This window comes from Pseudomonas turukhanskensis, assembly GCF_027922365.1.
GTDB classification, from domain to species: domain Bacteria; phylum Pseudomonadota; class Gammaproteobacteria; order Pseudomonadales; family Pseudomonadaceae; genus Aquipseudomonas; species Aquipseudomonas turukhanskensis.
Window position 1 is genome coordinate 283,872 of sequence record NZ_BSFN01000004.1, and the last position, 101,689, is coordinate 385,560.

The window sequence follows — 101,689 nt, forward strand, 5'->3', positions numbered from 1 at the left end:
GACCGCTGAATGGGTCGCCGAGCCTACCGGCGAGTACATCTTCATGGCCACCGCCATGGGTACCGTGAAAAAGACCCCGCTGTCGCAATTTGCCCGTCCGCGTACCAGCGGCCTGATTGCCCTCAAGCTGAAAGAAGGCGACACCCTGATTGCTGCGGCCATCACCGACGGCGCCAAGGAAGTCATGCTGTTCAATGATTCCGGCAAGGTAATCCGCTTTGCTGAAAGCTCCATCCGTGTGATGGGCCGTGGCGCTCGCGGTATTCGCGGTATGCGTCTGGGCAAGGGGCAAACCCTGATCTCGATGCTGATCCCCGAGTCCGGCGCGCAGATTCTTACCGCCTCCGAGCGCGGCTTCGGCAAGCGCACTGCCTTGAGCAAGTTCCCACGTCGCGGTCGCGGCGGTCAGGGCGTGATCGGCATGATCACCAAAGAGCGTAACGGCAAGCTGATCGGCGCCATTCAGGTGCAGGACGGCGAGGAAATCATGCTGATCTCCGACCAGGGCACCTTGGTGCGTACCCGCGTAGACGAAGTGTCGAGCTCGGGCCGTAACACCCAGGGCGTTACCCTGATCAAGCTGGCGGCTGACGAAACGCTGGTAGGTCTTGAACGCGTGCAAGAGCCTTCAGAAGTTGAAGGCCAAGTGGTGCTGGGCGAAGACGGCGAAGTGCTGGAAGGAGCACAGTTTGAAGGCGGCGAGTCGGGCGAGGCAGAGCTGAACAGCGCTGACCTGGACGATGCCATTGACGCTGTGTCTGACGACGCACCAATCGAAGAGTAAGCGGGCAGGGCGCTTCACTTTCGGTGAGGCGCCCCACACCTGCACGAATGACAGCATGCACCGTCGCCTCGTCGGCGGTGTGGGTGAACTGAGAGAGACTGACGTGAGCAAGCGAGCCTTTAACTTCTGCGCAGGCCCAGCCGCGCTTCCCGAAGCTGTACTGCAACGTGCCCAGGCTGAACTCCTGGACTGGAACGGCAAAGGCCTTTCGGTCATGGAAATGAGCCACCGCAGCGATGACTACGTGGCCATCGCTGAGAAGGCCGAGCAGGACCTGCGCGATCTGCTTGCTATCCCGTCGAACTATAAAGTGCTGTTTCTGCAAGGCGGCGCGAGCCAGCAATTTGCCGAAATCGCACTCAACCTGCTGCCCGAAGACGGCACCGCCGACTATATCGACACCGGTATCTGGTCGAAGAAAAGCATCGAAGAAGCCCGCCGCTACGGCAACGTGAACGTCGCTGCGAGCGCCAAGCCGTACGACTACTTCGCCATTCCCGGCCAGAACGAGTGGCAGCTGACCAAAGACGCGGCTTACGTGCACTACGCCAGCAACGAAACCATCGGCGGTCTGCAGTTCGATTGGATTCCGGAAACCGGGGACGTGCCGTTGGTGGTTGATATGTCTTCGGACATTCTGTCCCGCGAGCTCGATGTGTCGAAATTCGGCCTGATCTACGCCGGCGCGCAGAAAAATATCGGGCCGTCCGGCCTGGTGGTGGTGATCGTGCGTGAAGACTTGCTCGGTCGCGCCCGTTCCAGCACGCCGACCATGCTCAATTACAAGGTCGCCGCTGATAACGGCTCGATGTACAACACCCCGGCCACCTTCTCCTGGTACTTGTCCGGTCTGGTCTTCGAGTGGCTGAAAGAGCAGGGCGGTGTGGCGGCCATGGAACAACGTAACCGCGCCAAGAAGGAGCTGTTGTACGGCGCCATCGACGCCAGCAGCCTGTACAGCAACCCGATTGCCGTTAACGCCCGCTCGTGGATGAACGTGCCGTTCCGTCTGGCCGATGAGCGCCTAGACAAGGCCTTCCTCGCCGGCGCCGATGCGCGCGGCCTGCTCAACCTCAAGGGCCACCGCTCGGTAGGCGGCATGCGCGCTTCTATTTATAACGCCGTCGGTCTGGATGGCGTGCAGGCACTCGTGGCCTACATGGCGGAGTTCGAGAAGGAGCACGCTTGATGAGCGAGCACGAGTTAAAAGCCCTGCGGGTGCGGATCGACAGCCTCGACAAGAAAATCCTCGACCTCATCAGTGAGCGCGCCAGCTGCGCCCAGGAAGTGGCGCGGGTGAAGATGGCGTCCCTGCCTGAGGGTGAGAAGCCGGTGTTCTACCGCCCCGAGCGTGAGGCCTGGGTGCTCAAGCACATCATGGAGCTGAACAAGGGCCCGCTGCCGAACGAGGAAGTGGCGCGTCTGTTCCGCGAAATTATGTCGTCTTGCCTGGCCTTGGAACAGCCACTTAAAGTGGCGTATCTGGGCCCTGAAGGCACCTTTACCCAAGCGGCGGCCATGAAGCATTTCGGCCATGCCGTGATTACGGTGCCGATGACGGCCATTGACGAAGTGTTCCGCGAGGTGGCCGCCGGTGCCGTGAATTTCGGCGTGGTACCGGTGGAAAACTCCACTGAAGGCGCGGTGAACAACACCCTGGACAGCTTCTTCGAGCACGACATGGTGATCTGTGGCGAGGTTGAGCTGCGCATCCACCACCACCTGCTGGTGGGCGACGTCACCAAGACCGACCGCATTACCCGTATCTACTCCCACGCCCAGTCGCTGGCCCAGTGCCGCAAGTGGTTGGATGCCCATTACCCGAACGTCGAGCGCGTGGCAGTTTCCAGCAATGCCGATGCCGCCAAGCGGGTGAAAAGCGAGTGGAATTCGGCGGCCATTGCCGGCGATATGGCGGCAAGCCTGTACGGCTTGAGCAAACTGGCCGAGAAGATTGAAGACCGTCCGGATAACTCGACGCGTTTCTTGATCATCGGTAACCAGGAAGTGCCACCGACCGGTGACGACAAGACCTCGATCATTGCCTCGATGCGCAACCAGCCAGGCGCTCTGCACGAGCTGTTGGTGCCATTCCATGCCAATGGCATCGACCTGACCCGTATCGAAACCCGCCCATCGCGCAGCGGTAAATGGACGTACGTGTTCTTTATCGACTTCGCCGGCCATCACCGTGATCCGCTGATCCGTGACGTGCTGGAAAAGATCAATCAGGAAGCGGTCGCACTGAAAGTATTGGGCTCCTACCCCAAGGCAGTGCTGTGACCCCCAAGTTTCTCTGAGGAGAACCCATGAGCAGTGATTTCCTCGCCCTGGCTCAGCCGGGCGTGCAAAAACTTTCGCCTTATGTCCCTGGCAAGCCGGTGGATGAGTTGGCGCGCGAGTTGAATCTGGACCCAGCCAGCATCGTCAAGCTGGCCAGCAATGAAAACCCGTTGGGCCCAAGCCCGAAAGCGCTGGCTGCCATCGCCCAGGCGGCTGCCGAGCTGACTCGCTACCCGGACGGCAACGGCTTTGAACTGAAGGCCGCTCTAGCTGAGCGTTGCGGCGTAAAAGCCAATCAAGTGACCTTGGGTAACGGCTCCAACGATATTCTCGAGCTGGTCGCCCGTGCTTACCTCGCGCCTGGCCTGAACGCTGTGTTCAGCGAGCACGCCTTTGCCGTTTACCCGATTGCCACCCAGGCCGTCGGCGCGCAGGCCAAGGTTGTGCCGGCCAAAGCGTGGGGGCATGACCTCGATGCCATGCTGGCCGCTGTCGATGACAACACCCGCGTGGTGTTTATCGCCAACCCGAACAACCCCACCGGCACCTGGTTCTACGCCGATGCCCTGGCGCGTTTTCTCGCCAAGGTGCCAGACCATGCGCTGGTTGTGCTGGACGAGGCTTACATCGAATACGCCACCGGCGGTGAATTGCCGGACGGCCTCAAGTTTCTCGCTGACCATCCGAACCTGCTGGTTTCGCGCACCTTCTCCAAAGCCTACGGCCTGGCGGCGCTGCGCGTAGGTTATGGCCTGTCATCGCCGGCAATTGCCGATGTGCTTAACCGCGTTCGCCAGCCGTTCAACGTCAACAGCCTGGCCCAGGCGGCGGCCTGCGCAGCGCTGGCTGACACCGAATACATGGTCGCAAGCCGCGCCTTGAACGACGCCGGCATGCAGCAGCTGGAACAGGGTTTCCGTGAGCTGGGCCTGAGCTGGATCGACTCCAAGGGCAACTTCATTGCCGTGGATGTGGGGCGTGAGGGTTTGCCGGTGTATCAGGGGCTGCTGCGCGAGGGCGTGATCGTGCGCCCGGTGGCCAACTACGGCATGCCAAATTTCCTGCGTGTCACCATCGGCACCGAAGCGGAAAACACCCGCTTCCTCAAAGCGTTGACCAAGGTTCTGGCCAGTGGCTGATGTCATGGCGGCGCACCAGCGCACCCCGATAATCGAACGCCTGGTAGTAGTGGGGCTCGGCCTGATCGGTGGTTCTTTTGCCAAGGGTGTGCGCGAGAGCGGCCTGTGCCGGGAGGTGGTAGGGATCGATCTGGACCCGGAATCCCGACGCCTCGCGGTAGAACTGGGTGTGGTAGACCGCTGTGAAGCCGAATTGGCTGCCGCTTGTCAGGGCGCCAGCGTGATTCAACTGGCCGTTCCTATCCTTGCCATGGAAAAACTGCTGCGCGAACTGGCCAAGCTGGATCTTGGTGATGCCGTGCTTACCGATGTCGGCAGTGCCAAAGGCAATGTGGTGCGCGCGGCGCGCCTGGCCTTTGATGGTGTGCCAGTGCGTTTTGTGCCAGGCCACCCCATTGCCGGTTCGGAGCAAAGTGGAGTTGAGGCCTCTAACGCGGAGTTGTTCCGACGCCATAAGGTGATTCTCACGCCGCTGGATGAGACTGATCCCTCGGCGTTGCAGCTGGTGGACGCGCTGTGGCGGGCGCTGGGTGCAGACGTCGAGCATATGGCCGTCGAGCATCATGACGAGGTTCTGGCTGCTACTAGTCATCTGCCGCATTTGCTGGCATTCGGTTTGGTTGACTCGTTGGCCAAGCGCAGCGAGAACCTGGAGATCTTCCGCTACGCCGCCGGTGGTTTCCGCGATTTTACGCGGATTGCTGGCAGCGATCCGGTGATGTGGCACGACATCTTTCTCGCCAACCGCGAAGCCGTTTTGCGCACGCTGGATACGTTCCGCAGTGACCTCGACGCCCTGCGCGACGCGGTCGATGCTGGAGACGGGCATCAGCTTCTGGGCGTTTTTACCCGTGCCCGGGTGGCCCGTGAACATTTCGGCAAAATTCTGGCCCGTCGGGCTTATGTGGACGCTGCGAACACTAGCGACCTGATTTTCCTGGCCAAGCCAGGGGGGCGCTTGTCCGGCCGTATCCGTGTGCCAGGCGACAAATCTATCTCCCACCGCTCGATCATGCTTGGCTCGCTGGCCGAAGGTACCACTGAGGTGGAAGGGTTCCTCGAGGGCGAAGATGCTTTAGCGACCTTGCAGGCGTTCCGCGATATGGGTGTCGTCATCGAAGGCCCGCACCATGGCCGGGTGACTATTCATGGCGTGGGGTTGCATGGCCTGAAAGCGCCACCTGGCCCCATCTACCTCGGCAATTCCGGTACGTCGATGCGCTTGCTGGCGGGGCTGCTGGCGGCGCAGCCGTTCGATGTGACGCTGACGGGCGATGCATCGCTGTCCAAGCGACCAATGAATCGTGTCGCCAAGCCGCTACGGGAGATGGGCGCGTTGATCGATACTGCCGCCGAAGGGCGTCCGCCGATGACCATTCATGGCGGCCGTCGCTTGGGTGGCATGGCATACGAAATGCCGATGGCCAGCGCCCAGGTGAAATCCTGCTTGTTGCTGGCGGGCCTTTACGCCGCCGGCTCCACGACTGTGATCGAGCCAGCGCCGACCCGCGACCATACCGAACGCATGCTGCGTGGCTTCGGCTATCCAGTGACCGTCGATGGCAACAAAGTCACCGTTGAGTCTGGCCACAAACTGACGGCTGCCCATATCGAAGTGCCGGCGGATATCTCTTCTGCAGCATTCTTCCTGGTGGCCGGTTCGATTGCTGAAGATTCCGAGTTGGTACTGGAACATGTCGGCGTCAACCCGACTCGTACGGGTGTCATCGATATCCTGCGTCTGATGGGCGCTGATATCACGTTGGAAAACCAGCGCGAAGTCGGCGGTGAGCCGGTAGCTGATCTGCGCGTGCGTTCGGCCAAGCTCAAGGGTATCGATATTCCCGAAGACCTGGTGCCCCTGGCGATTGATGAATTCCCGGTATTGTTCGTGGCGGCTGCGATTGCCGAGGGGCGTACCGTTCTGCGTGGCGCCGAAGAGCTGCGGGTGAAGGAGTCTGATCGCATCCAGGTAATGGCTGACGGGTTGTTGGCGTTGGGCGCGAAAGTCGAGCCGACGCCGGACGGTATCATCATTGACGGCGGCACCTTGGGTGGCGGCGACGTGCACAGCCATGGTGATCACCGGATTGCCATGTCTTTTAGCGTGGCGTCGCTGCGCGCCACGGCGCCGATTCGCATCCACGATTGCGCGAACGTCGCCACTTCCTTCCCAAACTTCCTCGGTCTGGCCGGGCAAGTGGGTATCCGTGTTGCACAAGAGGGTAAGTCATGAGCATTCAGGCGCCAGTAATCGCTATTGACGGCCCAAGCGGGTCCGGAAAAGGCACCATCGCCAGCTTGCTGGCCAAAAAACTGGGTTGGAGCTTGCTCGACTCGGGCGCGCTCTACCGTTTGTTGGCATTCGCCGCCCGCAACCATGGAGTGGACCTGACTAACGAAGAAGCGTTGAAGTTGTTGGCCGCTCATCTGGATGTTCAGTTTGTTGCCGCAGCCAACGGCCAGCCACAACGCATCATTCTTGAAGGTGAGGAAGTGACTGACGCCATCCGCAATGAGCAGATCGGCGCCGGCGCTTCGCAGGTCGCAGCGCTAGGCGCGGTGCGGGATGCTTTGCTGCAGCGCCAGCGTGCATTTCAGGAAATGCCAGGGCTTGTGGCCGATGGTCGCGATATGGGTACCGTTGTGTTTCCCGATGCGCCACTTAAGATCTTCTTGACCGCAAGTGCGGAGGAGCGCGCTCGACGCCGGTACTTGCAGTTGAAGGCCAAGGGTGATGATGTTAATCTTGCGAGTCTGCTAGACGAGATTCGTCTGCGCGATGAGCGCGACACGCAGCGTACGGTGGCACCGCTTAAACCAGCGGCTGACGCCATTCAGCTGGATTCCACCGAACTCTCGATCGAGCAGGTGCTGGAACGCATTCTGAGCGAAGTCGCCAACCGCGATCTCGCCGGATGACCAAGCAGGTATGCAGGGAACCCAGTCTTAATCCCGCAGCCGGCTTTTAAACTAACGAAACCCACGTTGTCTGGAATGTGGATGCTGGGCGGGTTTAACCGTCCTAGATCAATCAGGAATTAACATGAGCGAAAGCTTTGCAGAACTTTTTGAAGAAAGCCTAAAAACCCTCGACATGCAGCCGGGCGCCATCATCACCGGTATCGTTGTTGATATCGACGGTGACTGGGTTACTGTCCACGCCGGTCTGAAGTCTGAAGGCGTCATCCCGCTCGAGCAGTTCTACAACGACGCTGGCGAGCTGACCATCAAGGTCGGTGACGAAGTACACGTTGCGCTGGACGCGGTTGAAGATGGCTTTGGTGAAACCAAGCTGTCCCGCGAAAAAGCCAAGCGTGCAGAGTGCTGGATCGTTCTGGAAGCGGCTTTCGCAGCTGAAGAAGTGGTTAAGGGCGTTATCAACGGTAAGGTTAAAGGCGGCTTCACTGTCGACGTTAACGGCATCCGTGCGTTCCTGCCAGGTTCTTTGGTTGACGTTCGCCCAGTGCGCGACACCACGCACCTCGAAGGCAAAGAGCTGGAATTCAAGGTCATCAAACTCGACCAGAAGCGCAACAACGTTGTCGTTTCCCGTCGCAGCGTCCTCGAAGCCGAGAACTCCGCCGAGCGTGAAGCTCTGCTGGAATCCCTGCAAGAAGGCCAGCAAGTCAAAGGTATCGTCAAAAACCTCACCGACTACGGCGCATTCGTCGATCTGGGTGGCGTGGACGGCCTGCTGCACATCACCGACATGGCTTGGAAACGCATCAAGCATCCATCGGAAATCGTCAACGTTGGCGATGAGATCGATGTAAAAGTGCTGAAGTACGATCGCGAGCGCAATCGTGTTTCCCTGGGTCTGAAGCAACTGGGTGAAGACCCATGGGTTGCTATCAAAGCGCGTTACCCAGAGAGCACTCGCGTAACTGCCCGTGTTACCAACCTGACCGATTACGGCTGCTTCGCTGAGCTGGAAGAAGGCGTTGAAGGTCTGGTACACGTTTCCGAAATGGACTGGACCAACAAGAACATCCACCCGTCGAAAGTCGTACAAGTTGGCGACGAAGTGGAAGTTATGGTTCTGGACATCGACGAAGAGCGTCGTCGTATCTCCCTCGGCATCAAGCAGTGCAAAACTAACCCGTGGGAAGATTTCTCGGGTCAGTTCAACAAAGGCGACAAGATCTCCGGCACCATTAAGTCGATCACCGATTTCGGTATCTTCATTGGTCTGGATGGCGGCATCGACGGCCTGGTTCACCTGTCCGACATCTCCTGGAACGAAGTAGGCGAAGAAGCTGTACGCCGCTTCAAGAAAGGCGACGAGCTGGACACCGTGATCCTGTCGGTTGACCCGGAGCGTGAGCGTATCTCCCTGGGTATCAAGCAACTGGAAAGCGATCCGTTCTCCGAATACGTTGCTACCAACGACAAAGGCGCGATCGTTCGCGGCACCGTCAAAGAAGTAGACGCCAAGGGCGCTGTAATCACCCTGGCCGAAGGCATCGAAGCTGTACTGAAAGCCTCCGAAATCAGCCGCGATCGCGTTGAAGACGCCCGCAACGTGCTGAAAGAAGGCGAAGAAGTAGAAGCCAAGATCATCAGCGTTGACCGTAAGAGCCGCGTAATCAGCTTGTCGGTCAAGTCGAAAGACGTTGAAGACGAGAAAGAAGCCATCAAAGAAATGCGCAAGCAGGAAGTTGAAACTGCTGGTCCGACCACCATTGGTGATCTGATTCGCGCACAAATGGAAAACCAGAACTAAGTTCTGAGCTTCCATTAAGAAAAAGGGCGACTTCGGTCGCCCTTTTTTGTTTTTGAATTCAAGGAGCTGCAACACTCCGGGGGCTGTTCAAAGACCGCTGGTCATGCTAAAACCTTTGCAAGCTGATCTATTCGCTTGAAAACGAAGGGAAAATCATGACCAAGTCGGAACTGATCGAACGCATCGTCACCCATCAAGGGCTTCTTTCTCCCAAGGATGTGGAGCTGGCGATAAAAACCATGCTGGAGCAAATGTCTCAAGCGCTCGCCACGGGTGATCGCATCGAGATCCGCGGCTTTGGCAGTTTTTCCCTTCACTTTCGCGCCCCTCGCGTAGGGCGCAATCCCAAGACTGGCCAGTCGGTCCGCCTGGATGGCAAATTCGTTCCGCATTTCAAGCCGGGTAAGGAGTTGCGTGATCGGGTTAATGAGGATGAGTGAGTCCTAGGCTCGCTTCGTCACGTTGTCCATCCTCCTTCGATTGGCTCTCCTGCCGGCAATGTCGGCGCTTGCGCCTTGATCTCACCGCTTCCCTCTTGTGTCTCGCTACGGCTTTCAACAGCTCTCGGCGATAGGTCATCGCTGGAATTTGGCTGGAAATTCAAGCGACTATCGATTGTTTTCAGCAAGATTTTTGGCAAAACTCGAGCCAAGGGTTTTGTTTGAATGTGCGATAATCGCCGCCGAAATTTCATTGGATGAATCGCGGTTTTTCATTAAGCGGCAAGCGGCAAGCGGCGAAAAGGGGGTGACGCTCCTGGGCGCGTCAGGCTAAGGCCTGGCCTTGGGGGATTTTACCTCGCTGTCCAGCGTAACACGTGCCCATCGCCGGATGTTTTGCCCTTTGAACCTGATTGCGTTGCTTCTCCGTCTGCCGGCGAATGCTAGAGAGCTAATAAATGAGTGATATGAAAGACGCGGTGGTTGAAGTCTTCCGCAGCAAGCGTGCACTGATCGGTATCGTCGGGCTTGGCTATGTTGGGCTGCCGCTGATGCTCCGATATAACGCCATTGGTTTTCGTGTGTTAGGCATTGATATCGATAAAAACAAGGTCGATAAGCTGAACGCAGGGCAGAGTTACATCGAGCATATTTCCGTCGAAAGTGTCAGCAAAGCGCGCGAAACCGGCTTTGAGGCAACCACGGATTTCAGTCGAGTCAGCGAGTGTGATGCGCTAATTCTGTGTGTTCCGACGCCGTTGAATAAGTACCGCGAGCCGGACATGAGTTTCGTCATCAATACCACTGACGCACTCAAGCCATTCTTGCGAAAAGGGCAGATCGTATCGCTGGAGAGCACCACCTATCCGGGTACCACCGAAGAAGAATTGTTGCCGCGCGTTCAAGAGTCCGGCCTTCGCGTTGGGGAAAACATTTTCCTCGTCTACTCGCCTGAGCGAGAAGATCCAGGTAACCCCAACTTCGAGACGCGCACGATTCCCAAAGTAATTGGCGGCCACACCCCTGCGTGCCTAGAGGTTGGTGTGGCGCTCTATGAGCAGGCAATCGACAAAGTGGTGTCGGTTAGCTCGACCAAAGCGGCTGAAATGACCAAGCTTCTGGAGAATATTCACCGTGCAGTGAACATCGGCCTAGTCAACGAGATGAAGATCGTTGCAGACCGTATGGGTATCGACATTTTTGAAGTGGTCGATGCCGCTGCAACCAAGCCATTTGGATTTACTGCGTATTATCCAGGTCCAGGTCTGGGTGGCCATTGCATTCCCATTGACCCATTCTATTTGACCTGGAAGGCTCGCGAATACGGCTTGCATACTCGTTTTATCGAACTATCGGGTGAAGTTAACCAGGCAATGCCAGAGTACGTCGTCAGTAAGTTGATGGATGGCTTGAACAATGATGGCAAGGCGTTGAAAGGTAGCAAGGTGCTGATGCTGGGCATTGCGTATAAAAAGAACGTTGATGATATGCGTGAGTCGCCGTCGGTGGAAATCATGGAACTGCTTGAGGCTAAAGGCTGCCTGGTGGCATACACCGACCCTCACGTACCGGTGTTTCCGCCTATGCGCGAGCACCATTTCGATCTGTCCAGCGAAGTGTTGTCTGCAGAAAACCTTGCCAAGTTTGATGCGGTAATCCTTGCAACCGACCATGACAAGTTTGATTACGAGCTGATACGCAAACATGCTCGGTTGATTATTGACAGCCGCGGCAAGTACCGCGCGCCGGAAACTCACATTATCAAAGCCTAATTGCTGGAGCCTGCCTTGAAACGTTTTGCCCTGATTGGCGCCGCGGGTTACATCGCCCCTCGTCATATGCGCGCTATTAAAGACACCGGTAACAACTTGGTCTGCGCTTACGATATCAACGACTCTGTCGGCATTATCGATAGCATTTCTCCGCAGACGGAGTTTTTCACCGAGTTCGAGCGTTTCTCGGAGTATGCCTGGCGCTTGAAACGAGACGCCGCGACGGCGTTGGATTATGTCGCGGTTTGTTCACCAAATTATTTGCACCACGCGCACATCGCTGGGGGGCTGCGTGTTGGCTGCGACGTGATTTGTGAGAAGCCATTGGTGCCGAGCGCCGATATCCTCGATGAACTGGCGTTGGTGGAAAAAGAAACGGGCAAGCGTGTCTACAACATTCTGCAATTGCGCCATCACCAAGCGATTCTCGATCTCAAGAAAAAAGTCTCTGATGAGGGTAGTGAGCATAAATACGATGTAGAGCTGACCTACATTACCTCTCGCGGTAAATGGTATATGGAAAGCTGGAAGGGCGATCCTCGGAAGTCTTTTGGGGTCGCAACCAATATCGGCGTGCACTTCTATGACATGCTGCATTTCGTGTTCGGCAAGTTGCAGCGTAACGTGGTTCATTTCACCAACCAGTACAAAGCGGCCGGTTATCTTGAGTATGAGAAAGCGCGAGTGCGCTGGTTTCTTTCCATCGATGCCAATGATTTGCCTGACTCGGTTAAAGGCAAGAAGCCGACCTACCGGTCCATTACCGTCAATGGTGAGGAGATCGAGTTTTCCGAAGGGTTTACCGACCTCCACACGGTCAGCTATCAGGAGATCCTCGCAGGGCGCGGGTACGGCATCGAAGATGCCCGCCATTGTGTGGAAGCCGTAAGCACCATCCGCTCAGCCACTAGCGTTACCCCCACCGGTGAGGAAGGCCACCCATTCCTCGCCCGCGTTCGTTAGCATCGGTACTCACGGGCCTTTTGAGGTTCGGGTTCATCAGACAAGGCAGCCAGAATAGCTATGACCTATACCGTCCATCCCAGCGCGATAGTCGATGATGGTGCCCGCATAGGCGAGGGCTCGCGGGTCTGGCATTTCGTCCATGTCTGCGGCGGAGCAGAGATTGGCAAAGGCGTTTCGCTGGGGCAGAACGTCTTCGTCGGGAACAAGGTGGTCATAGGTGATAACTGCAAGATCCAGAACAACGTCTCTGTGTATGACAATGTGACTCTGGAAGAGGGCGTGTTCTGCGGCCCGAGCATGGTCTTCACCAACGTCTACAATCCGCGTTCGCTTATCGAGCGCAAAAGCGAGTACCGCAACACGCTCGTCAAAAAAGGCGCAACCCTAGGCGCCAATTGCACCATCGTCTGTGGTGTAACCGTTGGCGAGTTTGCGTTCGTGGGTGCTGGAGCGGTCATCAATAGGGATGTTCCCGCCTACGCGCTGATGGTTGGTGTGCCGGGCAGGCAAATAGGGTGGATGAGTGAGTACGGTGAGCAGTTGCAACTGCCGTTGAGCGGCGGGGGCCAGGCGCGCTGCGCTCACTCGAGCGCGACGTATGTGCTCAAGGATGGTCTGTTAAGCAAGCAGGATGCGGCACAATGATTGATTTTATAGACCTCAAGGCTCAGCAAGCCCTTATCAAGGATCGTATAGACGCCGGCATTCAGCGGGTATTGGCCCATGGTCAATATATTCTCGGGCCTGAAGTTTCCGAGTTGGAACAGAAACTCGCGGCCTTTGTCGGTGCTATGCATTGCATCACCTGCGCCAACGGCACAGACGCCTTGCAGATTGCGCAAATGGCGCTGGGGATCGGCCCTGGTGACGAAGTTATTACCCCGGGATTTACCTATATCGCCACAGCGGAAACCGTAGCCTTGCTCGGCGCTAAACCTGTTTATGTAGATGTCGACGCGCGAACCTGCAACCTCGATCCCGACTTGCTTGAGGCGGCGATAACTCCTCGCACCAAAGCGATTATTCCCGTGTCGCTCTATGGGCAATGTGCAGATTTCGACACCATCAACGCGATCGCCAATAAATACGGCATCCCCGTAATCGAGGACGCTGCGCAGAGTTTCGGTGCCACTTACAAAGGCAAGCGATCCTGCAATCTCACCGACATTGCCTGTACCAGCTTTTTTCCGAGCAAACCGTTGGGTTGCTACGGCGATGGTGGCGCGATTTTTACCAATGACGATGAACTGGCCAAAGTGATGAGGCAAATCGCACGTCACGGTCAGGACCGTCGCTACCACCATGTGCGGGTCGGTGTGAATAGCCGACTGGATACGCTGCAGGCTGCCATTCTGTTGCCCAAATTGGAAATCTTTGAGCAAGAGCTTGAGTCGCGGCAGCAAGTGGCCAATGGGTACAACGCGCTCCTGAAAGATGCCGCAATTGAACCAACGGTTATCGAATCGCATAACTACAGTGCCTGGGCTCAATACACGGTACTGGTCAACGACCGGGATACCTTGAGAGCGAAGCTTGAGAAAGCGGGCGTACCAACCGCGGTGCACTACCCGATCCCACTTAATCTCCAGCCTGCCGTTGCTGATCCTGATAAAAAGCTACCGGTCGGCGATCTTCTGGCAAGCAAGGTAATGAGCTTGCCCATGCATCCTTATTTGTCGTCTGGCGATGTCCAGTTCATTGTCGACTCTGTGGTCGCTGCACAGCACCCATGAGTATGCGCAGTGTTTAAGGCGGCCCTCCTGCGGAGGTATCAAGAGCAGCGCAAGTTGATATGGAATATCGCTTGGCTGTTCGGCGATAAAGTATTTCTGCTTCTGGTCAATTTTCTCGTCGCGGCCCTGGTTGCACGTCATCTTGGGCCTGAGCAGTTCGGGCAGTTGTCCTATGTGGTGTCTATCGTCGCGCTTTTCGCTGTTTCGGCGCATGCCGGGCTGGGGGGTATTGTCGTCAAGCGGTACGTTGAGGGCGATTGGTCCCCGCAGGTAGTTGCCGCTAGCAGTCTGTTTTTGAAGCTGTCTTCCGGGGTAGTCGGCTACCTCCTGCTGGTGGTGGTTGCTTACTTCAGCTCGGGGTGGGGCCAAGAGTTTATGTACCTTGTTATCGCTGGGCTGGTGATAATTTTGCAGCCGCTTAGCGTGTTTGATTTCTGGTTCCAGTCGCAGGTGAAGTCGAAGTACGTTTCGGTTTCAAACATGTCTTCTCTGGTCTTGTCGGCCGTAGCTAAGGTTTCATTCGTTTATGTGGGGTTCAGTGTCTTACCGTTCGTATTGGCAAATCTGCTTCAGTATTTCGTGTACTCATTGTTGGTGTATGGGTTCTTCAAGAAGGTTTCCAAGCTGAAGATCTCGCTTGCGGATGTCAATCTCGGTTTGTCTCTGGATTTTTTACGCAATAGCTGGCCGGTATTTCTGGGGTCTATCTTCGCCATGGTGTACATGAAGATAGACCAGGTGATGTTGAAGTGGATGGTCGGTCCGGCCGAAGTCGGCATTTACAGCGTTGGCGCGCAATTGTCGGAGGTTTGGTACTTTATTCCAGCTGCAATCCTGACATCCTATTTTCCAAGGTTAGTGCAACTAAAGACTGGGAATAGGGAGCAGTACGTAAAATACTATCAGGCTCTGCTCGACTGCTTATTAGGCGTCGCAGTTGCTGTTGCTTTGTTTATGACTTTTTTTGCCGATGCATTCATTCATACCTTTTGGGGAAAGGAATACGCGGCGAGTGCCTCTGTGTTGACTATCCACATATGGGCTGGTGTCTTTGTATTTATGCGCACGGTTTTTTCAAAATGGATTGTAGTTGAAGGTGCGTTGATCTTCTCGCTTGTGACTCAGGGCCTCGGTGCGGTAATTAATGTGGCGCTCAATTTCTACTTTATTCCGGCCTCCGGAGCAGAGGGCGCTGCTTACGCAACGCTTATCTCCTATGGGCTAGCGTCATACGCTTCGCTGTTTTTCTATGCCAAGACGCGTGAGTTTTTCTATTGGATGACTAAATCATTCTTTCTTCCTGTGAGACTGGTGATTGCGGCTTATAAGAGAGTGGTTCGATGAAGGCTATTATTAAAAAGCTGGTTCCCCTTGGTCTTCGTCGGACTATACGTAGGTGGCGCGCTGCCGCCAGTATTTTCACTGTGTCATTTTTTTCGAAAAGTTTTTTCCTTTCCAGACTCTACTACTTTCTTTTCAATCGGGAATTTGATCGAGAATTTCGTTCAGTATTGGCTGGCCGGTTGGTCCACCTTACGTTCCAGGGTGAGGGGGTGTATGCCTTACGGCGCAACATTCATCGGTTGGAAAAAGGGCTGTTGATGCAGCCCCGCAAAAAGGTGTTTGGTGAGCATTTCATTGAGGATACCGTCGAGTATCTTCGTATCGCTTCGGCCAAACAGTTCGCCTGTGCGGATGAAATAAAATGGGCTACCGATGTACTGGATCTGTACTTTTCGGTTGTTGGCAGCACAGAGAAAATCGCTCGTGCCCAGCGTTTATATGACGCGTTCAGAAAAGATCTGAAGAATGACATCGACGGTGCGTACAGTCCGTATGAGTTCCAAAGTATCCAGAAGCCCAACATCCATAAGGATCAACTGGATATCCTGTTCAAAGCCAGGCGCTCCGTACGCTGGTATGAAGATCGCACCATCCCAAAAGACCTTGTTATCGAGTCGGCAGAAATAGCGGCTCAAGCGCCATCGGCTTGTAATCGTTTGCCGTATCGCTTCGTCTTTGTCGAGGACAAGGCGCGCATCGCGTCCATTGCGCCGCTTGCAAATGGAACGGCCGGCTTTGCTCAGAACATTCCGTTTCTCGTTGTCGTAGTCGGCGATCTATCGGCTTACGAAGAAGAAAAAGATCGCCATCTTATCTATATCGATTCGTCGCTGGCTTCCATGCAGTTCATGTTGGCGTTGGAAGTCAGAGGGTTGTCCAGTTGCCCCATCAATTGGCCGGATATGAGTATGTCCGAGCGCAAAATTAAAGAGGCGCTAAAGCTTGGCTACCACGAGAAAGTGATTATGTTGATTTCTGTGGGGTTCGCCGTTTCGACCGGTGGCATCGCGTATTCACAAAAGAAAAAGCGCGGAACAATTATTGAGGAGTTTTCGGGTTGATCGTTGAAATCAGGAAGGGCGGTTTTATTAACAAGGGCGCCGAGCTGATGCTCCTGGCTGTCCTGGATAAAGTGTCCAGCCGGTTTCCGACGGCTAAGTTCACAATAATACCGTCCAGTGAGCGGGGTGGTCAGGCTTACAGCGATTATTCCAGATTGGGCATCTACCCGAAGGCCTCGATCCGTAAATTTGGCCTGGATGTTGGAACATTGCTTTGCCTTGTTCCAAAAAAAATCAGAGAGCGCTATGGCGTGGTGCTTGATAGCGAAGTAGATGTTGTCATCGATATTGCAGGCTTCGCCTACTCGGATCAGTGCGGCGTAGCGGTTAGCAAGGACCTCTATCGATCCTCGAAAGCCTGGAAGCGCCAAGGCAAGAAAGTCATTTTTATGCCTCAGGCCCTCGGACCGTTTCGCAACGCTGAAATTTCAAATTACGTATCGAGCTTTCTGGCAGCCGGTACGTTGGTGTTTGCTCGCGACAACGTGTCCTACGGTTATACCAAGGAGCTTGATGGGGTAAAAAATTTGAAGCTCTGCCCGGATTTTACCTGCGGCTTGAAAGGTAAGACTGCCGACCGCTACCAGTTTCTAGAAGGCCGACCCTGTGTAGTTCCCAATGCACGGATGATTGATCGCGTAGATGGCGAACGGGCCGGTAGGTATCTGGATTTTCTAACGCAATGCATTAACCATTTGATTGCCCAAGGCGAACGGCCTTTCGTTCTGGTGCACGAAAGAGATGATTATGACCTTGCCGTATCGTTAGCCAAACGAGCCGGGGACATCGACGTTATTTATGAACAGGATGCGTTGCTCATAAAAGGAATCATCGGAACTGCAAGCTTTATGATCGGTGGCAGGTACCATGGTTTGGTCAGTGCGCTAAGCCAATGTGTGCCTGCTTTGGCCACGGGCTGGAGTCATAAGTACGAAGAGTTGTTCAATGATTTTGGTCTTGATGGGACATTGATCCTGGATGTGATGCTTGCTGAAGCGGAGCTGATCGAAAAACTGGACGCATTTACTGCCTTGGTCAAACAAGGCGGCTTTGCCGATATTCTTGATAGCGGAGCACGAAAAATTGAACAGCAAGTTGATCTTATGTGGAAAGAGGTTTTTGACAGCATTTCTATGTGACCCTTATTTATGAAGGCAATATTTTTTACAGATTTATATCCTGTGGAAGATTCTAGAAGTGCATCTGGAACTACGTTTGCTGTCCGCGAGTTGGTCGAGGGTGTCAGCTCGTGTGGTGTTGACGTAGCGGCGGTGGTGCGTTTTTTTCCCATTCTGACCAGAAAAGGTTTTCAATTTTCCAGCAAAAAGACGCTGATCAATGGCATTTGGGTTATCGATACGCCCAAGTTTGGCGTCGGCCTGGTTATGAATACCTTGCTGACTCGTCTTTTTTTGCGACGTTTTTTGCGAGTTGAAGGTGGCGAAGTCGCTGTATGCCACATGTCGTCTTGTTTCTTTGCAGCCTATAAAGTGTTTGGTCGACAGTTCAGTCGTTGGGTGTTTGTTTTACACAATAGCGATTTGAAGTCGCGTTATCTGGATTGGACGGTGCAGCATGCCGATACCGTGCTCACGCGGTCATCGGCTTTGTCACGCCAATTTGAATTGCTGGCGCCATCGGCGCGCGTTGACGGCGTCGCCTACAGTGGCGTGCCCAATGAACTGTTTCGCGAAAGACCGCCAGCTTTCAGGCCGGGCGGGGTGCTAAAAATTGTAATGGCTTCGGTTTTTATTCCCTTGAAAAACATTCCTCAGGTTCTGGAGGCCATTGCGCTGGTTTCGAAAGAGCAAGCGGTGGAAGTGAATATCTACGGGGATGGGCCTCTGCGAGATGCCCTCGAAAAAATGGTCAGCGCCCTCGATATGCAAGGCTATGTGACCTTTCATGGCTTTTGTCCAAGGGCGCATGTGCTGGACGCCATGCACGCCGCTGATCTTTTTATAATGCCCAGCGCGCCGGAAACATTGGGGATGGCTTATCTGGAAGCAATGTCTCAAGGCTGTGTGGTAATTGGGCATGCCGGGTGGGGCGTGGACGGAATTATCGAAGACGGAAAAAATGGCTATCTGGTACACAGTGCAACGGTCGCCGAGATCAAACATAAAATCCTTGAATACTGCGCGTCAGATATCGAGCGCATTCATGCCGCGTCATACCGGGCGGCACTTTCGTATACGTCCGAATCGTCGATTAAAAATTACTACAATTTGATAGCTGGTGTGCCGTGCTAAGTGTGTTAATGGCAGTGAAAAATGAGGCTCGATATATCGAAGGCGCTCTTGCCTCCATATCGTTTGCCAGTGATTTTGAAGTCGTACTTGTCGATGACGGTTCCGACGACGGAACCCCGGATATCGTAGAGGCGCTTGATCTTGCCCACGTCAAACTGATTCGAACGACCGGCATAGGTAAAGCCCGCGCATTCAGTACTGCATATGAGCATGCCTCAGGGTCGTATTTTGTGCTGTTTGCAGGTGACGATGTCATCCAGTCCGATGTGCTCGCTCGGCGCATTGCGCCATTGAAAGCCTCGTCCATCGAAGGTCCCGCCGTTACGTTTTGCAAGCTGAAGTCTTTTTCAGAGCAGGGCCGTTATGACGGGATGGAGTTGCCTAAACATCCTGCTCGCGGACTGGAGTCAGGCGGCTGCATCGCATTCAACCGGGCTTTTGGCGATATAGCATTTCCAATACCGCCGACATTAGCCAATGAAGACAATTGGTTGATGTTACATGTGCGTTTTTCTGGCGTGCATATTGAGCACGTGCCAGAGGTTGGTTTGTTGTATCGGATTCATGAAAATAACAGCTACAAGCGAGGCGTCTCGTTCGCTCAGGTCAATGAGCAAATGTGGATGCGCCAGCGCGCATTGTTCTTTTTCTATGAGCAACGCCGAGGTTTCCTGACCCAAGCCCAGCAGCGCCAGGTGCTGATGGAGTTCGCTTTGCAGCTCCTGCGCTATCTGGGCAAACCTGTCCTGCTCATGTTGCTTTGGGAGCTCTCGGTGAGGGCTCGCGTGAAGGTTTTGTTTAATTCTCGCGCTTCCCTGTATTGGGTTAGAGAACGTTTCTACAAGTTCTTTTCCGGAAGGTAGCTGTGAAAATCCTCGTCCTTTCCCAATACTTCTGGCCCGAACACTTCATCATCAACGACATCGTGCGCCTGCTCGACGAGCAGGGCCACACCGTGGTCGTTGCCACCGGCAAGCCCAATTATCCTGATGGCGAGGTGTTTGAGGGCTACCGGGCGATGGGTACCCAGCGTGAGCGTTATCTGGAGCGCATAGACGTGGTCCGCGTACCGCTGTGGCCGCGCGGGCAGGGTGGGGCGAGGAATCTGCTGCTCAATTACCTGTCCTTTATCGCCTCGGGCCTGGTCTTTTTGCCTTGGCTGCTGCGCAAGCGTGAGTTCGACGCCATCCTGGTGTTCGCCCCGTCGCCGGTGCTGCAAACCATTCCGGCCATCCTGCTCAAGTGGCTGAAAAAGGCCAAGCTCGCCCTCTGGGTTCAGGACCTGTGGCCGGAAAGCCTGGCGGCCACCGGGTTTGTGCGCAATCGCCATGCGCTGCGCGCGGTGGGTTGGCTGGTGCGGGCGATTTACCGTGGCTGCGACACGTTGTTGGTGCAGTCGCGCGCGTTTATCGAGCCGGTTGCGCGTTATGCCGACCGGAGCAAGGTTGTGTATTACCCCAATTCCCTCGATGTGCGCCCCAGTGCGACGCAGGCGAGCATCCCGCCGCTGCTCAGTGAGGTACTGGCGAACTATTTCTGTGTGGTGTTTGCCGGCAACCTGGGCACTGCGCAAGCCTTGGAAACGGTGGTGCAGGCCGCCCACAACCTGCGCGATGATCCGTACATTCGCATTGTGCTGGTGGGCAGCGGCAGTCGCCTGGGCTGGCTCAAGGCGCAACAGCAGGCGCTGGAGTTGGATAACCTGATTCTGGCCGGGCGCTACCCGGCCGAAGCCATGCCGGAGATTTTTGCGCAGTCCGCGGCGCTACTGGTGTCGCTGAACGATGAAGAGGCGTTTGCGCAGACCATCCCCAGCAAGATTCAGGCGTACCTGGCGGCAGGCCGGCCGATTCTGGCGTGCATGAACGGCGAGGGCGCCCGTGTGGTCACCGAGGCCGGCGCCGGGTTGGCTTCGCCGGCACAGAAAGTGCTGCCGCTGGTGGCCAACATTCGCCGCTTGCAAGAGTTGGACGCGGCGCAACGGGAGGCCATGGGCCGCTGCGGCCAGGCCTACTTCCAGGCTAATTTCGAAATGAACAGCCAGGTGCGCATCCTTGTGGAGCACCTGGGCCGCCGCGTTGAAGAGGATGGCAGCAAATGAAAGTTCTGGTTCTGGGCGCATCCGGCATGCTGGGCAATGCCGTGTTCAAGGTGTTTTCTGCCGACGCCAGTCACGAGGTATGGGGCACGTTGCGCAGCACGGCGGCGGTCGCCGCGTTCGCGCCGGCCTGGCGTGATCGCCTGCTGTCGGGTGTGGATGTGCTCGACCAGGACGCGCTGCTGGCGGCATTCGCCAAAACCCGCCCGCAGGTGGTGATCAACTGCATCGGTTTGATCAAGCAACTGGCCGATGCCAAGGACCCGCTTACCGCCTTGCCGATCAACGCCATGTTGCCCCATCGCCTGGCCCGCCTGTGCGAAGTGGCCGGCGCGCGGCTGATTCATGTGAGCACCGATTGCGTGTTCTCGGGCAAGCAGGGTGGTTACCTGGAGAGCGATCCGTCGGACGCGGATGACCTGTACGGCAAATCCAAGTACATCGGCGAGCTGCACGATGCGCCACACGCTATCACCTTGCGCACCTCCATCATCGGCCACGAACTGGGCTCCAGCTATGCGCTGGTGGATTGGTTCCTGGCGCAACAGGGCAGCGTGCGCGGCTTCAGCAAAGCAGTGTTTTCCGGGTTGCCTACTGTGGAGCTGGCCCATGTGATGAAGGACTACGTGCTCACGCACCCTGAGCTCAATGGCCTGTATCATGTCGCAGCCGAGCCGATCGCCAAGCTCGATCTGCTGCAACTGGTGGCGGCCGCGTACGGCAAGCAAATTGCTATCAACCCGGATGCCGCGCTGGTGATTGACCGCTCCCTGAACGGCTCGCGATTTGCCCAGGCCACCGGCTACCGCGCGCCGGCCTGGCCGGAGCTGATTCGGCGCATGCACGCGCAGCGTTAACACGAGTTCAAGCGGCCGGATGGCCTGCTCATTTTTGATCTGGAAGATTTTATGTTCGACGACAAGGTATTGATGATCACCGGTGGTACCGGTTCCTTTGGCCACACGGTGTTGCGGCGCTTCCTCAATACCAGCGTGCGCGAAATTCGCATTTTTTCCCGCGATGAGAAAAAGCAGGAAGACATGCGCATCGCCTTGGCTAACGACAAGGTCAAGTTCTATATCGGTGATGTGCGCGATTACGACAGCCTGGCCCAGGCCATGGTCGGCGTGGACTATATCTTCCACGCGGCGGCGCTCAAGCAGGTGCCGTCCTGCGAGTTCTATCCCATGGAAGCGGTGCGCACCAATGTGCTGGGCACTGAAAACGTGCTGAACGCCGCCATCGCGACCGGCGTGAAGCGCGTGGTGGTGCTCAGTACCGACAAGGCGGTGTACCCGATCAACGCCATGGGCATTTCCAAGGCCATGGCGGAAAAGCTGATGGTCGCCAAGTCGCGGATGATTCCGGCCAGCGGCCCGGTTATCTGCGCCACCCGTTACGGCAATGTCATGGCTTCGCGCGGTTCGGTCATTCCGCTGTTTGTCGAGCAATTGAAGACCAACGAGCCGCTGACCGTGACAGACCCGGAAATGACCCGCTTCCTGATGTCGCTGGAAGATTCGGTCGACCTGGTACTGCACGCCTTTGAACATGGCCAGCAGGGCGATCTGTTTATTCAGAAAGCCCCGGCCTCCACCGTGGGCGATCTGGCCCAGGCGCTTAAAGAGCTGTTTGGCAAAGACAACACGGTGAAGGTGATCGGCACTCGCCACGGCGAAAAGCTGTACGAATCGCTGGTATCGCGCGAAGAAATGGCCAAGGCCGAAGACATGGGCCGGTATTACCGCATTCCCGCCGATAACCGCGACCTCAACTACAAAAAGTATTTTGTCGAGGGCGAGCAGCGCATCTCTGAGCTGGACGATTACACCTCGCACAACACTGCGCGCCTGGACGTTGCCGGCATCAAGAGCCTGCTGCTGAACCTGGACTACATCAAGGCAGAGCTCAATGCTTAAGGTCATGACCCTGGTGGGCACCCGCCCCGAACTGATCAAGATGAGCCGCGTGATCGCCGAACTGGACCGGCAGGTGAACCATGTACTGGTTCATTCCGGGCAGAACTATGATTACGAGCTGAACCAGGTCTTTTTCGACGACCTGGAAATTCGCAAGCCCGATTACTTTCTCGGTGTGGCCGGCGACACCGCCGCCAAAACCATCGCTGAAGTGATTGCCAAGGCCGATGAAATTTTCGAGCTGGAAAAGCCCGATGCGCTGATGCTGTACGGCGACACCAACACCTGCCTGGCGGTGATTTCCGCCAAGCGTCGCAAGATTCCCGTGTTCCATATGGAAGCCGGCAATCGCTGCTTTGATCAGCGCGTGCCCGAGGAACTTAACCGCAAAGTTCTCGACCACCTCAGTGACATCAACATGGTGCTCACCGAGCATGCGCGCCGCTATCTCATAGCCGAGGGTATCCGCCCCGAAACCATCATCAAGACCGGCTCGCACATGGCCGAGGTGCTCGACTACTACCGGGCGAAAATCGAGCAGTCCGATGTGCTCGAACGCAGCGGGCTTGAGCAGGACAAGTTCTTTATCGTCAGCGCCCACCGCGAAGAAAACGTCGACACCCCGGATAACCTGCGCGACCTGCTGGCTACGCTGCGCGCGCTGGCTGATGCGTATGGTTTACCTCTGATCGTGTCCACTCACCCGCGCACCCGCAAGCGCTTGGAAGCACTGGGCGAGTCGCTGGACCACCCCTTGATCCGCTTTGTAAAACCCTTTGGTCTGCTGGACTACATCAAACTGCAGATGTCGGCGTTTTGCGTGCTGTCAGACAGCGGCACCATCACCGAGGAAGCCTCGTTGCTGAATCTTCCGGCGGTAACGCTGCGCAATGCCCACGAGCGCCCGGAAGGCATGGACGAAGGGACTCTGATCATGAGCGGCCTGAAAGCCGGCGCCGTGATGGATGCGGTACGCGTGGTGACCAGCCAGCACGTGCGCGGCGAACGCAAGGTGCCATTGGTACCCGATTACCAGGGCGGCCCGGTGTCGCTGCAGGTTGTGCGGGTGGTACTGAGTTATACCGACTACATCAACCGTACCGTCTGGCACAAAGACTGAGCTGCGTAATGCGTGTTTTATTGACTGGCGCGAGTGGCTTCGTTGGGCGCGCCGTGCAGGAACGTCTGTTGGCTGAAGGTGCCTACAGGGTGCGCTGTGCTTTTCGCACGCTGCCGGCCATAGTCCAGAGCGATGTAGAGGCCTGCGCGGCGCCGGACCTGGGGCCGGACGCTGACTGGTCGGCCGCACTGTCGGGCATGGATGCGGTGATTCACTGCGCGGCCCGGGTGCATGTGATGCGCGAGCAGGAAGCTGATCCGCTGCAGGCGTTTCGCCGGGCGAATGTCCAGGGCACGCTGCAACTGGCGCGTCAGGCGGTGCAGGCGGGTGTTCGGCGGTTCGTTTACCTCAGCTCTATCAAGGTCAATGGCGAGGCCACCCAGCCAGGGCAGGCTTTTCACGCCGACGATAAACCCGCGGCTAACGACCCGTACGGCCTGTCCAAACTGGAAGCCGAAGAAGGGCTGTTTGCGCTGGCTCGAGAGACCGGGCTGGAGGTGGTCGTGGTACGCCCGCCGCTCGTTTACGGGCCAGACGTGAAAGCCAACTTTCTCAGCATGATGCGCTGGTTGCACCGCGGCATACCCTTGCCCTTCGGCGCCATCAACAACCGCCGCAGCCTGGTGGCCGTGGCTAACCTGGCCGACTTGCTGGCCGTGTGCCTGGTCCATCCTGCCGCGGCGGGCCAACGCTTTCTGGTAAGCGATGGTCACGACCTGTCCACCTCCGAGTTGTTGCGCCAGCTGGGTGCCGCGCTGGGTCGTCCGGCGCGGTTGCTGCCGGTGCCGCAACGCTGGCTGGAAGGCGGCGCCCGCCTGCTCGGCCGGGAGGACATGGGCCGCCGTCTGTGCGGCTCGCTGCAAGTGGATATCAACAAAACCCGCGAGCTATTGAATTGGCACCCGCCTATAGCGGTTGAGCGTGGCCTGGCCAGCGCCGCCGCGCGTTATCTGGACAGTCAAAACAGATGAATATTTTTGTTGTGGCGGCGCTGGTAGCCGTACTGGCCTGGGCGCTGACCCTGGCATTTCGTCGCTACGCGCTGGCCAGCAGCCTGCTCGATATTCCCAACGCTCGCAGCTCACACACGGTGCCCACGCCTCGTGGCGGCGGCGTGGCCATTGTGCTGAGCTTTCTGCTGGTATTGCCGCTGTTGGCCTGGTGGGGTGATATCAGTTGGCCGCTGGCCTGGGCATTGCTCGGTGGTGGCGGCTGCGTCGCGGTGGTGGGGTATCTCGATGACCACGGTCATATCGCTGCGCGCTGGCGCCTGCTTGCGCACTTTGCTGGCGCGGTGTGGGCACTTTTCTGGTTGGGCGGCCTGCCGCCTGTGCAGGTGGGCGGGGTGGTGTTCGACCTGAATTGGCTGGGCCATGTGGCGGCGGCTTTTTATCTGGTCTGGCTGCTCAACCTGTACAACTTCATGGACGGTATCGACGGTATCGCCGGGGTTGAGGTGGTGACCGTATGTGGCGCCGGGGCATTGCTGTATGGACTGCTGGGCTTGCCGGAGATGGCCGTGTTGCCCTTGTTGCTGGCGGCGGCAAGTGGCGGATTTCTGTACTGGAATTTTCCGCCAGCGAAGATCTTCATGGGCGATGCCGGTAGCGGTTTTCTCGGGCTGGCGCTGGGCATTCTTTCACTGCAGGCCGCATGGGTGGCACCACAATTGCTTTGGAGCTGGCTGATTCTGCTGGCGGTGTTTATTGTGGACGCCACCTGGACCTTGCTCCGCCGCCTGCTGCGCGGTGACAAGGTGTACGAAGCGCACCGCAGTCACGCTTACCAGTATGCCTCCCGTCGCCACGGCCAACACAGGCTGGTCACCCTGGCGGTACTGGCCTTGAATATAGGCTGGTTACTGCCGCTTGCGGTCTGGGTGGCTGTGGGCGGCCTGGATGGTGTCGCGGGCTTTGTATTAGCCTGTGTTCCGCTGGTTTGGCTGGCGGTCAGATACGATGCAGGGAAGCAAGAGTGATAAACACTGCCGCTGACAGGGGATGGGTCAACATGGATCGGAGCGAATGTGACGGGCAAAAACGGTAAAAGCGGTAAAAACGGCATTCAGCTGCGTGAGCGCCTGGTAGGTCTGCGTCGTCGTTACAAGCGTCTTCTGCAAGTGTGTACGGATGTTGTGCTGGTGTGGCTGTCGTTGTGGGGTGCCTTTGTCGTGCGCCTGGGCATAGATCGGCCAATCGATCCCGTCGGCGATTACGCGTGGTTGTTTCTAGCTGCCCCTGTCATTTCCATTCCCATCTTCATCCGTTTCGGCATGTACCGGGCGGTCATGCGCTACTTCGGCAATGAAGCCCTGGTGGCCATCTTCAAAGCCGTGTCGTTGTCGGCCTTGCTGCTGGGGTTGTACATCTATATGTACCGCGCCAACGTCATGGTGCCACGCTCCGTAGTGTTCAATTACTGGTGGCTGAGCCTCCTGATGATCGGCGGTCTGCGCCTGTTCATGCGTCAATACTTTCTCGGTGACTGGCTATTGGCCGGTCAGCATGTTCCGTTTTTTCGCCAGAACGACGGGCTCACCAAGGTGGCGATATACGGCGGCGGTTCGGCCGGTAATCAGTTGGTCGCGGCCCTGCGCATGGGCAAGAGCATGCGCCCGGTGGCCTTTATCGACGACGATGAAGGCATCGCCAATCGCGTGGTGGCGGGGTTGACCGTGTATACCTCGCGCAAGATTTCCCAGTTGATCGAGGAAACCGGGGCGCAGGAAGTGCTGCTGGCCATTCCTTCGGCGTCCCGTTCGCGGCGGCGGGAAATTCTCGCCGCCTTGGAACCCTATCCCGTGCATGTGCGCACGGTCCCTGGGTTTTCGGACCTGGCCAGCGGCCGGGTGAGTGTCAGCGATCTGCAGGAAGTGGATATCGCCGATTTGCTCGGGCGCGATGCGGTACCGCCGCGCGCTGATTTGTTCGAACGCTGCATTCGCAACCAGGTGGTGATGGTGACAGGGGCCGGTGGTTCCATCGGCTCCGAGCTGTGTCGGCAAATTCTGTCCTGCGCACCAACGGCGTTGGTGCTGTTTGAACACAGCGAATACAACCTCTACAGCATTCAGACAGAGCTGGAAGGGCGCCTGCGCCACGAAGGGCTGAATATCAGGCTGGTGCCGATTCTAGGCTCGGTGCGCAATTGCGAACGGCTGCTGGATGTGATGCGCACCTGGGGCGTCAACACGGTGTACCACGCGGCCGCTTACAAACACGTGCCCATCGTTGAGCACAACGTGGCCGAGGGCGTGTTGAACAACGTGGCGGGCACCCTGCAGACCGCCCAGGCCGCTGTGCAGGCAGGCGTGGAGCACTTTGTGCTGATTTCAACCGACAAGGCGGTGCGGCCCACCAATGTCATGGGCAGCACCAAGCGGTTGGCAGAAATGACTCTACAAGCCTTGAGCCTGGAAAAAAGCCCGTTGTTGATGGGCGCCAAGGCGAGCACGCCGCCCAACCGCACGCGCTTTACCATGGTGCGTTTCGGCAATGTGCTGGGCTCGTCGGGCTCGGTCATTCCGTTGTTTCGCGAGCAGATCAAGCGTGGCGGCCCCATCACTGTGACGCACCCGAATATCACCCGCTATTTCATGACCATCCCCGAAGCTGCGCAGTTGGTTATCCAGGCCGGTTCCATGGGGCGGGGCGGGGATGTCTTCGTGCTCGACATGGGCTCGCCGGTAAAAATTGCCGAGTTGGCGGCGAAAATGGTTCACCTGTCTGGCCTGACGGTACGCAATGAGCAGAACCCCCAGGGTGATATCGCCATCGAGTTCACTGGCCTGCGCTCTGGCGAGAAGCTCTACGAGGAGCTGCTGATTGGCGACAACGTCAGTCCCACCGAACACCCGATGATCATGCGTGCCGATGAAGAACACCTGCCCTGGTCGGTTTTCAAGGAAGTGTTGAATGAGATCTTTCTGGCGGTGGAGCGTGATGATTACGAGCGCCTGCGAGAATTGCTGCGAGAACACGTGAACGGCTATGTGCCGGAGCGCGAAATCGTTGATTTAATTCATAAAAAACGTATCGAGGCACCGCCGCCGAGTGATTTGACACTGCATTGAAGCTGCCCATAAGTTGGCCACCGCAGGGCGCTAAATGCCCTGCGTAACCAACTTTCAAGGAGTTTCATCATGCGTATCGGATACGTCTCTTCGCTGTTGTTTGCAGCCCTCGCGTTTTTCTCCATCGGCACTTCTGCGGCCGAGCCTGTGAAGGTCGAACCTGCCCAATCCGCCGTCGCCCAGCCTGCCCGGGCGCCGGTAGCGGGCGCGCTCAACCTCAATACCGCCGACGCACAGGCGCTACAGACTGGCCTGATCGGGATTGGTCAGGTCAAGGCGCAGGCCATCGTCGAGTACCGCGAAGCCAACGGCCCCTTCACCTCGGTGGATGAGTTGCTGGAAGTGAAGGGCATTGGTGCCTCAACACTGGAGAAAAACCGCGCTCGGTTGAGCCTCGACTAAGCGCCGCTGCAATGCAAAAAGGCCGATCTAAGATCGGCCTTTTTGCGTTCGTTACCCAGGAAAATCAGACAGCGATATTCAGGGTCACCTGGATATTGCCACGGGTGGCGTTGGAGTAAGGGCACACCTGGTGAGCGGCATCTACCAGGGCTTGCGCTTCATCGCGGTCGAAACCTGGCAGGCTGATGTTCAATTCCACTTCCAGACCAAAACCGCCCGGGATCTGGCCAATGCCTACCTTGCCAGTGATCGAGCTGTCGGCAGGCAGTTGTTTTTTCTGCTGGCCAGCCACGAATTTCAGGGCGCCGATAAAGCAGGCCGAGTAGCCGGCAGCGAACAGTTGTTCCGGGTTGGTTGCTTCGCCACCTTGGCCGCCGAGCTCACGCGGGGTGGTCAGTTTTACGTCGAGAATGCCGTCGGACGACACAGCGCGGCCGTCGCGGCCACCGGTGGCAGTTGCAGTGGCGGTGTACAGGGCTTTGATGGTTTGCATGGTGATTCTCCAATAAGTTCGTCTGTTTGCTTGCTAAATGTTTGTGCACTAAGCAGTGCGTGAGATGAAAGTTAGTGTCTATTTAGTTTGCGCGCAAGATAAATAATTGGATTGATTTGATCTAAAAAACTGCTTAATCGGGAATAAGCGTCTAAACCGCCTTGTGCAGGGCGTCGCGCAGAGTTACCAAGTCGGATTTCAGGCCAAGCAATTGAGCAGGTTGCTGCTGCGAGGCTTTCAGAATGCACGCCGGAATGCTCAACGCCTGCTCTTGCAGGGCGCGGCCCTTGTCAGTGAGGTGCAGTTGCACCACGCGCTCATCCTGGCTGCTGCGGGTGCGCGTTAGCAGGCCTTCGGCTTCCAGGCGCTTGAGCAGGGGCGTGACTGAGCCGGGGTCGGTCAGCAGATGCTGGCTCAACTCGCCAACGGTAATGCCGTCGCCTTCCCACAACACCAGCATGGCCAGGTATTGCGGGTACGTGAGGTTGAGCGCCTGGAGCAAGGGTTTGTACACCTTGGTCATCATCAGCGAGGTGGAATACAGCGCAAAGCACAGCTGGTTTTCCAGTTTGAGCTGTTCGGGAGTGGCCATATAAAGCTCCTGCTGAATAGATGAGACCGAGACGGGCGTAACGTTAGCGCGCTTGAGTTTAATGCGCCATGTTTTGGCAACACCCTATATCCGGAACCCTTCGACAATATGTTCGGCCAGGCTTTCACTGACCGGCGACTGCGTGCGCGTATTGCGTAGCAACACGATGCTGCACAGCGGCAGCTCCGGCAGGCCTTCGGCTTTGCCCAGAATGCGCAGATCGGGGGTAATCAGGCTTTGCAGTTGCGCGGTCACGGCAAGACCTGCACTCACCACCGCCATCAGCGCCGACAGGCTGGGGCTGGTGTACGCCACCCGATACTCGCGGTCCAGGGTTTCCAGGGCATTGCACGCCCACAGCCGACAGAAACAGTCACTGTTGAACATCGCTAGCGGCATAGGTGTTTGCTCATGGGGGCTGAAGCCCAGGGCTTCGGCCCAGACAAAGCGTTCCTGACGCAGCAGCTGGCCAATTTCATCCCCGGGCATGCGGGTGACGATGGACAAGTCCAGATCCTGACGCTGCAACAGCTGCGCGGACGACTCGCAATGCACCTCCACCTGCACCATTGGGTAAGCCTGGGCGAAGCGCGACAGAATCCCGGGCAGAAAGCGCATCACGTAGTCGTCCGGCGTGCCGATGCGCACCGACCCCACCATATGCGGCTCGCGCAAGGTATTAATCACCTCGCCATGCAGCTTCAGAATACGCCGCGCATACCCCAGCAACACCTGGCCCTCGGCCGTCAGCCGCACCTGGCGGCCATCGCGCTCGAACAGTGCGCGCTGCACAACGTCTTCCTCCAGGCGCTTCATCTGCATGCTCACCGCCGACTGTGTGCGGTTTACCGCTTCGGCCGCGCGGGTAAAACCGCCCAGATCGGCGATGGCCACAAAGGTGCGTAACAGTTCGCTGTCGATGCCGACATAGCTACTCATTGGGTGATTCTCGATTCATCAAGTCAGGGAATGGGTTGCATAAGAAACATTCGTTGGATTGATCTTATCCGTGGGCAGAAACTTGCGCCATCCCCTAAGCGCAGCAGTTCGTCGCACACCTTACGGGGCACTGCACATGGAGAGCTCAATGATGAAAGCGCAAAAAGGTTACGCCATCGCCGCCGCACTGCCACGGGCCAAGGGAGGGCCGCGGAGCAGCCTGCTGGCCCGACTGTGGAAGCAAGTGAAACGCTGGATCCAGTTGGCCGAGCAACGCCGGCTGCTGGCGAGCATGCCAGACGCCGCGCTCAAGGACCTGGGGCTGTCGCGGGCCGATCTGGAGCAGGAAGTGGCGCGGCCATTCTGGGACGATCCCCTTAGCCGCAAACACGAGCACCGCTAAACTGAACTAGAGCCGACCAAGGAAGAGCGCATGTACCACCTGGCACAAGTAAACATTGCCCGCACCATTGCCCCGCTCGATGACCCATTGATGCGGGGCTTTGTCGAGCAACTGGACCCCATCAACCAGTTGGCCGAACGCAGCGAAGGCTTTGTCTGGCGCCTGCAAACGGAAGAGGGCGACGCCACCTCCATTCAGCTGTTCGCCGACGACCGCATCATCGTCAATCTGTCGGTGTGGGCCTCGTTTGAGGCGCTGAAAAACTACGTGTACAGCGGCGATCACCTGACCGTGCTCAAAGCCAAAAAAAGCTGGATGGAAAAGCTCGACATGCCGTCCCTGGCGCTGTGGTGGTTACCCGTCAATGAGCTGCCCACGGCGCAAGACGCCAAGCGCCGTTTGGAGCACTTGGCAAAAAATGGCCCGTCATCGACTGTATTCACCTTCGCCAGGCCCTATCCTGCACCTCACGCTCAAGCAGGTGCAGCCGATGTCCAAACCGCTCTCCCTCTCCCTTAAGCAGGCCCGCCGTCTGGCGCTTAGCGCCCAGGGTTTTGCCGGCCGCAGCCGCGCTGGCGAGGTCAAGCCGGCGCGCCTCAACCAGTTGATCGACCGCCTGGGCGTGGTGCAGATCGACTCGGTAAACGCTGTGGTGCGCTCGCACTACCTGCCGCTGTTTTCCCGCCTGGGTGCATACGACCATCGCCTGCTGGAACAAGCGGCCTGGGGCAGTGGCAAACGTCGCATCTTGTTCGAATACTGGGGCCACGAAGCCTCGCTGCTGCCCCATACGCTTTACCCGCTGATGCGCTGGCGCATGCGACGCGCCGCGCAGGGCGAAGGCATTTACAGCCAGTTGGCGCAGTTCGGTCGCGAACACCAGGATGTGGTGCAGCGCGTACTGGCCACTGTGCGCGAGCAGGGTGCCACCGGTGCCGGTGCGCTCAACACGCGGGTGGAGCGCGCCGGCCCGTGGTGGGATTGGAGTGCGGAAAAAATGGCCCTGGAATGGCTGTTCGCCGCCGGTGAAGTGACGGTTGCCGGACGGCGTGGTTTCGAGCGCCTGTACGACATCCCCGAACGCGTGCTTCCCAGCGCCTGGCTTGATCACCCCGACATTGCCGAGGCCGATGCGCAACGTCAGTTGCTACTGCACTCGGCCGCTGCCTTGGGCGTGGCGACCGAAAAGGATCTGCGCGACTACTTCCGCCTCGACCCTAAGGACAGCCAGGCACGACTGGCAGAGTTGGTAGAGGCGCGCGCCTTGTTGCCGGTAGCGGTAGAAGGCTGGGCCAAACCCGCGTACTGCCTACCCGACTTGAGCCTTCCGCGCGCGGTGAAGGCCTCGGCATTGCTGTCGCCCTTTGACTCACTGGTGTGGGAGCGGGCGCGTACCGAGCGGCTGTTCGACTTCCGCTACCGCCTGGAGATTTACACGCCACAGGCCAGGCGCGTGTACGGCTACTACGTGCTGCCGTTTTTGCACAACGAGCGACTGGTGGGCCGTGTGGATGTACGCGCCGAGCGCAGCAGCGGTCGCTTGTTGGTGCATGCGCTACATGAGGAGACGGTGGGGCTGGATGAGGAAGGCGTACACGCCCTGGCGCGCAATCTGCTGGATATGGGGCGGTGGTTGGGGTTGCCGGAGGTGTGGGTGAATTGTCCGAAGGTGGGGAGTGAGCGGTTGCGGCTGGCGTTGGATAGCTAGGGGAGCCTTACCGCGATCGCGACAACAACCGCGTACCAGTTCCCTCGCCCCCTTGGGGGAGAGGGTTAGGGTGAGGGGGTAGCGATCTTGGGTGTGGCGCAATTAACAGCCCCTCACCCCCGGCCCCTCTCCCGCACGCGGGAGAGGGGAGCAGAGCAGTTGAGTTTGTTTTGACCCGCAGCTCCGCCCTGCGAAAGGGAAAGGTAGTCTTACCACGATCGCGACAACAACCGGGTACCAGTTCCCTCGCCCCCTTGGGGGAGAGGGTTAGGGTGAGGGGGTAGCGATCTTGAGTGTGGCGCAATTAACAGCCCCTCACCCCCGGCCCCTCTCCCGCACGCGGGAGAGGGGAGCAAAGCAATTGAGTTTTTATGGCGAAAACGGCGACTTGCTCAATACCACCCCGGTCTCCGCCACATACTGATACCAATGCTCCAGCAGCTCTTCCAGCTTCTGCGGTTGGCTCTGCGCCAGGTCGTGAATCTCGCCGGGGTCTTTGCTCAAGTCGTACAACTGCCAAGTAGCAGGGCCTACCGGCGCCGGCAGAAACACCGCCTTCAAATCGCCCTTGCGAATGGCGCGCATGCCGAACAACTCCCAACCGGTCACGGTGTTTTCGTCGTGAATCTGCTCGGTCTCGCCACTGAGGTAACCCAGCCAGGATTTCCCGCGCGGCTCGGCCACCTCGCGGCCTTGCCATTTCTTGCCAGGGTGGCGCACGCCCGCCAGGTCGAGAATGGTTGGGGTAATGTCCATCACCGTGCTGAACTCGCGCACGATCTGGCCCTGGCGTTCAAACCCCGGGTAGCGCACCAGCGCCGGCACACGAATGCCACCTTCGGTGGTAAATGCCTTGTACAGACGCGACGGCGCAGTCGCCGCCTGGGCCCAACGGGGGCCGTACCAGACGTAGGAGTTGGCGCGGCCAATGTTCTCCAGGCTGTTGTCGTAGTACGTATCCAGATAGGTCAGCAGGGTTTCGCCAAACAGCGGGAAGGCTTCCAGCAGCAAGCCTTCGGCGCCGTTATCGGACATAAACAGCACAAAGGTGTTGTCCAGCTCCCCTTGCTGACGCAGGTAGTCGACAACCCGGCCGATGTTCCAGTCCATGCGCTCCACCATGGCCGCATAGGTCTCCATGGTGCGGGCCGAAATCGCCCGTTGCTCATCGGTGAGCTGCTGCCATTCCTTGTTTTGCGCCAGCACCGGGTGGGCTTGCACATCGTCGGCGACCAGGCCCAGTTCCTTGAGCTTGGCCAGGCGCTCCTGACGCAGTACTTCGGGGCCAGCGTCGTAACGGCCTTTGTAATTGGCCACCACCTCTGCCGGCGCTTGCAGCGGCCAGTGCGGGGCGGAGAAGGGCAGATAGGCAAAGAACGGACGCGCCTGGTCGCGCTCTTTCAGGTACTGCAGCAGCTTGTCGCCGAAGGCATCGGAGGAATAGAAGTCGTCCGGAAGTTGGTCGACGAATTGGTCGTCTTCGATATAGAGCACCGGCGTGCCCTTGATGATGCCAGGCGTGTTTTCGTCTTCCGGCGGCTCGTAGCCGTAGTGGTTGGCAGCGCCCGGCAGCAGTGAGAACGAACGCTCGAAGCCACGGGCATGGGGCGCCAGATCGGCCGTCAGGCCCAGGTGCCATTTGCCTGCCATCAGGGTTTGGTAACCCGCCTCGCGCAGCAGTTCCGGCAAAGCCACCACGCGGTCGTTCAGGTAACCCTCGTAGCCGGGTTTGCCTTGCTGGTCCGGGTGAATGGCTTCGGCCATGGCGCCGATACCGGCGATATGGTGGTCGGTGCCGGTCAGCAGCATCGAGCGGGTGGGCGAGCAGGTGGGCGCGGTGTGGAAATCGGTCAGGCGCACACCAGCGGTGGCCAGGGCATCCAGGTTGGGCGTGGCAATCTCGCCGCCAAAGGCGCCAAGGTCGGAAAAGCCCAGGTCGTCCGCGACGATCACCAGGAAGTTGGGGCGTTTACTCATGGCAGACAGTCCTTTCTCAATAAGCCGGAATCAGTAGGCGATATAGGCCAGCGGCAAGTCTTCGACGCGCACCACGGGCGGCGCCACGTACTCGCCGTCGTGGGTCAATTCGTGCAGCAGTTCTTCGCGCAGTTGGTGAAATTCAAAGCTTGAACGGGTGCGTGGGTGTGGCAAATCGATGTCGACGATGCGCTTGATCCGCCCGGGGCGTGGCTCCATTACCACCACGCGGTCGGCGAGAAAAATCGCCTCTTCCACGTCGTGGGTCACCAGCAGGGTGGTGATCTGCGCGCGGCGGCGGATGGCAAGTAGTTCGTCCTGCATCTGTTGGCGGGTCAGGGCATCGAGCGCGCCGAAGGGTTCGTCCAGCAGCAGTATCTGCGGGCTGGCCACCAGGCCACGGGCAATCGCCACGCGCTGAGCCATGCCGCCGGAAAGCTGGTGCGGGTAGGCGCGTTCAAACCCCTGCAAGCCCACCAGCTGAATAAACTCGCTGACACGGCGAAAGCGCTCGGCCTGCGTCAGGTGCTCGTTCACCAGGCCCAGGCCAATGTTCTGTTCCACCGTCAGCCACGGAAACAGACGGTGTTCCTGAAACACAATGCCGCGGTCGCCGCCGATGCCCTGTACCGGCTTGCCGGCGACTTCGATCTGGCCGCGAAACTCGCCATCAAGGCCGACCAGCAAGCGCAGCAAGGTGGACTTGCCGCAGCCGCTGGAACCGACAATGGCCACGAACTCGCCGGGGGCGATATCCAGGTTGAATTCACGAATGGCTTCCAGCTCGCCACCGTCGACGGCGAACTGTTTGCCCACATGGGTAAAGCGCACCAGCGGCGCCGCAGCGGGGGGGAAGGCGAGGGTGGTCATGCGGTTCTCCAGCGCGTGGCGCGCGCTTCGATAAATTGGCCAAGGGCATTGAGGGCAGCACCGGTAAGGCCGATCAGCAGCATCGCGGCCATTACTTGGTCCATGCGAAACAGCTGCTGGGCGCCGATCATCAACGTGCCGATGCCGTAGCCCGAGGCCATGAAATATTCGGCGCCGATGGTGCCCAGCCAGGCATAGATCAGGCCCAGGCGCAGGCCGGCGAAAATGGCCGGGGTGGCGCCCGGCAGAATCAGCAGGCGCAGGCGTTGAAACAGGTTGAGGCGCAAGGCCAGGGCGGCCTCGCCCAGTTGTGGCGACAGGTTGCGTATGCCCCGTTGCGTGGCGACCAGCAACGGAAAGAAAGCCGCCAGGCCGACGAACACCAGCTTGGCCAATTCGCCCAAGCCAAACCACGCCGTCAGCAACGGCACCCAGGCAAAAATCGCGATCTGACGCAGTGCCGACAGGCTTGGGCCGAGCACACGTTCACTGCGGTTCGACAGGCCCAGCACTACGCCGAGTACAAACCCCAGCCCGCCGCCCAGCGCCAAACCTGCGACGGCGCGCACCAGGCTGTGGCCCATGGCGAGCGGCAGGCTGCCATCGGCGAGGCCTTCGTACGAGCTCACCAGCACCTGCCAGGGGCTCACCAGAATATTGCTGTCCACCAGTTGCAAGTGGCTGATGCCTTGCCAGATCGCCACCAGGCCCAGCGGCAGAAAGCATGGCTGCAAGCGCTGCCAGCCGGAGCCCAGTGGGCGACGGCGAAATTCGGCGGTGGGCGGGTGAGGCCAGAACAGCAGCTGACGGTCGAGCAAGGTGATGCCGCGCTCCATCAACACGCCCACCACACCGATGACCAGGATGCACACAAACACCACGTCGAGCATAAACAGCTGGCGGCCCCAGACCATCAGGTAGCCAATGCCTTCGCTGGAAGCCAGCAACTCTACCGCCAGCAAAGACGACCAACCGGTGGCCAGCGCCAGGCGCAAACCGGCCATAAACGAAGGCAAGGCGGCGGGCAGCACCAGCCGCCAGATCAGCAGATGGGGAGGCAGGCGTAGCACCGCAGCGGCTTCTCGCAGTTTGGGCTGGGCATCACGCACACCCACCAGGGTGTGGATGGTCACAGGCACCACCACAGCTTTGACCAGCACCACCAGTTTCAAGGTTTCGCCAATGCCAAACAGCAGCATAAAGAGCGGAATCCAGGCCAGCGTCGGAATCTGCGCCAGGGCCGTAAAGGTCGGGAACACCAGGCGTTCGGCGCGCGGGCTGTAGCCCAGCGTCGCGCCCAGTACAGCACCAATGGCGACGCCGGCGGCCAAGCCCCAGAACAGCCGTTGCAGGCTGATCCATAAGTTGACGAGCAAATCCTGTTGGCCCAGCTCCAGCGCGCTTTGCCACACCAGCGCGGGCGCCGGCAGGGTTTGTGCCGACATCCAGGTATGGCGCGCGGCCAGGGTCCACAGCAGTAATAACAGCGCGGGCACGGCCCAGGGCAGTAAGGCGTGGCGAAGCTTGGCGCCGTTTAGGGCAACCCCTTTCGGTGGTTTGCCCAGGGCCAGAGTGCGGATGGCTGCCATATCACTGAACTCTGTACGCAGGTGCAGTGGACACAGATGCGGTGGACACGGGTGCGGTAGAGGAGGGCTTAGATATATTCTTCATAGGCATATCAAACTCGGTTATCTGCGCATTTAATGGCTAAGAGACCGCATTTAATGGCTGCACCCCGATTGGGGCAAATGCCTTTGTTGAATACTTTTTATGCTTTTCACGCATTCCCGGCGCAGGCCGCTACGCTGACTGTTTATCTCGTTTAGTTACTAAAAAATAATTTAATAGTATTTAAAGTTTTGTACGGGGTATGCCTTATTCGCCGCAACAGCCGGCAGCGTGCCGGCCTATGGCGGGGAGCCTGCTGCTATGAAAGCGTTTTTCGATTCGGCCTTGAGCCTGTTTGCGTCGCCGCTATTGGCCGGCCTGTTGGGCGTGCTGCCCTTTGCTGCCTCTGCCGCACCGGAGCCACTGACCCAAATCCGCATTGCCGTGCCCGACCTCAGCGCCGTGGCTACCCACAGCGGCGGCGGGCTTGTGGATGTGGTGCGCGACCAGCAACTGTTTGAAAAAGCGCTGGCGGGCGAAGGCATCAAGGTTCAGTGGAATTTCTTCAAAGGCGCGGGCCCGGCCATCAACGAAGCGTTCGCCAATGGCCAGGTAGACCTGGCGTACCTGGGCGATCTCGCCGCCATTGTCGGCAGGTCCAACGGTCTGGATACCCGCCTGCTCAGCGCCACGGCGCGCGATATAAAACTGTACCTGGGCGTGGTGCCCGGTTCCGGCATCAAGACGCTGGCGGATTTGAAGGGCAAGCGCGTGGGTATCTTCCGTGGCACGGCGGCGCAGTTGTCATTTGATGCCGCGTTGGTCAGCCAGGGCCTGACCGAGAAGGACCTTAAGGTTATCAACCTCGACTTTACGGCGGCCACGTCCGCCATTGTCGCCAGGCAGATCGACGCAACCTGGGGCGCGTCCAACCTCACCGCCTTGCGTGCTCGGGGCCTGGTGGACATTCCGCTGACCACCAAGGATCTCAATGGCGCCGGCAGCATCCAGAGCGTGCTGGTGGGGGCGGGCGCCTTTGTCGATGCGCACCCGGATATCGTCAAGCGCCTGCTTAAAGCGCAGGAAACCGCTCAGCAATGGGTAAGCGACGAGGCGAACAAAGACGCCTATATCCAGTTGGTATCGACGCTGGCCGGTTATCCGCCGGTGATTCTGCAAAGCGACCTGGGCGACGAAAAACTCGGCCAACTGTTCCAGACCAGACTGGACCCCGAGTTCCTGCGCAAGCTCGACGGCTCGATCAAACTGGCCAGCCAGCAGCGGCTGATTCGAAAGCCGTTCAATACGGCTGAGTGGGTAGCAAAGGAAGTGGTGGCGCCGCAGCCAGCCGTGGCGGCGCAATAGGCGATCATCGGATCGCAGGGATGACGGAGTTTTATGCTGACCCACCGTCGTCCCCGCGCAGGCGGGGACCCAGAATCCTCTGTCGAGCGCAGTACCCAAACCCCTAAGCCATCGGCGGCAACCGCCGCTTCACCGGCGTTTTCTTTACAATCGCCGTATTCGTTTCAGCGTAGTGATTTAGCCGATCAAGCAGGGTATCGAGCTGCTCCATCGAACGCACATGCAGGCGGGCGATAAAGCAGTCATCGCCCGTCACCTTGTCACATTCGGTGAATTCGCCGATGGCTTGAATCTGCCGTTCCACCTCCTGCAATTGCCCAGGCAACGGGCGAATCCGCACGATGGCTTGCAGCTGATAGCCAAAGGCTTTGGCGTCGATATCCACGGTGTAGCCGGAGAGCACACCGCGCTCTTCCAGGCGCCGCAAACGCTCGGCGACGCTGGGCGGGCTGAGGCCGGTAATCTGCGCCAGGGCTTTGAGCGAACGGCGCGAGTCTTCCATCAGGGCGGTGATCAGTTGCTGATCGATTTTGTCGGTCATGGCGCTGTGTATTCAAAGAAGGGTGGTTGGCAAAAATTGCCTTGATAAAAAAGGCTCGCGGCGATTCTAGCCTTGTTTTCGCCATGGAGCTGCCACCGGCGCCCTTGCCATACTTTGCCCACTGAATTGACCAGACAGGGGCACTGAATATGAACACGCCACAGCAGCGCGGCACGGCAGAGATGGTCGCCGCCATGTTGATTTCCGGCACCATTGGCTGGTTTGTGCTGGTGTCCGGGCAGCCCGTGCTGGAGGTGGTGTTCTGGCGGTGCCTGATCGGCGCCGGCACCTTGCTGCTAATTTGCGCCGCCATGGGTTTTTTGCGCCCCGGACTGCTGAGCCGTGTGACCTTTGCCTTGGCGGTGCTCAGTGGCGTGGCAATCGTCGGCAACTGGTTGCTGCTGTTTGCCGCCTATTCACGCGCGTCCATCGCCATTGCCACGGCGGTGTACAACGTGCAGCCGTTTATGTTGGTGGGCCTGGCCGCGCTGTTTCTCGGTGAGCGCATTACTGTGCTGAAGATGGGCTGGTTGGCGGTCGCATTTATCGGCATGTTGGCTATCGTCAGCGCCCATGGGACAGGCGGCAGCAGCGGCGAGAGCTATCTGCTCGGTATCGCCCTGGCCGCCGGGGCGGCCTTTCTGTACGCCATCGCTGCCCTCATTATCAAACGCTTGACCGGCACTCCACCGCACCTGATTGCCCTGATTCAGGTGTGCACCGGCGTGCTGATGCTCGCGCCGTGGATGTATAGCAGCCCGCTGCCGGCCGGCGTTACTGCCTGGGGCAGCCTAGTGACGCTGGGCATGGTGCATACGGGCGTCATGTACGTGCTGCTGTACAGCGCCATTCAGAAACTGCCGACGGCGTTGACCGGCGCCTTGTCGTTTGTTTACCCGATTGCAGCCATTGCCGTGGACTGGATTGCCTTCGACCATCGTTTGACGCTACTGCAATGGCTAGGCGTGAGCCTGATTCTATTGGCCGTAGCCGGCATGCAACGCGGCTGGGGGGTTGAGCGCTGGAAGCCAGGCGCCCGCGCACCGCAGTCGTAGGGTGTGCTCCGCGCACCAGGCGATCGGCTTGCCACCGCAACGGTGCGCTGAGCACACCCTACGGGAGCAGTGTTTTGGCAGTAATCGGCGCAGCAAACAAGGCCGACGAGTCATGGCCGACGCCGTTCACTTGCCACTGCGGGTGAGCGATGGGCGTGCGCCACTGCCGGCCCAACTGCTGCTCATACGCCACATAATTCACTTGCCGTTGCCGGCGCGTGGCGCCCTGTAGCTGGGCAGAGCAGGAGCGGTCCATCACCCTGGCATCGGGGTTGTCGTCATCGCTGCCCACCAGATACACCACATCGCGCTGGGCGTAGCGGCGGAACAACTGCTGCGCGCTCAGCGTGTGCTGAGTGGCATAAGCGGGCAGCTTGTCCAGGCCGTAGCGGTAACGGTTGAAGCCCGGGCAACTGGTTGACGCAGCGGTTTGCAAACGTTGGTTCTGCCAGCGCTGCTGGTCGAAATACAGGTAGGACGACGGGCTGGCCACGCCGTAGCGCAGGTGAATGCCGGTGGCCGCCAGCCGGGTGTCGGCCGTATTGAAGATGGCATAGCGCTGCACCAACTGCCCGCCGGCGGAGTGCCCCACCAACAGCACCTCTTGCAGTGCCGGAAAGCGTTGGCGGTCGCCGAGAAAGGCGAGCAAATCGTCGAGCACCGCGAAGGCCGAAACGCCGCTGAACGAGGGACTGCCATGCAGCCATTGTCCAGCCGCCCAACGCGGTACGTCGGTGGCAGTGTCGGCGTCGGCGTCGGTGAGAAAGTGCGGGGCGATAAGTAGCGTGGTGGAAGCGTCGAGGCCGGCGTTGGTCAGCAAGGCGGTGCCGTTATCGAAATACTCGCCGGCGTTGCGTTTGATGCCGTGCAACATCATGACCGCGCGGGTTACCGGCAGCTCGGTGGCGTCCAGCGCGGCATTGGCATAGACCTCGAACGGGTAGCGTTCCGCGCCGCTGCCAAGTTCGACCAGCTGTGGATTGGCATTGGCGGACAACGTACACAACAGCATTAAACAGCCGAACAGCTGACGACCCATCGACTGCATCTCCGTTTGATTGAGCACTTCGACCGAATGGCGGGGCGGCCGTTCAGTGGGTGCTCAGCATAGTGGTTTGGGCAACTATTCTGGATCCCCGCCTGCGCGGGGATGACGGTGCTGGCTAGAAGAACTTCGGCATTGCTGTGAGGGCGTCACCCTTTTTAATTTGACCTGCCATCCAATGCGGGTATATACACGTATCCATGCTGACTACTCATTGCCTGTGCACCAAACTTCGCCGAGCCGCCCGCAGCGTGACCCGTGTCTACGATGACGCGCTGCACGGGCTGGGGCTCAACGTTGCTCAGTATTCCTTGCTAAGCCATCTGCAACGCCTGGAGCAGCCCAGCATCTCCGCGCTGGCCGAGGCCATGGGCCTGGACCGCAGCACCCTGGGCCGCAACCTCAAGGTGTTGGAAGGCGAGGGCCTGGTGCAGATGGGCGAGGGCAGTGATTTGCGCGCGCGGCAGGTGCAATTGACGGCCGAAGGCCTGGCCCGCTATCAACGCGGGGCCACGGCTTGGCAAGAGGCGCAGGCACAGTTGGCGCTGCGCCTGGGTGCAGAAAAACGTGAGGCGCTCTGGCTGCTGCTGGACGACTTGGAAACCATCGATTGAAACCGTTACGTGGAGCAGGGCAATGACAGCATGGCGCGCAAGTAAGTGGGTGCTCATCGGCGCGGCGTTGATCCTCGCGCTGTCCATGGGCATTCGCCATGGCTTTGGTCTGTTTCTGCCGCCAATGAGTGCCGAATTCGGCTGGGGCCGGGAAACCTTTGCCTTTGCCATCGCCTTGCAGAACCTGCTGTGGGGCTTGTCGCAACCCTTTGCCGGCGCCCTGGCCGACCGCTACGGCGCGGCGCGGGTGATGGTGGTGGGCGGCATTCTCTATGCCCTCGGGCTGGTGCTGATGGCCTCGGCGGATTCGCTGTGGTCGCTGTCGCTGAGCGCCGGGTTGCTGATCGGCCTGGGCCTGTCCGGTACAACCTTCTCGGTAGTGCTGGGTGTCGTCGGCCGTGCCGTGCCCGCAGAAAAACGCAGCATGGCCATGGGCATCGCGGCGGCCGCCGGCTCGTTCGGCCAGTTCGCCATGCTGCCCGGCACCCTGGGCCTGATCAGTTGGCTGGGTTGGTCGGTCGCACTGATCGCCCTGGGTGGCTTGGCAGCGATGATCGTGCCGCTGGTGGCCATGCTCAAAGACAAGCCGCTGCCGGTACTGGGGCACGAACAAAGCCTGGGCGAGGCGCTGCGTGAAGCGGCTGCGCACAAGGGCTTCTGGATGCTCTCGCTGGGCTTTTTCGTTTGTGGTTTCCAGGTGGTGTTTATTGGTGTGCACCTGCCAGCCTATCTGGTGGATCAGCACCTGCCGGCCACCGTCGGCACCACGGTGCTGGCGCTGGTGGGGCTGTTCAATATCTTCGGCACCTATATCGCCGGTTGGCTGGGAGGGCGCATGTCCAAGCCACGGCTTTTGGTGGCCTTGTACCTGGCCCGGGCGGTGGTGCTGGTGTGGTTTATCAGCGTGCCGGTGACCCTGTTCACCGCCTACACCTTTGGCGTGCTGATGGGCGTGTTCTGGCTCTCCACGGTGCCACTTACCAATGGCACGGTGGCGACCTTGTTTGGCGTGCGCAACCTGTCGATGCTGGCCGGTATCGTCTTTCTCTTCCACCAACTGGGCGCGTTTCTGGGTGGCTGGATGGGTGGCTATCTGTATGACCGCACCGGCAGCTACGACCTGGTCTGGCAGATTTCCATCGGCCTCAGTCTGCTGGCCGCCGCGCTGAATTGGCCGGTGCGTGAACAGCCGGTCGAGCGCTTGCGGATGGCAGCGGCATGAGCCGTTCGCTAACGCTCTCACTCAGCGTCGCCTTGGCAATCGCCGTGTTGGCGCTGATCTGGTGGGGCTGGCACAAGGGCGGCCTGGCGTTACTGCAACTGGGCCTGGGCAGTTGCCTTTGACGCCATGGGGTATGACGGGTAGCGTGGCTTTACTGTTTCCCGACCACTGAGTGCTACCCCATGAGCCTGCGTCGCATCCTTCTGCCTGCCGTCATGCTGTCCCTGTTTTCGTTGCCTGTTCTGGCCACCGAATGCCCGCAACTGCTTCAGGGCGAATTGCCCAAACTGCGTGACAAGAACAAAGAACAGATCAACCTCTGCGAACACTTCGCCGGCAAGCCCTTGCTGGTGGTCAACACGGCCAGCCATTGCGGCTTTGCGCCACAGTTCAAAGGACTTGAGGCGCTGTACAAAAGCCACAAGGACCAAGGCCTGGAAGTGCTCGGTGTACCCTCCGATGACTTCAACCAGGAAGACCCCGACCTCACCGAAACCGCTAAGGTTTGCTACGTGAATTACGGCGTGACCTTCACCATGGTCGAGCCGCAGCACGTCAAAGGCGACGAGGCCATTCCGTTATTCAAAGGCCTCGCCGAACAGAGCAGCGCGCCGCGCTGGAACTTCTACAAATACGTAGTCGACCGTCAGGGCAAGGTGGTGGCCAGCTTTTCCAGCCTGACCAAACCCGATGACCCGGATCTGCAGGCGGCGCTGGCCAAGGCAATCGCCTCCAAACCGTGAAAGCCGGTCTGTAAGAGCGGCTTCAGCCGCGATCCCTGCAAACCAAAATTCTTAAACTTAAGGGTTTTAAGCTTCAGTTAAGCGGCGGGCGATAAGGTGATCCCCGTCGAAAGCAATTACCTAACTGAAGAAAAGGAACCAACCCATGAACAAGTTTACTGCCCTGTTTGCCGTTGCCGCCCTGACCGCCACCGCTGGCCTGGCCCAAGCCCGCGACCTGGGCCCGGACGAAGCGCTGAAGCTGCGCGATGCCGGCACTATTCAATCCTTCGAGAAACTCAACGCCGCTGCCATTGCCAAACACCCCGGTGCCACCGTGAAGGAAACCGAGCTGGAAGAACAACACGGCCGCTACATTTACCAGGTTGAACTGCGCGACGCCCAGGGCGTGGAGTGGGACCTGGAGCTGGACGCTACCAACGGCCAGATCCTTAAAGACTATCAAGACAAGTAATGAGCCAACCTGTAAGCAAATGGCTCCTGCGCTATAGCGGCATCGTCGCACTGGTGCTGGCTGTACTGACCCTGAGTGTCGCCGTACATGCCCGTGACCTGGACCAGGACGAGGTGCTGCGCTTGCGCCAGGAAGGTCGCATACCGCCTCTGGAACAGCTGCTACAACCCGCCCTGGAGCGTTACCCCGGGGCGAAGTTGTTGGAAGCGGAACTGGAGGAAGAGGACGACGTGCTGGTGTACGAAATTGAATTGCTGACCACCGACGGAGTGGTCCGCGAGCTGGAAATCGATGTGCGCGACGGGCGCATTCTCAAGGACAAGGAAGACGACTGATGCGGTTGTTGCTGGTAGAAGACCACGTGCCGTTGGCCGATGAACTGCTCGCCAGCCTCGGCGCCCAAGGGTATGCCGTGGACTGGCTGGCCGATGGCCGCGACGCCGTGCACCAGGGCGCCAGCGAACCTTACGACCTGATCATTCTCGACCTCGGGCTGCCCGGCAAGCCGGGCCTTGAGGTATTGCGCCAATGGCGCGCCGGTGCGCTGGCCACGCCCGTGCTGATTCTGACCGCACGCAGCTCCTGGGCCGAGCGCATCGACGGGCTGAAAGCCGGTGCCGACGACTACCTGACCAAACCCTTTCACCCCGAAGAGTTGCAGCTGCGTATTCAGGCGTTGCTGCGCCGCTCCAAAGGCCTGGCTAACCAGGAACATCTGCAGGCGGCAGGGCTGCAGCTGGACGAGAGCCGTCAGTGCGTATTGGCAGCGGGCGAGGATATTCAACTGACCGCCGCAGAGTTTCGCCTGCTGCGTTACTTCATGCTGCACCCACAGCAACTGCTTTCCAAAAGCCACCTGGCCGAACACCTGTACGACGGTGAAACAGAACGCGACTCCAATGTCCTGGAAGTGCACGTCAACCACCTGCGCCGCAAACTCGGGCGTGACGTCATCGAAACCCGTCGCGGCCAGGGCTACCGCTTTATCGGGTTGAGCGCATGAAATCGATTCAGCGCCGGCTCAGCCTGGGGTTGATTAGCGTGTTGCTGGTGGTGGGGCTGGTGCTGGCGCAAACCAGTTTATGGCTGCTGGACCTGGGCCTGCGGCGCTACCTGGAAGCCAGCCTGCGTCACCATACCGAGAACCTGCTTGTCGCCACGGTACGCGGCCCCACTGGCTTGCAGCTCAACGAGCAGCGTGTGCAACCGGCGTATGAGCAGCCGTTGTCCGGGCGCTACTTTCGCATCGACTTTGCCAGCGGTACGCCCGCGCCATGGCGTTCCCGCTCGCAGTGGGACTGGGAGCTGGCGCAGGCGGCCAAGGTGGGACTGCAAAACGAACTGGCGCCGGGGCCCAGCGAGCAGTTGCTGCTGGTGTACCGCGCCGACTACCGGCGCTATGGCCAGCAGTTATCCATCACTGTGGCGCAAGACTACAGCCCGGTGTTGGACAGTTTTCGCCAGGTCAAATATGTCGGTCTGGGCCTCGGTGCGGGCGCGCTGCTTTTGGTTTTGCTGCTGCAACGCCTGACCGTGCGCAACGCCTTGCGGCCATTGGAACGGGTGCGCCAACAGCTGCAACAACTACAGCAAGGGCAGCGCACGACACTGGATCAGGACGTGCCCGCCGAGCTGGAACCGCTGGTGACTCAGCTCAACCACCTGCTGGTGCACACCGAAGAGCACCTGCTGCGCTCGCGCAACGCCCTGGGCAATCTCGGTCACGCACTGAAAACGCCGTTGGCAGTGCTGGTCAGCCTGGCCGAGCGTGACGCGCTGGCCGGCCACCCTGAACTGCAAGCCACCTTGCGCGAGCAACTGCAACAGATCGAGCAACGCCTGAGCCGTGAATTGGGGCGGGCACGGCTGGCGGGAGAGGCCTTGCCCGGCGCCCAGTTCGACTGCGATGAAGAGCTGCCGGGCTTGATCAATACCTTGGGCATGATCCACAACCGTGGCCTGCACCTGAGCTGGCATGCGCCGCCCGGCCTGCGGCTGCCATGGGACCGTGAAGACCTGCTGGAAATGCTCGGCAACCTGCTCGACAACGCCTGCAAATGGGCCGAATCACAGGTGCAACTGAGCGTTCAGCAAGACAGCGCCGGTGTCACCCTGTGGGTGGATGACGACGGGCCGGGCATTGAAACAGAGCGCCGCCTTGAAGTGCTGGAACGTGGCGCGCGCTTGGACGAGCAGGTGAGCGGTCATGGTTTGGGCTTGGGTATCGTGCGCGATATCGTCGATGCCCGCGGTGGACAGCTTGAAATGTTGGACAGCCCGCTGGGTGGCTTGCGGGTCGCCATCCGCTTGCCGGGCAATGCGCGGCGGCGGTAGCCAGTGATGCCTGTAATGGAGGGCGACACCTTGCAGCGGATGGTCAGGTCAGTCTGCCCAGCAGGCGAGAGCGAGCGCGGAAAACTTATTGGCTGAAAGTGGCGGCGTCGGTCTAGAGCCTAGCGCCGCGGTTGCGGATGAGAGTTGTGCCGTCAGGTTGCGGTTCGAGTTTGATCGGCAGCACCTTGGGCAGCGCCTTGACCAGGTTGGACACATCGCGGGTGCTGTAGATGCCGCCAATGCGAATATCGGCCGTGCTCTGGTCAGCGAGTATCAGCGGTTCTTCGAGGTAACGGTTAAGCAGCGGCACGGCTTCACCGAGGGTGATGTCGTTAAGGATCAGCTTGCCGTCACGCCAGGCTAAAGCGGTCTGGGTGTCGACAGACCGAACGCGGGGCTTGAGGTCGCCCGCCTTGAAGCTGGCCTGCATGCCGGGTGTGAGGGTGCTGTCGTTGCCTTGGCGTTCGCTTTGCACCCGCACCGAGCCTTCGGTCACGGTGACGACCACGCTGTCTTCGTAGCGCCAGACGTTGAAACGGGTGCCGGTGACGGTAATAGAGCCTTCGCCGGCGCTGACCACAAACGGGTGGGCGCTGTCGTGGGTGACGTGGAAATAGGCTTCGCCGCTGCCGAGGGAGACGTGGCGCTCATCGCGGAAGTTGAAAAAGCTCAATTCGCTGGTGCTATTGAGCTCCACTTCGCTGCCATCGCCCAGGGTGATGCGACTGATGTTCTGCTGAGTTTCGAAGTGTTCGTACGAATTGGGCAGCCAGCCCATTATCCAGCCGCCATAGGCCGCCAGCGGCAAGGCCAGCGCGGCCAGCGTCACGGCGCGTAACTGCGCGCGCCAGCGGCGCCGGGTACGCACCGGCACGACGGGCGCCGGCGGCACCTGGCGCAGCGCAGGGCGGGGCGCGGACGCCGCAGCGTGGGCAGGCAGCTGCTCGCTCAGGTCCCAGATTTCCAGCATGGCTACGTATTCGGTGGCGTGGCTGGGGTGCTCGTCGAGCCACAGTTTGAACTGCGCGCGCTCTTCTTCCGTGCAATCGGTGGCGTGCATCCGCATGCACCAATGTGCGGCAACCTCGACGAGCGGGTCGTCGTTGGCAGGGGAAGGGGCGTTGATCATCAGGGAATACCGGTTACCTGGTACTGAAGCGGGGAAGGTGCAGTGCTGGCAATTGAGAATAAGTCTTGATACGAATGATTATAAAATGAATAATTTCATACTGCCAGTACGACGGTTCGGGTGTTCAACCTTATTGCTATGTTCGCCGTCACGTCTGTGGCCGGGGGTTGTTTTGGAGATTTACTATCGGGAGCTGGTGCGGTTTTTGAGCGCCAAGCTGGGGAGCCGACAGCAAGCAGCGGATGTTGCCCATGACGCGTATTTGCGCGTGATGGAGAGAGCCAGTCAACAGCAGATTGAGTCGCCGCGCGCGTTTTTGTACCGCACAGCCTTGAATCTGGTGATAGACGAACATCGTCGCAATGCCCTGCGCCGTACCGAAAACCTGGACGTGCTGGACCAGCAAGAGCAGTTCTTTTCTCCCTCGCCCCATCGCTCGTTGGCACACGAACAGCGCCTGCAATTGTTGCAGCGCGCCCTCGATGAGCTGTCGCCGGTATGCCGTGACGCATTTTTGTTGCGCAAACTCGAAGGCTTGAGCCACGACGAAATTGCCGAACGCCTGAGTATTTCCCAGAGCCTGGTGGAGAAGCACATCGTCAACGCGATGAAGCATTGTCGGGTGCGCATGCGGGAGTGGGATGCCTGATAGCTAACCGGCGCTCTCTCCACGCCTAAATTTAATTTCCCTGTCCTCGTTGCTACCCAACAGGCGATCTCTGCTATTCCCAACCAATGGGCTGAGCGACACCTTGCTGTCAGTGCTACCGATTCGCACCAACGATATCGACAGCTCGCTGCATGGTTACCTGCGGCATCAGTCGTTGAACCACGTGCAGCGCTTGCCGTTATTGACGAATGCAAGGGCCAAGAGTGGCTTACCTGCCGGCGCGACCCAAGGCCAGGTGTAGTGGCTGCAACGCGGCGAGCAGCGCATTGCCAGGCAGATGGGGTTGTGGAGCAAATCGATCTGAAGGACTAACCGTCCCGTAGGAGCCAGCTTGCTGGCGAAGCGTTCTATCGGCTTACGCTTCGCCAGCTAGCTTGCGCCTACAACAGCGCGATTACAGCCAATCCATGCGCCTGAAATTGGCATACAACCCAATGCAGCCCACCCCAATCACACTGAGTACCCCGGCGTAGCCGTAATGCCAGGTGAGTTCGGGCATGTACTGAAAATTCATCCCGTAAATACCGGCAATTGCCGTGGGAAAGGCCAGAATCGCCGCCCAGGCAGCGAACTTGCGCTGGGTGATGCTTTGCCGGGATGACTCCAGCAACAGCCCGATTTCAATGGCGTGGTCGGCCATTTCGCGCAGGCCCGTGAGGTCCTCCATCAGCCGTTGCACATGGATCTGCACGTCACGAAAGTACGGGCGCATATGCTTGTCGATAAAGGGGAAATCCAGCTGTTGCAGCTCGGTGCAGATTTCCACCATCGGTGCGATATAGCGGCGAATGCGTAGCAAATGACGGCGCATATGCTGGATGCGTTCGACGTCGTCCTGGCTGAGCGGGTTGCGCAGCACATGCTGTTCCATGTCTTCGAGCTTGGCGTTGAACTCTTCCAGGCGCGGCCGGTAGTTTTCGATCACAAAGCTGAGCAGGGCGTAGAGCACGAAGTCTTCGCCGTGCTCGAGCATCAGTGGCTGCGCTTCGGCGCGTTGGCGCACGCGGCCGTATGAAGGCGAGTCGCCGTAGCGGCAACTGATGACGTAACCCTTTCCGGCAAACAGCTGGGTTTCGACGAACACCAGTTTGTCGTCTTCCATCACCGGCGAGTAGAGCACCATAAACAGCGCGTCGCCGAAGGTTTCGAGCTTGGGGCGGGTGTGTTGCAGCAACGCGTCTTCGATAGCCAATGCGTGCAGGTTGAATTGTTTTTGCAGGTTCAGCAGCTCTTCGCTGCCAGGATCGTGCAAACCGATCCAGACAAAATGCTCTGGCTTGGCGGCCCAGTCTTTGCCTTCATCGAGGGTGATATCTGTAACTTTCTTGCCGTGGGAATAAACCGCTGCTGCAACGACTCTTGTCATGGTTGTTATCCGTACGCTCCGGTTTCAAGTGGCGGTGGGCGCCTGACATCAGGGTACTGCATGGGGCCTTTCCTGTGTCGCTCAGGGTGAGACAAGCGCAACGCCCGGTGCGCTCCATGGTTGTGCAAATAACCTGACGCGGACCAAAGCGCGGCTATGCTCAGACGTGGCAAACGCACCGCCAAAGGAGGGAAGAGCATGGCAACTTCACGTGTGCTCGCAGCGCTGGCACTGCTGGTGCCTCCGCCGATGTAGCCACGTACAAACAACAAGCCCGGCGTCGATGCCGGGCTTGTTGTTTGGTTGCGGTAGTGCGCGAGCTATTAGCTGATTGCGGGCGCCGGCTTGGGAACGCCCAGTTGGGCAGCGGCAATCTCCCGGTCGAGTTCGGCGATGCCGGCCTGCATCTGGGCATGGCACTTTTCCATCAGCGCGGGGATGTCCTCACTGGTCATGCCTGTGGTGGAAATGGCCGGCAGCGAGCGGATACTGATATCGCCACTGTTCCAGCGATTGAGCTGCATCTGCGTGCTATAGGTGCTGACGCAGACCGGCAGAATCGGCACGCCGGCGGCGATGGCCATCTGGAAAGCGCCTTTCTTGAACGGCAGCAAACCTTTGCCCAGGTTGCGCGTGCCTTCGGGGAACACCCATATCGAGGTGTCTTTGTGCTGCAAGGTGTCCGTGGTGGTGAGCATGGCGCGCTTGGCTTTGAGGGCGTTGCCGCGGTCGATCAGCACATTGCCCGCTAGCCAATACAGTTGGCCAAAGAACGGCACCCACTTCAGGCTTTTCTTGCCAATGCTCACGGTGCGCTTGGGCACCACGGCGCCGAGCACGAACAGGTCATAGTTGGACTGGTGGTTGCAAATGATCACGCAGGATGGCGAGTGATCGCGCAGGCCTTCGGTGTGGGTTTTCAACTTCAAACGCAGCAGCCACAGAGCCGGCCACGAGTAGAGGCGGGCGCATAGCCGGCTGTTGTCCGGGTTGAAGGGGCGGCACAGGCCGATAACGATGCCCAACACGCCTGCGACGATAAAGTGCAGGCCCATAAAAAACATGCGCAGAAGGAAAAGCATTGGGACGCCCGTTTGGTAAAAGGTCGCGCAGTGTACGGATGTGCACTATTTTCGGCAATCGCCGCTCGGAGGGAGTTTTGTTACAAGCTGCACGCCAGGCGCAGCGCCGCTTGCAGGCATAAAAAAGCCCGGCACGCAGGCCGGGCTCGGGTTTTGACGCAACGCTTAAACCGCGTGCTTCTTGTCTTCTTCGATAGCCCAGTCCAGGGTCTCCAGCAGCGCTTTGCGCACTTTGAGCTTGGTATTCTTGTGCGCCTTCATGTTGATCTTCTTCAACTGCTGGGCGGCAGCAATAGCAGTAGGCAGCAACTGCTCGGCAGCGACCACGGTGTCGAGGAAGCCTGCATCCACCGCGGTTTGCGGATTGAACATTTCGCCATTGATCACCGAGCGGTGGAATGCCGCCTTGCGCAGGCGATCGCGGGCCAACTCAATGCCTACGTGGTGCATGGTCATGCCAATCTGCACCTCGTTCAGACCAATGCTGAACGGGCCTTCGACACCAATGCGGTAGTCGGCCGACAGCAGAATGAAGGCGCCCTTGGCCACCGCATGGCCACCGCAGGCGACGATGATCGGAAACGGGTGCGAGAGCATACGGCGGGCGAGTGTAGAACCGGCGGCCACCAGGTTGATGGCGTTTTCTGGGCCGGACGTCATCACCTTCAAATCATAACCGCCCGACAGAATGCCCGGCTGACCCGTGATGATGACCACGGCGCGGTCCTGCTCGGCGCGGTCCAATGCTGCGTTGAACGCGGCGATCACATCCGGAGAAATGGCATTTACCTTGCCATTGCTCAGCGTCAGGGTGGCAATGCCGTCATCGAGTTGGTAGCTGATCAGGTCGCTCATGGCAAAAATCCTTGCTCGGGCAGGTATATAAGGTGGACAGACGTTACCGAGCCCTGCTGTGGAGGTAAAGCGCTAAGACTGACCGGGCAGTCGCGCCGTTGGGCCTTTGCGCGTGAGTTGGAGGTTGGCGCGGAGGATTTCAGACGCAGCCGGGATATTGCGCTTAACCACATGAATCCCTTAAAAAATATTTTGCCTTTAGGAGAAGCTTCGGATAGATTAGCGCGCCTCGACAGACCTAACCGGTCATCGGGATACGGTGAAGTGTCCGAGTGGCTTAAGGAGCACGCCTGGAAAGTGTGTATACGAGAAATCGTATCGAGAGTTCGAATCTCTCCTTCACCGCCATATCTAGAAAGCCCCGCAGCTTATTGAGTTGCGGGGCTTTTTGCTTTTCGCGGCATTCAACCGTGAAGCAGGAATATTCCGACTTGGGGTGCCGGGCTGAGCCATTGGCGCTCCAATGTCCAGCCGGCCGATTCAGCCAGGCGTTGGATGGATTCCGGGGTGTATTTGTGTGAGCACTCGGTGTGTAGACGTTCGCCTTCGGCGAAGTGAAAGATCTGCTCCGCGGCTTCGACTTGCTGCTCCTGGGTGCTGACCAAGAACATCTCCATACAGCTTCGCTCAGGGTTCCATTCGGCAACGTGGAGAAATTGCTCCAGATTGAAGGTGCCGCCGAGCTCGCGATTGATCCGCGCCAACAGGTTTTTGTTGAATTGGGCGGTAATGCCATCGGCATCGTCGTAGGCAGCTTCAAGTGTGGAAATGTCTTTGAGCATGTCCAGGCCGACGATCAGGCGCGCATCTTGGCCAAGAAAGCGGCGTACCGAACGTAGGAAATCGACCGAGTCTTGCTGGCAGAAGTTACCCAACGTAGAGCCGGGAAAAAACGCAACCCGCGGCCGGGTTCGGGCGGGCATGGGCAGGTCGGCCAGGTGGCAGAAGTCGCCTACTTCCGGGGCAACCCAGAGTGCCGGGTAGTCTTTTTGCAGTTGCACGGTGGCATTGCGTAGCGCGGATTCGCTGATATCCAGCGGGATATAGACGTCCAGTTGTGGCGATGCTTCCAGCACCAGGCGGGTTTTGAGGCTGGCACCGCTGCCGAACTCGATGAGCGCGGCGCCATCCGGGATGCAGGCTGAAAGGTCTTGGGCGATGTCTTTCAGCAAGGCGGTTTCGGCTCGTGTGGGGTAGTACTCGCGGGTACGGCAGATGGCTTCAAACAGTTCTGAACCGGCTGCATCGTAGAAGTATTTCGGCGCCAGGCTTTTTTCAGCTTTGCCCAGGCCGGCTCGCACGTCCTGGGCAAAGGCGCTGGTGTAATTGGCGGTGCCTGCCGTGTCGGACTCATGAGCCGAAGGCAAGTCGCGGGCCAGGCGCAGGCCGGAGAACATCCAGCGTTGGCCGGGGTAAAAAAAGTTGCGATAGCTTAGGCGCGAATGGCCTGGTGGTGTCACGCAGGAACCGCCGCGTAGCACCAGTTGGCTAACCATAAATTTACCGTTGTATTCGCCAACCGCGCTGTTGGCGGGGCGAAAGCCGGGGTAGGGCGCATAAGCGCTTTGGGTCCATTGCCATGCGCTGTCTTCGATCTGTTCAAGCAAGCCCGAGCGCGCCGCAATTTCCCATTCGGTTTCGGTCGGCAGGCGCGCCTCGGCCCAGCTGGCGTAGGCGCAGGCTTCGTAGTAGCTGATATGCATCACTGGCGCTGCCGGGTCGATTTCCCGCAGCCCCGCCAGACTCATCTGCTGCCAACCTCGAGCGTTGCGTTGCCAATACAGGGGCGCTTCCCAGCCCTCTGTTTGAACCGTTGTCCACCCCTCGGACAACCAGAGCTCGACGCGGTTGTAACCGCCAGCACTCATGAAAGCCAGCCACTCGCCGTTACTCACCAGTCGATCGCTGATTTCGAAGGGCTGCAACCACGTGGCGTGGCGCGGGTTTTCATTATCGAAAGAAAATTCGTCGCCTATATGACCAAGCTCCACCATTCCGCCGGCCATCAATTGGAAATGGCCATGACGATCACCGGACGGTTCTCGCCAGTTAGTTGCATAGGCAGGCTTGAGCGGCGAAAGACTGAACAGATGCAGCACGTCCATAAGGAGCAATTCCTGATGCTGCTGTTCGTGGGCCAGGCCCAGTTCGATCAAAGCAGGCAAACCGGCCGCCAGCGGGCTGGAAAGCAGGCCCTGCATGTGTTCGTCGACATGGCGCCGGTAGTCTCTCACGCGGGCAATGCTCGGGCGGCTCAGCATGCCTCGTTGAGGACGGGGTTGGCGTGGGCCCAGGGCTTCGTAGTACGAGTTGAAGAGGAAGGCGAAACTGGGGTCGAAAACTTGGTAGCCCTGCAGGTGTTCCTTTAGGAGGAAGGTTTCGAAGAACCAAGTGGTGTGGGCGATATGCCACTTTGCTGGACTGGCATCAGGCATGGATTGCACCACCATGTCCTCATCGCTCAGCGGCGCTATGAGAGATTCGGTTTGACGGCGTACATGCAGATAACGCTCAAGTAGGCTGGTGTTCATCGGTCATCCTCTAGCACCGTTCCCACAATAATCTGCTCTGCCGGCGGTTCGTCGGATCGCGGCAGACTGGCAGAGTTTTGCGGCGGGCGATTTTTCGCCTTGGTTCGGGTTATAGGTCTGATGCGGCAGGTTCTAAAAAAGTTCGTGGCCGTTCGCGCATTGGCCGCTGAGCGGCTGGCTGATCCAGCGTAGCAGGGGATTTGAAGGGCTCGGAAGGGCGGCCAGCTCATCGGATGGATGGTGGCAATAGAGCACCATGACCAGAATCTGCTGGCCATGGCAACGTAGAGTCGGCGTGCTGCTAGCTGCCGGGGCTGTCGCTTGTGCGCTCGCCACCTGCGTCGGTTGAAGGCGGGGATCCGTCGGGGGCCTGCGTATTACCTTTTGTTTTCTCTTGGTCGGTGCCGTCAGTGCCTGGCGTTGGGGCACCTTGGTGGTCGTCGATGCCGGTGCCATCGTCGACACCTGCGCCCGGCGTTGGCAAGGTTGGCGGCGTTGGATTGGTCGGGCCTGTGCTGGCAGGACCAAGTTCAGTTCTATCGACACCGTCGGCGGCGAAGGTGCCTGGCAAGTTCGCCACCAGGCCTAGCAAGCAGAGCGCAAACAGCTTGGCTTTGTTCATGGCTTATCTCTCTTGCATATCAATGGCTACCTAACTTAGGCGGGCGGCCTGCCATCCGGGTTCGTAAAATCAGATCAATGGCAAACGCCGCCGTGGTACTCGTACCTGGGTGCATAACTCAGGAGCGCGGGGAGTCAGCGGGGGCGCTTCCGCCTGCACCTGATCCGGTATCGAGGGGCATTCCACGTGCGTTGCAAATGATTTGGAGGGCCGGTGAGCTAGCTTGATCTTGTGCTGCTTGAGGGCATTGAGCGGAACCAGGGAGAAACCTGCCATCAGTCCTCGGAGAACTGCGATCAACTCCTCGCTCGTGCTCTCCTCACTAAGAAACCCTGAGGCTCCGGCGCGGATGTACGCTTGCGTTGCACGTGTAAGGGCAAAGGAGGAGTACATCAGAACACTTACCTTTTTACCTAAGCGCGCAATTTTCGAGACTACAACTGCCTGCTTCCGGACTGCTCCCCGGAAGTTGAAGATAACGATATCCGGAACATGAACTTCAGTGAGAACCAGCGCCTGCTCCAATGAAGTGGCATCGGCACATATTATAAAATCGAACTCCTGACATACATTTCTGAGATAACTGCGTATTGCTAGTCGATCACTTGCTATCAAAATTTTACACATGCGCTTCCTGCGCTCCTCTCAATGGACTACCCACTAGATGAGTAGCTGAGATTATGAGGAGCGTAGGGGATCAGATGCAGGAACGTTCTGAAGAGTTGCGTGTAAAGTTAAGTGCCTAGCATTCAATGCTCTCGGTTCAGCCTAGGCCATTACGTTTTGCGAAGTCCACGAGGGCCACGAGATTGAAAGCGTTTAACTTCAACTGTAGTCGAGTCTTGTAGGTGCTGATGGTTTTGTTGCTGAGCAGGAGAGAGTCACCGATTTCCTTGTTGGACTTGCCTTGGGCCAACATCTGCAACACCATGATTTCCCGATCCGACAAGCTATTGAGCATCGCGTGTTCGCTGCTGTTGGATATGGTTGGGTTTACTGTACTCAGTATATCAGTTGGGAAAAAGCTGTAGCCGGACAGTGCCGCCCATACTGCGCGTTGAAGCTCCTCCAAGTTGTCTCCTTTGGTTACAAACCCCGCTGCTCCAGCTTTCATGCAACGGAATGCCAGAAGATCAGCTGGTTGCGAGGTGAGAATCAATACCCGCGGCCGTGGCTTCAGTGTGCTGATTCGAGCAAGTACCTCAAGGCCATCGATTTTTGGAATACCGATGTCGAGTATGACCAGTTCTGGCCGGTGATTTCTAATGAGAGTTAGCGCATCCACTCCATTGTCGGTTTCGCCGACGAGAGTATGGCCTTCGCGCTCCAGTAGCAGCTTGACGGCCAGGCGGATTACCGGATGATCGTCGACGATAAGTACTTTGCCCATAAAGATTCCGTTATTAAGTTGTTGGTTGTGTGCCGAGCGGATTTAGCTCGTGCGCAAGAGCAGCTTGTAGCAGTTGAAGCGTCGTACTGAGGTGGGTGGCTAATACCTTAAGTTTTTCATGCGAAGCTCCCTCTGCAAGCTGGTCTTCATATGATTGTGCGGCGTCTACAAGCGCCTTTGAATTTATGAGTCTTGCTACCCCTTTTAGTCGATGAGCGAGTAAAGAAATTTCTTTCCATTGGGATTCTTGAATTTTTTCGTTGAGCTGCTCCAAGTCGAGTCCGTTGCTGGTGTGCAACTGAGTCATTAACATAATTGCTAGCTTTTCGTTTCCGTTCGTAATTGCAGAGATGCAGGATTTGTCTACTAGCTCGCCTGAATCGTCAGGTTTTACGGTGTGTTCGTTTACAGGTCCGACGGACCTAGGCTCAAGACTTTCTATGCAGGCCGACAGTTCATTTAGACTCACCGGTTTGAAAAGACAGCCATCCATCCCCGCCTCTAAACAGCGAATACGCTCTTCTGGTTGAGCATTCGCCGTAAACCCCATTATCCAGCAGGGTGTCTGGTTAGTTTTAATTTCGTGAACGCGCCATTGCCGGCTCAGTTCGTAGCCATCCATAACAGGCATGCTGCAGTCAGTTATGATCAGGTCGAATTTTTCTCTGTGAAGTAGTGTCAATGCCTGTGCGCCATCTTCAGCTTGGCGAACTGTGTGACCAAGAAACTCCAATTGTTGGCTAAGTAGCAAGCGATTGGCTGGGTGATCATCGACGAGGAGCACAGTCAGTTGGCGCTGCATGGCTTTATTCGCAAGGGGCACATTTGAAGGGCTGCAGTCTGCTTCCATTTCGGGAACGGTTAGCCTAACGGTGACGCAAGTGCCCTGTGACGGAGTGCTGTGAAGCTCGAGCGTCCCCCCCATCAGCTCTATCAGTTGGCGACAAATTGCCAAGCCAAGGCCAGTACCACCGCGGTTGTGGTTGACTGTCGTGGCTTGTGTGAATGGTTTGAATAGTTTCTCCTGGTCTTCGCTCGAGATGCCGATTCCACTATCAACTATCTCAACGGTTAGCCGGGCGCCTTCTGAGGAGCTGAGACTGCTCACGTTTATGTTGATGCCGCCAGCATCTGTAAACTTTATCGCGTTACTTAGAATGTTGGACAAAACTTGCTTGAACCGCCCAGCGTCCATCATTACATCGCGATCGGCCTGTATATTTTCGTTTATGTTTAGAAATAGGCCTTTCTGACGTGCAACACCACTAAATACTCTGCTTACGGAGTTGACGATCTCGGAAAGATTGCTGCGCTGTGTCATAAGAGTCATGTTCCCAGATTCGATTTTGGCGAGATCGAGAATGTCGTCGATCAGCTCAATCAGTGATTTGGAGGAGCCGTAGGCAACTACCAGATCTTCACGGTCCCACGAATAGCCTTGATCTATCCGCTGGATTGTCAACTCGAGCAAGCCAATGATCGCGTTAAGCGGCGTTCGGATTTCATGGCTCATGACAGCCAGAAAGCGGCTTTTCGCCTCGTTCGCCTGCACAGCTCGGTCATAGGAGTTGCGCAGTTGCTGTAGCAAGAGAACGTTAGACGTCATGTCAGCGTAGGCGGAGATGAGGCCAACGGTGGTGCCGTTTTTGTCTGTATAGGGGCGGTCCCACTGCCTGAATGTCAGGTGACTACCGTTTATTGTTGCGTCGAACTGCCTCTGCTCAGCGACACCGTTCTTTAATGTTTGAAAATAAAGGCGCTGGTGTTCGTCTGCGTGAGCCCGCTCGACATCAAGAAAATCGAAGTTGTTCTTGCCCAGGACCTGCCCAGGTTGCACCCGTAGCTGCGAGTAAAACACTTGGTTGCAGAATACAAACCGCCCTTGGCTATCTCTCACCGAAATTGCCATCGGAATGCTATCCAAAAGCATGCTTCGGAACCCTAAGTGCTCAGCTTCTTGCCGCATGAGGCGGCGCTTTACGTAAAGATATCCGATCAGAATAATGAACAGGAACGAACTGAGTGCTGCGAAAAGGCTGAGCAGACGAAAAGAAGTGATGTACTCCTTCCATACGCTAGTCTGGGCGGGTGCAACCGCCTTCCAGTTGCTCATCAGTCCATTGATATGGTTCGGGCCAAGTTGTTCGATGATTTTTGATAGTACGCCGTAAAGTATTGAGTGTTCCGCCTGTACGGCGAATGGAAGGTTTGCCGGGAAATTTGGCAGCGATGTGGCGACTTTAAGATCGTCAGAAAAATATTGTCTGATAAGGTATGTGGCTGTTGGCAACAAGGAAATTGCTGCGTCGACTTCTCCGTTGGCAACGGCTACCAGGCTGTCTAGCTGCGACTCTTTTTTAATCAGTTGGGCCGATGGTTCGGCCTGCAACAACTTGTCGCTTACAAAATTACTTCGCAAGATCGCTACCTTTTTCCCTTTCAGGTCGGAAATAGTGGAGATTTCACTATGTTTGGTTGTTACCAACGCGAAACTATTAAAAAGATATGGCTCGGTAAAGCGAAGGTACTTAGCTCGTTCCTCATTGGGTAAAAGGGTCAAGGTCATGTCGACGTGTTTATTGCGCAGTTGCTGCTCCAACTCAGTTAAAGAAGGCACATCAACGACTCTGAAATTTATGCCTGCAGCCTGGCTAATTATGGCAAGTAAATCTATTGCAACGCCTCGCAACTCGCCTGACTCATCGTAGAAGCTATAGGGTGGTAACGAAGAGTTGATCGCGACCACGACGTCAGGGTGCCCGTTGAGCCATTGCTGCTCTTCTGTGGTAAACGCAATTTCCCCTGGGTGATCAACTTCTATATTGACCGCCCAGTAGTTGGTTATCTTATTTTTTTCTGCCGTTGCTGTGCTGGATAAAATTTTATTAAACAGAGACTGTAAAACTATGTCTTTTTTGGCAAAGAGAAAGCTGTAACCATTTTTATTGAGGGTTTTGGCTTCGTACATGTGAATGTGTGGAAGTTCGCCCTGACCCTTATAGTAGCCAATCACTGTTGGGTCGCCTACGTACCAACGTTGTTGCTGGTATTCAACGGCATGCAGTGCTTCAAGTGCCGATTTAAATGGGACTGGGGTTGCCTGCTCGAAGTGCTGTTGAATTTCCTGTGCAGACAAAAAGTCGCCAGAATAAGCTACTTCACCTTGTACCTTAATCTTGGAAAATTCCAGTTCGGTGCCGCGTCCAACAATGGCGGGCGTGTTGAAAACATAGGGTAAGGAAGAGATGAACGCAGCATTGGGTTGATCTCTTGCATTGCCCCTGGCCAATACGTCGATATCTCCTTCTTGAAGGGCGTGTTGCGCCGATTTCCAGTCTGGGTAAAGCACAACTTTGGCTTGTACGTTCAGACTGGTTGTAATGAGATGGAAGTAATCGGCTACGATGCCTTTCAGGTTTGGTCCTTGCAGGATCTCATAGGGCTCGAAAACTTCTCTACTTATCCCCAGCGTAAGCGATTTTTTGCGGTCCAACCACGCCCTCGATTCTACTCCGATCGCGATCCGTGTTGCTGGCGTGGTTATGGTCGGAGACAGGGTAACCAACTCAAATGCTTTTGCAGGTGATGCGATTAGAAACAGCAAAGTTCCAAGCAGCGCAGCCAGCCTAACCATTGGACTGGTGCGCAGAGAAACTGCTGTGTTGTTTTTATTGTTAAGCATCACATTCGCTCTAATAGCCGTTAAATCGACTTGAGTTCCGCATTAGTTGTTTTTCTTCAAAGACCTGTATTTTTCGTGATGTTTTAACCACTTCAGGAGGTTTTTGGCGGAGACAGGTGGGGAAAATAGGTACCCTTGGCCCACCGGGCAGCCCATTTTTTGGAGTAAATGGAGTTGCTCGGTTGTCTCTATGCCTTCGGCTACCAATTGAATGTCCATTTCCTTGCTCAGCTTCGCCATATTGGCGACGGCGAGTCTGCTGCGTTGGTTGTATGGGATGCTCTGTGCAAAGCTCATGTCTAACTTGAGTTCTGTACAAGGCAGATCACACACTCGCTGTAAAGATGATAAGCCGACACCAAAATCGTCAATCGAGACGCCACAATCTAGTAATCGGAGTTGAATAAGGTTTGTCATACACACGATGGGCGATTTCAGAATGCCGCACTCTGTTACCTCCAGTATGAGGTTGTGGCCGGGAAACTTTTTATCGTTGAGCATTTCGGCAATTTTTTTATGAAAATCCGGTTTGCACAGCTGGATTGCATCGACGTTCACGGCGAGTTTGAAGTCTTTGTCAAACTGCTGTTCGGTTGTCCAAGTTAACGCTTGATCAAGAATGTCTAACATCATCGCGTCGATATGCCCAAAACGCTTGGCGATGTCCATGAATGCACCAGGTCCTAAAATACCCCAGTTAGGATGGTTCCAGCGCATAAGGATTTCGGCGCCAATGACTTCCATTGTCTGAAGATTGACTTTAGGTTGATAGAAAGGAATGAACTGATTTTTTTCGGCTGCATTAGCAATTACCTTGGCTGGGAAAGTATCTACTGCAGCCTTGGCTGTCTCATTCCCTTGATCTGGGCGGTACTTTAGCAGAGCTGATTGCACCTCCATTTTAGTAAAAGGTTTGCCCAGCTCTGCAAGTACTGTGTATTGGCAATTGTTTGCAATTTTTCTGATTGGTGCCAGCAAGTAAGATGGCATTTCATTTATCAATAACAGATAGTTAATTCGGCCGTAAGTTTGGATTTGGTTTAGTAGGTGGAGTTCATGTGCGTTGGGTGCTGTAATGGTGCAGATAAATATATCGAAATTACCTTCGTCTCGAGCGAGGTCGATGGCGTTCTGATAAGTTTCTGCAATGAAAAGCCGGGAGTAACCCAGCGATTTAAGTGTGGCCGCCAGAGCTTGCTGAGCAAGCGGGTGATCTTGCGAGATAAGGATTTTTGGCTGGGCCACGTTGGTGTTCCTACACAAATTTAAAGTGGAGGAAATATCCCAGTCATCCCAAAGTCTTTATGTAGATCTCATCCCTATTTTCCGTAGGAAAAACCTTATAGATGCAGAATCACGAACTCTGTCGAGTTTGGCGTGCAAAGGCCACATCTGAATTCGGGGGCTCGTAGCGGAAGTGGACCCCGTGTACGATTTATTAGGGCATGAGGCCCGAATGGTGAGTTAGAGCGAGTTCACGCGTATGCACGCGGTCGATCTATTTTGTTCAATTACCTTCTTCGGACGACGCTCTCGTCTAAGCTTGCCACTGTTCTTTTTGCAACACGGTGAGTCGCGTTAGCGGCAGCGCGTTAGGCGCTGCACGGATATGGCTCGAGAAAAATCATTTGGGCGTATTAATCAAGAGCGTTTGCGTGTGACGAAAATTACCAATTGGATGGTCGATAATCGTGTGCCAGTGCTGCTTGGCATGTTGTTGTTTTCCTGCGTCATCGGCTTTGCAGCGAGTGAGTCTTACCGGTTGATGGTCGAGTCCCGTTTTCGCAGTGCCGAACAGGCGCTTGTCCGGGAGAATGCATCCAGCCTTGAGAGCCTGACGCTTAACGGAAAAGGTATGGGGGCGCTCTTGCTCGCAGGTTCGTTGAACCCATCGGTAAGAACAGCGTCGCTGGAAACACACGTAAGGCACGCCCGTCAGTTCAACATCGCCCGCCCGGCTCTGCAGGTTATTGCCCGGCGGGTCGGGGCGAGCCTTGTATTTGTTGTGAATGAAAAAGGAATTATCACCAGCGATTGGAACAACGAGGGCCAGAATCCTATTGGCGTGGACGTCAGTTATCGCCCTTATTTCATTCAGGCCATGCGTGGTTTGCCCAGCGTACATGGTGGCGTCAGCTCGGTGACCGGGCGACTGGTGTACTACGTGGCGGCGCCAGTGTACCTGGAGGCCAATGGCCCGGAAGTGACGGGTGCTGTAGTCGGCAGCTTCGAGGCCAGCGAGTTAGGTGAGTTCGTCGTAAGCGATGGCACACGCTCTGGACTTCTTATCTCACCACAGGGCGTAGTTTTTGCAGCCGGGCGTTCCGAGTGGCGGCTCAATACGGTCGGCGCCATGACGCCTGAACGACTGCAGAGCATTGCGCAAAGTAAACAGTTCGGGCGTTATTTTGATGACCCACAGCAAGTAAGCGCTTTGCCTTTCGATTTGAATGAGAAGGTTGTCCGGCTTGATAAGCAGAGGTATGCGGTGTCTTCGGCGCTGGTGGATTGGAATGATCCAAGTGGCAAGTGGCGGCTGGTGACGATCAGTGACCTGGCCCCGGTCTACAACTGGCGTGAAGGTTTTGTAATTGCCTTGCTCACCGCTTGGGCCAGCGGGCTGTTGTTCTGGTTCGCTTTGCGACGAGCGACTGACATGCGCCGCCGACGCAGCGATTCGGAAGAAATCGCTCGCCAGCATCAACGTCTGCAGTTAGTGCTGGATAACGCGCCAGTGGCCGTGTGCATTCTCACCGATGACCTCCAACCGGGCACCGAGGGCATTGTGCGTTTTGTTAACCCGTTGTTTACCAACACCTTCAATGTCCGTGTGGATGCACCCATGCCAAGTCTGTTTGTTCGCCCCGATGAGCGAGAGACGCTTCGTGACTGGCTACGTGAGGAAGGAGTGGTGGCGCAGCACGAAAGCCAGGTGATCGACAACAACAATCAGGTTCGGGATGTACTTATCAATTTTGTGCGCATCGACTTTCTTGGCGAGATGGGAACACTTGGCTGGATGATCGATATCACCGAGCAAAAAGTCGCGGAACGGGAAATGCAGAACGCGATGAACGCCGTCGAAGCCGCAAGCAAGATCAAGGGCGAGTTTCTCGCCAACATGAGCCATGAAATCCGTACGCCGATGAACGCCATTCTGGGAATGTCGTCTTTGGCGCTTCAAGGAGAGCTCCATTCAGTTCAGCGAAATTACATTGAGAAGGTCCATCAAGCGGCCACCTCGCTGCTGAGTGTCATCAACGACATTCTGGACTTTAGCAAGCTGGAATCGGCCAAGATGGTAATCGAACGTGCGCAGTTCGACCTGGAGGATGTATTTGACGATCTTTCCAACGCCATCAGCCTTCGCGCGGGTCAGAAAAATCTCGAGCTGCTGTATGACATCCGTGCCGAAGTTCCACGCAACCTGTCGGGCGATCGCCTGCGCCTTGCCCAAGTACTGATCAACTTGGCTAATAACGCGGTCAAGTTCACCGAGCGCGGTGAGGTCGTGGTGGGGGTGGAAGCCACTGCGTTGTCCGGCAGCCAACTCACCTTGCATTTCTGGGTTTCCGATACCGGCATCGGCTTGACCGAAGAACACAAAGGCAAGCTGTTCAACAGCTTTACCCAGGCCGACTCTTCCACCACCCGGCGTTTCGGCGGCAGTGGTCTCGGCCTGGTTATCTCCAAACAGTTAGTGGAGTTGATGGGCGGCCGCATCTGGGTGGACTCGCGTTTTGGCGTAGGCTCCACCTTCCATTTCGAGGTCAATATCGAATGCCTGACGCCTGCTGATGCCCCCGTTGTCCCTGAGCTGCAGGGTCGTCGCGTGTTGCTGGTTGACGACAATGCCAGCGCGCGCGCCATCGTGGGGGCGATGGCAAATGTGACCGGGTTGTACGTCGACGAGGCGGCCAACGGTATCGATGGGTTGATCTGTGTAGATGAAGCCGAGCTGAGCGACCAGGCCTATGACTTGATCCTGATGGACTGGCAAATGCCGATCATGGACGGCCTGCAATGTGTCGAGCTTATTCGCCAGCGCTCCCATCACCTTGGCGTGAGAGTGATCATGATGGCCGCTCCCGGTTTAGAGGAATCGTGCCAGTCGGCGATACAGCACCAGGGAGTTTCGTTTGAAAGCGTATTGGCCAAACCCATCACGCCTGGCCAATTGCTGAGGGCTGTCAGCAACGTGCTGAGTAGCCCGCGTGCTGTCGCCAGCGAACCAGCCAGTCAGCAGGAAATTGCCGACAATGTGCGTGTACAGCTGGCGGGCAATCGCATCCTGCTGGTGGAAGACAATGAAATGAATCAGGAGCTGGCGGTCGCGCTGTTGGCGCAAGCCGGCGTGGCGGTGGTTGTGGCCGCGAATGGGCAGCTCGCTCTGGATATTCTGGCGGTGGATCAGGCGTTCGGCTGCGTGCTGATGGATTGTCAGATGCCCGTTATGGATGGCTACACCGCCACGCGGAACATTCGCGCCAACCACGCGACGCAAGCGCTGCCGGTCATTGCCATGACTGCCAGCGCCATGAAAGGCGACATGGAAAAAGCGTTGGCTGCGGGTATGGACGATTACATCACCAAGCCGCTCGATGTCGCCAGGATGTTCGCCATTATCAGCAAGTGGATCAGACCGGTCGCGCAGCCGTCTGCCGCATCATTGCCTGAATCATCTGCCGAAGCGCCTGCTAGCTTGCCATCAATACCTGGCGTCGATGTGACGGCCGGCATGGCCGTGTGTATGAACAATCTTGAGCTTTACACCCGAATGCTCGGGATGTTTGTGGAACAGGCACAGACCTTCGAGGCACAGTTCTGCGCGCAAGCTGAAAAGGGTGACAGCGTGGCGATGATTCGTCTGGCACACACGCTCAAGGGCACCGCTGCCAATATTGGTGCGAGCGCTGTGCAGCGCGCGGCGGAATCGTTGCAACAAGCGTGTGAGCAAGATGCCAGCGCCAACAGCGTTAGCGGGCCGTTGCAACAGGTGGTGGATGAGTTGGCGCTTATTGTCCGTAGCGTGCAGGGCGTCGAGCTGTAGATTCCTACACGGATGTAGGGGGTATCCGGCTTTTTCAGTTTGCCCGCTTGGTGACACTGGTGCGGTCCTCTTCCGACGAGCCAACGCCATGCTGCCAAAAACTTTGCGCATTCTTATTGCCGACGCTAACCAGCAATTGCGTCTTTCTGTTGAAAAGCTGATCAATCACGCAGGTTGCTACGGCGTAGGTGTCGTAGCAACCGCTGACGAGTTGAAGGCCTTATTGGGCTTCCCGGGCCGACCGTTCGATGTGGTGCTGGTCAATTGCCGCCTGCTTGATCAAGCGAGTACCGACACCCTGGATTTGCTGCAGCAACACAGCAATGTGGTGCTGTACCGCAACGGGCTATATTCCGGCCACATGGCCGACCCTCATTCGGCAATCCGTGAAGGACTGTGCGGCCTGCCAAGTGCGGTGCCCGGCCTGCACTGAGCCTTATGTGCGTCAGGAGTAAATGGCCGAGTGGTGAGGATAGTCCGCCGTACGCGCGCCGATGATCATCTCACTCACCCAACTGGTCAGAATTGAGGTGTAGGCCTTCTGGTCGCTGTCCTGGCTGAGGGCATGGTCAGCGCCATCCACCATTCGATGCGTGAGCGAATGGGCTTTTTCAAAGGCCGCGCGGTAGCTCATCAGTGTGGTGTGGGGCACGTAGTCATCATGTTCGGACTCCACCAACAGCACATCGCCGGTAAACCGCGAGCAACAAGCCAACGCCCGGTTCTGCTCGGGCAGGCACAGGGTCCGGCGGTAGCGGGCCAGGCGTTCGCGGTCCAGCAGTTGTTTGGGCAGTGTCCATTCTTCGTCCCAATACAGCGCCGGCACCCGCAGCGCCAGCCAGCGGACGGGGCGAATGTCGGTGAGAAAAGCCGCAAGATAACCGCCGTAGCTGCTACCAATGACCGCGATTTTTTCCGGGTCGATGGCGGGGTGCCGTGCGAGCTGATCGTAGGCGGCCACGATATCGGCCAGGTTCTGTTCCCGCGTCACTGTCTGCTTGCTGCCCGAGGTGCGTTCATGGCCGCGCAAGTCGAAGGTCAGGCACACACAGCCAAACCCGGCAATCCCTTTGGCCCGCGCCAGGTCACGCTGCTGACTGCCGCCCCAACCATGTACAAACAATATTCCCGGGACTTTCTGCTCGGGCGACATCAGGGTGCCGGCGATCACTTCATCATCCACGTGGATGTCCACGGTTTGGCTATGGGCAGGCATAGGGTTCGACCTTTACGAATTTGCTGAGGGTGCCGTGGGGCGGTACGGCGCCGTGATAAAGACGTTGTGCGTTGGCTGGCGTATCAGCGCCGTAGGTTTCGTAGGTGCTGGCCCGCAACCGTTGCAGAGCGGGGTCGTGATAGAACGCTTCCAGTGCAAATATCTCGGCGGCACTGGCACCGCCAATTCGCCACGACTGCTCCAGAACACCGGAGCGCTCTTCGCCGAGCGAATCAATGCCCTGGGCGATATCGTAGTTGCGCCGGGAGGCCACCAGCCCCAGGCAGTCGAGTGCAGCCTGCTCGTAGCGCACGGCCTGCTCTATGGCCAAGTGCAGGGCAGGGGACAAGGGCAGGGCGCCCAGCTGGTCGTAATCGCCACGCACCAAAATCAGGTCCGAGCCGCCGTATACCTCGGCGCCGCTGTCATCCTGGGTCAGGCGCTGGGTGCCGCAGTAACTGGCTGTGATGCCGGCTACCAGTACCTGGCCCACACTGAAGGTCACTACTTCCTTCAAGTGCTCTTCCAACACCAACCCCCAGTTGCCGACCTCCACGGCATCCTGATTGAGCAGGCAGCTCGTCAATTGCTGCGCATCTTCAATCAGCTCCTGCCCCCGCCCGGCCTTGCCGCGCACCGGTTTTATTCTCAGCGGGCCATGGGCCAGAAGTGTGAGGCCGGCGCGTTCGGCGTCGGCCAGATCAAACACGGTAAAGCCGCGCAGGACGGCGCTGCTGGCCTGCTCGTCGAAGCGCTCGCTCCAGCCCTCTACCACTGCAGCAGGGTGCTCGATCAGTGGGTGGCTGATGGCCTTGGTGGCCATAAAGGGATACGGCACGGCGCCGCCAAAGAAGTTGGCCTCGTGGCGGATGCCCAGCGCTTGCATCTGTTCGCTGCCTATGACGGTTTCGTCTGGTATCCAGTAAACCGTTGCTGACGGCGTGAGGTCGGCCTGTAGCGGTACATTCAGCATCGCGGCGATCTTTTTCGCTAGCGTGAGCTGCACATCCTGCTCGTGTTCCGGGGGCTGACTGCCCAGGTGTAACAGGGCCACGGCGCTTTGGGCGGTTTTAACCTTGCGGTCGTCCATCGCAGAGCTCCTTGTATACGCCGGCGATTGAGGGCCAAGCCTTTCTCTAGGTGGGAAAGACTGGCCGGCCATCGGTTCCGCCTTTTGGATCAATGGTGCGTAGCGAGCTCTCCCTGCACGGAAGATTCCTTGATACGGTAGGTGGCCACATACAGGGCCGGCAAAAACAGCAACGTCAGCAGCGTGGCGCTGATAATGCCGCCGATCATGGCGAAGGCCATGGGGCCCCAAAACACCTCACGGGCGATGGGAATCATGCCCAGGCTCGCGGCTGCCGCCGTCAGCAGAATCGGTCGGGTGCGGTGGTGAGTGGCTTCGATCACCGCGTCCCACGGCTCGGCGCCTGCGTCGCGGAATTCGTCGATCTGGGTCACCAGAATCACCGAGTTACGGATGATGATGCCGATCAGCGCCAGCACCCCCAGAATCGCCACAAAGCCAAGCGGCGTGCCGGTTGGTAGCAAGGCTGCCACCACGCCGATAAGCCCGAGCGGCGCGACGCTGGCGACCAGAAATAGCTTCTTCACGCTTTGCAGCTGAATCATCAGAAAGGTCGCCATCAGAAACAGCATCAGTGGTATGACCTTGCCAATCGGCCCTTGCGCCTTCCCGCTTTCCTCCACGGTGCCGCCCGGTTTAATGCTGTAGGACTTCGGCAACTTGGCAGCGAATTCGTCGATCTTGGGCTGCAACGCGGCCATAAGGTCCGTGGGCTGTTTATCACCGTGCACGCTGGCTTTAAGGGTGATGGTGGGCTTGCGATCACGGCGCCAGACCAGGGGTTGTTCCAGCTCGTAACTCACGGTCGCGAACGCGCGCAGGGGAATCGAGGTGCCCCGCGGGGTGGTGATCTGCAAGTTCTCCAGGGTTTCTGGCGCCCTGCGTTCGGCTTCCTGGGAACGGCCCACCACATTGATCAGATAAATGCTGTCGCGCACCTGGGTGACATTGGCGCCCGTCACCACGCCATTCATCACCTGCGCCACATCTTGCGAGGACAGGCCCAGTTGCCGCGCCTTGTCCTGGGCCACGTCAATCTTCAGCACCCGGCCAGGCTCGTTCCAGTCGTAAATCATGTCGCCAATATTGGCGTTACCGTCCAGTAAGCCGGCCACCTGCATGGCGTATTCGCGCACCTTGTCGATGTCCGGCCCGCTGATGCGGTATTGAATTGGCCGGCCCACCGGCGGCCCCATTTCCAGCGGTTGCACCAGGGTGCTGATGCCGACAAAGTCTTCGCGTAGCCGCCGTTTCAGTTTGGCCACCAGGCGTTGGCGAGCCTCGAGGTCGTTGCTGACGATCACCAGCTGGGCATAGAAGGGGTTCTGCAGTTGCTGGTCCAGCGGCAAGTAAAAGCGCGCGGCGCCTTCGCCGATATAAGTGCTCCAGCGCTGAATATCCTCATCGCCCTTGAGCGTGGCTTCCAGGCGGTCCACCACCTGGCGGGTTTCTTCCACGCTGCTGTTTTGCGGCAGGTTCAGGTCCACCAGCAATTCGGGCCGGTCGGAGGAGGGGAAGAACTGCTGCTGCACAAATTGCATCAACACAATCGAGGTGGCGAACAGCGCCACCGTCAGGCCGATGCTTAGCCAGCGGTGGCGCATCGTCCATTTCAGACCACGGTCCATACCCCGCGTAAGACGTCCGGGCTTTTTATCCTTTTTATGGCTAAGGGACTTGGGCAGCACGTGCACGGCAATCACCGGCGCAAACAGCACCGCTACCAGCCACGACACCAAGAGTGCCACGGCAATAACCGCGAACAGGGTGAAGGTGTATTCGCCGGCGGAGCTGGCGTTCAGCCCAATCGGCACAAAGCCGGCCACGGTCACCAAGGTGCCGGTCAGCATGGGGAAGGCGGTGGAGGTATAGGCAAAGGTCGCGGCCTGGGCGCGGGTGTCACCGGCCTCCAGTCGGGTGACCATCATCTCCACCGTGATCATCGCGTCATCCACCAGCAGGCCGAGGGCGATGATCAGCGCGCCCAGGGAGATCCGCTGCATGGTGATGCCGCTGTACTCCATAAATACAAACACCATGGCCAGTACCAGCGGAATGGAGCAGGCCACCACCAGCCCGGCACGTACGCCCAGGCTGATAAAGCTGACAATCAGCACTATCACCACTGCTTCAAACAACGCGCTGGTAAAACCGCCTACGGCCTTGTCCACCACTTCAGCCTGGTTGGACACCTGATGCACGCCCACACCCACCGGCAGCTCGGCAGTTATTTCCTCCATCCGCTGGTGTAACTGCTTGCCAAAGGTCTGGATATTGCCGCCATCGCGCATGGCCACCGCCAGGCCAATGGCCGGCTGGCCGTTGAAGCGAAACAACGATTCGGGCGGGTCCTGGTAGCGGTGTTCGATGGTGGCCAGGTCAGCCAGCCGATAAAACTGCTCATTGACCCGCACATTCACGGCTTGCAGGTCTTGCTGCGAACGGAATTCGCCTGAGGTTCTTACGGAAATACGCTCCGGCCCGGCCTCGATCACCCCCGAGGGCGTCACGCTGTTTTGCGCCTGCAAGCTTTGCATCACCTGCGCCTGGTCCAACCCCAGTGCCGCCAGCTTGCGGGTGGAGAAGTTCAGGTACAGCACCTCATTCTGCTCGCCAATCAGCTGCACCTTGCCCAGGTTCGCCACACTGCGAATATCCAGGCGCACCTGTTCCACGTAGTCGCGCAGTTGCCGGTAACTCAGGCCGTCGCCGGTAAAGGCGTAGATGCTGCCGAAGACGTCACCGAACTCGTCGTTGAACGACGGGCCCTGCAACCCTTGGGGAAACTCGCCCTGGATATCGGTGATTTTCTTACGCACCTGGTACCAGATATCCGGGATGTCTTTACCGTCGGTGGTGTCCTTGAGGTAGACAAATACCGTGGACTCGCCCGGTCGCGTATAGCTTTTCACGTAGTCGAGGGAATCCAGTTCCTCCAGCTTTTTCTCAATGCGGTCGGTGACCTGTTGCAAAGTGTCGTTCACTGTGGCGCCGGGCCAACGGGTCTGAATCACCATGGTTTTAATGGTGAAGGAGGGGTCTTCCTCACGTCCCAGTTCAAAGTAGGAGAAGATCCCCATCACCAGGGACACAGCCATCAGATACCAGACCAGAGACTGATGCCGCAGGGCCCAGTCCGACAGGTTGAAGCCGGTTTTCTCCTGACTCGGCTGCGGGTGGGTGGTTTCCTCCTGACTCATTGCTCAGCTCCTGCATCCAACTTCACGACTTGCCCTGGTTTCAGGCTGTTTACGCCCGCGCGCACCACCCACTCACCATCCTGTACGCCGTCGCCGATCACCACTTGGTCACCGTTGCGTGCCAACACCTGCACCGTGCGCTGACTGACGGCCAGACTTTTCGGCTCGATTACCCATACCTGACCCTGCTCGGCATTGGCATTGCCTTGCTCGATCAGCACGCTGGCCGGCAGCGTGGTGTGGGCGGGCGTCTGGCTGCTGAGTTGAACATTGATGGTGGTGCCCAGGCGCAACTCCTCCGGGCTTTGCTCCAGGGTCAGGCGCACCCGCCGTGACCGTGTGGCCGCATCGGCTTGGGGCGCCATCTCGCGGATACGGGCGTCGGCATGCACGTCGCTTTGCAGTTGTGAGGTCACGGTGAAGCGGGCATCGGTCGGCAGTGTGGCGACTTGCTCGTCGGGCAGGTCGAACACGGCTTCGCGCACATCGGGTTGGGCCAGGGTCAATACTTCCTGCCCGGCCGCTACCACCTGCCCGATCTCCGCTCGCCAGGCGGTCACCACGCCGTCGAAGTCGCTGAGCAGGCGGGTATAACTCACCTGGTCCTTGGCGTGTTGCACATCGGCAGCTGCTTGGTCGAGGCTGGCGCGGGTGGTTTTCAGGCGGGTCTGGGCGTCGTCCAGGTTGGCTTTGGCGCCCACGCCGCGGTCAAACAGTTCAGTTTGCCGGCGAGCGTCGGCCTGGGCTTCCAGCCATTGCGCATTGGCGCTGGCCATCCGGCCTTCACTGGCGCGCAACTGATTTTCCTGGTCGCTGGGGTCCAGGGTTGCCAAGAGAGTGCCTTTTGCGACGTTATCGCCGACATTCACTGTGCGCGAGGCAATGCGGCCGTTGGTGCGAAAACCCACGGTTGTTTCATAGCGCGCTTCGATGGTGCCGGCGTAGCGGCCTAGCGTGGCCTGCTGCTGCGTCTTGACCACGCTGTACAGCACGGGCCGCGGCGGGGCTTGTTCTGGTTCTTTTTCCGAGCAGGCCGTCAGCATCGTGGCCATCAGCACGGCGGTCGCAACATGAGAAAGGCGGCTCATGGTTTAGCCCCCTGTGGCGGCGCCGCTATCTTTGTTTTTTCCGGCTCGGCGGCTTTTTCCGGGGCGGCGATTTCCACTTGCTGGCCCGGATGCAGCAATTGGCCGCCGGCGACCACCACTTGCTGGCCCGCCTGCAAACCCTGACCCACTAGCACCGTGCCGCTGCCATAGGTGACATCGCTGACCGGTTGCAGGCTCACCTTGTGCTGCGCGTCCACCAGCCATACCGCGGGCTGCTGTTGGCTCTTGAATAATGCCGACCACGGCAGCACCACACGGTGGCTGGTTTTTGGGTGCACGGTGGCAGTCACGACCGCGCCCAGGTTCATTTCCGCAGGCGCGTTCTGCAATTCCACTTTCACCTTTACGGTGCCGCTTTGCGCATCGATGGTCGGGGTAATTTCCCGCACCTTGCCCTGCGCCTGAATGGCCGGGCGATCCAGCAACGCCACGGTGATGGGTTGCTCAGCCAGTTCCTGGTTGAACAGCGATTCATATACATCAAATACCGCATCGCGCTCACCGGCACGCGCCAGAGTGAAGATCGGCACGGTGGCCTGAACCACCTGGCCGGTTTCAGCCTGACGCTCGGTAATCACGCCGTCGGCGGACGCCTTCAGTTCGGTGTAGGTGAGCATGTCGCGGGCATTGGCCAATTGCGCCTGGGCGGCGGCGTGCGAGCTTTGGCTGGAGCGCAGTTGCGCCTGGGCCTGGTCGTATTCGCTTTTGCTTGTGTAGCCCTTGGGCAGCAGCAACTTCTGGCGTTTGAAACTCACCTCGGCCAGGCGCAGTTGCGCTTCCTGCGCCTGCAAGGCGGCGCGGGCGTTGTCGACATTGCTTTGCTGTTCTTGCGGGTCGAGGCGAGCCAGCACCTGGTCGGCGGTGACGGTGTCGCCAACCTCCACCAATCGCTCAATGATCTTGCCGCCAACGCGAAACGATTGTTGCGCTTGCACCCGTGCCTGAATGTCGCCGGTGAGCTCAGCCTGGTCGGTGAAGTCGCCGGGTTTTACCGCCTGCACCAGCACTCGCACATGGGGTGGTGGCGCGCTCTGTTCATCGCAGCCGCTCAGCGCGAACGCGGCGGCAACGGCGAGCAAGATGGCGAGGGTGGACGGGGTGCGCTCAGGCCATGCCTGTTCCGGCATCTGTTTCTCCTATTCCCTTGGTGACAGCGGCGGGCGCCGTGGCGATGCATGGGATTCAGAGAAAGCAGCACGTATGAAAGTTCAAGTTTCTACTGCCAGCAGCGGCGTTGCAGGCCCGGAAAATCGGGGCTCAAGCCTCTCCTACAAAGAACGTGCGAACGGCGTGCAACCGGCAAGCGCCGTTACAAATGCCCCTGAACCGATCGGGCGAGGCTCAGTCAGCAGCTATACACACCGACAAAAAATACAGGAGTACAGGGCCATGACCCATTGGGTAATCAGCTACAGCAAAGATGAAGGTACCTCGACGTTGGATGTTCACCAGGCTGACCAACCGACCATCGAGCAAGCCGTGGATTACGTGCTGGCGTGGGCCGAGGAGAACGTGGAAAAGGGAGAATTCGGCGACCCTGAAGAACCGGCCAACGAGCCGCCCATGCAATTGCTCAAGGACTACGGCATCACCATAACCGGCATCATCGCCAAAGAGTAAATTCAGGCCGCCGCAGCGGCTCGAATCAACCCCAGCGCCTCGTCCACCGTTAACGGTTCACGCAGGCGCTCTGCCAACAGCGCGGCCAGCGCTTCCTGCTGACACGTCACCACACCTTCCACCTTGCCCTCGGTGCACAGCAACGCGACAAAGTGCAGGTTAACCAGGTCGCCTTCAATCACCGTTTCTTCCCAATCACTGGCAAGGCCCAGGTAGTCGAAGCGTTTGCCGAAGTGCTGGGTCCAGAAAAACGGTACGCCTTCATACGCCACTTCGGTGCCGAGCATATTCTGCGCCGCCACCCGTGCATGTTGCTGTGCAACGCGCCAATGCTCGATACGCAGGTGCTCGTCAGCCAAGGGAAAGCGCGCAATATCACCGGCGGCCCACAGGCCAGGCGCCGCACGCATATGCTGGTCTACCGCCAAGGCGCCGTCCTCACACAGTCGCAGCCCGTGGAGCAAATCCGTGGCCGGGCTCACGCCCACGCCCAGCAACACCAGGTCGGCGGCAATCCGTTCGCCACAGGCCAGGCGGACTGCTTGCACCTGTTGATCGTCCACGGCATGGCCACTTTCGAAACTCACGGCCTCTTCCCCCACGCGAAACACAACGCCGTTGCTTTCATGCAGCAGGCGGATCGCGCGACCGATCTCCAGGCCAAATTGCTTGGCAAACGGCACTTCATGGCGGGCAATCACGGTCACGCTCAGCCCACGTTTGCGCAACGCGCTGGCCGCTTCCAAACCAATAAAACTGTCGCCGATGACCACGGCCCGGTCACCGGGCTGGGTGGCGTGGAGAATATTGGCGGCGTGTGCTCTGGAACGCAGCACGTGCACGTTGTGCAACTGGGCGCCGGGCACATCAAGGGTCTTGGGTTCGGCGCCAGTGGCCAGCAAGGCCGAATCGTAGCGGTACTGGCGACCATCGCTCAGCTCGATTTCGCGCCGCTGGGCATCCACTCTGTGTACGTGCCCATGTACCCGCTCAATGCGCTGCTGCCGGTAAAAATCATCGTCTTTCAGGTCCGGAATCTGCGCCGGCGCCATCTCGCCTGCAATCACAAATTTACTCAGTACGGTGCGGTCGTAGCCGGGCGTTTGCTCGCGATCAATCAGCAGCACACGACCGGCAAAACCATGCTCGCGCAACGCCGAGGCCCCCGCCGTGCCTGCCGCGCCAGCACCTACCACCACGAAAAGACGCGTATCGGCTTCGCTGCGTGGTGCAGCCTCGGGTGGTAGCGGCTGGTCGTCCACATACACCTGGCCGTCCTGCAGCGTTACGGCGTAACGTTGCAAGTCTTCCAGGGCAGGCGGCTCGCACACATGACCATCGCTCAGGCGAAACACTGCCTTGTGCCAGGGGCACACAAGCCGTCCGTTACAAACGGCGCCGTCAGCCAACGGCGCGCGGGCATGGGGACACTCGCCCTGATAGGCGCGCACCGTATCGCCCTCGCGCCATAACACGATGGTGTGATCGCCCAGTGTTGCTTGGCTTAGTTGGCCTTCATGCAAATCCGCCAGGCAGGCCACGTAGTGCAAGGTCATTGCGCTCACTCCATTTCAAGACCGGCTACGGTTTTTCGTAAGGCGGGTATTCGTCGCTGGGCGCACGTCGATCGGGGCGTGGGTCCGGCGCATCGTCGGGAATGCGCGGTGGGTGCGGTGGGTCAATCTGCGGGTCGGCGAGGTCCGGCGAGTCCGGGTCGAAGCCCAGGTCCGGATCAATGTGTTTGCCGCCGGTGGCGTTGGGTTGGTGATTCATAGCGGCCTCCCGGGCTTAGTCAGTGTGTTTGGCCTTCAACTGCTTGGCCATTTCCAGGTGATGCTCCAGGGTCGGCAGCGTTTTCTGGGCAAAGGCTTTCAGCTCGGGTTTGTCCGAAGACTCGGCTTCTTTCTTGAATAGCTCGACGGTCTTTTCGTGGGCCATCACCTGGTTGTTGGCGTAGGCCTTGTCAAAGGACTCGTCACGAATTTCCAGCAAGAGTGTTTTCGCTTTGGCCACCAACGAGGCTTCGTCGGGCACTTCAAGGTCTAGCTTTTTCGCCAGGCCCATCAGCTCGGCATTCGCCTTGCTATGGTCAGCTTGCATATGGGTGGCGAATTCACGCACGTCGGTGCTGCTGCTTTTTTCCAGAGCCAGTTTGGCGCTTTCCACTTCATTGATACCGCCTTGAGCGGCGTCCTCGACGAAGGCGTTGGACGTGGCGGCCACGGCGCTGGCCAAGGCGCTGAACGTCAGCACGCAGGCCAGGCCGAGGTGTTTGAGCGGGGAGGTGTTCATGGGCGGTTTTCCACTGTTGCGCGAACAAAGTGTCGCTAAGCAGTGGACGGGAAGGGGGCCCGGAAGGTTTAGATAATTTGCCCAGCGGTAGCCAGGGCGTGCACTCAGGCCCTCTTAAGCCCTTCGCTGGCGACTTCCTGGCGGGCCGCCTGCAGCAGCGTGGCGTCCACATTCAAGCGATGGATAACGTTCAGCAACTGCTGCTTGAGCACCTGATCATTGCTGGCTTCGGCGGCCCGCATCACGGCAATCGCAGCGGTCTCGTTATTGGCGGCGACCTGGTCGAGGGTTTTGCACAGGGTTCGGGTGGTGCGACTCACAAGGGGTAACTCCTGAATTCGAGGCTGCACTGTAAAACGCACATATTGCTGTTTGATGGCTGCCTCGGCCATTTGGGATGCGTTACTGACCTTGCGAGCGTGAATTTGGTTGCAAGAAAAAACGTGGGGCGTAGCCATCACGGTTTACTGCGCCACTTCACCGAGGCCGGCATAGCTCGATAGCAGCACTTCACCCAGGAGCGGGTGCGGTGCTTCCACGCGCTCCTTGAGCTTGTCGGCAAAGCTCATGGCCGAGCCCTGGTCCGAAAAGGAAATGGCCATGCTGCCGGTTTTCACCAGCCAGGTTTCGCGGCTGCCGCTGATCTCTTTTTGCACTGCTATTTCCATGGTTTTTCTCCTGTAACAAGGGTTTGAGTGGGTCAAAAAAAATGCCAACGCGAGGTCGGCAAGTTATCGAGCACGCACACACATTGCGTGTCTGCAGAGTGCCCCGGCTATGTGACGAAATGATGATGGGCTGCCGAGTGGCCTTACATAGCCCTGACGAGCAAGCGAGCTACGCTGTAGCGGACCTCGTGGTATCTGTGCCAATGCGTGGGGAGTGAGGGCTGGTACCTTTCAGTACATCCATATTTGCTACAGGGAAAGTGACGCAATGAAACCATTCCATGCCTTGAGGGTTGGTGTTTCGAAGTAGATTAAAAGCCTTGCCGCTTTTGTAGGAGCGACCTTGGTCGCGAACCCTGTAAAAGGTGATTCGCGACCTGCGTTTGCAGGGTCCGCCAGCAAGCTGGCTCCTACAGATAAACCGCGCACGCCGCCATACATCACTCTCTCGCCCGTTTCCCCGAGAGGTGCCGTGGGAGAAGGGCCGTTGATCTGGCCTCTGGTCATACCCACAGATTGTAGAAAATCCCTACAGCAGCATGGGGCGTTTCGCCTTAAGTGGCGGCCTACGCCTGTCATCTAATTCCGTCCAGCAACACGCATCGGCCAGTCATCGTTTATGGCTTACGTCGGTGCGCTGTGGTTTCCGCACTTTACTGGACGACTCCCATGATTATTCGAAAGCTCAACCTGGCCCAGCGCTCGACGCTGTGTTTCGGCCTGTTTTGTGTGGTGATCGCAAGCCTCGGCCTGGCCGCGCTGCGTCAGGCGAGCACCCTGCACACCGTCGGTACCTACTTTCAGCAGCAAATCGTGCCGGCCGCAAAGGCGTTGGGGGAGCTGGATGCCAACCTCTCGAAAATCAGCGCGGCCAACAGCATTCTGCGCAATGCCATGGAAAGCGAGGCGACCCGCACTGAGGCCTCGGCCGATATTGTCCGGTGGCGTGCAAAAATCAACGACAACCTTTCAACCCTGGCCTCGCTGCCTCTGGGCATCGAGGAGCAGCAGGCACTGGCTAACCTGCGCAGCACCGTCGGGCAGTTTGATCAGGCGCAAGACCAGTACCTGGCATTGGTTGCCCGTGACGACGCACCGGCGGCGGCGCAATTCAGTGCCACTGCGCTGCACGACACCGGTGCTGCGCTGCAAAAGCAGATCACGGCCTTCGTCAACACCACGGACGCGCGTGCCCAGCTTTACAGCAGCAATGCCCGAAGCGCCTATGACGATACCTTTACCTGGGTAATTGGCTCCAACGTGTTCGGCGTGTTGGTGTGCGTTGCGGTGGCCTGGGTGTATACCCGCAGCCTGCTTTTACCGGTGCGCCAGGCCGTGCGTATTGCCGAGCGGATTGCCGCCAACGACTTGAGCGAAGCCATTGTGGTCGATGGCCAGGACGAGATGGCCCGGTTGCTCAAAGCGCTGGCCGCCATGCAGAACAACTTGTGCGACGCGCTGGGCAAAATCAGCGACTCGTCGACGCAACTAGCCGCGACCTCGGAGCAGATGCACCTGATTACCGAGGAGTCTTCCAAAGGCATGGAAGCCCAGGCCAATGAAGTGGAATTGGCTGCCACGGCGGTCACCCAGATGAGCGCGGCCATCGAAGAAGTGGCGCGCAACGCTGCCGGGGCGCTGGATGTCGCCGCACTGACCAGCGAAGCGGCTGACCATGGCTGTGAGCGGGTGGATGAGACGCTTGCCGCTATTGCCCAGATGGTCAACCAGGTACAGGACAGCGCCACCAGCGTGGAGGAATTGGCCACGGTAGCCATTGACGTAAACAAGGTGGTGGCGGCGATTCGCGCTGTTGCCGAACAAACCAACCTATTGGCCCTTAATGCCGCCATTGAAGCGGCACGTGCCGGCGAAAGCGGCCGTGGCTTTGCGGTGGTGGCGGACGAGGTTCGGGCATTGGCCCGGCGCACGCAGGACGCGACCGTGCATATCGAAGAGATGATGGCCAGCATTCAAGGCCGCAGCGGCGCAGCGTTGCAGGCCATGGCGCAAACCAGTGAACAGGCTCAGCGCACTCAGGTGCTGTCTCAGGCGGCTGGCCAGGCGCTGGTGCAGATCAACACGGCCATCGTGCAGATCAATGAGCGCAGTCTGCAAATTGCCACCGCTGCCGAACAACAAGCGCAAGTGGCCCATGAAGTAGACCGGGGCCTGACCAGCATTCGCGATCTCGCCGTGCATTCCACCGTCGGTGCACAGCAAACCACCATTGCCAGCGGCGAACTGTCGTACCTGGCGGGCGACCTGAGCCACTTGGTCAAACGCTTCAAGTTCTAATCCTTAAAATTCTAAGGCTGGCAGAAACAAAAAAACCGCCGTGGCCCGAAGGCTGCGGCGGTTTTTTTAGGGCCAGCGGCGGCCTTACATGCCGTTGGCGAACCCCGGATTGGTCATGTCGATCAACTCACGCACCGGCTTCAGCGCCTGAGCGTACTTGGCCAGAATATCCAGGGTGTAGTCGATACGGTCACGCAGGCGCTGGTCGTCTTCGCTGGCGGCCTGCGGGCCGTTGAGTACGCCGTTGCAGTGGCGTACCAGAATATGTTCCGGCAGGTAGTTCACGCGGCAGTTCTTGTAGCTCGAGGCGCGCATTTCGCTGATCACATACGGGCCGCCCACGGCCGCCGATACGCCTACCAGCAGCCCTGGCTTGTGTGCCAGTTCGGCCTTGCTGGTGTAGATAAAGAAGTTCTTGATGGCCGGGCAGGCCATGCCATTCCACTCCGGCACAATCACGATGACGGCGTCGGCAGCTTTCAATTGTTCGGCGTAGTGCGCCCATGGGCCGGTGTCAGTGGCGGGCCACAGGGGCAGTGGGCCGGTGCCCAGGTCGATAACGGTGCTGGTGGCGGCGCTGGTCAGGTTCAGTTCAATCAAGCGTTGTTGAAGAAAATGGGCGACCTTGGCCGACTGGCTGTCAGTACGGCTGGAGCCAGCAACGATGGCGTAGTTGAGCATCGGCAATTCCTTGGTGATGAGGGGCGAGATAGACAGCGCGCAGGCTAGCGAGTGGCGGCGTGGCGGGCAAGGGGCGGCGCGTCAGGGCGGTGGGCCGATGGCGCCATGCCGGGGTGGTGTGCGTGGAGTCGCCTCCTAACCCTCTCCCGCGAGGGAGAGGGGGGAGGGCAGCGATCAGACGCGAAACTGATCCATCAACGCCTGCTGATGGTTGGCCAGGCGATTCAACGCCTGGCTCACCTGTGCCGACTCATCGGCTTGCGCCGAAATCGATTCAGTCACGTCGCGAATCGAGGCCACGTTGCGGTTGATCTCTTCGGCCACCGAGCTTTGTTCCTCCGCCGCACTGGCAATCTGCAGGTTCATATCGGTGATCACGCCCACGGCATTGCTGATGCGCTGCAACGCACTGACGGCCAATTCCACCTGCTGCACGCTGGCCTGGGCCTGGCGATGGCTGCTGCCCATGCTGCTGACCACCTCGCGGGTGCCGCTTTGCAGGCCCTCGATCACCTGGCGAATTTCTTCCACCGAATCTTGCGTGCGTTTGGCCAGGTTACGCACCTCATCGGCCACCACCGCAAAGCCGCGCCCGGCTTCCCCGGCACGCGCCGCTTCAATGGCTGCGTTCAAGGCCAGGAGGTTGGTCTGCTCGGCAATCGAGCGAATGACTTCCAGCACCGAGCCGATCTGCTGACTGCTACTGGCCAGGCCCTGGACTTCTTCCATGGCCACGTTCATTTCATTGGCCAGCAGCTCGATGGCGTTAGTGGTCTGGCCGATAACGCCGAGGCCCTCACGGGTGGCATCGTCGGCGCTACGGGCAGCGTCGGCCGCCTGGGCGGCGTTATGGGCGACGTCCTGGGCGGTGGCGCTCATTTCCTGGAAGGCGGTGGCCACCTGGTCGACTTCACGGTATTGCTGCTGCATGCCAGAGCTGGTCTGGCGGGCAATGGCCGATGACTGATCGGCCGTGCCGCGGGCGTCCTGCACGGAGTTTTTCACGTCGGCAATAATCGGCTGCAGCTTGTCGAGGAAGCGGTTGAACCAGCCCGCCAGTTCGCCCAGTTCGTCGCGCTTGGCGTAGTCGAGGCGGCGTGTCAGGTCGCCTTCACCTGTAGCGATGTTCTGCAACATGGCGGCTACGCCGAGAATAGGCCGGGTCACGCCCCGGGCGGTCAGCCACATCAACAGCAAGCCGAGCACCACGGCAACCAGGCCGCCGACCAGGGAGAACACGCTGTCACCGGTGCGGCGGCTGTCCAGTTCGGCTTCGAGTTTTTTCGCCGGTACCGTCAGTACTTTTTCCGGAACCTCGATCAACACGCTCCACGGCTTGGATTCGGGAATCGGCAGCAGCGGTTCCAGCACCTGCAGCATGTCGCCTTCGTGCACTACCTGTGAGGTGGCGCTGGCGGTCAGCCGTGCCAGCTCATTGCCATGCTCACCAAAGGCAGCGCTCAGCGGCTTGCCCAGCACCGACGGGTCGCGGCTGTGGCCGGCGAACAGGCCCAGCGGGCTGATGATGCTGACGTGGCCCTGGCCGTCGTACAGCTCTTTATTGGCCTTGGTGCTGATCTCTTGCAGGCTGGACAGGCTGATATCCACGCCCACCACACCCACCACCTTGCCATCCACTTCCACCGGGAAGGCGATGCTGGTCATAAGGGTTTTGACCTTGTCGACTTCGTCGATATAGGGGTCCAGTACGCAGGGTTTCTTGACCGTGAGCGGGCAGGTGAGCCAGGAGTTGTAGGGCGTGCCATTGCTCATCACGGTGGTGTCGTTGAGCAACTCTTCCTTCATCGCCTCCGGTTCCAGCTCGCCGCTGCCAGATTGCGACCAGTACAGGGCGAAACGACCGATGTCATTGCTGCCCAAGGCGTCCTGGCCCACGAACTGAGCGTCCTGGCCATCCAGGCCATCGGGTAGAAACACCACATACAGGCCGAGCAGGTTCGGGTTGCCTTGTAACGCTGTGTGCATTTGTTCCGACAGGTCGGTACGCACCGCGCCCGGCTCGATGCCGTGCGCCTTGGCCTGGCCCATCAGCATTTTCACCTGACGGGTAAAGCCGTTGCCGTACTGATAGGCGTCCATGAAATAACGCTGAATGCGCAGCGACTGGGTTTCCCCGCGCGCCGCCATGCGCTTTTGGGCGGACTCTTGCAGCATTGCCGTGCTGGAGGCCTTTACCACGTCGGCCGTGCTTTTGGACTGGTACAGCGAGGTACCCACCAACAAGGTCACGATGATTAACAGGCAGAGGCCGGCGAGCAGCGTGATTTTCCACTGAATTGAAAGGCGACTGAACATGGGTACTTCCTATGGGGACGTCGGAACGCAGGACGCATATCGGCACACATCGGCGCTTTCTTGATGCGCGACTGTTGTGCGTGGTGCACCGATACCTGCTTGCACATAAGGTTTTGCGAGCCTGGTCATGGCCCACCCAATTTGCAGGCAATAATTATGCACACTTCTGATCGAAATATTGAACGGATATTTATAGAGCATGCTGAGGATTTTTATTGGCAGTGTTTGCGCTTTTGCAGCGCCGGCTTAAAAAGTCCCCGTGTTCGCTTAAAAAGTCGGCTGAATACGTCGCTATGGTCTGAACTGAGTTAACGATGTCGCCTACAGCCGTAACAAAAACCGCCGATACAACAGGACTGCCGTTGCCTGACGGTGCGCTGTTTAAGGAGTGATCATGCGTTTGAAGACCAAAGTCATGCTGCTGGCCCTGGTGCCGGTATTGCTGTTTGCCCTGGTACTCAGCGGTGCCGCCACGCAAGTGCTGCTCAGCCTGGCGGACGGGGAAGTGAAGGAAACCCGCGAACGCCTGATCCAGGAGCGGCAAAAAGAACTGCAGAACTACATGCAGATCGCCCTCGGCTCCGTACAGAGCCTGTATGACGCTGCCGCCCAGGGCGACATGGACAGCCGCGCGCAGGCCATCGTCATTCTGTCGAAGATCAAATACGGCAAAGACGGCTACTTCTTCGGCCATGACGCCAATATCGTTCGCCTGTTTCGCGGCGACAGCCCGGTAGATGTCGGCAAAGTGCTTGCCGACCGCAAAGACCCCAACGGCGTATTTGTGAACCGCGAGCTGTATAACGTCGGCAAAAATGGCAGCGGCTACCTGCGCTACGCCTCGCCATTGCCCACCGATGACAAGGTGCTGGTGCCCAAACTGGCTTACAACGTGTACCTGCCCAAATGGGACATGTCGTTGGGTACGGCCATCAACCTCGATGGTGTTGAAGCCGATGTGGCCAAGGTCCAGGACGCGATCGCCTCGCGCATCAGCACCATCGTCACCAGCATTGTGGTGATAGCACTGGTGTTGCTGGTCATCTTCGGTATCGCCGGCTTGGCGCTGGGCAATGCCTTTTTGCGGCCGTTGCAGCAAATCAAACAGAACCTGGACGACATTGCCGCCGGGGAGGGCGACCTTACGCGCCGCTTGCCGGTGAACAGTCAGGATGAGTTGGGCGAACTGGCCGGCTCCTTCAATGCCTTTGTCGCCAAGATTCACACCCTGGTGCGCCAGATTGTGGAAATGACCGGCCAGCTCACCGGCCTGGTGAGCGAGGTATCAGCACAAACCCAGCGCGCCGATCAGGCCATGGCCAGCCAGCGCCACGAAACCGATCAGGTGGCCACGGCCATCAACGAAATGTCGGCGGCCGCCCACCAGGTGGCACAAAGTGCCCAGGGCGCGGCCTCGGCGGCGCAGAAAACCGATCAGGAAGGCCAGGCGGCAAAAAAGGTGGTGGACGGCAGCATCACCCGTATTCACGCCCTGGTTGGCGATATCCGCACCAGCGGCACCTCGCTCGACAGCCTGCAGCAAGACGTGCAATCGATTGTCAGCGTGCTGGGGGTAATTCGCTCCATTGCCGAGCAAACCAACCTGCTGGCGCTTAACGCCGCCATTGAAGCGGCGCGGGCAGGGGAGGCCGGTCGCGGCTTTGCCGTGGTAGCCGATGAAGTGCGCGCCCTGGCCAGCCGCACCCAGCAGAGCACCCAGGAAATTCAGGGCATGATCGACCGCCTGCAAAAAGGCACCGAAGACGCCGTGACCGCCATGCGCCGCTCCAGCGAAGCGGGCGATGTCACCAGCCAGCAGGCCAACCAGGCCGGTGCGTCGCTGGATGCCATTGCCGAGCTGATCGCCACCATCAATGCCATGAACGCACAGATCGCCAGCGCAGCCGAAGAGCAGACCGCCGTGGCCGAGGAGATCAATCGCAGCGTGCATCAGATTGCCGGCGCCGTGGACCGGGTGGCCGACGAAACCCAGCAGAGCGCGCAGTCGGCCAGAAGCCTGGCAGATCTGGGCAATCGCCTGGGGGCTTTGGTGCGTCAATTCCGAATCTGACGCAAACGCCTTCGCAGAAGCGGGGGCGGCTATTGGATTGTTCGCCCAAAAGGGTAATGCGGCTTGGCAGGCACACCGCCGCGCGCCCTTCGCGAGCGAGCTCGGTCCTACCAAGACGACACCAGGCGCGGCGTTATTCAGGGCGCTGCGTCTGCTGCTGAATCCGCAGCAGCAAAAACTCGGATGGTTTTAGCGGCGCAAAGCCCACCAGCAGGTTGACTACACCGCGAGCCTGGTCCTGCTGCGTGGTGGTCTCGCCGTCGCATTGCACGAAGTACGCCTGCTCCGGCGTTTTGCCTTCAAACGCACCCAGGCGCCACAGCCCGTGCAGAAAGTTCTCAACGCCAAGGCGCAGGTGGCGCCACAGCTCAGCGTTGTTAGGCTCCATCTCGGCCCAGTACGTGCCACGCACCAAGCTCTGTTCCAGAAACAACGCCAGGCGGCGTACGGGGATGTACTTGTACTCATCGGCCTGCGTATCGCTACCCCGTAGCGTGCGTGCCCCCCAGGCCACGCGACCATGGGGCGCGAAGGTGCGCAGAACATTGACTGCCTGCGGGTTGATCTGGCCGTTCTGCATATCGTTTAGCGCCAGTGCCAGGTCTGTCACGCCCAGCAGGTTGGCTTCGCCGCCGGCCGGCGCTTTCCACACGCCACGGGTGGCATCGGTGCGGGCATAGACACCCGCCAGCGTGCCCGAAGGGGCCAGGGTGCGGGGCCGGTCATCGGCCAGCGGGTCGGCGATGCAAACGGCAGGAAAGTAGGTGGCCGCGTTGCACGAGCGGGAGGCGCTGTGGGCCCATTCGGTAATGGTGAACAGGGTGCAGGTCAGCGGCGCATCGACGATATAAAAAGCCTGCTGCGCCTCGCACAGCGCCACACCGGCGGTAATCACGGCGGCTTCTTCGCCGCCAGTCATATGGAAGGTTTCCGGCACCGCCAACAGATTGAAGTCGTGATGGAGCAGGGCGTACAGCCCGGTTTTTTCCTCGGGGTCGCCTATCAACTGTTGGACCCCGACAGGATTGCCGCTGGCGTCGGCCACCCTCACCACCAGCGCATCGCTGCCGCCATTGATATAGAACTGCCGCACGGCGTAGGACACCGGGCTGTCCTGGTGCAGCCCGCCAAACCCACGTTCGAAGTCGCTGAAACTGGACAAGGGCACAGGGGTATTTACCGGCCCGACACCCGTGTAACCGACAAAGGCCGTAACCGCTGTCGGTGCGTAAGCAATGCTGGCCACGCCATGGGCAATTTCTTCCACATAAACTCCTGGATAAACCACCTGAACCATCACCATCTCCTGTCGCGGGCCTTGCTCAGCATAGAAGGCGTGCGCCCGCTCTCCAGCGCGGTGTGCCGCGCACCAGGTGGCTTCCGACCAGCGGGGCCGGCAGCAAATCTGGCGCCTAAACCCTGACGGTTTTTTTTGCCTGCAAACAAAACTGCAACTCTTTTTTCTTCCGGCCGGTCCCAATTGCTGTGAGGCAAACACAAGGGGGCCTTTGCCATGTTCCGCGACTTTGAAACCTGCATCGCCTGGACCGACGCGATGAAAGAGGGCCACAACTACGTCGGCCTGATCGAGTACCAACCCAAGCGCATCGGTGCCGAGGTGCGGGTGCTCTGGGTGATCGTGCCGGGCTGCGTGTGCGAAAACGAAGCCGAAACCGCCGCCGACAACATGCTGCGCGAGATCCGCGATATCAATCAGCTGGACCGCGTGACCTATAGCGATGGGGTGATGTTGTAAGGCCAATATCCGGGCACCGGATATCCGCCACCACCGCGCCCACTACAATCGGAGATCTCCATGCCACGAGCCATCTGGAAAGGCGCCATCAGTTTCGGCCTGGTGCATATCCCTGTAGCGCTGACCTCGGCCACGTCTTCTCACGGCGTGGACTTCGACTGGTTGGACAAGCGCAGCATGGACCCGGTCGGCTACAAGCGCGTCAACAAGGTCACCGGCAAGGAAATCGACAAGGAAAATATCGTCAAGGGCGTCGAGTACGAGAAGGGCCGCTACGTCGTACTCAGCGAAGAAGAAATTCGCGAAGCGCACCCCGCTTCCACCCAGACTATCGATATCTTCTCGTTCGTCGATAGCACGCAAATCCCCCTGCAAAACATCGACACGCCGTATTACCTGAGCCCCGACAAACGCGGCGAGAAGGTGTACGCCTTATTGCGCGAAACCCTTTCCAGCACGCAAAAAGTGGCGCTGGCACTGGTGGTGTTGCACACCCGTCAACACCTGGCGGCGGTGATGCCGATTGAGGATGCCATGGTGCTGGTGATGCTGCGCTGGCCCAGCGAAGTGCGCAGCCTGCAAAGCCTGGAGCTGCCCGCCGGGGTCAGCAACGCCAAGCTCGCCAAGGGCGAACTGGACATGGCCAAGCGGCTGGTCAAGGACATGAGCGGCGACTGGGCGCCGGATGAGTACCAGGACAGCTTTACCGACAAAATCATGCAGCTGGTTGAGCAGAAAGCGCAGCAGGGCAAGATTGCGGCGGTGGAAAAAGTACCGGGCGAAGAAGGGCGGCGCAGTGCCGATGTCATCGACCTCACCGAACTGCTCAAACGCAGCCTGGGCGGCAAACCCGCGGCCGCCGCGAAGAAACCAAAAGCCGCACCCGCCAAGGATGCGCCGGCCAAAACAGCGGCCAGCAAGCCCAAACCCGCCGCTAAAAAAACCACCAAAACCAGCAAGGCGAGTTAAGGCGCCGAGGGCTTGGCCATGAGCGAATACAACCGCAAACGCAACTTCAGCATCACCTCGGAACCGCCCGAAGACACCGCGCGCAAACCGCGCAAAAGCCCAGGCGCGTTGCGGTTTGTGATTCAGAAGCACGACGCCAGCCACCTGCACTACGATTTTCGCCTGGAACTCGACGGCACCCTGAAAAGCTGGGCCATTCCCAAAGGGCCGAGCCTGGACCCGGCCGACAAGCGCCTGGCCGTCCATGTGGAAGACCACCCGCTGGGCTACGCTAATTTCGAAGGCAGCATTCCCAAGGGCCAGTACGGCGCCGGCGACGTGATCGTCTGGGACCACGGCGTGTGGCAACCCCACGGCGATGCGCAGGCCTCCTACAAAGCCGGCAAACTCAAATTCAGCCTGGTAGGTGAAAAGCTGACAGGCGACTGGACCTTGGTCCGCACCCGGCTCAAGGGCAGTGGCGACAAGGAGCAATGGCTGCTCATTAAAGAACGTGACGACGTAGCGCGTCCGGCCAGCGAGTACAGCGTGGTCGATGAGCTGCCAAAGAGCGTGCTGAGCGGTAATCAGGTGGGAAGCGGCAAGAAAACCAAAGCCAAGCCCAGCACGCGCAAAGTGAGCAAGGCCGATACCCAGGCGGCCAATCATCCCCTCGGCGATATTCCCGACACCTTCAAACCGCAACTGGCCACCTTGGTAACGCAGCCGCCCGCCGGCGAATGGGTATACGAGATCAAGTTTGACGGCTATCGCATGCTGGCGCGCATTCAAGGCGGCGAGGTGCGGCTGTTTACTCGCAATGGCCATGACTGGACGACGCGCCTGCCCAAACAAGCCGATGCCTTGCGCGCACTCAAACTTGGCGACTCCTGGCTCGATGGCGAAGTGGTGGTGCTCAACGACGACGGCTTGCCGGATTTTCAGGCCTTGCAAAACGCCTTTGATGCCGACAACGCCCAACCCATTCTTTATTACCTGTTCGACGCTCCTTATCTCAATGGCCAGGACTTACGCCAGGAACCGCTGCAAGCCCGGCGCGACGCGCTGCACAAAGTGCTGAAACAGAAACGCGGGCCGCTACGGTTTTCCAAAGACTTTGTCGCCAACCATGAGGACATCGTGCAAAGCGCCTGCTCCATGCGCCTGGAGGGCGTAATCGGCAAACGGGCCGGCAGCCCTTACGTGTCACGGCGTAGCGACGACTGGATCAAGCTCAAATGCCGCCTGCGCCAAGAGTTTGTGGTCATCGGCTATACCGAGCCAAAAGGCAGCCGCAGCGGTTTTGGGGCCTTGCTCTTGGGCGTGTACGAAGACAGCAAGCTACGCTATGCCGGGCGTGTCGGAACTGGGTTCGATGAACAGCGGCTGCAGCAGTTGCTCAAGCAGATGAACGCCCTCAAGCGCAATGAGTCACCTCTGGCCAAACCCTTGAGTGCGGCGCTCGCCCGTGGGGTGCAGTGGCTGAAGCCGAGCCTGGTGGCTGAAGTGGAATTTGCCGAATGGACGCGCGAAGGCGTGGTGCGCCAGGCCTCGTTTATTGCCGAACGCACCGACAAACCCGCCAAACAAATCAACCGTGAGCAGGCCGTTTCACCGCCTGCCGCTACGCCCACGAAGGGCAAAAAGAAAGCAGCCAGCAACGGAAGGCAAACCATGGACGAGGTTTCGGTGAGTCACCCTGAGCGGGTGATCGATGCGCAGAGCGGCACGCAGAAAATCGAGTTGGCGCAGTTCTATCACGACATCGGCCAGTGGATTCTGCCGCATTTGCAAGGCCGCCCGGTGTCGCTGCTGCGTGCACCAGACGGCGTGGAGGGCGAGCAGTTTTTTCAGAAGCATGCCCAGCACCTGGCCATTCCCCATATCACCCATCTGGACAAGAAAATCGATCCCGGCCATGCCGAGCTGATGCAGATCGACAGCCTGCCGGCCTTGATCGGTGCTGTGCAGATGGGCTGCATCGAACTGCACACCTGGGGCGCCAGCAGCGCCACGGTCGACAAACCCGACCGACTGATTCTCGACCTCGACCCGGACCCGGCGCTGCCCTGGCGCAGCATGCTGGAGGCCACCAACCTGACCCTGGCCGTGCTCGATGAACTGGGCCTTGAGGCCTGGCTGAAAACCAGTGGCGGCAAGGGGTTGCATATTGTGGTGCCGCTGGCCAAAAGCGCCGGTTGGGACACGGTGAAGGGGTTTGCCAAAGCATTGGCCACCTTTATGACCAAACAGATTCCCGAGCGGTTTACCGACAAGATGGGCCCGCAGAACCGGGTGGGCAAAATCTTTGTCGACTACCTGCGCAACCAGCGTGGGGCCAGCACCGCCAGCGCCTATTCCGTGCGCGCCCGGCCGGGTCTGGGTGTCTCCACCCCCATTCGCCGTGACGAGCTCAATGAGCTGAAAAGCGCAGCGCAATGGACCCTCGACAACCTGCGTGAACGGCTCGATGGCCTCAAGCAAGATCCTTGGCACGACTACCACAACAAGCAGCGCATCACCCGCGCGCACTGGAAAAAGCTCGGCGCCGAGCCGGTGTGAGCCCCTAAAGGGCGTAGGGCGAATATCGCCGCAGGCGATATCCGCCGTTGCCTCACAACGATGAATCGCATCGGCGAATAGCCGTTACCCGGATATTCGCCCCACGTCCCCGCCAAATCGGAGTACCCAATGAGCGACGAGCAAACCCTCCCAGCCCAACACCAAACCGAGCAACCGGGCAGCGAAACCCAGATGCAGCCGCAGCCCGAAAGCATCAACGAGTACTACCAGGCCGCCCGCAAACTGGAGGGGTTGGTGGCTATCGTCACCGGCGGCGACAGCGGCATTGGCCGCGCTGTAGCGCTGCACTTTGCCCGCGAAGGCGCCAATGTGGCGATTGTCTACCTCGATGAGCACGACGATGCCGCCGCCACTCGCGATCAGATCCACGCCATGGGCCGCGGCTGCCTGCTGTTTGCCGGCGATGCGGCGGATAAGGATTTCTGCAAGGGCGTGGTTGATAACTGCCTGGCTGAGTGGAAACGCTTAGATGTTCTAGTGAACAACGCTGGCGAGCAGCATCCGCAGGACAACCTCGAAGACATCAGCGAAGAACAGTGGGAGCAGACATTCCGCACCAATATCTTCGCCATGTTCCAGCTGACCAAAGCCGTGCTGCCGCACCTCAATGCCGGGGCGAGCATCATCAACACCACATCTATAACCGCCTACAAAGGCAACGCCACCTTGCTGGACTATTCCTCCACCAAGGGCGCCATCACCTCGTTCACCCGCTCCCTGGCGTTGAACCTGGCCAAGCGTGGCATCCGGGTAAATGCCGTGGCGCCGGGGCCGATCTGGACACCGCTGATTCCCTCGACCTTCACTGCCGAAAAGGTCGCCCAGTTCGGCAGCAACACGCCGATGGGACGGCCCGGACAGCCCTCGGAAGTGGCGCCGGCCTATGTATACCTGGCCAGCGCCGATTCAAGTTATGTGAGCGGGCAGGTGATTCATGTGAATGGCGGCACGGTGGTTAACGGTTAAACCGGCAAGGCGCCGGCCCGCTGCCCGCGCAAGCGCAGCAATTGGTACGCCAACCCCAGCACAAATATGCCGAAGGCAATGCCGATCGCCAGTTTTACCTCGGGCGAGTCCGGCCCGTGGCCGATCGGGTTGCCCACCGGCAAGCGCGACAGGCTTTCGTTCAGGCCCGGAATCATCAGCACCAGATAGCTGAAGGTCATGCTCGCGGTTTGCAGGTAGTCGCGCGCATTGCCCAGCCGTTGCACGGCCATAACATGGCGACCGAAGAAGATCGCCGCCAAGGCGATGATGCCCAGCGCATGGCCACTGTTGAAACCGCCCGTGCTGGACAGGCCGAAGGCACTGAACACCGAGCCCAGCATGCCGTACAGATACCAATCGCCAATGCGGCTGTGGGGCTCGATGCGCCCGGCGCGAACAAACCCGTAAGCGCCGGCAACCACCGGCACCACGCTGATGGCGGTATGAATGGTGCCCAGAAATGAAAGTGAACTGGCCATCGCTGATTACCCCTGTGGGTGGCTGTGAACGACTGTGGCCGGTACTGCTGGCAGGTGTGGCCTGCGCCGGTATTAGCGACTATAAGAAGCGTGGCACGGCGTCACCATTCTACGAAGGGGCGTCGGGCTCATACGTGGGTATAGGTGCCAACCGACCGGGAAGCCGTGATGCCGCAAGATCAAGAACTGGTGCATATCATCGATGACGACGAGGGGCTGCGCAGTGCCCTCGACAGCCTGTTTCGTTCGGTGGGCATAAGCACCCGGCAATACGGGTCGACGCAAGCGTTTCTCGCGGCCGAGCGCCCGGACTGCCCAGCGTGCCTGGTGCTGGATGTGCGCTTGCCCGGCCAGAGCGGGCTGGATTTTCAGAGCCAGTTGCAGGCGTTGCAGATCAACCTGCCGGTGGTGTTCATGACCGGTCACGGCGATATCGCCATGTCGGTGCGCGGCATGAAAGCCGGTGCCGTGGACTTTCTCGCCAAACCCTTTCGCGACCAGGACATGCTCGATGCCGTGGCGGCCGCGTTGGCCCGCAACCGCCAGCAGCGTGCCCTGGGGCGCAGCAGCGCGCAATTGCGCGAACGCTTTGCCAGCTTGAGCCCGCGTGAGCGGCAGGTGATGGCGCTGGTAACGACCGGCAAAATGAACAAGCAGGTCGCCGGCGTGCTCGGCCTCAGTGAAATCACGGTGAAGATTCACCGCGGTCACGCCATGCAGAAAATGCAGGCACGCTCGCTGGCCGAGCTGGTGAAAATGGCCGGTGAACTGCAGTTGCAGGCGGACGGCGAGCCGGCCACCTAAACCTGCGTATGATGTTCAGCATGCCGTGGCTGGCCCATGCTGGCGTTCAGTGGCGAGACAACTCGCGCTCGCCCAGGTATTTACGCGTGGCAACCACTGTGACCCAACCTCCACTGATTTCAGTGATCGACGACGACGAATCGCTGCGCCTGGCCACCGCCAGCCTGCTGCGCTCCATGGGTTACGCCACCGAGTGTTTTGCCCATGCCGAAGCGTTTTTCGGCGCTGGCGACACCGCGCGGTTTGCCTGCGTGATTAGCGATATCCAGATGCCGGGCATGGATGGCATCGAGCTGACCCGGCGCCTGTTGGCCGCCGATGGTGGGCGCAAGGTGATTTTGATGACCGGGCGCGGCGAGCAGGCATTGTTGCGCCAGGCGCGGGCGAGCGGGGCGGTGGGGTTGTTGCTCAAGCCATTTGAAGTAGAGCTGTTGCTGGGCTGTGTGGGCGACGCGGTCAATCAGGGGTGACCACCGACCGTGCGTGCAGTCGCCCGCTCACCCTAGCCCTCTCCCTGAGGATTGATCGCAGCTCACCCCAACGAAACGATAAAACACGCACCTGCGCCTTCGTCGTTTCTCGCCTCAATCGTGCCGCCCAACCCCTCGACAATCGTCCGACAAATCGGCAACCCCATGCCCATGCCGCTGGCCTTGGTGGTAAAGAAGCTCTCAAACAAACGCGGCAGGTGGTCTTCGGCAATGCCGGGCCCGCTGTCCTGCACCCGCAACTCCACGCGCCCGTCGGTGCCGGCTCGGCTGCTCACCATGATCAGACGCTGCGGGCTGTCGGCCATGGCCTGCATGGCATTGACCAGCAAATTGACGATGACCTGCTGCAGCAAGGTGCGATCGGCCTGAACTCTGGGCAAATTGGCGGTGAGCTTCAGCCGCACCTCCACGCCCTGGGCTTGCAACTCATGCCGCAAAAACTGCACGGCTTCCTTGACCACGTTGTTCAGCAGTTGCGGCGCCTGCTGGGGCGCCTGGTGGCGGGCCATGTCGCGAATCCGCGCAATGATGTCGGCCGCCCGACGCGCATCGGCCACCATGCGCTCAGCGAGGGTACGCACTTCTTCGGTATTGGGCATGGGCCGATTCAGCCAGCGCAGCCCGGCCGCGCCGTTGGTGACGATGGCGGCCAGGGGCTGATTGATTTCATGGGCGATGGAGGCGGTCAGCTCACCGAGCATGGACACCCGCGCCGCGTGCATCAGCTCGGCCTGCATACGCTCCAGTGCGGCGAAGGCGTGGTTGCGCTCGGACAGATCGATTACCCCGACCATCAGAATGCCTTTTTTCATGTTCTCCGGCGGAAACGAGGCGGTAAACAGGGCATCGAACTCACGGCCTTCAATGGTACGCAGGCGGGTTTCCTTGGCGTAATGCTGCTGGCGTGACACCGCCGCGACAATGCTCTGGGCAAATACCTCGCTGCTCGCTTCTGGCCAGAAGGGCTCTACCGATTGCAGCAACTCGGCCTTGTTGTCGCGGCCGAACAGCCGCACGGTCTGTTCGTTGACATCCATCACCTGGGTGCGACGCATCATCTCGCGCACCAACTGCGGGTGCTCGGCAAAGTGCGCTGCCAGGTCTGTCACGCCAGCGGCAAACAGCTGACGCACCATGCCGCCGACGGGTGTGAAATCCAGCTCCCAGAATGAAGCGGCCATGGCCTGAAACAGATTGCGATAGCGGTACTCGCTATCGGCCAGGCTTTGTTCGATGGCTTTGCGGGCGCTGATATCGCGGCCGATTTCGACGATGCCCAGTGCCTGGCCCCGAGGATTTTTGTGCACCGACCAGCGCGCATCGATCAACACCGGTTGGCCGCTGGCCGTAACCCGGCAGAGCTCGCCGTCCCAGCGCCCCGTGGCAGTTACTTGCTCCTCCAAGGCTGCTAAACCATCGGGATGTGCAGAACCCAGCAATTCGTGCGCGAGCTGGCCCAGCGCCTGCTCGGCAGGCCAACCGTAAAGCGCGGTGCAGGCCGAATTCCAGTAACGGATACGGCCATCGAGGTCGCGCACGAAAATGCTTTCGTGAATCAGCTCAAGCACGTCAAGGCCAGGGCCGGACTCGATTGACTGGGCATCGCGCATGGGTTTTTCCGGGTGCCGAAAACAAAGGGTGGCAAGGGTATAGATCAGCACGTCACACTCGGCAAGACAACCCGCTACGCTGCTTTAACCGCGCGATGGAGACCCCGCACATGACCAGCCCCGAAGGCCACTACCAACCCTTGAGTTGCGACCTGTACGACTACCTGGAAATGGCCTGCTTGTACCAGTACCGCTTGCTCATCGAAATGGTCGAAGGCGGGCAATTTGAAGCCCGCGCGCTCGACACCCGCACCAATGCACAGAAGGAAGAATATCTGCAGGTGCTGGTGGATGACGAAAAGGTTGAACTGCGCATTGATCGTTTGCTGGCCATTACGCCGCTGAACGAGAAGGCCAAGTTCGGCCGGGTGGAATTGGCGGGGCTGTACTGCTCAACGTGAGGGTTATACCTAGGTGTGAGCCGTGCATGCCGATAGACGATAGGTCGGCGGGCCAGCGGGGTAGATGATGGCGCCGTCCCTCACGCGCCACTGGAGCCTGTCATGTCCGCCACCACCTATCCTGCTGAGCACACAGCCCTGTTGCTGGTCGACCCCTACAATGACTTCCTCGCCGAGGGCGGAAAACTCTGGCCGCTGGTAGCGGACGTCGCCCAGAGCGTGGGCTTGCATGCCAACCTGAAGGCCGTTATCCAGGCCGTGCGTGCCAAGCCCTTGCCCGTATTCATCGTGCCGCACCACCGCGCCGAACCAGACGAATACGCGGGCTGGGATCATCCCACGCCTTACCAACTAGGGGCGTCCAGGGCTCAGGTGTTTGCCAAGGACAGTTGGGGTGGCGAGTGGCACCCCGACTTCGCCCCGCAGCCGGGCGACACTATCGTCAAGGAGCACTGGGGCGGCAGCGGATTTGCCAATACCGACCTGGACTTTCTGCTTAAGCAAAAGCGCATCACTCATGTGATTCTGATCGGCCTGATCGCCAATACCTGCATTGAAAGCACCGGTCGGTTTGCGGCTGAGCTGGGGTACCACGTAACCCTGGTGCGCGACGCGACCGCGGCGTTCAGCCACGAGCATATGCACGCCGCCCACACGTTGAACGCACCGAGTTATGCCCATCAGGTGGTGACCACCGCCGAGTTGTTGGCTGTGCTATGACAAGCGCTCTCGTCAGCCTCTGCAGGGTCAGGCGATATTTTTCAGCCGCGCCAGATCCTTCAACGGCGGCGCCCCGAACAGCCGGCGGTATTCGCGACTGAACTGCGAGGGGCTTTCATAGCCCACCCGATAGCCGGCCGCCGCCACTTCCAAGCCTTCGCTCATCATCAACCGTTGCGCTTCCTGTAGACGCAGTTGCTTCTGGTACTGCAGCGGGCTCATGGCAGTGACGGCTTTGAAGCGGTGGTGCAGGGCGGACACACTCAGGTTGGCAATCCGCGCCAATTCTTCAATGCGCAGAGGTTTGTCGAAGTTGGCGTTAAGCCATTCGATGGCGCGGGTAATGCGGTGCGATTGGCTGTCGCACAGGGCGATTTCGATCAATTGCTGTCCTTGCTGGCTACGCAGCAGGCGGTAGTAGATTTCCCGTAGTGCTAGCGGCGCGAGCATGGGAATGTCACGCGGCGTGTCGAGCAGGCGGGTCAGGCGCAGTACGGTGTCGAGCAACGAGGTGTCGATGCGGTCCAGGTACATGCCACGGCTGGCTGGCCGCGCGGGCAAACCGACCGGGCCAGCGTCGCTGATCATGCGGGTGATCTCCGCCGGGTCCAGGTCCAGGCGCAGGCACAGGTAGGGTTTGTCGGGGCTGGCTTCGGTGACTTGCCCGGTGACCGGCAGCGTGACCGACACCACCAGGTAATTCAGCGCGTCGTAGACAAAGCTTTCACCGGCCAGATGCACCTCTTTACGCCCCTGGGCAATGATGCACAGGGCCGGTTTGTGCACCCCGCGCGAGATGGGCGTGGGCTGGTCGAAACGGATCAGGCTCAGCGGCCCGATCTCGGTTTGCAGGGCACCTTCGGTGGGAGCGAAGCGCTCGATCAACATGGCCAGTTCGTTTTGCCGTTGTTGTACTTCGATTTCCATAAGAGCCTCCGCAAGAGCACCGACCAGGATGGTGCGCAGCATGCTCACGCGCGCGGCGGATTGCCAGAGTCGCGCGGCGCTTTGTGCAGGATTAGGCAAGCATAGGGCAGGATCGGATAAATGCGCCGCAAGCCAACCCCGGCATGCTGGGCGCCCGGCCAAGCAGGGAAGGGCAGCAGTGCAGGATTAGGCAAAAGGAAAGCAGGAAACGGATAACCACCGCGTACGTCGCTGGGTAATCTGAAGCAGAACGCACTCAATGGCTCTGCTCCCCTCTGCCCGCTTGCGGGAGAGGGGCCGGGGGTGAGGGTTCTACCGGGCCAGTACCATCTGCCCCGAACCCCTCACCCTAACCCTCTCCCCAAGGGGGCGAGGGGACTGATTGAGCGACACTTCTATTTTCTGACTTTCAAGGAGAAGGACTCATGTCTGAGCAAGTCAGCACGCTGGTCTTTATCAAAGCCAACGATGGCCCCCGGGTCTGCACCGAACTGGAAAACCGTCTGCAGCAGCTTGTCAGCCAATCGCTAGGCGAACCCGGTTGCCTGGCCTATTCGCTGCAACGGTCCCTCACCGACCACCACCTATGGTTACTGCAAGGCACCTGGCAATCGACCGATGCGCTGAATGCTTACCTGTGCCAGCCGCCGCTGCAAATGCTCGGCGGGCTGCTCAGTGAGCGTCTGGTGGTCGAGATGGACTTGCACACCTTCAGCGGCGCGGTGGCGCAGGTCGAGGCCGTTACCTCCAGCCCTTATGCGCAGGCATTTGCCTGATTGGCCTGATAACGCGGCGGCCGCTCCAGCTCGCCATCCACCTCGACAATCATGGCAATCATCGCCCGCGCCGCGGCTGATAGCCGGTAACCGGCACGGCTGACAATCCCGCAACGGGCTTGCAGGCTTTCGATATCGGTCGGCAGGTTGCGCCAGTACAGCGGCACCAATTCACCGCGCTGTAACTCCAGGCCGAAAGCTTCTTCGGTACCAATGCCGATGGCGTCGGTACGCCGCACGATGTCTACCAGCGCCGGGATATGCTCGCAGGTTACGCTGGGGTCGAAGTCCGTGCGCCCGCTCAGGTTGGCGAGAAACTTGCGCGCGCGTGCAGGGATTTTCGGCGTGGCGATGGGGTAGTCGAACATGTCGTTGGTGGACAGGCTTTCCTTGGCCAATAGCGGGTGCCCTGGGCGGCAGAAGAACATGCCACGGCGCGGGGTGAGCGCCTGGGTCTGGAAATTCGGGTCGGCTTCAAAATGGCTGATGTCGGCGATGAAGAACTCGATTTCGTCGCGCGCCAGGCTACGTCCCAGCTTCTCCCAGTTATCCACCTCAAAGCTCAGGCTCACTTTCGGGTGCTGCTGTAAAAAACGTGCCACGGCATTAGGCACCAACCGTACGGCCGGGGCCGGGCCGCAGCCGAAGCGCAGGTCACCGGCGTCCAGCTTGGTCATCTGGTCGATTTCACTGCTCAAATTCGCCGCGCCTTGCACCAGGCGCAACGCATGCTGCAACACCACCTGGCCCTCTGGCGTGGGGCGTAAATCCTTGTTGCCACGGTCTACCAACGCGCAACCAAATTCCTGCTCCAACCCTTGAATGCTGCGGCTGAACGCTGGCTGGGTAATGCCGATGGCATCGGCTGCGCGCACAAAACTGCGGTGCTCAAGCAGCGCGATAAAGTAGCGCAGTTGTCGGAGATCCATATGCTTTCCTGGCATTGAAAAAATAAGTCGAAGGCATTTGCCGCTGTATGGGTGACGGTTTTAAATGCAGGCTCTTATTCCGTCAACACAGCATGTTTGTATTGGTTAGAACATAAACGAATATGAATATGGCGACGTGCACAAGGGGAGCCGGCATGGCGAAGCGATATAGCAACGAGCACCAACGCCGAGCGCATCAGCGCATGTGTTGTCACGCCTAACGAATAGTCAGACGTAGGCCGCGCGCCGCACGTACTGGCCAACAAAAACCAAACCGTTTTTTTCGAGCACCACGATTGCGTGGTGGGGGATCGTTTTGCCCGCAAAAACCAAAAGCGCGGCGAACGAGCGAATAAGGATTCAACCCGATGCGTTCAACCAGCAACCCGTTCAAACCGCGCTTGGCGCGCCCACTCGATGTGCGCCGATTGGCGACACCCGACTATGCCCTGACCCTGATTCTGGCTCTGAGCAGCGCCGGCCAATGGAGCAGCGCCTGGGCGGCCGAGGAAACCGAGGCCGAGGCAGCCGCCACCGCGCCAGCGACCACTGATGCCAAAACCGATACTGAACTGAAAAAAGTCGTCGTTACCGCCCGCCGCCGCGAAGAAGACGCCCAGGACGTGCCCACGCCCATCACCACCCTCAGCGGCGCCACCCTGGAAACCCAGCGCATCTACCGCGTACAGGACCTGCAGCAAGTGCTGCCCAGCGTAAATGTGGCCTTTATTCATGCCCGCCAGTCCAGCGTGGCGGTGCGCGGCATCGGCAACAACCCGGCCAGCGACGGCTTGGAAGGCAGCGCGGGTATTTACCTGGATAACGTCTATCTGGGGCGTCCGGGCATGGCCGTCTTCGACATGCTCGATATCGAGCAGATCGAACTGTTGCGCGGCCCGCAAGGCACCTTGTTCGGCAAGAACACCACGGCCGGCGTACTCAACATCAGCACGAAAAAACCGACCTTCAGTCCCGAGCGTACGGTGGAGGTATCCGGCGGTGAAAATGGCTACTTCCAGGGCAAAGGCACCGTCTCCGGTGGGCTGACCGAAACCCTGGCCGGGCGGCTGTCGGCCTACCGCACCCGCGACGACGGCTACACCCACAACCTCTATAACGGCGACGACCTCAACGGCGGCGAGCGCCAGGGCGTGCGCGGCCAGTTGCTGTTCCAGCCCAACGACGATTTCAACCTGCGCTGGATCAACGACTACAACGAAGAAGACTCCAGCAACGGCACCATGATTCTCTACGGCGTGACCGATCGCTATCGCACCCGCGCGGCGCTGGCCGGCGCTTCACCGGTGTACGACCGCGACCGCCAGGTGGTGAACATCAACAGCCGTCAGAACGTCAGCGTGCACCAGGGCGGCAGCTCGGTGGAGGCCAACTGGAACCTCAATGGCGGCTACACCCTGACCTCGGTCAGCGCCTACCGCTATTGGCACTTCACCCCGGCCAACGATGAAACCCTCAACGTGTCGGCCATCAACAACACCGGCGTGGAAGTGCATGACCGCCAGTTCTCCCAGGAACTGCGCCTGGCCTCGCCAACCGGTGGCTTCTTCGACTACGTGGTGGGTGCCTATGTGTTCAATCAGAACCTGGGCAACAAGACCTTCACCGACTACGGCGACCAGGCTGACCGTTTTCTCCTTGGCGCCAACCTGAACGCCTTCAACAACGTCTACACCAAAGCCAACGGCAAGATCGAAACCGACAGCTACGCCGCCTTCGGCCAGGGCACCTTCCACTTCACCGACCGCCTGGACCTGACCCTGGGCCTGCGCGGCACCTATGAAGAGAAAGAAGCCAAGGTCGAGCGGTTTGCCCCCGAAGGCGGCCTGACGCCGATCGGGCCGGGCGGCGTCATTCGCCAGAACCAGTTGGGCGCGTATGACTCGGGGGAGCTGAACCAGCACAACGCGGCACCGTCGGGCCTGATCAGCCTGAGCTACAAGTTCACCGATGATGTGTTGGGTTATGCGAGCCTGGCGCACGGCGAGAAATCCGGTGGGGTAAACCTGGCGGTGGCCAGCGCGCCAACCGCCGGCGCCGACTCGTTGCTGGTGGGCCCGGAGCGCGCTAACGATGCCGAACTGGGCTTTAAAAGCACGCTGCTGGACCGCCGCCTGCTGCTAAACGCCAACGTGTTCTGGACCGGCATTCACGGCTACCAGGCCACCACCTTGTATCAACCGCCGGGCAGCCCCAGCGTGGTACAGGTGCTGGCCAACGCCGGTAGCGTGCGCAGCCGAGGGCTGGAATTTGAAGCCACCGCACTGCTTACCCGTGGCTTGACGGTCAACGTCAACGGTTCCTACAACGACGTCACTTACCTGTCGTTTGAAAACGCGCCGTGCCCAGGAGAGGTTTCCACTGCGCCGAGTGCCCCGGCCAGCTGCGACCTGACGGGCGAACGCGTGGTCGGCGCCTCGAAATGGATCGGCAACGTCAACGGCGAATACAAATGGCAGCTTGATGGCGGCATCGAGCCCTACGTCAACGCCAGCTACGCCTACCGCTCCGAAGCCGAGGGCACGCTGGATAACTCCGACCTTTCGAAAATTGACGGCTACGGCCTGGTCAACCTCTCCACCGGCGTGCGCGCCGACGTGGGTGACGGCCAGCTGGACGCCTCACTGTGGCTGAAAAACGCCACCGACAAAGAGTACTACCTGAGCGCCTTCGCCTATATCAACGGCGCTTACACCGCGTCGGTGGGCCAACCCCGCACGGCGGGTGTGACCCTGCGTTACGACTTCTGACCCACGCCTGAACCCCGAGAAAAAACAGAGGAAAAAACCATGAGCAATGCAGCACTCGCCACCCCACTCAATAGCCCTGTACAACTGGATATTCGCCGTGTTGCCGGCCGTATCGGCGCTGAAATTCGCGGCGTGAAACTCTCCGCCGACCTGGACGCCGACACCGTCGCCGCCATCCAGCAAGCGCTGGTGGAACACAAAGTTGTGTTCTTTCGCGGCCAGACTCACCTGGACGACGTGACCCAGGAAGCCTTCGCCAAATTGCTCGGCGAGCCGGTCGCCCACCCGACCGTGCCGGTCGTCGACGGCACCCACTATCTGCTGGAACTGGACTCGGACAAAGGCGCTCGCGCCAGCTCCTGGCACACCGACGTGACCTTCGTCGACGCTTACCCGAAGGCCTCGATTCTGCGTTCGGTGGTCGTGCCTGAATACGGCGGCGACACCACCTGGGCCAACACCGCGACCGCCTACGAACACCTGCCAAGCGAGCTGAAGGAACTGGCCGACAAGTTGGTGGCCGTGCACAGCAACGAATACGACTACGCCGCCATCAAGCCCAACGCCCAGCTCGAAGCCGCCGAGCATTACCGCAAGGTGTTCACCTCCACCGTGTACGAAACCGAGCACCCGGTAGTGCGTGTGCACCCGGTGAGCGGCGAGCGCAGCCTGTTGCTGGGCCACTTTGTAAAACGCATCAAAGGCTATGGCGCGGCTGACTCGGCGCACCTGTTCAACTTGCTGCAAAGCCATGTGACTCGCCTGGAAAACACCGTGCGCTGGACCTGGCAAGTAGGCGATGTGGCCATCTGGGACAACCGCTCCACCCAGCACTACGCCGTGGACGACTACGGCACCCAGAAGCGCGTGGTCCGTCGCGTCACCCTGCAAGGCGAAGTGCCGTTCGGCGTTAACGGCCAGCGCAGCCAGACCATCAAGAAGGCCTGAGTTCCAGCGCCTTGAAACCCTATAGCCCGCCGCCAACGGCGGGCCAGTTGAACCGGAGAACTGCAATATGAGCCAAGCTGCCACCACGTTGCGCCAGGCCCCACCAGCCTTTGCCATCGTGCCGTTGCACAATGAGGCCCTGGGCGCCGAAGTCCATGGCCTTGACGCCCGCGAACCGCTGCTGCCTGCCCAGGTGTTGGCGTTAAAACAGGCGCTGCGTGACCACCACATTCTGATCTTCAAGAATCAACAACTGGACGACCGTCAGTACCAGGACTTCACCAGCTACTTCGGCTCGGTGTTCCAGCCGCATCCGGATTTTCCGGTGCTGTCGTCCAATGCCGAGGGCAAGGCGCCAACCATTGTGCGCGTCGCCAACACCGAAGGCGGCGAACTGGGCAACTTCGCCTTGCCCGCCCACAGCGACCACCAATGGACGCCGACACCATCAGCCGGTTCGTTGCTCTATGCCCTGCAAGTGCCAAGCACAGGCGGGGAGACCAGCTGGACCAACCTGGCCCTTGCTTACGAAACGCTGCCGGAAGAAACCAAGGCGGAAATCGAAGGGTTGCGATTGATCAACTACAACCCCTTTGTGCGTATCAAGGCCGGTGGCTACGGCGGCAACTTTGTGACCTACCGTACGCCTGATATCGAACCGATTCAGGGCACCGAACACCCGCTGGTGCGTACCCATCCCGAGAGCGGCAAGCGCTTGCTGTTTCTTAGTGTGCATACCGAGGTGGAGATTCCTGGGTATGACCCGCAGAAGGGCAAGGAGCTGATAGGGCGGCTGCGTGAGCATCTGCAGAATTCGAAGCTTTACTACACGCATAAGTGGCAGGTGGGGGATATCGTTTATTGGGATAACCAGGCGACCTTGCATGCGCGTAATGCGTTTGATGCCAAGGAAGTGCGTAATCTCAAGCGGATTAGTTTGGCGGGGAGTCGGCCGTTCTAGTGTGTGGGGAGGGTTGCCGGTTTCGCGCGGCGCTTTTATAGGGTGGGTTTCTGGCGGTCGGTGATTTTCTTCGTTACCGCGTGCGCTGGGCGTTTTGTTTCGCGCCTTACGCGCGAGTTTCTTTTTCCAGTCGATGAAAAAGAAACCAAAAAATCTTGCCCCTACCTGGGCCCTACGCTTCGCTTCGGGTTCCCTCACTCCGTCGTCGCTCCAGGGGCCGGGCTGAAGGGCCATCCATGGCCCTCATCCCTCTCCGCGGCTCCCGGCCGCTACGACCCCTTACACAACGACTCCACTCGGCCTGGCGCTCAAGGGGCAGGTAGATCACAAGCGGTAGATCAAAAGCCAGATCAACAGCCCCTCACCCCCGGCCCCTCTCCCGCACGCGGGCGAGGGGTGACGTTTGGTCTCGATCCCGTAGGAGCTAGCTTGCTAGCGAACCCTGCAAACGCAGGTCGCGAATCACCTTTTCCAGGGTTCGCCAGCAAGCTGAACTGGCCTAATGATTTTGGACACTTCACTCGGGCGCTATCATGGCGCCCAAATCTGAGGTGTTTTGAATGCGTAAATCCTATTCAGGTGAGTT

At 58.9% G+C, this 101,689-nt stretch carries 92 protein-coding genes, 1 tRNA gene and 2 pseudogenes (1 of these 95 running past the window's edge); 59 read left to right on the forward strand and 36 right to left on the reverse strand.

Annotation, left to right across the window (positions count from 1 at the left end; translation table 11 throughout):
- The 25 genes from gyrA to PKE98_RS10060 form a co-directional block, all read left to right on the forward strand.
- Positions 1-784: the 3' end of a DNA gyrase subunit A gene (gene gyrA, locus PKE98_RS09940; RefSeq protein ID WP_271195121.1), read on the forward strand. It extends 2,036 nt beyond the left edge of the window; only the last 784 of its 2,820 coding nucleotides appear in the window; its start codon lies off the left edge, out of view; its stop codon occupies positions 782-784.
- Positions 785-887: 103 nt separating this feature from the next.
- Positions 888-1,973 (forward strand): 3-phosphoserine/phosphohydroxythreonine transaminase, encoded by a 1,086-nt coding sequence (serC, locus tag PKE98_RS09945; protein ID WP_271195218.1) that lies wholly within the window; start codon positions 888-890, stop codon positions 1,971-1,973.
- On the forward strand, positions 1,973-3,067 hold the full coding sequence (gene pheA / locus PKE98_RS09950; protein WP_373877833.1) for a prephenate dehydratase: 1,095 nt from the start codon (positions 1,973-1,975) through the stop codon (positions 3,065-3,067). Before serC ends, pheA begins: the two co-directional genes overlap by 1 nt.
- 26 nt (positions 3,068-3,093) lie before the next feature.
- Positions 3,094-4,206, forward strand: a complete 1,113-nt coding sequence (hisC, locus tag PKE98_RS09955; RefSeq protein ID WP_271195123.1) for a histidinol-phosphate transaminase — start codon at positions 3,094-3,096, stop codon at positions 4,204-4,206.
- 28 nt (positions 4,207-4,234) lie between these two features.
- Positions 4,235-6,442 (forward strand): bifunctional prephenate dehydrogenase/3-phosphoshikimate 1-carboxyvinyltransferase, encoded by a 2,208-nt coding sequence (locus PKE98_RS09960; protein WP_271195219.1) that lies wholly within the window; start codon positions 4,235-4,237, stop codon positions 6,440-6,442.
- Complete coding sequence (cmk, locus tag PKE98_RS09965; RefSeq protein ID WP_271195124.1) at positions 6,439-7,128, forward strand: (d)CMP kinase; 690 nt, start codon at positions 6,439-6,441, stop codon at positions 7,126-7,128. The genes PKE98_RS09960 and cmk overlap by 4 nt, the downstream gene beginning before the upstream one ends.
- Before the next feature lie 124 nt (positions 7,129-7,252).
- Entirely contained in the window at positions 7,253-8,932 is a 1,680-nt protein-coding gene (rpsA, locus tag PKE98_RS09970; RefSeq protein WP_108098129.1) for a 30S ribosomal protein S1, read from the forward strand.
- 155 nt (positions 8,933-9,087) lie between these two features.
- A complete protein-coding gene (ihfB, locus tag PKE98_RS09975; protein ID WP_108098123.1) occupies positions 9,088-9,372 on the forward strand; it encodes an integration host factor subunit beta in 285 nt (94 codons plus the stop codon).
- Between the two features lie 467 nt (positions 9,373-9,839).
- Entirely contained in the window at positions 9,840-11,144 is a 1,305-nt protein-coding gene (gene wbpA, locus PKE98_RS09980) for a UDP-N-acetyl-D-glucosamine 6-dehydrogenase (RefSeq protein WP_373877839.1), read from the forward strand.
- Positions 11,145-11,159: 15 nt separating this feature from the next.
- Complete coding sequence (gene wbpB / locus PKE98_RS09985; RefSeq protein ID WP_271195126.1) at positions 11,160-12,107, forward strand: UDP-N-acetyl-2-amino-2-deoxy-D-glucuronate oxidase; 948 nt, start codon at positions 11,160-11,162, stop codon at positions 12,105-12,107.
- A gap of 60 nt (positions 12,108-12,167) precedes the next feature.
- Positions 12,168-12,755, forward strand: coding sequence for a UDP-2-acetamido-3-amino-2,3-dideoxy-D-glucuronate N-acetyltransferase (gene wbpD / locus PKE98_RS09990; RefSeq protein WP_271195127.1), 588 nt, complete (start codon positions 12,168-12,170; stop codon positions 12,753-12,755).
- Positions 12,752-13,843 (forward strand): DegT/DnrJ/EryC1/StrS family aminotransferase, encoded by a 1,092-nt coding sequence (locus PKE98_RS09995; protein ID WP_271195128.1) that lies wholly within the window; start codon positions 12,752-12,754, stop codon positions 13,841-13,843. The genes wbpD and PKE98_RS09995 overlap by 4 nt, the downstream gene beginning before the upstream one ends.
- Positions 13,844-13,852: 9 nt before the next feature.
- Complete coding sequence (locus tag PKE98_RS10000) at positions 13,853-15,187, forward strand: flippase (protein WP_271195129.1); 1,335 nt, start codon at positions 13,853-13,855, stop codon at positions 15,185-15,187.
- On the forward strand, positions 15,184-16,248 hold the full coding sequence (locus PKE98_RS10005; RefSeq protein WP_271195130.1) for a nitroreductase family protein: 1,065 nt from the start codon (positions 15,184-15,186) through the stop codon (positions 16,246-16,248). Before PKE98_RS10000 ends, PKE98_RS10005 begins: the two co-directional genes overlap by 4 nt.
- Entirely contained in the window at positions 16,245-17,387 is a 1,143-nt protein-coding gene (locus tag PKE98_RS10010; protein ID WP_271195131.1) for a polysaccharide pyruvyl transferase family protein, read from the forward strand. The genes PKE98_RS10005 and PKE98_RS10010 overlap by 4 nt, the downstream gene beginning before the upstream one ends.
- A 9-nt stretch (positions 17,388-17,396) precedes the next feature.
- On the forward strand, positions 17,397-18,500 hold the full coding sequence (locus PKE98_RS10015) for a glycosyltransferase family 4 protein (RefSeq protein WP_271195132.1): 1,104 nt from the start codon (positions 17,397-17,399) through the stop codon (positions 18,498-18,500).
- A gap of 8 nt (positions 18,501-18,508) precedes the next feature.
- Complete coding sequence (locus PKE98_RS10020; protein ID WP_271195133.1) at positions 18,509-19,363, forward strand: glycosyltransferase; 855 nt, start codon at positions 18,509-18,511, stop codon at positions 19,361-19,363.
- A gap of 2 nt (positions 19,364-19,365) precedes the next feature.
- A complete protein-coding gene (locus PKE98_RS10025) occupies positions 19,366-20,601 on the forward strand; it encodes a glycosyltransferase family 4 protein (RefSeq protein WP_271195134.1) in 1,236 nt (411 codons plus the stop codon).
- Positions 20,598-21,455 (forward strand): dTDP-4-dehydrorhamnose reductase family protein, encoded by an 858-nt coding sequence (locus tag PKE98_RS10030; protein ID WP_271195135.1) that lies wholly within the window; start codon positions 20,598-20,600, stop codon positions 21,453-21,455. Before PKE98_RS10025 ends, PKE98_RS10030 begins: the two co-directional genes overlap by 4 nt.
- Positions 21,456-21,506: 51 nt before the next feature.
- Positions 21,507-22,517 carry a polysaccharide biosynthesis protein gene (locus PKE98_RS10035; RefSeq protein ID WP_271195136.1) on the forward strand — a complete coding sequence of 337 codons (1,011 nt, stop codon included), beginning with the start codon at positions 21,507-21,509 and terminating at the stop codon, positions 22,515-22,517.
- A complete protein-coding gene (gene wecB / locus PKE98_RS10040) occupies positions 22,510-23,637 on the forward strand; it encodes a non-hydrolyzing UDP-N-acetylglucosamine 2-epimerase (RefSeq protein WP_271195137.1) in 1,128 nt (375 codons plus the stop codon). The genes PKE98_RS10035 and wecB overlap by 8 nt, the downstream gene beginning before the upstream one ends.
- A gap of 8 nt (positions 23,638-23,645) precedes the next feature.
- Positions 23,646-24,608, forward strand: a complete 963-nt coding sequence (locus PKE98_RS10045) for a UDP-glucose 4-epimerase family protein (protein ID WP_271195138.1) — start codon at positions 23,646-23,648, stop codon at positions 24,606-24,608.
- Positions 24,605-25,615 carry an MraY family glycosyltransferase gene (locus PKE98_RS10050; protein WP_271195139.1) on the forward strand — a complete coding sequence of 337 codons (1,011 nt, stop codon included), beginning with the start codon at positions 24,605-24,607 and terminating at the stop codon, positions 25,613-25,615. Before PKE98_RS10045 ends, PKE98_RS10050 begins: the two co-directional genes overlap by 4 nt.
- A gap of 90 nt (positions 25,616-25,705) precedes the next feature.
- A complete protein-coding gene (locus PKE98_RS10055; protein ID WP_373877840.1) occupies positions 25,706-27,709 on the forward strand; it encodes a polysaccharide biosynthesis protein in 2,004 nt (667 codons plus the stop codon).
- 69 nt (positions 27,710-27,778) lie between these two features.
- Positions 27,779-28,111 carry a ComEA family DNA-binding protein gene (locus PKE98_RS10060; protein WP_271195141.1) on the forward strand — a complete coding sequence of 111 codons (333 nt, stop codon included), beginning with the start codon at positions 27,779-27,781 and terminating at the stop codon, positions 28,109-28,111.
- A gap of 64 nt (positions 28,112-28,175) precedes the next feature.
- Here the strand turns inward: PKE98_RS10060 and PKE98_RS10065 are convergent, their stop codons facing one another.
- The 3 genes from PKE98_RS10065 to PKE98_RS10075 all read right to left on the reverse strand — a co-directional run bounded on the left by PKE98_RS10065 (position 28,176) and on the right by PKE98_RS10075 (position 30,135).
- Complete coding sequence (locus PKE98_RS10065) at positions 28,176-28,604, reverse strand: organic hydroperoxide resistance protein (RefSeq protein ID WP_271195142.1); 429 nt, start codon at positions 28,602-28,604, stop codon at positions 28,176-28,178.
- A gap of 151 nt (positions 28,605-28,755) precedes the next feature.
- A complete protein-coding gene (locus tag PKE98_RS10070; protein ID WP_271195143.1) occupies positions 28,756-29,196 on the reverse strand; it encodes a MarR family winged helix-turn-helix transcriptional regulator in 441 nt (146 codons plus the stop codon).
- 84 nt (positions 29,197-29,280) lie between these two features.
- Complete coding sequence (locus PKE98_RS10075; protein ID WP_271195144.1) at positions 29,281-30,135, reverse strand: LysR family transcriptional regulator; 855 nt, start codon at positions 30,133-30,135, stop codon at positions 29,281-29,283.
- Positions 30,136-30,286: 151 nt separating this feature from the next.
- Here PKE98_RS10075 and PKE98_RS10080 point away from each other — a divergent pair, with 151 nt between their 5' ends.
- The 3 genes from PKE98_RS10080 to PKE98_RS10090 are packed head-to-tail and all read left to right on the forward strand — an operon-like array spanning position 30,287 to position 32,246.
- Positions 30,287-30,538, forward strand: a complete 252-nt coding sequence (locus tag PKE98_RS10080) for a DUF1127 domain-containing protein (protein WP_373877834.1) — start codon at positions 30,287-30,289, stop codon at positions 30,536-30,538.
- A gap of 30 nt (positions 30,539-30,568) precedes the next feature.
- Positions 30,569-31,057, forward strand: coding sequence for a DUF3291 domain-containing protein (locus PKE98_RS10085; RefSeq protein ID WP_271195146.1), 489 nt, complete (start codon positions 30,569-30,571; stop codon positions 31,055-31,057).
- Positions 31,029-32,246, forward strand: a complete 1,218-nt coding sequence (locus tag PKE98_RS10090; RefSeq protein ID WP_271195147.1) for a winged helix-turn-helix domain-containing protein — start codon at positions 31,029-31,031, stop codon at positions 32,244-32,246. The genes PKE98_RS10085 and PKE98_RS10090 overlap by 29 nt, the downstream gene beginning before the upstream one ends.
- A gap of 369 nt (positions 32,247-32,615) precedes the next feature.
- Here the strand turns inward: PKE98_RS10090 and PKE98_RS10095 are convergent, their stop codons facing one another.
- From PKE98_RS10095 to PKE98_RS10105, 3 genes are read right to left on the reverse strand one after another with little or no spacing between them, the layout of a single operon-like run.
- A complete protein-coding gene (locus PKE98_RS10095) occupies positions 32,616-34,223 on the reverse strand; it encodes an arylsulfatase (protein WP_271195148.1) in 1,608 nt (535 codons plus the stop codon).
- Positions 34,224-34,253: 30 nt separating this feature from the next.
- Positions 34,254-35,093, reverse strand: coding sequence for an ABC transporter ATP-binding protein (locus PKE98_RS10100; protein WP_271195149.1), 840 nt, complete (start codon positions 35,091-35,093; stop codon positions 34,254-34,256).
- Positions 35,090-36,682 carry an ABC transporter permease gene (locus PKE98_RS10105; protein WP_271195150.1) on the reverse strand — a complete coding sequence of 531 codons (1,593 nt, stop codon included), beginning with the start codon at positions 36,680-36,682 and terminating at the stop codon, positions 35,090-35,092. Before PKE98_RS10105 ends, PKE98_RS10100 begins: the two co-directional genes overlap by 4 nt.
- Positions 36,683-37,025: 343 nt before the next feature.
- On the opposite strand from PKE98_RS10105, the gene PKE98_RS10110 reads away from it, so the two are divergent.
- Positions 37,026-38,069, forward strand: coding sequence for an ABC transporter substrate-binding protein (locus tag PKE98_RS10110; protein WP_271195151.1), 1,044 nt, complete (start codon positions 37,026-37,028; stop codon positions 38,067-38,069).
- Between the two features lie 103 nt (positions 38,070-38,172).
- Here PKE98_RS10110 and PKE98_RS10115 read toward each other — a convergent pair whose 3' ends face one another.
- Positions 38,173-38,610, reverse strand: a complete 438-nt coding sequence (locus tag PKE98_RS10115; RefSeq protein WP_271195152.1) for an Lrp/AsnC family transcriptional regulator — start codon at positions 38,608-38,610, stop codon at positions 38,173-38,175.
- Between the two features lie 149 nt (positions 38,611-38,759).
- On the opposite strand from PKE98_RS10115, the gene PKE98_RS10120 reads away from it, so the two are divergent.
- Positions 38,760-39,665, forward strand: coding sequence for a DMT family transporter (locus tag PKE98_RS10120; protein ID WP_271195153.1), 906 nt, complete (start codon positions 38,760-38,762; stop codon positions 39,663-39,665).
- 58 nt (positions 39,666-39,723) lie between these two features.
- On the opposite strand, the gene PKE98_RS10125 is transcribed toward PKE98_RS10120, so the two are convergent.
- Complete coding sequence (locus PKE98_RS10125; protein WP_271195154.1) at positions 39,724-40,704, reverse strand: alpha/beta hydrolase; 981 nt, start codon at positions 40,702-40,704, stop codon at positions 39,724-39,726.
- Positions 40,705-40,910: 206 nt separating this feature from the next.
- On the opposite strand from PKE98_RS10125, the gene PKE98_RS10130 reads away from it, so the two are divergent.
- The 8 genes from PKE98_RS10130 (at position 40,911) to PKE98_RS10165 (ending at position 46,077) form a co-directional block, all read left to right on the forward strand.
- Complete coding sequence (locus PKE98_RS10130) at positions 40,911-41,324, forward strand: MarR family winged helix-turn-helix transcriptional regulator (RefSeq protein ID WP_271195155.1); 414 nt, start codon at positions 40,911-40,913, stop codon at positions 41,322-41,324.
- Positions 41,325-41,346: 22 nt separating this feature from the next.
- The gene (locus PKE98_RS10135) at positions 41,347-42,546 is read left to right on the forward strand and encodes an MFS transporter (protein WP_271195156.1); all 1,200 of its coding nucleotides are present in this window, start codon (positions 41,347-41,349) and stop codon (positions 42,544-42,546) included.
- On the forward strand, positions 42,543-42,668 hold the full coding sequence (locus tag PKE98_RS10140) for a hypothetical protein (protein ID WP_271195157.1): 126 nt from the start codon (positions 42,543-42,545) through the stop codon (positions 42,666-42,668). The genes PKE98_RS10135 and PKE98_RS10140 overlap by 4 nt, the downstream gene beginning before the upstream one ends.
- A gap of 93 nt (positions 42,669-42,761) precedes the next feature.
- On the forward strand, positions 42,762-43,289 hold the full coding sequence (locus PKE98_RS10145; protein ID WP_373877841.1) for a glutathione peroxidase: 528 nt from the start codon (positions 42,762-42,764) through the stop codon (positions 43,287-43,289).
- 145 nt (positions 43,290-43,434) lie between these two features.
- The gene (locus PKE98_RS10150; protein ID WP_271195159.1) at positions 43,435-43,743 is read left to right on the forward strand and encodes a PepSY domain-containing protein; all 309 of its coding nucleotides are present in this window, start codon (positions 43,435-43,437) and stop codon (positions 43,741-43,743) included.
- Entirely contained in the window at positions 43,743-44,078 is a 336-nt protein-coding gene (locus tag PKE98_RS10155) for a PepSY domain-containing protein (RefSeq protein WP_271195160.1), read from the forward strand. Before PKE98_RS10150 ends, PKE98_RS10155 begins: the two co-directional genes overlap by 1 nt.
- Positions 44,078-44,746 carry a response regulator transcription factor gene (locus PKE98_RS10160; RefSeq protein WP_271195161.1) on the forward strand — a complete coding sequence of 223 codons (669 nt, stop codon included), beginning with the start codon at positions 44,078-44,080 and terminating at the stop codon, positions 44,744-44,746. Before PKE98_RS10155 ends, PKE98_RS10160 begins: the two co-directional genes overlap by 1 nt.
- The gene (locus PKE98_RS10165; RefSeq protein ID WP_271195162.1) at positions 44,743-46,077 is read left to right on the forward strand and encodes an ATP-binding protein; all 1,335 of its coding nucleotides are present in this window, start codon (positions 44,743-44,745) and stop codon (positions 46,075-46,077) included. The genes PKE98_RS10160 and PKE98_RS10165 overlap by 4 nt, the downstream gene beginning before the upstream one ends.
- Positions 46,078-46,189: 112 nt before the next feature.
- Here PKE98_RS10165 and PKE98_RS10170 read toward each other — a convergent pair whose 3' ends face one another.
- Positions 46,190-47,203, reverse strand: coding sequence for a FecR family protein (locus PKE98_RS10170; RefSeq protein WP_271195220.1), 1,014 nt, complete (start codon positions 47,201-47,203; stop codon positions 46,190-46,192).
- Positions 47,204-47,378: 175 nt separating this feature from the next.
- On the opposite strand from PKE98_RS10170, the gene PKE98_RS10175 reads away from it, so the two are divergent.
- Positions 47,379-47,855 carry a sigma-70 family RNA polymerase sigma factor gene (locus tag PKE98_RS10175; protein WP_271195163.1) on the forward strand — a complete coding sequence of 159 codons (477 nt, stop codon included), beginning with the start codon at positions 47,379-47,381 and terminating at the stop codon, positions 47,853-47,855.
- A 103-nt stretch (positions 47,856-47,958) separates the two neighbouring features.
- Entirely contained in the window at positions 47,959-48,117 is a 159-nt protein-coding gene (locus PKE98_RS10180; RefSeq protein ID WP_271195164.1) for a hypothetical protein, read from the forward strand.
- 153 nt (positions 48,118-48,270) lie between these two features.
- On the opposite strand, the gene PKE98_RS10185 is transcribed toward PKE98_RS10180, so the two are convergent.
- The 3 genes from PKE98_RS10185 to PKE98_RS10195 all read right to left on the reverse strand — a co-directional run bounded on the left by PKE98_RS10185 (position 48,271) and on the right by PKE98_RS10195 (position 51,179).
- A complete protein-coding gene (locus PKE98_RS10185) occupies positions 48,271-49,242 on the reverse strand; it encodes a magnesium and cobalt transport protein CorA (protein WP_271195165.1) in 972 nt (323 codons plus the stop codon).
- 323 nt (positions 49,243-49,565) lie between these two features.
- The gene (locus tag PKE98_RS10190) at positions 49,566-50,324 is read right to left on the reverse strand and encodes a 1-acylglycerol-3-phosphate O-acyltransferase (RefSeq protein ID WP_271195166.1); all 759 of its coding nucleotides are present in this window, start codon (positions 50,322-50,324) and stop codon (positions 49,566-49,568) included.
- Positions 50,325-50,489: 165 nt separating this feature from the next.
- Positions 50,490-51,179: a crotonase/enoyl-CoA hydratase family protein gene (locus PKE98_RS10195; RefSeq protein ID WP_271195167.1), complete on the reverse strand. Its 690-nt coding sequence runs from the start codon at positions 51,177-51,179 to the stop codon at positions 50,490-50,492.
- Positions 51,180-51,437: 258 nt separating this feature from the next.
- Here PKE98_RS10195 and PKE98_RS10200 point away from each other — a divergent pair.
- Positions 51,438-51,527, forward strand: a tRNA-Ser gene (locus PKE98_RS10200).
- Between the two features lie 56 nt (positions 51,528-51,583).
- Here PKE98_RS10200 and egtB read toward each other — a convergent pair.
- The 6 genes from egtB to PKE98_RS10225 all read right to left on the reverse strand — a co-directional run bounded on the left by egtB (position 51,584) and on the right by PKE98_RS10225 (position 60,649).
- Entirely contained in the window at positions 51,584-53,710 is a 2,127-nt protein-coding gene (egtB, locus tag PKE98_RS10205; RefSeq protein ID WP_271195168.1) for an ergothioneine biosynthesis protein EgtB, read from the reverse strand.
- A 301-nt stretch (positions 53,711-54,011) separates the two neighbouring features.
- A complete protein-coding gene (locus PKE98_RS10210) occupies positions 54,012-54,332 on the reverse strand; it encodes a hypothetical protein (RefSeq protein WP_271195169.1) in 321 nt (106 codons plus the stop codon).
- Between the two features lie 69 nt (positions 54,333-54,401).
- Complete coding sequence (locus tag PKE98_RS27080) at positions 54,402-54,959, reverse strand: response regulator (protein ID WP_373877835.1); 558 nt, start codon at positions 54,957-54,959, stop codon at positions 54,402-54,404.
- Between the two features lie 136 nt (positions 54,960-55,095).
- On the reverse strand, positions 55,096-55,722 hold the full coding sequence (locus tag PKE98_RS10215) for a response regulator transcription factor (protein WP_271195170.1): 627 nt from the start codon (positions 55,720-55,722) through the stop codon (positions 55,096-55,098).
- Positions 55,723-55,735: 13 nt separating this feature from the next.
- On the reverse strand, positions 55,736-59,404 hold the full coding sequence (locus PKE98_RS10220; RefSeq protein WP_271195171.1) for an ATP-binding protein: 3,669 nt from the start codon (positions 59,402-59,404) through the stop codon (positions 55,736-55,738).
- 42 nt (positions 59,405-59,446) lie between these two features.
- Positions 59,447-60,649, reverse strand: coding sequence for an EAL domain-containing response regulator (locus PKE98_RS10225; protein ID WP_271195172.1), 1,203 nt, complete (start codon positions 60,647-60,649; stop codon positions 59,447-59,449).
- A 412-nt stretch (positions 60,650-61,061) separates the two neighbouring features.
- On the opposite strand from PKE98_RS10225, the gene PKE98_RS10230 reads away from it, so the two are divergent.
- Together PKE98_RS10230 and PKE98_RS10235 are read left to right on the forward strand one after the other, a co-directional pair.
- Complete coding sequence (locus PKE98_RS10230; RefSeq protein WP_271195173.1) at positions 61,062-64,454, forward strand: response regulator; 3,393 nt, start codon at positions 61,062-61,064, stop codon at positions 64,452-64,454.
- Positions 64,455-64,542: 88 nt separating this feature from the next.
- Positions 64,543-64,887, forward strand: coding sequence for a DNA-binding transcriptional response regulator (locus PKE98_RS10235; RefSeq protein WP_271195174.1), 345 nt, complete (start codon positions 64,543-64,545; stop codon positions 64,885-64,887).
- A gap of 12 nt (positions 64,888-64,899) precedes the next feature.
- Here PKE98_RS10235 and PKE98_RS10240 read toward each other — a convergent pair whose 3' ends face one another.
- The 5 genes from PKE98_RS10240 to PKE98_RS10260 form a co-directional block, all read right to left on the reverse strand.
- Complete coding sequence (locus PKE98_RS10240) at positions 64,900-65,670, reverse strand: alpha/beta hydrolase family protein (protein ID WP_271195175.1); 771 nt, start codon at positions 65,668-65,670, stop codon at positions 64,900-64,902.
- Positions 65,657-66,760 carry a DUF3182 family protein gene (locus PKE98_RS10245; RefSeq protein ID WP_271195176.1) on the reverse strand — a complete coding sequence of 368 codons (1,104 nt, stop codon included), beginning with the start codon at positions 66,758-66,760 and terminating at the stop codon, positions 65,657-65,659. Before PKE98_RS10245 ends, PKE98_RS10240 begins: the two co-directional genes overlap by 14 nt.
- An 89-nt stretch (positions 66,761-66,849) precedes the next feature.
- A complete protein-coding gene (locus tag PKE98_RS10250) occupies positions 66,850-69,960 on the reverse strand; it encodes an efflux RND transporter permease subunit (RefSeq protein WP_271195177.1) in 3,111 nt (1,036 codons plus the stop codon).
- Positions 69,957-71,048, reverse strand: coding sequence for an efflux RND transporter periplasmic adaptor subunit (locus tag PKE98_RS10255; RefSeq protein ID WP_271195178.1), 1,092 nt, complete (start codon positions 71,046-71,048; stop codon positions 69,957-69,959). The genes PKE98_RS10250 and PKE98_RS10255 overlap by 4 nt, the downstream gene beginning before the upstream one ends.
- Positions 71,045-72,196 (reverse strand): efflux RND transporter periplasmic adaptor subunit, encoded by a 1,152-nt coding sequence (locus PKE98_RS10260; protein ID WP_271195179.1) that lies wholly within the window; start codon positions 72,194-72,196, stop codon positions 71,045-71,047. Before PKE98_RS10260 ends, PKE98_RS10255 begins: the two co-directional genes overlap by 4 nt.
- Positions 72,197-72,458: 262 nt before the next feature.
- On the opposite strand from PKE98_RS10260, the gene PKE98_RS10265 reads away from it, so the two are divergent.
- The gene (locus PKE98_RS10265) at positions 72,459-72,689 is read left to right on the forward strand and encodes a hypothetical protein (RefSeq protein WP_271195180.1); all 231 of its coding nucleotides are present in this window, start codon (positions 72,459-72,461) and stop codon (positions 72,687-72,689) included.
- 2 nt (positions 72,690-72,691) lie between these two features.
- On the opposite strand, the gene PKE98_RS10270 is transcribed toward PKE98_RS10265, so the two are convergent.
- From PKE98_RS10270 to PKE98_RS10290, 5 genes are all read right to left on the reverse strand, one after another.
- Positions 72,692-74,245 carry an FAD-dependent oxidoreductase gene (locus tag PKE98_RS10270; RefSeq protein ID WP_271195181.1) on the reverse strand — a complete coding sequence of 518 codons (1,554 nt, stop codon included), beginning with the start codon at positions 74,243-74,245 and terminating at the stop codon, positions 72,692-72,694.
- Positions 74,246-74,270: 25 nt separating this feature from the next.
- Positions 74,271-74,462 carry a DUF6021 family protein gene (locus PKE98_RS10275; protein ID WP_271195182.1) on the reverse strand — a complete coding sequence of 64 codons (192 nt, stop codon included), beginning with the start codon at positions 74,460-74,462 and terminating at the stop codon, positions 74,271-74,273.
- Positions 74,463-74,477: 15 nt separating this feature from the next.
- Positions 74,478-74,981, reverse strand: a complete 504-nt coding sequence (locus PKE98_RS10280) for a DUF4142 domain-containing protein (protein ID WP_271195183.1) — start codon at positions 74,979-74,981, stop codon at positions 74,478-74,480.
- 104 nt (positions 74,982-75,085) lie between these two features.
- The gene (locus PKE98_RS10285; protein WP_271195184.1) at positions 75,086-75,301 is read right to left on the reverse strand and encodes a hypothetical protein; all 216 of its coding nucleotides are present in this window, start codon (positions 75,299-75,301) and stop codon (positions 75,086-75,088) included.
- Positions 75,302-75,445: 144 nt separating this feature from the next.
- The gene (locus tag PKE98_RS10290) at positions 75,446-75,649 is read right to left on the reverse strand and encodes a hypothetical protein (RefSeq protein ID WP_271195185.1); all 204 of its coding nucleotides are present in this window, start codon (positions 75,647-75,649) and stop codon (positions 75,446-75,448) included.
- Positions 75,650-76,318: 669 nt separating this feature from the next.
- Here PKE98_RS10290 and PKE98_RS27085 point away from each other — a divergent pair.
- Positions 76,319-77,089 (forward strand): annotated as a pseudogene (locus PKE98_RS27085) (MCP four helix bundle domain-containing protein); the annotation flags it as partial.
- 102 nt (positions 77,090-77,191) lie between these two features.
- Positions 77,192-77,947, forward strand: a complete 756-nt coding sequence (locus PKE98_RS27090) for a methyl-accepting chemotaxis protein (RefSeq protein ID WP_373877842.1) — start codon at positions 77,192-77,194, stop codon at positions 77,945-77,947.
- A gap of 84 nt (positions 77,948-78,031) precedes the next feature.
- On the opposite strand, the gene PKE98_RS10300 is transcribed toward PKE98_RS27090, so the two are convergent.
- The 3 genes and pseudogenes from PKE98_RS10300 to PKE98_RS27100 form a co-directional block, all read right to left on the reverse strand.
- Positions 78,032-78,628, reverse strand: a complete 597-nt coding sequence (locus PKE98_RS10300) for an NADPH-dependent FMN reductase (protein WP_271195187.1) — start codon at positions 78,626-78,628, stop codon at positions 78,032-78,034.
- A 174-nt stretch (positions 78,629-78,802) separates the two neighbouring features.
- Positions 78,803-79,558, reverse strand: a complete 756-nt coding sequence (locus PKE98_RS27095; protein WP_445009280.1) for a methyl-accepting chemotaxis protein — start codon at positions 79,556-79,558, stop codon at positions 78,803-78,805.
- A 102-nt stretch (positions 79,559-79,660) separates the two neighbouring features.
- Positions 79,661-80,944: pseudogene (locus PKE98_RS27100) on the reverse strand (PDC sensor domain-containing protein); the annotation flags it as partial.
- A 415-nt stretch (positions 80,945-81,359) separates the two neighbouring features.
- Between PKE98_RS27100 and ctpM the strand changes: the two are divergent.
- On the forward strand, positions 81,360-83,015 hold the full coding sequence (ctpM, locus tag PKE98_RS27350) for a methyl-accepting chemotaxis protein CtpM (RefSeq protein ID WP_507763567.1): 1,656 nt from the start codon (positions 81,360-81,362) through the stop codon (positions 83,013-83,015).
- Between the two features lie 133 nt (positions 83,016-83,148).
- On the opposite strand, the gene PKE98_RS10315 is transcribed toward ctpM, so the two are convergent.
- Entirely contained in the window at positions 83,149-84,312 is a 1,164-nt protein-coding gene (locus PKE98_RS10315; RefSeq protein WP_271195189.1) for a phage tail sheath family protein, read from the reverse strand.
- A gap of 216 nt (positions 84,313-84,528) precedes the next feature.
- Here PKE98_RS10315 and PKE98_RS10320 point away from each other — a divergent pair, with 216 nt between their 5' ends.
- The 4 genes from PKE98_RS10320 (at position 84,529) to PKE98_RS10335 (ending at position 89,268) form a co-directional block, all read left to right on the forward strand.
- Complete coding sequence (locus PKE98_RS10320) at positions 84,529-84,771, forward strand: hypothetical protein (RefSeq protein ID WP_271195190.1); 243 nt, start codon at positions 84,529-84,531, stop codon at positions 84,769-84,771.
- A gap of 60 nt (positions 84,772-84,831) precedes the next feature.
- On the forward strand, positions 84,832-85,740 hold the full coding sequence (gene ku / locus PKE98_RS10325; protein WP_271195191.1) for a non-homologous end joining protein Ku: 909 nt from the start codon (positions 84,832-84,834) through the stop codon (positions 85,738-85,740).
- Between the two features lie 18 nt (positions 85,741-85,758).
- On the forward strand, positions 85,759-88,281 hold the full coding sequence (ligD, locus tag PKE98_RS10330; RefSeq protein WP_271195192.1) for a DNA ligase D: 2,523 nt from the start codon (positions 85,759-85,761) through the stop codon (positions 88,279-88,281).
- Between the two features lie 129 nt (positions 88,282-88,410).
- A complete protein-coding gene (locus PKE98_RS10335; protein ID WP_271195193.1) occupies positions 88,411-89,268 on the forward strand; it encodes an SDR family oxidoreductase in 858 nt (285 codons plus the stop codon).
- On the opposite strand, the gene PKE98_RS10340 is transcribed toward PKE98_RS10335, so the two are convergent.
- Positions 89,265-89,768 carry a hypothetical protein gene (locus PKE98_RS10340; RefSeq protein WP_271195194.1) on the reverse strand — a complete coding sequence of 168 codons (504 nt, stop codon included), beginning with the start codon at positions 89,766-89,768 and terminating at the stop codon, positions 89,265-89,267. The two genes, PKE98_RS10335 and PKE98_RS10340, sit on opposite strands and share 4 nt — an antisense overlap.
- A gap of 168 nt (positions 89,769-89,936) precedes the next feature.
- Between PKE98_RS10340 and PKE98_RS10345 the strand changes: the two genes are divergently transcribed.
- Positions 89,937-90,572: a response regulator transcription factor gene (locus PKE98_RS10345; RefSeq protein ID WP_271195195.1), complete on the forward strand. Its 636-nt coding sequence runs from the start codon at positions 89,937-89,939 to the stop codon at positions 90,570-90,572.
- Positions 90,573-90,670: 98 nt separating this feature from the next.
- Complete coding sequence (locus tag PKE98_RS10350; protein WP_271195196.1) at positions 90,671-91,042, forward strand: response regulator transcription factor; 372 nt, start codon at positions 90,671-90,673, stop codon at positions 91,040-91,042.
- 62 nt (positions 91,043-91,104) lie between these two features.
- On the opposite strand, the gene PKE98_RS10355 is transcribed toward PKE98_RS10350, so the two are convergent.
- Entirely contained in the window at positions 91,105-92,673 is a 1,569-nt protein-coding gene (locus PKE98_RS10355) for a PAS domain-containing sensor histidine kinase (RefSeq protein ID WP_271195197.1), read from the reverse strand.
- 110 nt (positions 92,674-92,783) lie between these two features.
- Here PKE98_RS10355 and PKE98_RS10360 point away from each other — a divergent pair, with 110 nt between their 5' ends.
- Positions 92,784-93,074 (forward strand): Rho-binding antiterminator, encoded by a 291-nt coding sequence (locus PKE98_RS10360; RefSeq protein ID WP_271195198.1) that lies wholly within the window; start codon positions 92,784-92,786, stop codon positions 93,072-93,074.
- Between the two features lie 102 nt (positions 93,075-93,176).
- Positions 93,177-93,794: a cysteine hydrolase family protein gene (locus PKE98_RS10365; RefSeq protein WP_271195199.1), complete on the forward strand. Its 618-nt coding sequence runs from the start codon at positions 93,177-93,179 to the stop codon at positions 93,792-93,794.
- A gap of 27 nt (positions 93,795-93,821) precedes the next feature.
- On the opposite strand, the gene PKE98_RS10370 is transcribed toward PKE98_RS10365, so the two are convergent.
- Positions 93,822-94,721 (reverse strand): AraC family transcriptional regulator, encoded by a 900-nt coding sequence (locus tag PKE98_RS10370; protein WP_271195200.1) that lies wholly within the window; start codon positions 94,719-94,721, stop codon positions 93,822-93,824.
- Positions 94,722-95,146: 425 nt separating this feature from the next.
- Here PKE98_RS10370 and PKE98_RS10375 point away from each other — a divergent pair, with 425 nt between their 5' ends.
- On the forward strand, positions 95,147-95,497 hold the full coding sequence (locus PKE98_RS10375; protein ID WP_271195201.1) for an antibiotic biosynthesis monooxygenase family protein: 351 nt from the start codon (positions 95,147-95,149) through the stop codon (positions 95,495-95,497).
- Here the strand turns inward: PKE98_RS10375 and PKE98_RS10380 are convergent.
- A complete protein-coding gene (locus PKE98_RS10380; RefSeq protein ID WP_271195202.1) occupies positions 95,476-96,426 on the reverse strand; it encodes a LysR family transcriptional regulator in 951 nt (316 codons plus the stop codon). The genes PKE98_RS10375 and PKE98_RS10380 overlap by 22 nt on opposite strands.
- Positions 96,427-96,794: 368 nt before the next feature.
- On the opposite strand from PKE98_RS10380, the gene PKE98_RS10385 reads away from it, so the two are divergent.
- From PKE98_RS10385 to PKE98_RS10395, 3 genes are all read left to right on the forward strand, one after another.
- The gene (locus PKE98_RS10385) at positions 96,795-99,194 is read left to right on the forward strand and encodes a TonB-dependent receptor (protein WP_271195203.1); all 2,400 of its coding nucleotides are present in this window, start codon (positions 96,795-96,797) and stop codon (positions 99,192-99,194) included.
- A gap of 39 nt (positions 99,195-99,233) precedes the next feature.
- Positions 99,234-100,142: a TauD/TfdA dioxygenase family protein gene (locus PKE98_RS10390; protein ID WP_271195204.1), complete on the forward strand. Its 909-nt coding sequence runs from the start codon at positions 99,234-99,236 to the stop codon at positions 100,140-100,142.
- A gap of 67 nt (positions 100,143-100,209) precedes the next feature.
- On the forward strand, positions 100,210-101,103 hold the full coding sequence (locus PKE98_RS10395; RefSeq protein ID WP_271195205.1) for a TauD/TfdA dioxygenase family protein: 894 nt from the start codon (positions 100,210-100,212) through the stop codon (positions 101,101-101,103).
- The last annotated feature ends 586 nt before the right edge of the window (positions 101,104-101,689 follow it).

Excerpts from the sequence above, each read along its gene's own strand:
- pheA (WP_373877833.1), top strand. The coding sequence starts at position 1,973 with ATGAGCGAGCACGAGTTAAAAGCCCTGCGGGTGCGGATCGACAGCCTC.
- hisC (WP_271195123.1), top strand. The coding sequence starts at position 3,094 with ATGAGCAGTGATTTCCTCGCCCTGGCTCAGCCGGGCGTGCAAAAACTT.
- cmk (WP_271195124.1), top strand. The coding sequence starts at position 6,439 with ATGAGCATTCAGGCGCCAGTAATCGCTATTGACGGCCCAAGCGGGTCC.
- rpsA (WP_108098129.1), top strand. The coding sequence starts at position 7,253 with ATGAGCGAAAGCTTTGCAGAACTTTTTGAAGAAAGCCTAAAAACCCTC.
- ihfB (WP_108098123.1), top strand. The coding sequence starts at position 9,088 with ATGACCAAGTCGGAACTGATCGAACGCATCGTCACCCATCAAGGGCTT.
- wbpA (WP_373877839.1), top strand. The coding sequence starts at position 9,840 with ATGAAAGACGCGGTGGTTGAAGTCTTCCGCAGCAAGCGTGCACTGATC.
- wbpD (WP_271195127.1), top strand. The coding sequence starts at position 12,168 with ATGACCTATACCGTCCATCCCAGCGCGATAGTCGATGATGGTGCCCGC.
- PKE98_RS09995 (WP_271195128.1), top strand. The coding sequence starts at position 12,752 with ATGATTGATTTTATAGACCTCAAGGCTCAGCAAGCCCTTATCAAGGAT.
- PKE98_RS10005 (WP_271195130.1), top strand. The coding sequence starts at position 15,184 with ATGAAGGCTATTATTAAAAAGCTGGTTCCCCTTGGTCTTCGTCGGACT.
- PKE98_RS10015 (WP_271195132.1), top strand. The coding sequence starts at position 17,397 with ATGAAGGCAATATTTTTTACAGATTTATATCCTGTGGAAGATTCTAGA.
- PKE98_RS10020 (WP_271195133.1), top strand. The coding sequence starts at position 18,509 with ATGGCAGTGAAAAATGAGGCTCGATATATCGAAGGCGCTCTTGCCTCC.
- PKE98_RS10030 (WP_271195135.1), top strand. The coding sequence starts at position 20,598 with ATGAAAGTTCTGGTTCTGGGCGCATCCGGCATGCTGGGCAATGCCGTG.
- PKE98_RS10035 (WP_271195136.1), top strand. The coding sequence starts at position 21,507 with ATGTTCGACGACAAGGTATTGATGATCACCGGTGGTACCGGTTCCTTT.
- wecB (WP_271195137.1), top strand. The coding sequence starts at position 22,510 with ATGCTTAAGGTCATGACCCTGGTGGGCACCCGCCCCGAACTGATCAAG.
- PKE98_RS10045 (WP_271195138.1), top strand. The coding sequence starts at position 23,646 with ATGCGTGTTTTATTGACTGGCGCGAGTGGCTTCGTTGGGCGCGCCGTG.
- PKE98_RS10050 (WP_271195139.1), top strand. The coding sequence starts at position 24,605 with ATGAATATTTTTGTTGTGGCGGCGCTGGTAGCCGTACTGGCCTGGGCG.
- PKE98_RS10060 (WP_271195141.1), top strand. The coding sequence starts at position 27,779 with ATGCGTATCGGATACGTCTCTTCGCTGTTGTTTGCAGCCCTCGCGTTT.
- PKE98_RS10065 (WP_271195142.1), bottom strand. The coding sequence starts at position 28,604 with ATGCAAACCATCAAAGCCCTGTACACCGCCACTGCAACTGCCACCGGT.
- PKE98_RS10070 (WP_271195143.1), bottom strand. The coding sequence starts at position 29,196 with ATGGCCACTCCCGAACAGCTCAAACTGGAAAACCAGCTGTGCTTTGCG.
- PKE98_RS10075 (WP_271195144.1), bottom strand. The coding sequence starts at position 30,135 with ATGAGTAGCTATGTCGGCATCGACAGCGAACTGTTACGCACCTTTGTG.
- PKE98_RS10080 (WP_373877834.1), top strand. The coding sequence starts at position 30,287 with ATGAAAGCGCAAAAAGGTTACGCCATCGCCGCCGCACTGCCACGGGCC.
- PKE98_RS10085 (WP_271195146.1), top strand. The coding sequence starts at position 30,569 with ATGTACCACCTGGCACAAGTAAACATTGCCCGCACCATTGCCCCGCTC.
- PKE98_RS10090 (WP_271195147.1), top strand. The coding sequence starts at position 31,029 with ATGTCCAAACCGCTCTCCCTCTCCCTTAAGCAGGCCCGCCGTCTGGCG.
- PKE98_RS10095 (WP_271195148.1), bottom strand. The coding sequence starts at position 34,223 with ATGAGTAAACGCCCCAACTTCCTGGTGATCGTCGCGGACGACCTGGGC.
- PKE98_RS10100 (WP_271195149.1), bottom strand. The coding sequence starts at position 35,093 with ATGACCACCCTCGCCTTCCCCCCCGCTGCGGCGCCGCTGGTGCGCTTT.
- PKE98_RS10105 (WP_271195150.1), bottom strand. The coding sequence starts at position 36,682 with ATGGCAGCCATCCGCACTCTGGCCCTGGGCAAACCACCGAAAGGGGTT.
- PKE98_RS10110 (WP_271195151.1), top strand. The coding sequence starts at position 37,026 with ATGAAAGCGTTTTTCGATTCGGCCTTGAGCCTGTTTGCGTCGCCGCTA.
- PKE98_RS10115 (WP_271195152.1), bottom strand. The coding sequence starts at position 38,610 with ATGACCGACAAAATCGATCAGCAACTGATCACCGCCCTGATGGAAGAC.
- PKE98_RS10120 (WP_271195153.1), top strand. The coding sequence starts at position 38,760 with ATGAACACGCCACAGCAGCGCGGCACGGCAGAGATGGTCGCCGCCATG.
- PKE98_RS10125 (WP_271195154.1), bottom strand. The coding sequence starts at position 40,704 with ATGGGTCGTCAGCTGTTCGGCTGTTTAATGCTGTTGTGTACGTTGTCC.
- PKE98_RS10130 (WP_271195155.1), top strand. The coding sequence starts at position 40,911 with ATGCTGACTACTCATTGCCTGTGCACCAAACTTCGCCGAGCCGCCCGC.
- PKE98_RS10135 (WP_271195156.1), top strand. The coding sequence starts at position 41,347 with ATGACAGCATGGCGCGCAAGTAAGTGGGTGCTCATCGGCGCGGCGTTG.
- PKE98_RS10140 (WP_271195157.1), top strand. The coding sequence starts at position 42,543 with ATGAGCCGTTCGCTAACGCTCTCACTCAGCGTCGCCTTGGCAATCGCC.
- PKE98_RS10145 (WP_373877841.1), top strand. The coding sequence starts at position 42,762 with ATGCTGTCCCTGTTTTCGTTGCCTGTTCTGGCCACCGAATGCCCGCAA.
- PKE98_RS10150 (WP_271195159.1), top strand. The coding sequence starts at position 43,435 with ATGAACAAGTTTACTGCCCTGTTTGCCGTTGCCGCCCTGACCGCCACC.
- PKE98_RS10155 (WP_271195160.1), top strand. The coding sequence starts at position 43,743 with ATGAGCCAACCTGTAAGCAAATGGCTCCTGCGCTATAGCGGCATCGTC.
- PKE98_RS10160 (WP_271195161.1), top strand. The coding sequence starts at position 44,078 with ATGCGGTTGTTGCTGGTAGAAGACCACGTGCCGTTGGCCGATGAACTG.
- PKE98_RS10165 (WP_271195162.1), top strand. The coding sequence starts at position 44,743 with ATGAAATCGATTCAGCGCCGGCTCAGCCTGGGGTTGATTAGCGTGTTG.
- PKE98_RS10185 (WP_271195165.1), bottom strand. The coding sequence starts at position 49,242 with ATGACAAGAGTCGTTGCAGCAGCGGTTTATTCCCACGGCAAGAAAGTT.
- PKE98_RS10190 (WP_271195166.1), bottom strand. The coding sequence starts at position 50,324 with ATGCTTTTCCTTCTGCGCATGTTTTTTATGGGCCTGCACTTTATCGTC.
- PKE98_RS10195 (WP_271195167.1), bottom strand. The coding sequence starts at position 51,179 with ATGAGCGACCTGATCAGCTACCAACTCGATGACGGCATTGCCACCCTG.
- egtB (WP_271195168.1), bottom strand. The coding sequence starts at position 53,710 with ATGAACACCAGCCTACTTGAGCGTTATCTGCATGTACGCCGTCAAACC.
- PKE98_RS10210 (WP_271195169.1), bottom strand. The coding sequence starts at position 54,332 with ATGAACAAAGCCAAGCTGTTTGCGCTCTGCTTGCTAGGCCTGGTGGCG.
- PKE98_RS27080 (WP_373877835.1), bottom strand. The coding sequence starts at position 54,959 with ATGTGTAAAATTTTGATAGCAAGTGATCGACTAGCAATACGCAGTTAT.
- PKE98_RS10215 (WP_271195170.1), bottom strand. The coding sequence starts at position 55,722 with ATGGGCAAAGTACTTATCGTCGACGATCATCCGGTAATCCGCCTGGCC.
- PKE98_RS10220 (WP_271195171.1), bottom strand. The coding sequence starts at position 59,404 with ATGCTTAACAATAAAAACAACACAGCAGTTTCTCTGCGCACCAGTCCA.
- PKE98_RS10235 (WP_271195174.1), top strand. The coding sequence starts at position 64,543 with ATGCTGCCAAAAACTTTGCGCATTCTTATTGCCGACGCTAACCAGCAA.
- PKE98_RS10240 (WP_271195175.1), bottom strand. The coding sequence starts at position 65,670 with ATGCCTGCCCATAGCCAAACCGTGGACATCCACGTGGATGATGAAGTG.
- PKE98_RS10245 (WP_271195176.1), bottom strand. The coding sequence starts at position 66,760 with ATGGACGACCGCAAGGTTAAAACCGCCCAAAGCGCCGTGGCCCTGTTA.
- PKE98_RS10250 (WP_271195177.1), bottom strand. The coding sequence starts at position 69,960 with ATGAGTCAGGAGGAAACCACCCACCCGCAGCCGAGTCAGGAGAAAACC.
- PKE98_RS10255 (WP_271195178.1), bottom strand. The coding sequence starts at position 71,048 with ATGAGCCGCCTTTCTCATGTTGCGACCGCCGTGCTGATGGCCACGATG.
- PKE98_RS10260 (WP_271195179.1), bottom strand. The coding sequence starts at position 72,196 with ATGCCGGAACAGGCATGGCCTGAGCGCACCCCGTCCACCCTCGCCATC.
- PKE98_RS10265 (WP_271195180.1), top strand. The coding sequence starts at position 72,459 with ATGACCCATTGGGTAATCAGCTACAGCAAAGATGAAGGTACCTCGACG.
- PKE98_RS10270 (WP_271195181.1), bottom strand. The coding sequence starts at position 74,245 with ATGACCTTGCACTACGTGGCCTGCCTGGCGGATTTGCATGAAGGCCAA.
- PKE98_RS10275 (WP_271195182.1), bottom strand. The coding sequence starts at position 74,462 with ATGAATCACCAACCCAACGCCACCGGCGGCAAACACATTGATCCGGAC.
- PKE98_RS10280 (WP_271195183.1), bottom strand. The coding sequence starts at position 74,981 with ATGAACACCTCCCCGCTCAAACACCTCGGCCTGGCCTGCGTGCTGACG.
- PKE98_RS10290 (WP_271195185.1), bottom strand. The coding sequence starts at position 75,649 with ATGGAAATAGCAGTGCAAAAAGAGATCAGCGGCAGCCGCGAAACCTGG.
- PKE98_RS27090 (WP_373877842.1), top strand. The coding sequence starts at position 77,192 with ATGGAAGCCCAGGCCAATGAAGTGGAATTGGCTGCCACGGCGGTCACC.
- PKE98_RS10300 (WP_271195187.1), bottom strand. The coding sequence starts at position 78,628 with ATGCTCAACTACGCCATCGTTGCTGGCTCCAGCCGTACTGACAGCCAG.
- PKE98_RS27095 (WP_445009280.1), bottom strand. The coding sequence starts at position 79,558 with ATGCAGCAGCAATACCGTGAAGTCGACCAGGTGGCCACCGCCTTCCAG.
- ctpM (WP_507763567.1), top strand. The coding sequence starts at position 81,360 with ATGCTGCTGGCCCTGGTGCCGGTATTGCTGTTTGCCCTGGTACTCAGC.
- PKE98_RS10315 (WP_271195189.1), bottom strand. The coding sequence starts at position 84,312 with ATGGTTCAGGTGGTTTATCCAGGAGTTTATGTGGAAGAAATTGCCCAT.
- PKE98_RS10320 (WP_271195190.1), top strand. The coding sequence starts at position 84,529 with ATGTTCCGCGACTTTGAAACCTGCATCGCCTGGACCGACGCGATGAAA.
- ku (WP_271195191.1), top strand. The coding sequence starts at position 84,832 with ATGCCACGAGCCATCTGGAAAGGCGCCATCAGTTTCGGCCTGGTGCAT.
- ligD (WP_271195192.1), top strand. The coding sequence starts at position 85,759 with ATGAGCGAATACAACCGCAAACGCAACTTCAGCATCACCTCGGAACCG.
- PKE98_RS10335 (WP_271195193.1), top strand. The coding sequence starts at position 88,411 with ATGAGCGACGAGCAAACCCTCCCAGCCCAACACCAAACCGAGCAACCG.
- PKE98_RS10340 (WP_271195194.1), bottom strand. The coding sequence starts at position 89,768 with ATGGCCAGTTCACTTTCATTTCTGGGCACCATTCATACCGCCATCAGC.
- PKE98_RS10345 (WP_271195195.1), top strand. The coding sequence starts at position 89,937 with ATGCCGCAAGATCAAGAACTGGTGCATATCATCGATGACGACGAGGGG.
- PKE98_RS10355 (WP_271195197.1), bottom strand. The coding sequence starts at position 92,673 with ATGCGCGATGCCCAGTCAATCGAGTCCGGCCCTGGCCTTGACGTGCTT.
- PKE98_RS10360 (WP_271195198.1), top strand. The coding sequence starts at position 92,784 with ATGACCAGCCCCGAAGGCCACTACCAACCCTTGAGTTGCGACCTGTAC.
- PKE98_RS10365 (WP_271195199.1), top strand. The coding sequence starts at position 93,177 with ATGTCCGCCACCACCTATCCTGCTGAGCACACAGCCCTGTTGCTGGTC.
- PKE98_RS10370 (WP_271195200.1), bottom strand. The coding sequence starts at position 94,721 with ATGGAAATCGAAGTACAACAACGGCAAAACGAACTGGCCATGTTGATC.
- PKE98_RS10375 (WP_271195201.1), top strand. The coding sequence starts at position 95,147 with ATGTCTGAGCAAGTCAGCACGCTGGTCTTTATCAAAGCCAACGATGGC.
- PKE98_RS10380 (WP_271195202.1), bottom strand. The coding sequence starts at position 96,426 with ATGGATCTCCGACAACTGCGCTACTTTATCGCGCTGCTTGAGCACCGC.
- PKE98_RS10385 (WP_271195203.1), top strand. The coding sequence starts at position 96,795 with ATGCGTTCAACCAGCAACCCGTTCAAACCGCGCTTGGCGCGCCCACTC.
- PKE98_RS10390 (WP_271195204.1), top strand. The coding sequence starts at position 99,234 with ATGAGCAATGCAGCACTCGCCACCCCACTCAATAGCCCTGTACAACTG.
- PKE98_RS10395 (WP_271195205.1), top strand. The coding sequence starts at position 100,210 with ATGAGCCAAGCTGCCACCACGTTGCGCCAGGCCCCACCAGCCTTTGCC.